This window comes from Polaromonas sp. P4_F4 (genome assembly GCF_056401355.1).
In genome coordinates this window covers 1-101,989 of record NZ_JBFUJO010000020.1, presented here as the reverse complement: position 1 = coordinate 101,989, position 101,989 = coordinate 1, and the positions used below count along the sequence as shown (strand labels likewise).

General features: G+C 62.5%; 91 protein-coding genes, 1 tRNA gene and 1 pseudogene. 47 read left to right on the top strand and 46 right to left on the bottom strand.

Features of this window, described 5'->3' with window-relative positions; translation table 11 throughout:
• Together AC1DUR_RS19350 and AC1DUR_RS19345 are read left to right on the top strand one after the other, a co-directional pair.
• The coding region (locus AC1DUR_RS19350) for an IS3 family transposase (protein ID WP_477721953.1) at positions 1 to 206 on the top strand (206 nt) is incomplete at its 5' end.
• Positions 207 to 282: 76 nt separating this feature from the next.
• Positions 283 to 774: a DUF5071 domain-containing protein gene (locus AC1DUR_RS19345; protein ID WP_477720576.1), complete on the top strand. Its 492-nt coding sequence runs from the start codon at positions 283 to 285 to the stop codon at positions 772 to 774.
• Between the two features lie 109 nt (positions 775 to 883).
• Here AC1DUR_RS19345 and ruvC read toward each other — a convergent pair whose 3' ends face one another.
• From ruvC to AC1DUR_RS19305, 8 genes are all read right to left on the bottom strand, one after another.
• Positions 884 to 1,432 (bottom strand): crossover junction endodeoxyribonuclease RuvC, encoded by a 549-nt coding sequence (gene ruvC / locus AC1DUR_RS19340; RefSeq protein WP_477720577.1) that lies wholly within the window; start codon positions 1,430 to 1,432, stop codon positions 884 to 886.
• Between the two features lie 69 nt (positions 1,433 to 1,501).
• Positions 1,502 to 2,482, bottom strand: a complete 981-nt coding sequence (locus tag AC1DUR_RS19335; RefSeq protein WP_477720578.1) for a phosphatidate cytidylyltransferase — start codon at positions 2,480 to 2,482, stop codon at positions 1,502 to 1,504.
• 18 nt (positions 2,483 to 2,500) lie between these two features.
• Positions 2,501 to 3,133 (bottom strand): lysophospholipid acyltransferase family protein, encoded by a 633-nt coding sequence (locus tag AC1DUR_RS19330; RefSeq protein WP_477720579.1) that lies wholly within the window; start codon positions 3,131 to 3,133, stop codon positions 2,501 to 2,503.
• A 6-nt stretch (positions 3,134 to 3,139) separates the two neighbouring features.
• Positions 3,140 to 3,877 (bottom strand): transglycosylase domain-containing protein, encoded by a 738-nt coding sequence (locus AC1DUR_RS19325; RefSeq protein ID WP_477720580.1) that lies wholly within the window; start codon positions 3,875 to 3,877, stop codon positions 3,140 to 3,142.
• Complete coding sequence (gene aroE / locus AC1DUR_RS19320; RefSeq protein WP_477720581.1) at positions 3,874 to 4,725, bottom strand: shikimate dehydrogenase; 852 nt, start codon at positions 4,723 to 4,725, stop codon at positions 3,874 to 3,876. Before aroE ends, AC1DUR_RS19325 begins: the two co-directional genes overlap by 4 nt.
• Before the next feature lie 87 nt (positions 4,726 to 4,812).
• Positions 4,813 to 5,661, bottom strand: a complete 849-nt coding sequence (locus tag AC1DUR_RS19315) for an energy transducer TonB (RefSeq protein ID WP_477720582.1) — start codon at positions 5,659 to 5,661, stop codon at positions 4,813 to 4,815.
• Between the two features lie 27 nt (positions 5,662 to 5,688).
• Entirely contained in the window at positions 5,689 to 7,758 is a 2,070-nt protein-coding gene (locus tag AC1DUR_RS19310; protein ID WP_477720583.1) for a ribonuclease catalytic domain-containing protein, read from the bottom strand.
• An 81-nt stretch (positions 7,759 to 7,839) separates the two neighbouring features.
• Positions 7,840 to 8,436: a YqiA/YcfP family alpha/beta fold hydrolase gene (locus AC1DUR_RS19305; protein ID WP_477720584.1), complete on the bottom strand. Its 597-nt coding sequence runs from the start codon at positions 8,434 to 8,436 to the stop codon at positions 7,840 to 7,842.
• Positions 8,437 to 8,648: 212 nt separating this feature from the next.
• Between AC1DUR_RS19305 and rodA the strand changes: the two genes are divergently transcribed.
• From rodA to AC1DUR_RS19280, 5 genes are all read left to right on the top strand, one after another.
• The gene (rodA, locus tag AC1DUR_RS19300; RefSeq protein WP_477720585.1) at positions 8,649 to 9,803 is read left to right on the top strand and encodes a rod shape-determining protein RodA; all 1,155 of its coding nucleotides are present in this window, start codon (positions 8,649 to 8,651) and stop codon (positions 9,801 to 9,803) included.
• A 123-nt stretch (positions 9,804 to 9,926) separates the two neighbouring features.
• Entirely contained in the window at positions 9,927 to 10,259 is a 333-nt protein-coding gene (locus AC1DUR_RS19295; RefSeq protein ID WP_477720586.1) for a YegP family protein, read from the top strand.
• A 111-nt stretch (positions 10,260 to 10,370) separates the two neighbouring features.
• Complete coding sequence (gene tldD, locus AC1DUR_RS19290) at positions 10,371 to 11,897, top strand: metalloprotease TldD (RefSeq protein WP_477720587.1); 1,527 nt, start codon at positions 10,371 to 10,373, stop codon at positions 11,895 to 11,897.
• Positions 11,898 to 12,159: 262 nt separating this feature from the next.
• On the top strand, positions 12,160 to 13,293 hold the full coding sequence (locus tag AC1DUR_RS19285; protein ID WP_477720588.1) for a 3-deoxy-7-phosphoheptulonate synthase: 1,134 nt from the start codon (positions 12,160 to 12,162) through the stop codon (positions 13,291 to 13,293).
• A 100-nt stretch (positions 13,294 to 13,393) separates the two neighbouring features.
• Positions 13,394 to 13,705 (top strand): hypothetical protein, encoded by a 312-nt coding sequence (locus AC1DUR_RS19280; RefSeq protein ID WP_477720589.1) that lies wholly within the window; start codon positions 13,394 to 13,396, stop codon positions 13,703 to 13,705.
• 87 nt (positions 13,706 to 13,792) lie between these two features.
• On the opposite strand, the gene mpl is transcribed toward AC1DUR_RS19280, so the two are convergent.
• Complete coding sequence (gene mpl / locus AC1DUR_RS19275; protein WP_477720590.1) at positions 13,793 to 15,220, bottom strand: UDP-N-acetylmuramate:L-alanyl-gamma-D-glutamyl-meso-diaminopimelate ligase; 1,428 nt, start codon at positions 15,218 to 15,220, stop codon at positions 13,793 to 13,795.
• A gap of 330 nt (positions 15,221 to 15,550) precedes the next feature.
• Here mpl and AC1DUR_RS19270 point away from each other — a divergent pair, with 330 nt between their 5' ends.
• The 7 genes from AC1DUR_RS19270 to AC1DUR_RS19240 all read left to right on the top strand — a co-directional run bounded on the left by AC1DUR_RS19270 (position 15,551) and on the right by AC1DUR_RS19240 (position 22,135).
• A complete protein-coding gene (locus AC1DUR_RS19270; RefSeq protein WP_477720599.1) occupies positions 15,551 to 16,108 on the top strand; it encodes a hypothetical protein in 558 nt (185 codons plus the stop codon).
• 36 nt (positions 16,109 to 16,144) lie between these two features.
• On the top strand, positions 16,145 to 16,699 hold the full coding sequence (locus AC1DUR_RS19265; RefSeq protein ID WP_477721952.1) for a TlpA disulfide reductase family protein: 555 nt from the start codon (positions 16,145 to 16,147) through the stop codon (positions 16,697 to 16,699).
• A 353-nt stretch (positions 16,700 to 17,052) separates the two neighbouring features.
• Entirely contained in the window at positions 17,053 to 17,505 is a 453-nt protein-coding gene (gene accB, locus AC1DUR_RS19260; protein WP_477720592.1) for an acetyl-CoA carboxylase biotin carboxyl carrier protein, read from the top strand.
• 41 nt (positions 17,506 to 17,546) lie between these two features.
• Positions 17,547 to 18,896: an acetyl-CoA carboxylase biotin carboxylase subunit gene (accC, locus tag AC1DUR_RS19255; protein WP_477720593.1), complete on the top strand. Its 1,350-nt coding sequence runs from the start codon at positions 17,547 to 17,549 to the stop codon at positions 18,894 to 18,896.
• A gap of 230 nt (positions 18,897 to 19,126) precedes the next feature.
• Positions 19,127 to 20,017 (top strand): 50S ribosomal protein L11 methyltransferase, encoded by an 891-nt coding sequence (prmA, locus tag AC1DUR_RS19250; protein ID WP_477720594.1) that lies wholly within the window; start codon positions 19,127 to 19,129, stop codon positions 20,015 to 20,017.
• A 73-nt stretch (positions 20,018 to 20,090) separates the two neighbouring features.
• Positions 20,091 to 21,182: a DUF3426 domain-containing protein gene (locus AC1DUR_RS19245; RefSeq protein ID WP_477721951.1), complete on the top strand. Its 1,092-nt coding sequence runs from the start codon at positions 20,091 to 20,093 to the stop codon at positions 21,180 to 21,182.
• Positions 21,183 to 21,232: 50 nt separating this feature from the next.
• Positions 21,233 to 22,135 (top strand): carbohydrate kinase family protein, encoded by a 903-nt coding sequence (locus tag AC1DUR_RS19240; RefSeq protein WP_477721950.1) that lies wholly within the window; start codon positions 21,233 to 21,235, stop codon positions 22,133 to 22,135.
• Between the two features lie 417 nt (positions 22,136 to 22,552).
• Here AC1DUR_RS19240 and AC1DUR_RS19235 read toward each other — a convergent pair whose 3' ends face one another.
• From AC1DUR_RS19235 to AC1DUR_RS19200, 8 genes are all read right to left on the bottom strand, one after another.
• Positions 22,553 to 23,002, bottom strand: coding sequence for a histone H1-like DNA-binding protein (locus AC1DUR_RS19235; RefSeq protein ID WP_477720663.1), 450 nt, complete (start codon positions 23,000 to 23,002; stop codon positions 22,553 to 22,555).
• Positions 23,003 to 23,204: 202 nt separating this feature from the next.
• Positions 23,205 to 24,425 carry a ribonucleotide-diphosphate reductase subunit beta gene (locus AC1DUR_RS19230; RefSeq protein WP_477721949.1) on the bottom strand — a complete coding sequence of 407 codons (1,221 nt, stop codon included), beginning with the start codon at positions 24,423 to 24,425 and terminating at the stop codon, positions 23,205 to 23,207.
• Between the two features lie 146 nt (positions 24,426 to 24,571).
• The gene (locus AC1DUR_RS19225; protein ID WP_477721948.1) at positions 24,572 to 27,481 is read right to left on the bottom strand and encodes a ribonucleoside-diphosphate reductase subunit alpha; all 2,910 of its coding nucleotides are present in this window, start codon (positions 27,479 to 27,481) and stop codon (positions 24,572 to 24,574) included.
• Between the two features lie 475 nt (positions 27,482 to 27,956).
• Positions 27,957 to 28,562, bottom strand: coding sequence for a 1,6-anhydro-N-acetylmuramyl-L-alanine amidase AmpD (ampD, locus tag AC1DUR_RS19220; RefSeq protein WP_477720660.1), 606 nt, complete (start codon positions 28,560 to 28,562; stop codon positions 27,957 to 27,959).
• A complete protein-coding gene (locus AC1DUR_RS19215; RefSeq protein ID WP_477720659.1) occupies positions 28,549 to 29,988 on the bottom strand; it encodes a sigma-54-dependent transcriptional regulator in 1,440 nt (479 codons plus the stop codon). The genes ampD and AC1DUR_RS19215 overlap by 14 nt, the downstream gene beginning before the upstream one ends.
• 22 nt (positions 29,989 to 30,010) lie before the next feature.
• Positions 30,011 to 31,726, bottom strand: coding sequence for a sensor histidine kinase (locus tag AC1DUR_RS19210; RefSeq protein WP_477720658.1), 1,716 nt, complete (start codon positions 31,724 to 31,726; stop codon positions 30,011 to 30,013).
• The gene (locus AC1DUR_RS19205) at positions 31,727 to 31,972 is read right to left on the bottom strand and encodes a PP0621 family protein (protein WP_477720657.1); all 246 of its coding nucleotides are present in this window, start codon (positions 31,970 to 31,972) and stop codon (positions 31,727 to 31,729) included.
• Positions 31,969 to 32,769: a cytochrome C assembly family protein gene (locus AC1DUR_RS19200; RefSeq protein ID WP_477720656.1), complete on the bottom strand. Its 801-nt coding sequence runs from the start codon at positions 32,767 to 32,769 to the stop codon at positions 31,969 to 31,971. Before AC1DUR_RS19200 ends, AC1DUR_RS19205 begins: the two co-directional genes overlap by 4 nt.
• A gap of 78 nt (positions 32,770 to 32,847) precedes the next feature.
• Here AC1DUR_RS19200 and ffh point away from each other — a divergent pair, with 78 nt between their 5' ends.
• Positions 32,848 to 34,206: a signal recognition particle protein gene (gene ffh, locus AC1DUR_RS19195; protein ID WP_477720655.1), complete on the top strand. Its 1,359-nt coding sequence runs from the start codon at positions 32,848 to 32,850 to the stop codon at positions 34,204 to 34,206.
• 164 nt (positions 34,207 to 34,370) lie between these two features.
• On the opposite strand, the gene mdoH is transcribed toward ffh, so the two are convergent.
• The 12 genes from mdoH to AC1DUR_RS19135 form a co-directional block, all read right to left on the bottom strand.
• The gene (gene mdoH, locus AC1DUR_RS19190) at positions 34,371 to 36,362 is read right to left on the bottom strand and encodes a glucans biosynthesis glucosyltransferase MdoH (protein WP_477720654.1); all 1,992 of its coding nucleotides are present in this window, start codon (positions 36,360 to 36,362) and stop codon (positions 34,371 to 34,373) included.
• The gene (locus AC1DUR_RS19185) at positions 36,338 to 37,966 is read right to left on the bottom strand and encodes a glucan biosynthesis protein G (RefSeq protein WP_477720653.1); all 1,629 of its coding nucleotides are present in this window, start codon (positions 37,964 to 37,966) and stop codon (positions 36,338 to 36,340) included. Before AC1DUR_RS19185 ends, mdoH begins: the two co-directional genes overlap by 25 nt.
• Positions 37,967 to 38,207: 241 nt before the next feature.
• On the bottom strand, positions 38,208 to 39,608 hold the full coding sequence (locus AC1DUR_RS19180) for a sigma 54-interacting transcriptional regulator (protein WP_477720652.1): 1,401 nt from the start codon (positions 39,606 to 39,608) through the stop codon (positions 38,208 to 38,210).
• A 4-nt stretch (positions 39,609 to 39,612) separates the two neighbouring features.
• Positions 39,613 to 40,287 (bottom strand): hypothetical protein, encoded by a 675-nt coding sequence (locus AC1DUR_RS19175; protein ID WP_477720651.1) that lies wholly within the window; start codon positions 40,285 to 40,287, stop codon positions 39,613 to 39,615.
• Entirely contained in the window at positions 40,271 to 41,692 is a 1,422-nt protein-coding gene (locus tag AC1DUR_RS19170; protein ID WP_477720650.1) for a sensor histidine kinase, read from the bottom strand. The genes AC1DUR_RS19175 and AC1DUR_RS19170 overlap by 17 nt, the downstream gene beginning before the upstream one ends.
• A gap of 30 nt (positions 41,693 to 41,722) precedes the next feature.
• Positions 41,723 to 43,066: a tRNA (N6-isopentenyl adenosine(37)-C2)-methylthiotransferase MiaB gene (gene miaB / locus AC1DUR_RS19165; RefSeq protein ID WP_477720649.1), complete on the bottom strand. Its 1,344-nt coding sequence runs from the start codon at positions 43,064 to 43,066 to the stop codon at positions 41,723 to 41,725.
• Positions 43,067 to 43,153: 87 nt separating this feature from the next.
• Positions 43,154 to 43,609: a hypothetical protein gene (locus tag AC1DUR_RS19160; RefSeq protein ID WP_477720648.1), complete on the bottom strand. Its 456-nt coding sequence runs from the start codon at positions 43,607 to 43,609 to the stop codon at positions 43,154 to 43,156.
• A gap of 584 nt (positions 43,610 to 44,193) precedes the next feature.
• Positions 44,194 to 44,270, bottom strand: a tRNA-Met gene (locus AC1DUR_RS19155).
• Positions 44,271 to 44,308: 38 nt separating this feature from the next.
• Positions 44,309 to 45,097 carry an enoyl-CoA hydratase gene (locus AC1DUR_RS19150; protein ID WP_477720647.1) on the bottom strand — a complete coding sequence of 263 codons (789 nt, stop codon included), beginning with the start codon at positions 45,095 to 45,097 and terminating at the stop codon, positions 44,309 to 44,311.
• 79 nt (positions 45,098 to 45,176) lie between these two features.
• Positions 45,177 to 46,994 (bottom strand): M61 family metallopeptidase, encoded by a 1,818-nt coding sequence (locus AC1DUR_RS19145; protein ID WP_477720646.1) that lies wholly within the window; start codon positions 46,992 to 46,994, stop codon positions 45,177 to 45,179.
• A 311-nt stretch (positions 46,995 to 47,305) separates the two neighbouring features.
• Complete coding sequence (locus AC1DUR_RS19140) at positions 47,306 to 48,019, bottom strand: DsbC family protein (RefSeq protein ID WP_477720645.1); 714 nt, start codon at positions 48,017 to 48,019, stop codon at positions 47,306 to 47,308.
• A 47-nt stretch (positions 48,020 to 48,066) separates the two neighbouring features.
• Positions 48,067 to 49,188 carry an FAD-dependent monooxygenase gene (locus AC1DUR_RS19135; protein WP_477720644.1) on the bottom strand — a complete coding sequence of 374 codons (1,122 nt, stop codon included), beginning with the start codon at positions 49,186 to 49,188 and terminating at the stop codon, positions 48,067 to 48,069.
• 170 nt (positions 49,189 to 49,358) lie between these two features.
• Between AC1DUR_RS19135 and AC1DUR_RS19130 the strand changes: the two genes are divergently transcribed.
• The 3 genes from AC1DUR_RS19130 (at position 49,359) to AC1DUR_RS19120 (ending at position 52,397) form a co-directional block, all read left to right on the top strand.
• A complete protein-coding gene (locus AC1DUR_RS19130) occupies positions 49,359 to 50,246 on the top strand; it encodes an MOSC domain-containing protein (RefSeq protein WP_477720664.1) in 888 nt (295 codons plus the stop codon).
• A gap of 179 nt (positions 50,247 to 50,425) precedes the next feature.
• Entirely contained in the window at positions 50,426 to 51,517 is a 1,092-nt protein-coding gene (ychF, locus tag AC1DUR_RS19125; RefSeq protein WP_477720643.1) for a redox-regulated ATPase YchF, read from the top strand.
• Between the two features lie 133 nt (positions 51,518 to 51,650).
• Complete coding sequence (locus AC1DUR_RS19120) at positions 51,651 to 52,397, top strand: rRNA pseudouridine synthase (RefSeq protein ID WP_477720642.1); 747 nt, start codon at positions 51,651 to 51,653, stop codon at positions 52,395 to 52,397.
• Positions 52,398 to 52,440: 43 nt separating this feature from the next.
• Here the strand turns inward: AC1DUR_RS19120 and AC1DUR_RS19115 are convergent, their stop codons facing one another.
• Complete coding sequence (locus tag AC1DUR_RS19115; protein WP_477720641.1) at positions 52,441 to 52,923, bottom strand: YqaA family protein; 483 nt, start codon at positions 52,921 to 52,923, stop codon at positions 52,441 to 52,443.
• A gap of 169 nt (positions 52,924 to 53,092) precedes the next feature.
• On the opposite strand from AC1DUR_RS19115, the gene dusB reads away from it, so the two are divergent.
• Genes dusB through purH form a run of 3 tightly spaced genes read left to right on the top strand, consistent with a single transcriptional unit; the run spans position 53,093 to position 56,035 of the window.
• Positions 53,093 to 54,163 carry a tRNA dihydrouridine synthase DusB gene (dusB, locus tag AC1DUR_RS19110; protein WP_477720640.1) on the top strand — a complete coding sequence of 357 codons (1,071 nt, stop codon included), beginning with the start codon at positions 53,093 to 53,095 and terminating at the stop codon, positions 54,161 to 54,163.
• Positions 54,160 to 54,396, top strand: a complete 237-nt coding sequence (locus AC1DUR_RS19105) for a Fis family transcriptional regulator (protein WP_011482085.1) — start codon at positions 54,160 to 54,162, stop codon at positions 54,394 to 54,396. The genes dusB and AC1DUR_RS19105 overlap by 4 nt, the downstream gene beginning before the upstream one ends.
• A gap of 55 nt (positions 54,397 to 54,451) precedes the next feature.
• The gene (purH, locus tag AC1DUR_RS19100) at positions 54,452 to 56,035 is read left to right on the top strand and encodes a bifunctional phosphoribosylaminoimidazolecarboxamide formyltransferase/IMP cyclohydrolase (RefSeq protein ID WP_477720639.1); all 1,584 of its coding nucleotides are present in this window, start codon (positions 54,452 to 54,454) and stop codon (positions 56,033 to 56,035) included.
• A gap of 91 nt (positions 56,036 to 56,126) precedes the next feature.
• Here the strand turns inward: purH and hemL are convergent, their stop codons facing one another.
• Together hemL and thiD are read right to left on the bottom strand one after the other, a co-directional pair.
• Positions 56,127 to 57,455 (bottom strand): glutamate-1-semialdehyde 2,1-aminomutase, encoded by a 1,329-nt coding sequence (gene hemL, locus AC1DUR_RS19095; RefSeq protein WP_477720638.1) that lies wholly within the window; start codon positions 57,453 to 57,455, stop codon positions 56,127 to 56,129.
• Complete coding sequence (gene thiD, locus AC1DUR_RS19090) at positions 57,436 to 58,401, bottom strand: bifunctional hydroxymethylpyrimidine kinase/phosphomethylpyrimidine kinase (protein WP_477720637.1); 966 nt, start codon at positions 58,399 to 58,401, stop codon at positions 57,436 to 57,438. Before thiD ends, hemL begins: the two co-directional genes overlap by 20 nt.
• Positions 58,402 to 58,483: 82 nt before the next feature.
• Here thiD and AC1DUR_RS19085 point away from each other — a divergent pair, with 82 nt between their 5' ends.
• From AC1DUR_RS19085 to AC1DUR_RS19060, 6 genes are all read left to right on the top strand, one after another.
• Positions 58,484 to 58,657: a rubredoxin gene (locus AC1DUR_RS19085; RefSeq protein ID WP_477720636.1), complete on the top strand. Its 174-nt coding sequence runs from the start codon at positions 58,484 to 58,486 to the stop codon at positions 58,655 to 58,657.
• A gap of 81 nt (positions 58,658 to 58,738) precedes the next feature.
• Positions 58,739 to 59,137: a response regulator gene (locus AC1DUR_RS19080; protein ID WP_477720635.1), complete on the top strand. Its 399-nt coding sequence runs from the start codon at positions 58,739 to 58,741 to the stop codon at positions 59,135 to 59,137.
• Positions 59,137 to 59,502 carry a response regulator transcription factor gene (locus AC1DUR_RS19075; RefSeq protein ID WP_477720634.1) on the top strand — a complete coding sequence of 122 codons (366 nt, stop codon included), beginning with the start codon at positions 59,137 to 59,139 and terminating at the stop codon, positions 59,500 to 59,502. Before AC1DUR_RS19080 ends, AC1DUR_RS19075 begins: the two co-directional genes overlap by 1 nt.
• Before the next feature lie 21 nt (positions 59,503 to 59,523).
• A complete protein-coding gene (locus AC1DUR_RS19070; protein ID WP_477720633.1) occupies positions 59,524 to 60,054 on the top strand; it encodes a chemotaxis protein CheW in 531 nt (176 codons plus the stop codon).
• Between the two features lie 31 nt (positions 60,055 to 60,085).
• A complete protein-coding gene (locus AC1DUR_RS19065; RefSeq protein WP_477720632.1) occupies positions 60,086 to 62,380 on the top strand; it encodes a methyl-accepting chemotaxis protein in 2,295 nt (764 codons plus the stop codon).
• A 68-nt stretch (positions 62,381 to 62,448) separates the two neighbouring features.
• Entirely contained in the window at positions 62,449 to 68,712 is a 6,264-nt protein-coding gene (locus tag AC1DUR_RS19060) for a hybrid sensor histidine kinase/response regulator (protein ID WP_477720631.1), read from the top strand.
• A 39-nt stretch (positions 68,713 to 68,751) separates the two neighbouring features.
• Here the strand turns inward: AC1DUR_RS19060 and AC1DUR_RS19055 are convergent.
• A pseudogene (locus AC1DUR_RS19055) lies at positions 68,752 to 70,263 on the bottom strand (cryptochrome/photolyase family protein).
• 126 nt (positions 70,264 to 70,389) lie between these two features.
• Here AC1DUR_RS19055 and AC1DUR_RS19050 point away from each other — a divergent pair.
• The 6 genes from AC1DUR_RS19050 to AC1DUR_RS19025 all read left to right on the top strand — a co-directional run bounded on the left by AC1DUR_RS19050 (position 70,390) and on the right by AC1DUR_RS19025 (position 75,124).
• Positions 70,390 to 70,977, top strand: coding sequence for a YqgE/AlgH family protein (locus tag AC1DUR_RS19050; RefSeq protein ID WP_477720630.1), 588 nt, complete (start codon positions 70,390 to 70,392; stop codon positions 70,975 to 70,977).
• Positions 70,974 to 71,390 (top strand): Holliday junction resolvase RuvX, encoded by a 417-nt coding sequence (gene ruvX, locus AC1DUR_RS19045; RefSeq protein ID WP_477720629.1) that lies wholly within the window; start codon positions 70,974 to 70,976, stop codon positions 71,388 to 71,390. Before AC1DUR_RS19050 ends, ruvX begins: the two co-directional genes overlap by 4 nt.
• Entirely contained in the window at positions 71,387 to 71,893 is a 507-nt protein-coding gene (gene pyrR / locus AC1DUR_RS19040) for a bifunctional pyr operon transcriptional regulator/uracil phosphoribosyltransferase PyrR (RefSeq protein WP_477720628.1), read from the top strand. The genes ruvX and pyrR overlap by 4 nt, the downstream gene beginning before the upstream one ends.
• Positions 71,894 to 71,919: 26 nt before the next feature.
• Positions 71,920 to 72,882 (top strand): aspartate carbamoyltransferase catalytic subunit, encoded by a 963-nt coding sequence (locus AC1DUR_RS19035; protein ID WP_477720627.1) that lies wholly within the window; start codon positions 71,920 to 71,922, stop codon positions 72,880 to 72,882.
• A 187-nt stretch (positions 72,883 to 73,069) separates the two neighbouring features.
• Complete coding sequence (locus AC1DUR_RS19030) at positions 73,070 to 74,368, top strand: dihydroorotase (protein ID WP_477720626.1); 1,299 nt, start codon at positions 73,070 to 73,072, stop codon at positions 74,366 to 74,368.
• Positions 74,369 to 74,386: 18 nt separating this feature from the next.
• Positions 74,387 to 75,124, top strand: a complete 738-nt coding sequence (locus tag AC1DUR_RS19025) for a lysophospholipid acyltransferase family protein (RefSeq protein WP_477720625.1) — start codon at positions 74,387 to 74,389, stop codon at positions 75,122 to 75,124.
• On the opposite strand, the gene AC1DUR_RS19020 is transcribed toward AC1DUR_RS19025, so the two are convergent.
• Positions 75,111 to 76,283, bottom strand: coding sequence for an ABC transporter ATP-binding protein (locus AC1DUR_RS19020; RefSeq protein WP_477720624.1), 1,173 nt, complete (start codon positions 76,281 to 76,283; stop codon positions 75,111 to 75,113). The two genes, AC1DUR_RS19025 and AC1DUR_RS19020, sit on opposite strands and share 14 nt — an antisense overlap.
• A gap of 112 nt (positions 76,284 to 76,395) precedes the next feature.
• Here AC1DUR_RS19020 and AC1DUR_RS19015 point away from each other — a divergent pair, with 112 nt between their 5' ends.
• The gene (locus AC1DUR_RS19015) at positions 76,396 to 78,006 is read left to right on the top strand and encodes an ABC transporter permease (protein WP_477720623.1); all 1,611 of its coding nucleotides are present in this window, start codon (positions 76,396 to 76,398) and stop codon (positions 78,004 to 78,006) included.
• Positions 78,007 to 78,031: 25 nt separating this feature from the next.
• Here the strand turns inward: AC1DUR_RS19015 and AC1DUR_RS19010 are convergent, their stop codons facing one another.
• Positions 78,032 to 78,430, bottom strand: coding sequence for a tautomerase family protein (locus AC1DUR_RS19010; RefSeq protein WP_477720622.1), 399 nt, complete (start codon positions 78,428 to 78,430; stop codon positions 78,032 to 78,034).
• A 66-nt stretch (positions 78,431 to 78,496) separates the two neighbouring features.
• Complete coding sequence (locus AC1DUR_RS19005) at positions 78,497 to 78,913, bottom strand: MarR family winged helix-turn-helix transcriptional regulator (protein WP_477720621.1); 417 nt, start codon at positions 78,911 to 78,913, stop codon at positions 78,497 to 78,499.
• A 258-nt stretch (positions 78,914 to 79,171) separates the two neighbouring features.
• Here AC1DUR_RS19005 and AC1DUR_RS19000 point away from each other — a divergent pair, with 258 nt between their 5' ends.
• Both AC1DUR_RS19000 and AC1DUR_RS18995 read left to right on the top strand, forming a co-directional pair.
• Positions 79,172 to 79,393 carry a CsbD family protein gene (locus tag AC1DUR_RS19000; protein ID WP_477720620.1) on the top strand — a complete coding sequence of 74 codons (222 nt, stop codon included), beginning with the start codon at positions 79,172 to 79,174 and terminating at the stop codon, positions 79,391 to 79,393.
• A 75-nt stretch (positions 79,394 to 79,468) separates the two neighbouring features.
• On the top strand, positions 79,469 to 80,041 hold the full coding sequence (locus AC1DUR_RS18995) for a hypothetical protein (RefSeq protein ID WP_477720619.1): 573 nt from the start codon (positions 79,469 to 79,471) through the stop codon (positions 80,039 to 80,041).
• Positions 80,042 to 80,273: 232 nt separating this feature from the next.
• Here the strand turns inward: AC1DUR_RS18995 and AC1DUR_RS18990 are convergent, their stop codons facing one another.
• From AC1DUR_RS18990 to AC1DUR_RS18970, 5 genes are read right to left on the bottom strand one after another with little or no spacing between them, the layout of a single operon-like run.
• Positions 80,274 to 81,230: an ABC transporter ATP-binding protein gene (locus AC1DUR_RS18990; protein ID WP_477720618.1), complete on the bottom strand. Its 957-nt coding sequence runs from the start codon at positions 81,228 to 81,230 to the stop codon at positions 80,274 to 80,276.
• The gene (locus tag AC1DUR_RS18985; RefSeq protein WP_011482107.1) at positions 81,227 to 81,868 is read right to left on the bottom strand and encodes an ABC transporter permease; all 642 of its coding nucleotides are present in this window, start codon (positions 81,866 to 81,868) and stop codon (positions 81,227 to 81,229) included. Before AC1DUR_RS18985 ends, AC1DUR_RS18990 begins: the two co-directional genes overlap by 4 nt.
• A gap of 15 nt (positions 81,869 to 81,883) precedes the next feature.
• A complete protein-coding gene (locus AC1DUR_RS18980) occupies positions 81,884 to 82,507 on the bottom strand; it encodes an ABC transporter permease (protein WP_011482108.1) in 624 nt (207 codons plus the stop codon).
• 7 nt (positions 82,508 to 82,514) lie between these two features.
• Positions 82,515 to 84,035: an HAL/PAL/TAL family ammonia-lyase gene (locus AC1DUR_RS18975; RefSeq protein ID WP_477720617.1), complete on the bottom strand. Its 1,521-nt coding sequence runs from the start codon at positions 84,033 to 84,035 to the stop codon at positions 82,515 to 82,517.
• A gap of 41 nt (positions 84,036 to 84,076) precedes the next feature.
• Positions 84,077 to 84,958 (bottom strand): glycine betaine ABC transporter substrate-binding protein, encoded by an 882-nt coding sequence (locus AC1DUR_RS18970; protein WP_477720616.1) that lies wholly within the window; start codon positions 84,956 to 84,958, stop codon positions 84,077 to 84,079.
• Between the two features lie 305 nt (positions 84,959 to 85,263).
• On the opposite strand from AC1DUR_RS18970, the gene AC1DUR_RS18965 reads away from it, so the two are divergent.
• The gene (locus tag AC1DUR_RS18965; protein ID WP_477720615.1) at positions 85,264 to 86,286 is read left to right on the top strand and encodes a YeiH family protein; all 1,023 of its coding nucleotides are present in this window, start codon (positions 85,264 to 85,266) and stop codon (positions 86,284 to 86,286) included.
• Positions 86,287 to 86,342: 56 nt separating this feature from the next.
• Here AC1DUR_RS18965 and hutH read toward each other — a convergent pair whose 3' ends face one another.
• Genes hutH through hutU form a run of 5 tightly spaced genes read right to left on the bottom strand, consistent with a single transcriptional unit; the run spans position 86,343 to position 92,687 of the window.
• Positions 86,343 to 87,977: a histidine ammonia-lyase gene (gene hutH, locus AC1DUR_RS18960; protein WP_477720614.1), complete on the bottom strand. Its 1,635-nt coding sequence runs from the start codon at positions 87,975 to 87,977 to the stop codon at positions 86,343 to 86,345.
• A gap of 59 nt (positions 87,978 to 88,036) precedes the next feature.
• Positions 88,037 to 89,047, bottom strand: coding sequence for a Bug family tripartite tricarboxylate transporter substrate binding protein (locus AC1DUR_RS18955; protein WP_477720613.1), 1,011 nt, complete (start codon positions 89,045 to 89,047; stop codon positions 88,037 to 88,039).
• Positions 89,047 to 89,883, bottom strand: a complete 837-nt coding sequence (locus AC1DUR_RS18950; RefSeq protein ID WP_477720612.1) for a phosphate/phosphite/phosphonate ABC transporter substrate-binding protein — start codon at positions 89,881 to 89,883, stop codon at positions 89,047 to 89,049. The genes AC1DUR_RS18955 and AC1DUR_RS18950 overlap by 1 nt, the downstream gene beginning before the upstream one ends.
• A 56-nt stretch (positions 89,884 to 89,939) precedes the next feature.
• Positions 89,940 to 90,965, bottom strand: coding sequence for an ornithine cyclodeaminase family protein (locus AC1DUR_RS18945; protein WP_477720611.1), 1,026 nt, complete (start codon positions 90,963 to 90,965; stop codon positions 89,940 to 89,942).
• Positions 90,966 to 90,968: 3 nt separating this feature from the next.
• Positions 90,969 to 92,687 (bottom strand): urocanate hydratase, encoded by a 1,719-nt coding sequence (hutU, locus tag AC1DUR_RS18940; protein WP_477720610.1) that lies wholly within the window; start codon positions 92,685 to 92,687, stop codon positions 90,969 to 90,971.
• Positions 92,688 to 92,861: 174 nt separating this feature from the next.
• Here hutU and hutC point away from each other — a divergent pair, with 174 nt between their 5' ends.
• From hutC to AC1DUR_RS18890, 10 genes are all read left to right on the top strand, one after another.
• The gene (hutC, locus tag AC1DUR_RS18935; protein ID WP_477720609.1) at positions 92,862 to 93,572 is read left to right on the top strand and encodes a histidine utilization repressor; all 711 of its coding nucleotides are present in this window, start codon (positions 92,862 to 92,864) and stop codon (positions 93,570 to 93,572) included.
• A gap of 126 nt (positions 93,573 to 93,698) precedes the next feature.
• Positions 93,699 to 94,556, top strand: a complete 858-nt coding sequence (gene hutG, locus AC1DUR_RS18930; RefSeq protein WP_477720608.1) for an N-formylglutamate deformylase — start codon at positions 93,699 to 93,701, stop codon at positions 94,554 to 94,556.
• A 222-nt stretch (positions 94,557 to 94,778) separates the two neighbouring features.
• A complete protein-coding gene (locus tag AC1DUR_RS18925; RefSeq protein ID WP_477720607.1) occupies positions 94,779 to 95,618 on the top strand; it encodes a universal stress protein in 840 nt (279 codons plus the stop codon).
• 210 nt (positions 95,619 to 95,828) lie between these two features.
• Positions 95,829 to 96,218: a response regulator gene (locus AC1DUR_RS18920; RefSeq protein WP_477720606.1), complete on the top strand. Its 390-nt coding sequence runs from the start codon at positions 95,829 to 95,831 to the stop codon at positions 96,216 to 96,218.
• 24 nt (positions 96,219 to 96,242) lie between these two features.
• Positions 96,243 to 97,061 carry a helix-turn-helix domain-containing protein gene (locus tag AC1DUR_RS18915; protein WP_477720605.1) on the top strand — a complete coding sequence of 273 codons (819 nt, stop codon included), beginning with the start codon at positions 96,243 to 96,245 and terminating at the stop codon, positions 97,059 to 97,061.
• A gap of 13 nt (positions 97,062 to 97,074) precedes the next feature.
• Entirely contained in the window at positions 97,075 to 97,989 is a 915-nt protein-coding gene (locus tag AC1DUR_RS18910) for a DnaJ C-terminal domain-containing protein (RefSeq protein WP_477720604.1), read from the top strand.
• A complete protein-coding gene (locus AC1DUR_RS18905; protein ID WP_477720603.1) occupies positions 97,986 to 98,336 on the top strand; it encodes a chaperone modulator CbpM in 351 nt (116 codons plus the stop codon). Before AC1DUR_RS18910 ends, AC1DUR_RS18905 begins: the two co-directional genes overlap by 4 nt.
• Before the next feature lie 85 nt (positions 98,337 to 98,421).
• Positions 98,422 to 98,895, top strand: coding sequence for a hypothetical protein (locus tag AC1DUR_RS18900; protein WP_477720602.1), 474 nt, complete (start codon positions 98,422 to 98,424; stop codon positions 98,893 to 98,895).
• 245 nt (positions 98,896 to 99,140) lie between these two features.
• Complete coding sequence (locus AC1DUR_RS18895) at positions 99,141 to 101,531, top strand: heavy metal translocating P-type ATPase (protein ID WP_477720601.1); 2,391 nt, start codon at positions 99,141 to 99,143, stop codon at positions 101,529 to 101,531.
• Positions 101,528 to 101,809: a hypothetical protein gene (locus AC1DUR_RS18890; RefSeq protein WP_477720600.1), complete on the top strand. Its 282-nt coding sequence runs from the start codon at positions 101,528 to 101,530 to the stop codon at positions 101,807 to 101,809. The genes AC1DUR_RS18895 and AC1DUR_RS18890 overlap by 4 nt, the downstream gene beginning before the upstream one ends.
• Positions 101,810 to 101,989: the final 180 nt, after the last annotated feature.

Here is a 101,989-nt window from a genome sequence, read left to right as displayed (position 1 = left end):
ACGACAACGCGCACATGGAATCGTTCTTCCATTCGATGAAGACCGAGGAGCTGTATGGCAAGACATTTGACGACGAACAGCAACTGAGGAAGACCTTGAGCAGCTACATCGCCTTCTATAACCAGCAGCGACTGCATTCGTCGCTGCGCTACCTTCCCCCTGCCGCATTTGAAGTGCAGCAGGCCGAGCAAGCCTGTGTCAATTAAAGTGAAGCAAGTTCCCGTCCTTGCAGCCGGCTTCGCCCGCCTATCGTCCGCCGGTTACCTCCAACATTAGAGAGCCATGAAACAAGCCGATCTGACGCGCCAGCTGCCGCGAAACAAGGAAGACGCTTCCAGCGCGAACGCTCTGGTCGCCCTCGGTTACCCAACGGTCAAGCCAGTTTTGCGACACATGCTGGAGTGGCTCAAGACAAACGGGTCGCCGGTCGACCTGGTTATGAGGGAGTTCTTCGTCTCATTGGGTGTACACGGAATACCTGTAGTACGGGAGGCCCTTCAATCACGACATGATTTCCTCAAGTACGCAGTCACCACTCACGTTGTTGCGCGCTGGCCAAAGGAGGCTGTTGCCGGAGTGCAAACGGAACCGCAAAGTCTCGCAACGGGCTCCGGGTTCTACGGCACCGACCTCGCTGCCATGAAGCTGCTCATCGAACACGGACTGGCTGACCGGGCGTGGCTGCAGGAGTGGAGCGAATTCAAGCTCAAACGCCTGCGCGAACTATTGGACTCGCCTGAAGAGATCCAGCTCCTGCTCAGAACTCTGGAATGAACCAGTGCTCCAGCTTGTTACGGGGACTTCTCACGTAGCCAAGTATCGATTGCGATGAATTTTGCGCAGCCATCCGTGACCAGTCTCTTTCCCCAAGGCAACAGCACGCTCAATAGTGACGCCCCGCCTTGTAAGAAGCGCTGGCGTTGGGCTTCAACGCCGTGGCTGCCGCCAAAATGGCCGTTGAACGCCCGGCGTGGGCGTGGGTGATGGCCAGGCCCAGCGCGTCGGCGGCGTCCTTGCCGGGGAGGGCTGGCAGTTTCAGCAGCCGCATCACCATCTGCTGGACCTCGGCCTTGCCGGCCTTGCCATAGCCGGCCACCGCCTTCTTCATTTGCAGGGCCGTGTATTCGGCCACGGCGAGATCGCTGGAGACCAGCGCGGTGATGCAGGCACCGCGCGCCTGCCCCAGCAGCAGCGTGGCCTGTGGATTGACGTTGGTAAAGACGATCTCCACCGAGGCCATATCGGGCTGGTAGCGCTGCACCACTTCCCGCACCCCGTCAAACAGCACCTTCAGCCGGGCCGGCAGGTCGCCGCGCACCATGTGCGTGGTCTTGATGGTGCCGCTGGCCACATAGTGCAAGTGGGAGCCGTCGACTTCGACCACGCCGAATCCGGCGATCTGCAAGCCAGGGTCAATTCCAAGAATACGCATAGGCTATAAATTTGGTAGCTGCTTGCGCAGGATTTGAAATGAAAGTGAAATGAAAGTGAAATGAAAGGGCTAAAGGCCAAAATACCATCGAACCGAATGGAAAAATATCGGTGCGGCAAAACACAGGGCATCGACGCGGTCCAGCAAACCGCTGGCGCCGGTGACTGATTTTCCTTCGGAACCCCAGTTGGTAATCCCGCGGTCGCGTTTGAGGGCCTTCATCACCAGGTGCCCCATGGAGCCGGCCACGCAGGCGATCAGGGCCATCGCCACCGCCTGGCCCGGCTTGAAGGGCGTCAGGCCCGCCATCAGGCCGCCGACCAGGCTGGCCACGACCACGGCGGTCAGCCAGCTGGTCCATTCAAAACTTTTGCTCACATTGGGCGCAATCGGCGCTCGCGCCAGCCGGCGGCTGGCCAAGTGCTGCACGATCATGCAGCTCTGCACGACAAACACCAGGAAAAACACGAGGAAGGCATTCTTGCCCTGGTAATTCGGAAACTTCAGCAGCAGCAGGGCCGGCACATGGCTGATGCCGTAGACGCAGACCATGATGCCCCACTGCAATTTGGCGTTGCGCTCCAGAAAGCGGTGCGGGTCGTCTGCCAGCGCGCTGACCACCGGAATTGCCAGGAACACATACACCGGGATGAACACGGTGACGAGGTCGAAATGCCGGGTGATGACCAGGGCAAACTGCAGCGGCAGCACCACAAAAAAAGCCAGCACCAGGCTGCGGTGATCGCCCTGCCGGGTCGGCGAGAGCGTGATGAATTCGCGCAGCGCAAAAAATGCCACCAGGCCAAACAGCACCGTGGCCACGGTTTCACCCAGCGTCCAGCCGACCCAGAACACCGTGCACATCACCCACGAAGTTCTCAGCAGGCCATTGAAATCCTTGAGCTTCTGAGTGTGCAGGTCATCCTCATGCCGGTCCTGCAGGGACAAGACAAATGCGGCCGCACTGATGATGAGCAGCAGGCCAAAAACCACCACAAACAGCAGGCCCACCTGCTGGCCAGGCGACAGGTTGCGCAAAAAGGTGTTCATCAGGGCGTCTGCGGTTGATCAGGTTTGCCGGAGGTCCATGACGGCCTGGCGCGCGCGGGCCAGAAAACTGCCCCGGTCTTCCCCGGCGCCCACCGCGATGGGGGCTCCAAACGTGACCGAGCACAGAATGGGCACGGGCACCACTTCTCCTTTGGGCATCACTCGCTGTACGTTGTTGATCCAGGCCGGCACCAGTACGACCTGCGGGAATTTCTGCGCCAGGTTGTACAGGCCGGACTTGAAATTCTGTGGCTCCTCGTGGTTGCCCCGGGTGCCCTCCGGAAACAGGATGATGGAGTCGCCGTTGGTGAGCGCCTCAATCAGGGGCTCCAGCGGATCCTGCTCGCCGGTTTTGACGCGGTCCACATAAATGGCGTTGAACACCGCCGTGGTAATCCATTTTTTGAACGGCGTTTTGGTCCAGTAATCCTTGGCCGCGATGGGCCGCGTGATGCTGCGCAACTCTTCGGGCAGGGCGGCCCACATGAGGACCAGATCCACATGGCTCTGGTGGTTGGCAAAGTAAATCCGCTGCTCGGCCTTGGGCGGGCAGCCCTGCCAGCGCGCCTGGGCACCGGTCAGCAAGCGAATCAGTCCCAGCAAAAACATGCTCATGAGTTTGGCCAGCACCGGAGACACTTTATCGTTCATGGACTGTCAAGGCAGTTCCACACCGCCCATGCGCGCCACGATGGTGCTGGCGCGTGAGGCCAGGTAGCCCGAGCCCGGCCGGGTTTCAAAATACTTGGGCCGCGGCAGCATCACGGCCAGGCGCGCGGCTTCATAGGCACTCAGCCGGGCCGCCGGTTTGCGGTAGTAGTGCTGGGCGGCGGCTTCAGCGCCAAACACGCCTTCTCCCCACTCGACGCTGTTGAGGTAAATCTCCAGAATGCGCCGCTTGTCCAGCAGGGCTTCCAGCAGCAGTGTCAGCAGCAGCTCCTGGCCCTTGCGCAGCAGTGTGCGCTCACCCGACAGGAACAGGTTCTTGGCCAGTTGCTGGGTGATGGTGGAGCCGCCAATGATCTTCGCTGGTTTTGCGGCCCGGGTGGGGGCCAGCCGGCTGCCCAACTGCGCGGCGCGCTGCTCCGCCCTGGCATTCTTTTCCCAGGCTTTCTCCAGCGCTTCCATGTCCACGCCCTCGTGCTCGGCGAAGCTGGCATCTTCCGACGCAATCACTGCGCGTTTGAGGTGGTCTGGCAGAGCCGCATAGGGCACCCATTGTTGGCGCCATTTCAGCGTTCCGGTCTGCCGGGCGACGAGGTAAATTTCAGAGCGCTGAAAGGCGGTCGATTCGGGGTTGACCACGGTCATCAGCGCGATGCGGGCCACAAAATAAATCTGCAGGGCCAAACCCGCCAGCAGGGCCAGACCCAGCAGGCGCAGCAGCGCTTTCATGCACTTGGCGCTTGCATGTCCGCGCGCATTTCCCGCAGCACCTGCTGCGATGGCGGCCGCACGCCACGCCACAGCTCAAACGCCTCGGCGGCCTGTTCGACCAGCATGCCCAGGCCGTCACGCGGCGTGGCACCGTGTTCCCGGGCCCAGGTCATGAAACCGGCTGCCGCAGGGCCGTACATCATGTCGTAAGCCAGCGCGCCGGGTGTGAGCACGCGGCTGTCGACTGGCACGCCGCCACCGGCAAGGCTGCTCGCGCTGGCGTTGATGACGACATCAAAACAGCCCTCCAGTCCTTGTAGATCCCCGGACGACAGCTCTGTTGTTTGCAGGACATGCTGAAGCGAGGCATGTGCCCTGTGGCGCGCCACCAGTGCATCTGCCTTGGCCCGGGTGCGGTTCACCAGCACCAGCCGCCGGGGCCCGGCTGCCAGCAGCGGTGCCAGCGCACCGGCGCCCGCGCCGCCGGCACCTATGAGCAGGACGTCGCGTCCGGCCAGCGAAACGCCGGCGTTGTTCTGGATGTCGTTGACGAGCCCTATGCCATCGGTGTTGTCGGCATAAATGGTGTTGCGATCCAGCTTCAGGGTGTTGGCGGCCTGGGCCAGCTGCGCCCGGTCGCTCTGCATGCCGGCTGCCTGAAAGGCCTCAAACTTGAACGGAACCGTGACGTTGCAACCGCGCGCGCCGCTCTGCACCAGTTGCGCGAGCGTTGCGGCGAAACCGTCAAGTGGCGTCAGCAGCCGGTCGTATTGCAGCGCCTGGCCTGTCAGTTCGGCAAAGCGGGCATGGATCAGCGGCGATTTGCTGTGTTGAATCGGGTTGCCCAGAACGAAGTACTTATCCATGAATGCAATGCTTATGCGTGATTGAAGTCGGGAGGCATCGGAGCGTTGTTGGCAGGGGTAGCGGGTCGGGCGGGGTTGGGCGAAGGCTTAGCGGCTGGTCAGCCGGGTTTCCAGCGTGTCGTCGCGCGTGAACTTGAAGCGGGACACCACCACGATCTGGTCTGCCTTGCGGCGCATGGCCTCGGTGAAGCGGCCGAAGGGGCCGGTGCCGCGGACGATGCTTTGGGCCCTGCGGTCCAGTGTCAGGTTGCCGGAAGTTTCTGCCACTTCGGTGTCCAGGATGCGGCCATCAAAATTCACGGTCATGACCATGGTGAGCTCGCCATACAGTTTTTTGCCGGCCAGCTCGGGAAAGTTCACCGTACCCTTGTCCTCGATCTTCCGGCGCAGCTCGTCGTAGTACACCGCATAAACCTCTTCGCGGGTCGCTGGACTGATATAGCGTTTTTTGGGCCGGGCATTCTCTTCGTTGATGCGCCGTTCAATTTCGGCCAGTATCTTGACGAGTTGCCGGCGCTTTTCCTCACGATCGGCATGCGCAGGGTTGGTGGCCGCCTGCGTCATGTCGGGTGGCGGCATCGTGGCCAGCTGTTTCTTGATTTGCGTCAGCAGCTGGGTTTGCTGCTCATGCAGCGATTCAATCTGCCGCTGCGTCTCGTCGCTGGCATCACCCATTTCGGTCAGGGCCGAGGGCGGCAGGGGAGAGGTGGCGCGGCCTTTTTCAAGCTGGCCGCCACCCGCCAGCGAGGCTTGCGCAATGGCTTTGGCAAAGTCCGGTTTGTCACGGGATTTCGCGTTGACCAGAATCACTTCCAGCGGTGTGTCCTGGAACACGCGGTTAAAGCGTTCCGGATCGACAAAGCGCACGGCCAGCAGCACCGCATGAAAGGCGATGGAGACGCCCAGGGCAATTTGCAGTGTGCTTGGTGACTTCACAAGAGGGGATTATCGGGCTTATCTGTCTCAATCAGCCGCTGCAAGTGCAGGCGCAGGCGCGCCATCGGCTGCCGGCTCGTCGACATCGACCGCAATCGAGATCGGGCCGGCGGCCAGCTCGGCCTCGCTGTCTTCTTCTTCCATCGGCGCCGCTGATTCATCCGCCGCGGCATCCAGCCGCTCGGTCACGGTGCCTGAAATGTCCAGGGTGATCTCGTCAATCGCGCCCAGTTTCACGCGTACCTTGGCGCCGCGCGGCAGGCCTTGCGCACCCATCGCAGGCAGCACCAGCGGCAGGTCGTCGGCACGCACCAGGTTGTCCTTGAAGGCGGTGGCCGTCAGTTCGGTGATGCCGTTTTGCTGAAGGTATTTGAGTGTCCAGTAGCGCTCGATGCCGGCCTGGAAGCCGTTGTAGGCGCTGTAGGCGGCGTCGAATCCCGAGATGATGGAAAACAGTTCGGCATCCTTGGGTTTGAAGGGCGCCACCAGGGCCGCCGTTCTGCCGTGCCGCGCGCAGGCAATGATCTGCCACTGGTTGACCAGGTCGGTGTAGCGGCGCAGCGGCGAGGTGCTCCAAGCATAGCTTTTGACGCCAATCCCCGCATGCGGCAGGGCCTTGGTGCCCATGCGCACCTTCACCCCGGGCGCCAGGCTGGCCTGGCTGCGGTAAATGCCGGGCACGCCGTGCTCGGCCAGCCACTGGCCCCAGGTGCTGTTGGCCAGGATCATGGCCTCGGCCACGATCAGGTCGAGCGGCGCGCCGCGCTGGCGGATGCTGATGCTGACCGCCTCATCGCCCTGCGGCTCCTGGCCGGACGGGTTGTCGAGCCGGAAGTTGTAGTCGGGCCGGTTGAAGTTTTCAGGCTTGCCGCGCACCACTTCGCGCTGGGCTTTCAGGTGCCTGGCCAGGCGGTGCAGAAAGGACAGTTCCACGCCCCACTGGACATCTACCGGCGGGCTGGCCTGGGCCGCTTCAAAAAACGCCTCGGTGAAGACGCTGTCCAGCATGTCGTGCCGCAGGTTGCTGACGATGGGCACCTGCTCCAGCCGCGTGGCGCTTGCCTTGATCTCGAAGGTGGCTTCGTCCAGCGTGAGATAGAGCGACAGCGCGGGGCAGTTGCGGCCCTCCAGCAGCGTATAGGTCTTGACGATCTCGTCGGGCAGCATGGTCAGCTTGTAGCCCGGCATGTACACCGTGGACAGCCGTGCGCGGCCCACGGCATCAATCGCGCTGCCGGGCAGCACGACCAGGCCGGGTGCCGCAATGTGAATGCCCAGCGTGACGGTGCCGCTGCCCAGGCCTTGCACCGACAGGGCATCGTCGATCTCGGTGGTGGCGGAATCGTCGATGGAAAACGCTTTCACGTCCGCCAGCGGCAGCTCGTCCTTGATCTCGGGTGCCTGCAGGGCCGGGAAGGCCGTGCCCTTGGGAAAGTTTTCAAACAAAAAGCGCTTCCAGTGAAACTGGTAGGGCGAGGCAATGGCGCCGGCTTTTTGCAGCAGGTCCAGCGGTGCGATGTGCGTGTGGCGCGAAGCCTCGACCACGGCTTTGTATTCGGCGCTGTTCTTGTCGGGCCTGAACAGGATTTTGTAAAGCTGCTCGCGCACCGGTGCTGGGCACTGCCCCTGCGCGAGCTCCTCCGCCCACGCGGTAATCTGCGCGGCGAGCTGCTTTTTCTTCTCGATGGCGACCAATGCCTGCTGCAGGACCTCTGCCGGCGCTTTTTTGAAGCGGCCCTTGCCCGCCCGCCGGAAATAATGCGGCGACTCGAACAGGCGGAACAGCGCCGCGGCCTGCTGCTCGAGGGAGGCGGGTTTGGATGCGTCGGAACTGAAATAGTCGCGCGCCAGGTCGGCAAAGCCGAATTCGTCTTCGCTGGCAAACTCCCAGGCCAGGTCCAGCTCGATGTCTGCGCTCAATTTTTGCCCGGCGGCCACCAACTCGGCGGGGGCGGGCTTTTCAAACTTCAGCAGCGCGTTGGCCGCCTTGACCTTCACGCGCTTGCCGGAGTCGAGTTCGACCTGCAGCGATGCATCGCTCTCCGACAAAATCCGGCCCGCCAGAAACTTGCCGGTCTCTTCAAACAATACGAACAAAACGTGATCCTTTGCGTGTCTTTAATGCGTGTCTTTAATGACTTGCGGCTAGTGTAATCAGCCCGACGCTGCGTGCCGGTGTCAGGCCAGTTCCAGAAAATCCAGAATCGCCGGCACATGCAGGTCGAAATCGCTCAGGGCATGGTCGCCACCTTCGAGCAGGCGTATCTGCGCGCCGGCATAACGGGCCGTCATTTCGCGCCAGTCCAGCACTTCGTCGCCTTTGGCGATCACGGTCAGGTAGTTTTCAGGCGTTTTCAGCGGGCCGGCATGCAGCGCGCGCAATTCGTCCACAAAGCGGGGTTCAAAGAAAAAGTGCTCTTCAGCGTTGTGCCAGGCGGTTTGCTCACCGATGTAGCCGTTCAGGTCGCGCGCCGGCTCTACCGCGGGGTTAAGCAGCACCGCCTTGCAGCCGGTCCGTTCGGCCACCGCGGTGGCGTAAAAACCGCCGAGTGAGGAGCCGACCACGGCCAGGCTTTCGAACCCGGTTTCCCGGGGCCAGCCGGCAATGCCGTCCATGATTGCCTGCAGGGCCTCGCGCGGGGAGGGCGGCAGTTGCGGGCACCACCACCGCACGGACGGGTGGCGCTGCCGCACGATGGCGGCCATTTTTTTCGCCTTGGCGGACTGGGGGGAGGAGCGAAAGCCGTGCAGGTAGAGCAGGTGGGTGGTGCGCATGGCGACATGGTACGTGGCTGAGCCGCAGCGGGCCGGTGCGGGGGCTTGTGTGGGTATTGGGTGGCCGGTGCGGCTGCAGTTGGATTGCAGGGGGAAATAGGGTTTCACCCAATATATGAACGAGTGGTTAGCTATTGTATTGATAGCAAAACAGGGTGAGCCCGATCGGCTTCCTGTGGTTGGCTGTATTGAAGCTGGCAGATAATCGGTGCATGGCCGCAGTTTTCGACAAACCCTCTTTTTTCCAGCGAACCGCCCCCCTGCTGCAGGGTTTTGACGGCCCCTTGGCCTTTGCGGTCTTTCTGCTGGCCTGTGCCGGCCTGCTGATCATGTATTCCTCCGGTTACGACCATGGCAGCCGCTTTGCCGACCATGGCCGCAACATGCTGATTGCCGGGGCCATCATGTTCGTGGTGGCGCAGATTCCGCCACAGCGCCTGATGGCTTTCGCCGTTCCGCTTTATATCGTCGGCGTCAGCCTGCTGGTGGCCGTTGCCATCTTTGGCGTCACCAAAAAGGGTGCACGTCGCTGGCTCAATGTCGGGGTGGTGATCCAGCCCAGCGAAATCCTGAAGATTGCCATGCCGCTGATGCTGGCGTGGTGGTTCCAGAAGCGCGAAGGGCAACTGCGGCCGCTGGATTTTCTGGCGGCCGGCCTGTTGCTGGCACTACCCGTCGGGTTGATCATGAAGCAGCCTGACCTGGGGACCTCCCTGCTGGTGCTGGCTGCGGGCCTGGCGGTGATTTTTTTCGCCGGCCTGAGCTGGAAACTCATTGCTCCTCCGGTGCTGCTGGGCCTGATCGGCGTTTTCCTGGTGGTGTGGTTTGAGCCACAACTTTGCGCCGACGGGATGCGCTGGCCCATCCTGCATGACTACCAGCAGCAGCGCATCTGTACCCTGCTTGATCCGTCGCGCGATCCGCTGGGCAAGGGCTTTCACATCATCCAGGGCATGATTGCCATTGGCTCGGGCGGCATCACCGGCAAGGGCTTCATGGCCGGCACACAGACGCACCTGGAGTTCATCCCCGAGCGCACCACCGACTTTATTTTTGCCGCCTACTCCGAAGAGTTCGGCCTTGTCGGCAATCTGCTGCTTATCGCCGGTTTTATCTTCCTGATCCTGCGCGGCCTGGCCATTGCCCTGGAGGCTTCCACGCTGTTTGCGCGCCTGCTGGCCGGTGCGCTGACCATGATTTTTTTCACCTACGCGTTTGTCAACATGGGCATGGTCAGCGGCATCCTGCCGGTCGTGGGGGTTCCGCTGCCCTTTATCAGTTATGGCGGCACCGCCATGGTGACGCTGGGCCTGGCCCTCGGCATATTGATGTCGATTGCCAAGGCCAAACGGCTGGTGCAGACCTGAATGCCTTGGAGGTAAAAATTGCCTGTGTCAAGTAACTATCAGGGCTTGCCTTAAAGCGACTTGCCGCGTACAAAGGCTCTGGTTAGCTGGATCCCTTCCTTATTTTTTCCAAGGAGAAATGTGATGGCCGGTAAATTTGAGCTCAAGAAGGCAAAAAACGACAAGTATTTCTTCTCCCTGCTGGCTGGCAATGGCCAGAAGATTCTCGCCAGCGAGATGTATGAGAGCAAAGCCAGCGCGGTCAGCGGCATTGAATCGGTGAAGAAAAACGCAGCAGAGGACGGCCGTTACGACCGTCTTTTGGGCAAGGACGGCTCACCCTATTTCACGCTGAAGGCGGGCAACGGGCAGGTCATTGGGGTCAGCGAGATGTACGCCAGCGCATCAGCGCGGGATGGCGGCATTGAATCCTGCAAGACGAATGGTCCTGGCGCCGCCACCACCGATCTGACCTGACCGGGCGCTGACTGGGCTGTTCCGCATCGTGCTCCGGCTGCAAAACCCTCCTGCGCATGGCGCGGGCGCCGGGGCCGGGTGCAACAGGCCCAGACTGCCTACAATGGCTGCATGACCTCACTCAAATCTGCCGCCGTGTCCGCTCGTCAAACCAGCGTGGGGGCCGGTCCGCTGGCGCGTCCTACGCACGAGTCCACCTCGCAGAGGCTGGTGATTGCGCAAAAGCTCCTGCTTGAACCCTTCGGGCTGAACGATGCTGCGCTGAACCGCGCCTTGGGTGAAATCACATCCTACGGTGTGGATGATGCCGACCTGTACTTTCAATACACCCGCAGCGAAGGCTGGAGCCTGGAAGAAGGCATTGTCAAAACCGGCTCTTTCAGCATCGACCAGGGCGTCGGTGTGCGCGCCGTGAGCGGCGAAAAGACGGCATTTGCCTATTCCGACGATATTTCCGAGGCCTCGCTGCTCGACGCAGCGCGCACGGTGCGCAGCATTTCTGCCGCCAGCAAGGCCGGGCGTGTGAAAACGCCGCAGCGGAAAGTCGCCAGCAGCCGCTCGCTCTACCGGGACCTGGATCCCATTGCCACACTGGACAGCACCGCCAAGGTCAAGCTGCTGGAAAAAGTGGAAAAACTCGCCAAAGCCAAAGACCCGCGCATCGTGCAGGTGATGGCCGGACTCGCCAGTGAGTACGACGTGGTGATGGTGGCACGCGCCGACGGCACACTGGCCGCCGATGTGCGGCCCCTGGTGCGCCTGAGCGTGACGGTCATTGCCGAGCAAAAGGGCCGCCGTGAGATGGGCTCGGGCGGTGGCGGCGGCCGTTTTGGCCTCGCCTATTTTGACGACGCGCAGATCGCGGAGTATGTGAATGATGCGGTGAAGGCCGCGCTGACCAACCTGGACGCGCGCCCCGCGCCTGCCGGTGAAATGACTGTGGTGCTCGGTCCCGGCTGGCCGGGCATTTTGCTGCATGAAGCGATTGGCCACGGGCTGGAAGGCGACTTTAACCGCAAGGGCTCCAGCGCGTTTTCAGGCCGCATTGGCCAGCGCGTTGCGGCCAAAGGCGTGACGGTGCTGGACGACGGCACCATCGCCGACCGCCGCGGCTCGCTCAATGTGGATGATGAAGGCCATGCCAGCCAGCGCAACGTACTGATTGAAGACGGCATCCTGAAGGGCTACATCCAGGACTCGCTCAATGCCCGTCTGATGAAAGTCAAGCCCACTGGCAATGGCCGACGCGAGAGTTACGCCCATGTACCCATGCCGCGCATGACGAACACCTACATGCTGGGCGGTGACAAGGCGCCTGAAGAGATCGTGGCCAGTATTAAAAAAGGCCTGTACGCCACCAATTTCGGCGGCGGCCAGGTCGACATCACCAGCGGCAAGTTCGTTTTCTCGGCCAGCGAGGCCTTCTGGGTCGAAAACGGCAAGATCCTGTACCCGGTGAAGGGCGCCACGATTGTGGGTAACGGCCCGGATGCGCTGACCCGCGTCACCATGATCGGCAATGACATGCAGCTGGACAGCGGCGTGGGCACCTGCGGCAAGGAAGGGCAGAGCGTGCCGGTGGGGGTGGGCCAGCCGACCTTGCGTATCGACGGGCTGACCGTGGGCGGGACCGCGTAAATTGCCGTCAGACGCGGTATTTGCGGGCCTTTTTCAGACCTGTGCTACATTCCAGTTCATGACTTCAGCGAAATTTTATTTCGGTTACTTTTGGTTCTCAAGCGCCTCCGGCGGTAGAGAGATCTTCGCGTAACCCGAAAAAACGCAACAAATCTCCAAAAACCGCCGGATGCCCGGCGGTTTTTTTTTGCCGTTTTTTTATTTGAATATTTGAATGTTTGACTGATCCCGAATTGCCTGAATTTTAAAAAGGAAGCCTGCGATGAATGCCAAAGCCACCTCTGCCAGCCCTGCCACCGACAGCTGGTATGCGAACGTCGAAAAAACCAGCCAGACCGACGACGAACGCATCAAGGACATTACCGTGCTACCTCCTCCAGAGCATCTCATCCGCTTCTTCCCGATCCGCGGCACCGCTGTTGAATCGCTGATCACGCGGACACGCAAGAGCATTCACAACATCATGGCGGGCAAGGATGACCGCCTGCTGGTGGTGATTGGCCCCTGCTCCATTCACGACCCGGCAGCGGCCTTGGAGTACGCGCGCCGCCTCATGGAGCAGCGCAAGAAATACGCCGGCACGCTGGAAATCGTGATGCGCGTGTATTTCGAGAAGCCGCGCACCACGGTCGGCTGGAAAGGGTTGATCAACGACCCCTACCTGGATGAAACCTTCCGCATCGACGAAGGCCTGCGCATCGCGCGCCAGTTGCTGATTGAAATCAACCGGTTGGGTTTGCCGGCGGGCAGCGAGTTCCTCGATGTCATTTCACCCCAGTACATCGGTGACCTGATCTCCTGGGGCGCGATCGGCGCGCGCACTACCGAAAGCCAGGTACACCGTGAGCTGGCGTCTGGCCTGTCGGCGCCCATCGGCTTCAAGAACGGTACCGACGGCAACATTCGCATTGCCACTGACGCCATCCAGGCGGCTGCGCGCGGCCACCATTTCCTGTCGGTGCATAAAAACGGCCAGGTCGCAATTGTGCAGACCAACGGCAACAAGGACTGCCACGTGATTTTGCGCGGCGGCAAGACGCCCAATTACGATGCGGCCAGTGTCACGGCAGCCTGCAAGGAGCTTGAGGCCTCCAAATTGCCGGCTACCCTGATGGTCGACTGCAGCCACGCCAACAGCTCCAAGCAGCACGAAAAGCAGGTGGATGTGGCGCGTGACATCGCAGGCCAGGTGGCCGGTGGCTCGCATCATGTGTTCGGCCTGATGGTGGAAAGCCACCTGAATTCCGGTGCCCAAAAGTTCACGCCAGGCAAGGACGACGCGCAGGCGCTGGAGTACGGTAAAAGCATCACCGACGCCTGCCTGGGCTGGAACCATTCGCTTGAAGTGCTGGAGTCGCTGTCGGCCGCAGTGCTGGCTCGGCGGGCCAAAAAGTAGGCCAGACGGCCAAGAGGTGCGCCGGCACTCGCGGGTTTCCGCGAATTGCCGATGCACCTTGCTATAGCGAACATGGGTCTTCCACCACCGGGAGCCAGCCATGCGCAGCGAAGTCAGGGTGACATTTAAAAACAGCCCGCCAGTGCGCGTGGACCTGCATGAAGTGCAGCCCATGCCGCACGAAGTGGCCAGGCAGTGGCTGGACGACCAGTTCACCCAGATGGGCTGCGAGCCGCTGCGGCCCACCGGCAAGCTGCTGCTTGCCGACAAGGTTGTGGTGGTAGCCCAGGCCGGTGGCCCGGCCAAATTTGCCGACCCGCAATGGGCCCAGGAGTTTGCCCGCGCAGCCAGCGCGTCGCTGGCCAAGCCGGTGGTACACATTGATGTGGCGGCGCTCAGCATCAGCTACTGATCCACGCTTGGCCCCTCGGTTACCTGCTCGCGCCCGACCTGAGTTCTCCCGGTGCGTCGCCCATCGTCGCCCATAAAGGGCCGCGCATCAGGATTTGAGCGCTTCCAGCAGCCTCGCGTGAATCCCGCCAAATCCGCCATTGCTCATGCACAGCAAATGGTCGCCCGGGCGGGCTGAGGCTTTGACCTGCGCCACCAGCTGGTCGATGTTGTCAGCGACCTGGGCGCGTGCGCCCATCGGCATCAGCGCGGCCCGCGCATCCCAGTCCAGTCCGCCAGCGTGGCAAAACGCCAGGTCGGCCTGCTCCAGGCTCCAGGGCAGTTGCGCCGTCATGCTGCCCAGCTTCATGGTGTTGCTGCGCGGCTCGAAAATGGCCAGGATGCGGTCTCCGTCTTTTCTTGCCCCCTTGAGCTGTCGGCGCAGGCCGTCTACGGTGGTGTGGATGGCCGTGGGGTGATGGGCAAAATCGTCATACACCGTGATATCGCCACCGGGTGCATGAACCACGCCACGCACTTCCATGCGGCGCTTGACGTTCTGGAATTCGGCCAGTGCCCGGGCGGCCACTTCGGGTGCCACGCCCACGTGCTCTGCGGCGGCGATGGCGGCCAGGGCATTGAGCTGGTTGTGGACCCCACCGATGCCCCACTGGACGTGGGCCACGGCCTGGCCGGCCTTGAGCACCTTGAAGTCGTTCGGTTCGCCCTGGGCGGTGAAGCCGCTTTGATTTAGTGGGCTGTTGCCAAAGAGTACCTGCTCACTCCAGCAGCCCTGGGCCAGCACGCGCTGCAGGCTTTCCTCACCGGCATTTACCACGACGCGGCCCTGTGAGGGCACCGTGCGCACCAGATGGTGAAACTGCCGCTCGATGTCCGCCAGGTCGTCGAAAATATCGGCGTGATCAAACTCCAGGTTGTTCAGCAGGGCGGTGCGTGGGCGGTAGTGCACGAACTTGCTGCGCTTGTCAAAAAACGCCGTGTCGTATTCGTCGGCTTCGATCACGAAGGTGTTGCCTTCGCCCAGCCGGGCCGAGACACCAAAATTCAGCGGCACGCCACCGACGAGGAAGCCCGGTTGCAGCCCGGCCCTCTCCAGGATCCAGGCCAGCATGGCCGTGGTCGTGGTCTTGCCGTGGGTGCCCGCCACGGCCAGCACATGGCGTGGCCCGGTCGGGTGGTGAGTGGGATGGTGCAGCACATGGCCCGAAAGCCATTGCGGGCCGCTGGTATAGGGCCGGCCGCTGTTCAGGATGGCTTCCATCAAAGGGTATTTGGGGTTGCCGTCGGACCCGCGCGCGCGCGAAACCACGTTGCCGATCACGAACACGTCGGGCTCAAAGGCGAGCTGGTCGGCGCCGTAACCCTCAATCAGCTCAATGCCCAGGCCGCGCAGCTGGTCGCTCATGGGCGGATAAACGCCGCTGTCGCAACCCGTCACCTTGTGCCCCGCCTCCCGCGCCAGGGCTGCGAGGCCGCCCATGAAGGTGCCGCAAATTCCCAGAATATGTATGTGCATGGGGCTGTATTCTAGGCAGGGCCCTCATGGGTTTTGTCACCACGGCGGCTTGCAGGGCCCCATGTGGGAAAGAAAAATGCCGTTCAACCCATGGACAACCCACGTTCAACCCATTCAATTTGGCCGGAATTCGCTCCTGATTTGATAGTGAAAGGGCAGGCCGTGAACTTTTTGATGCCGGCCCGAACCCAACAGGGGCACAATCACCGGGGCGCCCATTTCGCCACTTTGGCGCCGCTCCCACCCCTGCGCGGGGCTTTCCTGCGGACTTTTCCTCTTTCGTGCTACTGACCCGTGAAACTCAACACCCTCAAATCCGAAATCGCCGCCATGGCCGCTGCGCTGGTGGTGGAGGAGGGGCTGGAATACGGCCCCGCCAAACGCCGCGCCGTCAAGCAGATGGCGCTGCCCGTGCGCACCGAACTGCCCGGCAACGACGAACTGGAAGACGCCGTGCGTGAATACATAGCCCTCTTTTGCGCCGATACCCAGCCCGCCGAACTGGCTGCCCTGCGCGAACTGGCCCTGGTCTGGATGGAGCGCCTGGCTCAATTCCGGCCTCACTTGGGAGGTGCGGTCTGGCACGGTACGGCCACGCGGCTCTCGGATATTTACATTCAGCTGTTTTGCGACGACCCGAAATCGGCCGAGATCGCCCTCATAGAGCACAACGTGGACTACGAGCCACGCACCGTGAACGGCTTCACCGGCGACAGCGTGGAAGCGCTGAGTCTGCGAAGTGTGTGCAAGCCCCTCAATGAGACCGTCGGTGTGCACCTGATGGTCTACGATCACGACGATTTGCGTGGTGCCCTGAAGCCCGATGCCAAAGGCCGTACGCCCCGTGGCGATCTGCCTGCAGTGCAAAAATTGCTGGCCAGCGTGTAAGCGCGCCAGGACAACCTTTCCGGAGTTTTGAAGAAAATGAATCGCAGAAATATGCTTTATGGCAGCGTTGCCGCGGTGGCCGGCCTGGCCGGCGCCGGGGCGGCGTGGTGGAAATTCCAGCCCCATGCGGTGGCACCGGCAGCAGGCACGGGCGTGGCCGGCAAGGCTGAGGAAACGCAGGACGCTTTTTGGAGCCTGAGTTTTGAGACGCCGGCTGGCGGGAATTTGCCCATGAGCAGCTTCAGGGGCAAGCCGCTGCTGGTGAATTTTTGGGCAACCTGGTGTCCTCCCTGTGTGGAAGAGCTTCCTTTGCTGGACTACTTTTATCAGGAAAACAAGGATAAGGGCTGGCAAACTGTGGGCTTGGCAGTGGACCAGCCTAGTGCGGTACGGAGTTGGCTACAGGCGAGGCCGCTGAATTTTCCAGTCGGTCTGGCGGGTTTGACGGGCACCGAGTTGAGCAAGTCACTCGGTAATCTCGCAGGCGGTTTGCCTTTTTCAGTGATCTTCGGCGCTTCCGGTCAGCTGCTGCACCGCAAGATCGGCAAAATCATGCCCGAAGAGCTGGCGCAATGGGCACAACTCAAATAGTCTGACCCTTGCATCGGCGAGACCGGCGAGTTTTGCCGAGTTTTATCCAAATGTTCTGAAAATGGCTGTATTTGCATGCAAATACGGCTTACAGTGGCGTTGGCGTCATTTGGAGCCTCAGGGATAACCTTGTGAAAGCTGGTTTTGAGCAGTGTTGGCTTGAGGTACACTCTGCGCTTTCCTCGGGCCAGTCCATTGACTGCCGCGCACAATAATTGACTGATAAGCGTTTTAAGGCTTAAAAGCTGAGAGTAAGTGGAAAAAGAACGAAGATCGGCAATGCCGATTTTTCATGCTCATTCAAACTGCGTGCTGACATCCTGGCGCCAGTATCTACCGTCGTTGGAGAATCTATGGATCTAAGAAAACTCAAGACACTGATCGATCTCGTCTCAGAGTCCAATGTGTCCGAACTTGAGATTACCGAAGCCGAAGGCAAGGTACGCATTGTCAAATCCAGTGGTGCTCCCGTCGTGATGCAGCAGGCCCCTGTTGCCATGGTAGCAGCTCCGGCGCCAGCTCCCGCGGGTGGCGCGCCCGCCGTGGAGGCGTCCGCACCGGCCGCTCCCGCTGGCCACGCCGTCAAGTCACCCATGGTTGGTACCTTTTACCGCTCCGCGAGCCCCGGAGCCAAGCCTTTTGTCGAGCTCGGCAGTGTGGTGAAAGAGGGCGAAACGATCTGCATCATTGAGGCCATGAAGATCCTCAACGAAATTGAGGCCGACAAGTCCGGCACCATCACCAAGATACTTTCGGAAAACGGCCAGGCTGTGGAATACGGGCAGCCCCTCTTCATTATTGAGTAAGCGGGGCTGTTGCCCCCTTGCCGAACCAGGCCCATCGACGCATGTTCAAAAAAATATTGATCGCCAACAGGGGTGAGATTGCCCTCCGGATCCAGCGTGCCTGCCGGGAACTCGGCGTCAAGGCCGTGATGGTCTACTCCGAGGCCGACCGGGAAGCCAAATACATCAAGCTGGCCGATGAGTCGGTGTGTATCGGACCCGCCCCTTCCTCCCATAGCTACCTCAACATGCCCGCGATCATCTCGGCGGCCGAGGTCACTGACGCCGAGGCGATTCACCCGGGTTATGGTTTCCTGAGCGAAAACGCCGATTTCGCCGAACGGGTTGAAAAGAGCGGTTTCAAGTTCATTGGTCCCACACCCGAGTCGATTCGCATCATGGGCGACAAGGTGTCGGCCAAGCAGACCATGATCAAGGCGGGCGTTCCCTGCGTGCCCGGTTCCGAGGGTGCGCTGCCGGATGATCCCGTGATCATCAAGCGGATCGCCAAACAAGTCGGCTATCCGGTCATTATCAAGGCGGCGGGCGGCGGCGGTGGCCGCGGCATGCGCGTGGTGCATACCGAAGCGGCCCTGCTCCATGCGGTGCAGACCACCAAGGCGGAGGCTGGCGCGGCGTTCGGTAATCCCGAGGTCTACATGGAGAAATTCCTGCAGAACCCGCGGCACGTCGAAATCCAGATCCTGGCCGATCAGCACAGGAACGCGGTCTGGCTTGGCGAGCGTGACTGTTCCATGCAGCGGCGCCACCAGAAGGTCATTGAAGAGGCGCCGGCGCCGGGCATTCCGCGCAAGCTGATAGAAAAAATCGGCGAGCGCTGCGTGGCTGCCGTCAAGAAAATCAATTACCGCGGTGCCGGCACCTTCGAATTCCTCTACGAAAACGGCGAGTTCTACTTCATCGAAATGAACACCCGCGTGCAGGTGGAACATCCGGTGACGGAGTGGATCACGGGCGTTGACATCGTGAAAACCCAGATCATGGTGGCGGCCGGTGAAAGGCTGCCCTTCCTGCAGCGCGACATCCAGTTCAAGGGCCATGCGATCGAATGCCGCATCAATGCGGAAGATCCCTACAAGTTCACTCCCTCACCGGGGCGTATCACGACCTGGCACACGCCGGGTGGCCCCGGGGTGCGGGTGGACTCCCATATTTATGCCAACTACTTTGTGCCGCCCAACTACGACTCCATGATCGGCAAGATCATCGTGCACGGCGATACGCGCGAGCAGGCCCTGGCGCGCATGCGCACGGCGCTGGCCGAGACCGTTGTGGAAGGCATCAACACCAATATTCCGCTGCACCGGGAACTCATGGTCGACGCCAAATTCATGGACGGCGGCACCAACATCCACTACCTCGAAGAGTGGCTGTCCAAGCGTGATAGGTAAAGCCCCCACGGTCGCGCACTGCGTGTCGCTCCCGAGGCCTTGCAGGCCGCGGCTAGCGAGACGCTTCGCCTCTGTCGCCTGTCCAAAGCTGCTCAAGCAGCTTTGGATCCGCAGGCTCCAGCCCCTCCGGTGCCGCTGCGCCTGCGGCCCGGCAAAGCCGGTTCCGCGGCCCTGGCTTGAACGGACTGCCTGGTACCCCGGCATACAGATCTACGGCAAAGGGATGCGCGATGTTTGAACTGATTCTGCTGGCGCCAGTCGACGAGGTGGAAACGCTCAGCGAAGCCCTGGACGCGCTCGATGCGTTGAGCGTCTCGGTGGAAGACGCCGATGCCCAGACACCGGCCGAACAGGCGCTCTTTGGCGAGCCCGGCATGCCGCCACCCAAGGCTGGCTGGGAACGTTCGCGCGTGGTGTCGCTGTTTGCCAGCGAGGCTTTGGCGCGGGACGCCGCCGCCGTACTCGCTGCCCAGGATTTTTTTGCGGGCTGCCAGTTGGTGGCGGTTCAGGCCGTGCCCGAGCAGGATTGGGTCCGGCTCACGCAGTCGCAGTTCACGCCGGTAGAAATTACACCCGAATTCTGGATAGTGCCGACCTGGCACGAACCGCCTGAACAGGCAAAACAGCTCATCCGTCTGGATCCAGGCCTGGCTTTTGGCACGGGCACCCATCCGACCACCCGCATGTGCCTGCGCTGGATTGCGGGCCAGGGCGCGGCGAACAAGGCGTTGGGCCGTGTCCTCGACTATGGCTGCGGCTCGGGCATTCTGGCCATTGGCGCTGCCAAGTTCGGGGCGGTCGATATTGATGCCGTCGATATCGACGAAGCCGCCGTCGAGTCCGCACGCGCCAATGCCGAAGCCAACCATGTCACCATGAATGCCGGCCTGCCTGACAAGGCCGTCGGTGCCTACCAGACCGTGCTCGCGAATATTCTCGCCACACCGCTGAAAGTGCTGGCGCCGCTGCTGTGCTCGCATGTCCAAAAGGGCGGCAATCTGGTGCTCGCCGGCATTCTGGAGCGTCAGGCCGACGAACTCAAGGCGGCCTATCTGCCTTATTGCCAGCTCCAGGTGCTCGACCAGGAAGAAGGCTGGATCCTGATGGGCGCGCGGTTCTAGGCTCGCGGCAACCCGTTGTCCGGCCTGCCTGCCGGCCGGTAACGACTCCTCCCCCCCTACAATACGGCGTTAGATGAGCCTGATTACCCGCTGCCCCGCGTGCGGCACGATGTTCAAGGTCGTGGCCGATCAACTCAAAGTCTCTCAGGGCTGGGTACGGTGCGGGCATTGTGCTGAAGTGTTTGATGCCTCAACGCACCTGCTGCCGGGTGAAGCGGCCGGCCTGCCACCCTCGGTCTTCAGCCCCGAGCAGGAGCCGGTGTTTCGCGAGGCTGCCTCGGCGCCGGACATCGGCGAGCCGGCGCAGGCGGAGGAGTCGGCCGCCGAGTCTTCCTGGGCGCCCGCCCGGTCGTTTGCCGACAGGGTGCCGCTGACCCCTTTTCTTTCCGTGCAGGATGCGCAGGAGCACGACAGCGTCGCCGATTTTGATCCGGCCAGCTGGAAGCAGGCGCTCCACGAACGCAAGCAGCAGGACAGCGTGCCCGCTCCGGCCAGTGCCGCCCGGGAGGACATGCCCCCGCGCACACCGGAACTGGTTCATACGGCGACTGCGGATGAGGCCGAATTCGAATCGTCGGAGATGCCGGCTTCCGGGGTGTCGGACGATGTTTCCTTTGTGCGTACTGCACGGAACAGGGCCTTCTGGAAAAAGCCGCTGGTGCGCTGGTCACTGGGTGCGCTCGCGCTTGTGCTGACGGCCACGCTGGTTTTTCAATGGCTGGTACAGCAAAAAGACAGTCTGGCTGCGCTGGATCCCCGGCTCGGCGCCCTGTTGCAGACGGTGTGTGGGCAGCTGCGCTGTGAAATTCGCGCGCCACGCCATATCGACTCCCTGGTGATTGACAGCTCCAGCTTCAACAGAATCGGCTCCGATGCGTACCGGCTCAGTTTTGTGCTCAAGAATACCGGGACCATTGCGCTGGAGGTACCCTCTCTGGAAGTGACCCTCACGGATACCCAGGACCGGGCGGTGGTCCGCCGCGTCGTGACACCCGCGCAGTTTGGTGTGACCACCACCACCTTGGCCGCCCGTTCGGAACTGGCCGGTGTCCTGAGCCTGAAAGTCTCGGGTGAAGGTGTTCGCAGCGCCTCGCCGGCGCCGTCATCCCCGGTAGTATCGCCCTGGCGCGTGGCTGGGTACCGTGTCCTTGCTTTTTATCCTTGATTACCCATTCACCCCATTACCTCATTACCCCTGATTGAATCGAGAACTGAATGTCTGCTGTGATTTGTGGCTCCCTGGCGTTTGACACCATCATGACCTTTGAGGGTCGCTTTTCGGAGCAGATCCTGCCCGACCAGTTGCACATTCTCAACGTGTCCTTTCTGGTGCCGGCCCTACGCCGCGAATTCGGCGGGTGTGCCGGCAACATTGCCTACAGCCTGCGGCAGCTCGGCGGTGCGCCCTTGCCCATGGCCACCGTCGGCAGCGACGGGGCTGACTATGTGGCGCGCATGAACGCACTGGGTATCAGCACGGAGTTTGTGCGTCAGGTCGGCGATACCTACACCGCGCAGGCCATGATCATGACCGACCGCGACAACAACCAGATCACGGCCTTTCACCCGGGCGCGATGATGCAGGCCCACATCAGCCGCATCGATGCGCGCAGCGATATCAAGCTCGGCATCATTTCGCCGGACGGGCGTGACGCCATGCTGCAGCATGCCGAGCAATTCAAGTCGGCAGGCATCCCCTTTGTGTTTGACCCAGGCCAGGGCCTGCCCATGTTTGACGGCAAGGAACTGGCTCATTTTGTCGAGTTGGCGAGCTGGGTCACGGTGAACGATTACGAAGCCAGAATGCTGAGCGACCGCACGGGCCTGTCTTGCGCCGACATGTCCCGGCAGGTGCAGGGCGTGGTCGTGACCTTGGGCGCGGAGGGCTGCGAGATCTGGATTGATGGCGAGAAGACGCTGGTGCCTCCGGTCAAGGCCGAGACGGTGGTCGATCCGACCGGCTGTGGCGATGCCTTTCGCGGCGCGCTGCTGTACGGGTTGGAGGAGGGCTGGTCGCTGGCCCGCTGCGCGGCACTGGGGAACCGGATCGGCGCGCACAAGATCGCAACGCGTGGCGGCCAGAATTACACGCTGAGTGCCGCTCAAATAAACGGTTAGTCCAGCGGGGCAGTTCAACGGGAACGGGCCTTAACGGCTCTTAACGGATATTCCAGGCTCCTGATGGCATGGCAATCGATCGGGTGCCTCATCTGCCAGGTTTGTCAGGTCCACCAGCTTGACCAGGGTGGAATTTCAGGATGATGGGATGGCTGCCAGCAGGTCGCCCGAGGCGGCCCGGCTTGCCGCGGCGACACTCGCCCGTGATTGTTGGCGCCTCGAAGTCTCTCCTCGCACCAGCGTGAAGCGGTTTGCGGAGCCCCAGGCGATGAGCCCGCCAATTGACCGGTGCCTGATGGGCTTTGCCGTCCACCGGCGGCGCCTGCAGCCGCAGGCAGGTAATGGGCATTAAAAAAGGGGCATTAAAAAAGCCCGATATCTTGCGACATCGGGCTTTGAGCAGAAATACCTTACTGCTTAGGGCTTGCTGGCGGTTGGAAACGGCCAGGCAGCTTGCGGGTTCAGAGTCGTCTGAGCCGCAGGGGCAGCCGCTACAGCGGGTGCTTTGGCAGCAGGTTTCTTCGCGGCTTTCTTCGCAGCGGGTTTTTTCGCTGCTTTCTTGGCGGCGGGTTTTTTCGCTGCGGGCTTCTTGGCTACCTTTTTCGCTACCTTCTTGGCAGCAGGCTTTTTCGCAGCAGCTTTTTTCGCAGCCGGCTTTTTGGCCGCTACTTTTTTCGCTGGGGCCTTTTTCGCTGGCGCTTTTTTCGCAGCCGGCTTTTTAGCCGCTACTTTTTTCGCTGGCGCTTTTTTGGCCGGAGCTTTTTTGGCTGCTACTTTCTTAGCAGGTGCTTTTTTTGCCGCTACTTTTTTAGCCGGCGCTTTCTTCGGAGCAGCTTTTTTAGCCGCAGGTTTTTTCGCAGTTGCCATAGTTTTCTCCTTGATCACATTGCAAAGAGCACTTCACGTCTGGAGTACGCGAAGCGATTCACGGCGTTGGGTCTTCGGATAACCGGCCCAGCGCCGCGAACACAGGAGCAAGGCCCAACGCGCACTCTGCGGCAGCGTCATTGGGCATTGCAATTCTAGAAATCATTATTTTTTTACGTGTCTTGCGTCATTCAATCCAGGATCAATCCCACGACAGGGCGCCGCCTGACTGGTACTCGATCACACGGGTCTCAAAGAAATTGCGTTCTTTTTTCAGGTCGATCATTTCGCTCATCCATGGAAACGGATTCTCCTCGTTGGGGAAGAGAGTTTCAAGTCCGATTTGCGTGGCACGGCGATTGGCGATGTAGCGCAGGTAGCCTTTGAACATGGAGGCATTGAGTCCGAGCACGCCGCGGGGCATGGTGTCTTCGGCATACCGGTACTCCAGCTCCACGGCCTTGAGGAACAAGGCCTTGATCTCGGCCTTGAAGTCCGCGGTCCAGAGGTGGGGGTTTTCGAGCTTGAGCTGGTTGATCAGGTCGATGCCGAAATTGCAGTGCATGGACTCGTCGCGCAGGATGTACTGGTACTGCTCGGCCGCACCCGTCATCTTGTTCTGGCGGCCCAGCGCCAGAATCTGTGTGAAGCCGACATAGAAGAACAGGCCTTCCATCAGGCAGGCAAACACAATCAGGGACTTGAGCAGCGTTTGGTCAGCCTCGGTGGTGCCGGTCTTGAAGTGGGGGTCGGAAATGACTTCAATGAACGGGATCAGGAACTGGTCCTTGTCCTTGATGGATTGCACTTCGTTGTAGGCATTGAAGATTTCAGCCTCGTCCAGGCCCAGCGACTCGGTGATGTACTGGTAGGCGTGGGTGTGAATGGCTTCCTCGAAGGCCTGGCGCAGCAGGAACTGGCGGCACTCGGGCGCCGTGATGTGGCGGTAGGTGCCCAGCACGATGTTGTTGGCGGCCAGTGAGTCGGCAGTGACAAAGAAACCCAGGTTGCGCTTGACCAGGCGGCGCTCGTCTTCGGTCAATCCGTTCGGGTCTTTCCACAGGGCAATGTCGCGCGTCATGTTGACTTCCTGCGGCATCCAGTGGTTGGCGCAGGTCGCGAGGTACTTCTCCCAGGCCCATTTGTATTTGAACGGCACCAGCTGATTGACGTCGGTCTGGCCGTTGATGATGCGTTTGTCCGAAGCCTTGACGCGCAGTGCGGTTGGCGGTGTGCTGCTCACCGCAGGAGCAGCTTGAGCCGCTGGCGCAGCCGGAGCGTAAGCGCCATCGTGCAGCATGCGCACCTGGGCTTGAGGCTCATCAGAAGAAAGAGGCGGAAGTTCCATCGAGCGGCTGTCGGTCGAGCCGCTGGCATGAGGTTTTTGCAGCGATGGTTTGACTTCTTCGTCCCAGGTCAACATAAAGGTTTCCAATACTTTGGGATTATGAAAGCAGCGATACAAAATGAAAAGTGTTCATTCACATCGCTGTAAATTAGTGTTGCTCAATTACATCGATTCACACCATCAAATCGTGCGGCGAATTTCACCGCACGACTCGATGTTTTTTATTGGCAGGCCTCGCAACCGGGATCGTCGATCGCGCAGAACTTGATGTCGGTTGCCGGCGATGCATTCATCTGCACTTGCGCTGCAGCGGCTGCCACCTCAAGCGCGCTCTTGCCGCTGCCCGATGCTTCGGAGCCCGAGGAAACCGAGTTCATCTTGCCGGCCTTCACGGTTGATTTCTCGGCGTGGGTGGCACCCATGGTGCGCAGGTAGTAGGTGGTTTTCAATCCGCGCAACCAGGCCAGCTTGTAGGTGTCATCGAGCTTTTTGCCTGAGGCTCCCGCCATGTAGATATTGAGCGACTGCGCCTGGTCAATCCATTTCTGGCGGCGGGCTGCGGCTTCAACAATCCACGACGTTTCCACTTCAAATGCGGTGGCGTAAAGCGCCTTGATTTCCTGCGGCACCCGGTCAACCGGGCGAAGCGAGCCATCGAAGTGCTTGAGATCGACAACCATCACGTCGTCCCACAGGCCGAGTCGCTTCAGGTCACGCACCAGGTAGTGGTTGATGACGGTGAACTCGCCGGACAGGTTGGACTTGACCGAGAGGTTGCCAAAGCAGGGTTCGATGCAGGCGTCCACCCCGATGATGTTGGAGATGGTGGCCGTCGGGGCAATGGCGACGCAGTTGGAGTTGCGCATGCCGTCCCGCGCAATCTTTTGGCGCAGGGCCTCCCAGTCCAGGGTGGCGGAACGGTCGACTTCCACATAACCACCGCGCTCCTCGGCCAGCATGTCCAGCGTGTCGAGCGGCAGGATGCCTTTGTCCCAGAGTGATCCCTTGTAGCTGGCGTACTTGCCGCGCTCCTTGGCCAGCTCGGTAGAAGCCCAGTAGGCGTGGTAGCAGACCGCCTCCATGGACTTGTCGGCAAACTCGACCGCTTCCTGGGAGGCGTAGGGCACGCGCAGTTCGTACAGGCAGTCCTGGAAGCCCATGATCCCCAGGCCCACAGGGCGGTGGCGCATGTTGGAGTCGCGTGCTTTCTTGACCGCGTAGTAGTTGATGTCGATCACGTTGTCCAGCATGCGCATGGCCGTGGTGATGGTCTTTTTCAGCTTGTCATGGTCAATCGCGCCGTCCTTCAGGTGCTGGACCAGGTTGACGGAGCCGAGGTTGCAGACTGCGGTTTCGGTGTCGCTGGTATTGAGCGTGATCTCGGTGCACAGGTTGGAGGAGTGCACCACGCCGGCATGCTGCTGCGGGGAGCGCACATTGCAGGCGTCCTTGAAAGTGATCCAGGGATGGCCGGTTTCGAACAGCATCGACAGCATCTTGCGCCACATGTCGGTGGCCTGCAGCTTGCGGGCAGGCTTGATCTCGCCGCGTTCGGCCCTGGCTTCGTAGGCGGTATAAATTTTTTCGAACTCCTTGCCGAACTTGTCGTGCAGGTCGGGTGTGTCCGATGGCGAGAACAGCGTCCAGGTGCCCTTTTCCATCACGCGGCGCATGAAGAGGTCGGGAATCCAGTTGGCTGTGTTCATGTCATGCGTGCGCCGGCGGTCGTCGCCGGTGTTTTTGCGCAGTTCCAGGAACTCTTCAATATCCAGGTGCCAGGTCTCCAGGTAGGCGCAGACCGCGCCCTTGCGCTTGCCGCCCTGGTTGACCGCGACAGCCGTGTCGTTGACGACTTTCAGGAAAGGCACGACGCCCTGGGACTCGCCGTTGGTGCCCTTGATGTGGGCGCCCAGGGCGCGCACGGGCGTCCAGTCGTTGCCCAGTCCGCCGGCAAACTTGGAGAGCAGGGCGTTTTCCTTGATGGCGTCGTAAATGCCGCCCAGGTCATCGGCCACCGTGGTGAGGTAGCAGGACGACAGCTGCGAACGCAGGGTGCCGGCATTGAACAGGGTGGGCGTGCTCGACATGAAATCGAACGACGAAAGGATTTCGTAAAACTCGATGGCGCGCGCTTCGCGGTCGATTTCGTTGAGCGACAGGCCCATTGCTACGCGCATGAAGAACGCCTGCGGCAGTTCGATGCGCTGTTTGCGCACATGCAGGAAATAGCGGTCAAACAGGGTCTGCAGGCCGAGGTAGTCAAACTTCAGGTCGCGCTCCGGTTTGAGCGCCGCGCCCAGCCGGGCCAGGTCAAACTGCTGCAGTTTTTCGTCAAGCAGTTCGTTCTGCACGCCTTTGGCGATGAACTTCGGGAAATACTCTGCATAGCGGGTGTGCATTTCTTCCTGGCTGACTTCTTCGCCCAGGACTTCCCGGCGGATGGTGTGCATCAGCAGGCGTGCAGTGGCGTAGGTGTAGTCAGGGTCTTTTTCGATCAGGGTGCGGGCCGCGAGGATGGACGCCTTGTAGACCTCGTCGATGGGCACCCCGTCGTAGAGGTTGCGCATGGTCTCGGCAACAATCGGGTCAGGTTTGACATCGGCGCCCAGGTTGGCGCAGGACGCTTCAATCAGGGCCTGCAAATTGCGCACGTCTAGCGCGACCCGCTGGCCCCTGTCCGTCACATGCAGCATGGGGGCTTCGGGCGCCGGGGTCTGCGGCTGGCGGGCGCGTTCCTGGCTGCGCTTTTCGCGGTACAGCACGTAGGCGCGGGCAATTTCGTGGTGGCCTCCGCGCATCAGGCCCAGCTCGACCTGGTCCTGTACATCCTCAATATGAAAGGTCCCGCCGCCGGGGCGTGAGCGCATCAGGGCCCGAATGACGGCCTGGGTCAGGCCGTCGACGGTTTCGCGGACACTGGCCGAAGCGGCTCCCTGCGTGCCATGCACGGCCAGGAAGGCTTTCATCATGGCCACGGCAATCTTGTTGGGCTCGAACGGCACCACGGAACCATTGCGGCGAATGATCTGGTAATGGGCGAGTGGGTTGGTTGGCGCGTTGCTGTCGTTGTTGACCGGATTGCCGGTCAGACTAACTGGCGTATTGGGCACTGCGTGTTGTGCTGTTTGCATGACTTCCTCTTTGCTTTGTTTGTTTTGTGACTGGGTTTGATGTGGTGTTCAGGGTGATACTGGTTCGCTGAAGGCTGGTCAGATCCGCAAGCTGATTTCTTGGCGATATCCCTCGTGATATTCCTCGTCCTGATCCGCCCGAATTACATCAAACTGAATCAGGGCTAAGACACTATACCTAGGGTCCAAGTGGAATACAAGCCACTACCGGTAGTGTATCGCCGACTGAATTCGCTTTTGCGTCCTGAGGCCTTTTTCACGCTGTTTTTTGCGTGCCGGATGGCGCCGGATGGGTGTGGCGAATAGCCGTGAAAGCCTTGTCAGATCAGGCTTTGGCGAGACAAACGAAGTGCCGACGGGCTTTTGCGCAGACTTCCTTCTGTCAAGGCCGACAAATGCTCGGTGGGTAAAAATGCCATTAATTTTTTAGCCATTCGATGCATGCCCATCGGTGGGCTGCCGACTCCGCATCAGTTCAGTCGATTGCGGGAAAATACCTATCGGGTGCGGCCAGTGAGCGTTGCAACAAGGGCCAGTCAAAACCCGGGCCGGGGTCCTGCTTGCGTCCGGCCGCGATGTGCTCGTGCCCGGCAATGTGGGCAATGGGATAGGCCTGAAGCAGCGCTGCACACAGTCCCGCCAGGGTCTCGTACTGGCGCGCTTCAAAGGTGCTGCCCTCCAGCCCTTCCAGTTCAATGCCAATCGAGTCGTCGTTGCAGTTGCCGCGTCCCCGGTAATGGGACTCGCCGGCATGCCATGCACGGTCGTCGCAGCCGACAAATTGCCACAACGCACCGGTGCGGGTGATGAAAAAGTGCGACGACACCTGCAGGCCCCGAATGCCCTGGAAGTAAGGGTGTGCTTCCCAGTCGAGCTGATTGGTAAAGAGGCGCTGCACGTTGCCGTTGCCAAACTCGCCGGGTGGCAGGCTGATGGAGTGAATGACGATCAGGTCAATGTGTGCGCCGCACGGACGCGGGCCGAAATTCGGTGACGCCAGCGTGCGTGCGAAGCGATACCAGCCATCCCGCCACAAGGCCGCGCTGACAGCCGGCGTGCCGTCGGGTTCAGGCAGGTTCATCGGATGTGTCATCGCCGCCGGGTGTCTCGATGTTCAGGCGGGCAATCCGGTAGCGGATCTGGCGCAGGCTCAGCCCCAGTTTGGAGGCGGCAGCGGTGCGGTTAAACCCGGTCTCCTGCAACACCTTGGAGAGGATGTTTTTCTCCTGCTGGTCGAGAAACGCCTGCAGATTTTCCGGAACCGCCACGAAATCCTGGGGGGGCGCCTCGAAATGCAGGTCGTTGCCTTCGCCAAGTGCCACCGCGCGGTGCAGGATATTTTCCAGTTCCCTGACATTACCGTCAAAGGGATGCGAGCGCAGCTGCTCCATCACCGCGCCGGTGAGCTCAGGCACGGCGAGCCCCGACTCCTTGCAGATTCTTGACAGCAGGGCCTGGCAAAGTGCCGGCAGGTCTTCGCGCCGCTCGCGCAGCGGCGGCACACCGATTTCGATCACGTTGAGCCGGTAATACAGATCCTGCCGGAAGGCGCCTGCCTGAACTTGCGCGCCCAGGTCCTTGTGCGTGGCGCTGACGATGCGGACATCGACAGTGTCTTCCTGCGGCGAGCCCAGCGGCCGCACCGAGCGCTCCTGGATCGCACGCAGCAGCTTTGACTGCATGGCCAGCGGCAGGTCGCCGATCTCATCGAGAAACAGGGTTCCCCCCTTGGCGGCCTGAAAGTAGCCTTGCCGGTCCTGGGTCGAGCCGGTGTAGGCGCCTTTGCGCGCGCCAAAAAACTCTGCTTCGAGCAGGTTTTCCGGAATGGCGCCGCAGTTGACCGCCACAAAAGGGCCGGTGGCGCGGTGGCTGCAGGCATGCACCGCGCGCGCCACCAGCTCTTTGCCCGTGCCCGACTCGCCCTGTATCAGGACCGGTGCCATGCTGCCGGCTACCTTGACAATGCGCGACTTGACCGCCCGCATCACGGCCGATTCGCCGACCAGCTTTTGCAGGATGGCTGACGGCTTATCTGATTTGTCCGATTTGGCTGAGGTGGCAACGGTCGGTCCCGGGCTCAGTTCGCCAGGCCTGGTATCGCCAGCGGCTGGCCGCGCCAGATTCTGCGTGCCCTGGATGGCTGATGCCACGACGTTGCGGAACTGCTTCAGGTCAACGGGTTTGGTGAGATAGTCGAACGCGCCGGCCTTGAGGGCTTCCACCGCATTTTCGGCGGAGCCGTGCGCTGTGATGATCACGCAGCGTTCCGCGCGCTGCTGGGCCACCAGCTCACGCAGCAGCTCCAGCCCCAGCCCATCGGGCAGGCGCATGTCGGTGATAACCGCATCGAAGCGCTTGCTCTCAAGCTGCTCGCGCGCCTGCAATAAATCGCCGGCCGCTTCCACCCGATAGCCTTCGCGAAGCAGCGTCAGCTCATACAGGGTGCGCAGATCCGGCTCATCGTCGACGACAAGAATATGGGCTGGTGTGGTGGAGGGTAGTTGCATGCGTAGGGGTATGCGTAGGGTCTCAGGCAGGCATTGTGTCAAAAGAAAGCTGGGAGTTGCCCGGTGATTGTGGCGCCGGCTTGAAGATGACAAAAAACTCATTGCCTTCGGCGGCATCACGCGCGACCCGCTGATAGCCAATCAGGGCGCCGTAACGCTCACACAACTCCCGGCAAATGTAGAGGCCCAGCCCGCTGGAGCGGCTTTCGGAGGAGAAAAAAGGTTCGAATAAATGGGTCTCGACCGTCGCCTCCAGCGGTTGGCCATCACTCCATACCGCCAGCCGGACCTCGCCTCCCGCCATCACCCGGGTGACCACTTCCATCGAATGCGCGGAGGTGCTGGCATAACGCAGGGCGTTATCCAGCAGGTTGACCATCAGGCGCCGCAGATGCTCGGCCTCGAACCGGACCGCGGCCTGGGCCGCTCCCATGGTCAGGCGCAGGCGCGGTGATGCCCCGGTCTGTCTGGCCCAATCGGTGGCGATGTGAACGACGGTGTCATCCAGCATCAGCGAAGTCGTCTGCGGCGCCGGTGCCTGCTCCTGAGCCCGCGAGATGTTCAGGACCTCATCGACAATTTTGGCCAGGCGCTGGGCGTTTTGCCTGACCATGGCGGTGAGTTGCCGGTGGCCGGCATCTTGCAGGTCTTCCTCAAGCAGGGCGTTGGCCTGTGAAATGGCGGCGAGCGGGTTCCTGATTTCGTGGGCCACCGCGGCAGACATGCGCCCCATGGCGGCCATTTTTTCGGTGCGCACACGCGCTTCCATTTCGCGCAGGTCCTCGAGAAACATCACGCAGAGGTTTTCGTGCGTGCCGTTCTGCGAGGCCGCCAGGCGCGTGCGCACATGCAGCCGCCTTGTGTTGCGTGCCGGGTATTCAAGCCGGATGTCCGCTTCCTGGGGGGACTGCGTCAGGAAGGTGTGATGCATCAGGTCGGCCAGCGGTTGCCAGGCGTTTTCCGTGGCCAGCATGAAGGGCGCGTTGCGGATGGCCTTGCGCATGAACAGCAAGCGCCTGGAAGCCGGGTTCGCAGAACGCACAACGCCATTGACGTCAACCACCAGCACGCCATCGGCCAATGCTTCAATGACCAGTTCATTGACCTGGGTCTGCATGCGGGCCGCAGACTGGCTGGCCTTGGCCCGTTGTTCCTCCCGCGCCAACCGCAGCGCCAGCTGGTTGGCCAGCAGTGCCACCAGGAAGAATCCCGAGCCGCTCAGGCCGGCCTGGAGAAAGCGCGCGTTGAAATCCCCCAACGTCTGCAGGGAAGTCCACCAGGCATCGGCGAGCAACAAAAGCGTGACGCTGGCAGCCGTGCCAAAAGCCAGCAAAATCGGCCCGAGAATCGACGACAGAAGCACCGGCAGGGCAAACAGCGGGGCGTAATTGATGCCGCCCGATTGCAGGAATTCCAGCAGGGAGAAGGTGATCACGTCCACCCCGATGGTGGCCAGCCAGTGTGCGTCAAACGTGCGGCCCGGTGGCCGTGGCCGGGCCCAGAGCCGTACGGCCAGCGTCGCACACAAGTAGGCAATGCACACGGCGACGGGCCAGCGATTGCTGCTGCTGCCCAAGGCATGGATGACGGCTTGCAGGACCACCAGCACGCCGGCAGTCGCGACGCGCGCCGTCATGAAAACGCGCCAGAGGCGCCCGAACGAACCGAGTTCGGGTTCAGTCTCCCAGGCTCCGGGGATCTTTTCCGCCGTCTCAAACCACTGGGATGGCGTGGTCATCTAGCCTCCGGCCTGACGGCGATGCGCATCGCTGCAGTAGATGCCGCCCCTGGATCCGATCAGGGCTTCGGACCGGGGAAGATGCACGTGGCAAACCTCGCAGGCCACCATCTCCGTGACCTCGGTGGCCGGGCGCGGCGGGCTGGGCGGACGAGCCGCGGCGGCTTCATCTCTTTCGGCCTGCCGGTTGTGGCGCCAGAGCCAGAAAACCACCAGCACAAGAGCCGCGACCAGCAGGTATTTCATGCACGCCTCAGGATGACTTCAAGCACAAAGCTCGAACCCGCATAGCCCAGCAGCAGCAGGCCCGCGCCCAGGTACAACACGTGCACCGCCTTGCGGCCGCGCCAGCCGAGGCGGGCACGCCCGGCCAGCAGCCCCGCAAAGGTCAGCCAGGACAGCACGGAAAAAATCGTTTTGTGGTTCCACATCCGGACCAGGCCCGGGCCGTAAAGCGTTTCGGCAAACAGCCAGCCCACCAGCAGGGTCGCTGACAGCAGCACGAAACCTGCTTCCACGAAGCGAAAGGTGAGGCGCTCCAGTGTGAGCAGCGGCACGCCGGCATCGGTTTGCGCGGCCTGCCGGATGGACCGCTCCGAGCGCGTCATCAGCCAGCCATGCACCACCGCCGCGGCAAACAGCCCATAGGAGGCAATGCCCAGCGCCCAGTGCAGCGGCAGCCAGGGCGAGGCGATCCGGTGGTAGCTGGTGCCCGGAAAGAGCAGCGTCAAAATGACTGCGGCGCTGCCCAGCCCCGCCAGTGCCCAATGGGCCTGGAGCTGCGGAAACAGGCTGCTTTCAATCGCGTAGACGGTCAGCACCAGCCAGACGGTCATGGAAAGGGCGGGCGCAAAGCCAAAACGCGGCGGCTCTCCAAGCAGCCCGTTGGCCAGTGCCAACGCGTGCAGCAGCCATGCCGCCAGCAAAATTCCGCGGATGGTGGCCGGGCTCAGGCGAGGGGTGGCCAGCGCCAGGGTTGCGTAGGCTAAAGCGGCGCCCACTGCCGCCCCAAGACCCCACCACGCACTGAAAGCTAAAATCATGGCTACAGTTTAGCCCGTAGTGCTTTCTTTCCTCTCCTCTTTCCTTTCCTAATTGCTCCATGTTTGTGGAGCCTGCTCATGGCCTCAGCCCTTACCGACAAACTCTCCCGCCTCGTCAAGGAAATGCGAGGCCAGGCCCGCATCACCGAATCCAACGTGCAGGACATGCTGCGCGAGGTGCGCATGGCGCTGCTCGAAGCCGACGTGGCCCTGCCGGTGGTGCGCGACTTCATCGCCCGCGTCAAGGACAAGGCCCTCGGCCAGGAGGTGATGGGTTCGCTTTCTCCCGGCCAGGCTCTGGTGGGCATCGTCAACCGCGAATTGGCGGCGACCATGGGCGAGGGCGTCAGCGACATCAACCTGGCGGCGCAACCACCCGCGGTGATCCTGATGGCCGGCCTGCAGGGCGCGGGCAAGACCACCACTACGGCCAAGCTGGCCAAGCACCTGATTGAAAAGCGCAAGAAAAAAGTCCTGACGGTGTCGGGTGACGTCTACCGGCCTGCTGCCATTGAGCAGCTCAAGACCGTGACGGCGCAGGCCGGTGCGGAATGGTTTCCGAGCACGCCCGACCAGAAGCCCGTCGACATTGCCAAAGCCGCGATCGACTACGCACGCAGGCATTTCTTTGACGTGCTGCTCGTCGACACCGCCGGCCGCCTGGCCATTGATGAAGCCCTGATGAAGGAAATCAGGGAGCTGCACGCCGTACTCAACCCGGTTGAAACGCTGTTCGTCGTCGATGCCATGCAGGGACAGGACGCGGTCAACACGGCCAAGGCCTTCAAGGAGGCGTTGCCGCTGACCGGCATCATCCTGACCAAGACTGACGGCGACTCGCGCGGCGGTGCGGCACTGAGCGTGCGGCAGATCACCGGTGCACCGATCAAGTTCTCCGGCACCAGTGAAAAAATCGACGGCCTGGAGGTGTTTGATGCCGAGCGGCATGCCGGCCGCATCCTGGGCATGGGCGACATTGTCGCCCTGGTCGAGCAGGTCGCGGCAGGCGTTGATGTGGCCGCAGCGCAAAAGCTCGCCGCCAAGATCAAGTCGGGCGACGGCTTTGACCTCAACGATTTTCTAAGCCAGCTCCAGCAGATGAAGAACATGGGCGGCCTGTCCAGCCTGCTCGAGAAGCTGCCGGCGCAGATGGCGGCCAAGGCCGGCCAGGTCGACATGGACAAGGCCGAAAAAGACATCAAGCGCAAGGAAGGCATCATCCAGAGCATGACCCCGCTGGAGCGCCGCAAGCCCGAGCTCATCAAGGCCACCCGCAAGCGCCGCATCGCGGCCGGCTCGGGTGTGCAGGTTCAGGAAGTCAACCGCCTGCTCAACGAGTTTGAGCAGATGCAGGGCATGATGAAAAAGATGAAGGGCAGCGGCATGATGAAGATGATGAAGCGCATGGGCGGCATGAAAGGCATGCCGAAGTTCTGATTCCATTTCTACTTCAAAGCGATAGGTCGTTGCGCCGCCTTGCCGTGCCGTAGCACTGTCTGCGACGGCGCGCCTACTCTCGCATTGAATTAGAAATGGAATCGGGGCCATCTGCCCACAAAAAAAGCCGGTTGAAGCGGCTTTTTTTGTAGGCTTTCAAAGCGTCAGGCCGCCTTCAGCCACGGCTGGGCCCGCCGGCTGGCATGCAGCCAGGCGCGGCGCAGCACGGCCGGTGACCGGGTTTCTTCTGGAATCAGCAGGTAGCTTTGCGCGCGCAGGGCCGCGCCCACACCCACCTGGCTGGTGAGCACGGTCATCGGAATCGCCAGCAGCAGGGGCAAACCCACAGGCAGCAGCCAGACCAGGGCGCCTGCGTCAATCATTGCAATGCCGGCTGCCAGCAAGGCGATCACGCCGCTCATCGGGGCGAGCTGCGCCAACGCATGCCGCCAAGGCACGGCTGCGGCCTCGCGCGGGGGCGATTTCCATTCCAGCTTCAGGCCCGTCAGGGCAACCACGACAAACAGCGAGTGCGCCAGCATGCGGATGGGCGCCTGCAGCAGGGCAATGAGGGTTTCCAGCAGCGCGCTCCGCAGCAGGCTGGCCGTGCCGCCGTACGCCTGTTGCTGGCGGTTGATCAGCACGGCTGCAAGGCCGAGGATGCGCGGTAAAAACAGCATGCACAGCGTCCAGGCCCAGAGCGACACGAGTTCGCCGGGCAGCAGGGCCCAGTCGCTCATCATGGGCGAGCCCGACAGCCACAGCGCCGTTCCCAGTGTCAGGAAGCACAGCCACAGCGGCGCCGACAGGTAGGCCATGGCACCGGTGGCAAACATGGAGCGGTGCACCGGATGAATGCCCGGCTCTGCAATCAGGCGCGAGTTTTGCAAATTACCCTGGCACCAGCGGCGGTCCCGCTGCAATTCTGCGAGCAAATCGGGCGGCTGCTGCTCATAACTGCCCACCAGGTCGGCCACCAGCCAGACGTGGTAACCGGCGCGGCGCATCAGGGCGGCTTCCACGAAGTCATGCGACATGATGCTGCCCGCCATGCCGCCCGTGCCCTTGATATGCGCCAGTGCGCAGTGCTGCATGAAGGGTGCTATGCGGAGGATGGCGTTGTGGCCCCAGTAGTGCGACTCGCCCATCTGCCAGAACTGCATGCCGAGCGTGAAGAGCCGGCCCGTCACGCGCGAGGCGAACTGCTGCGCACGCGCATGCAGCGTCACATGGCCGATGGCCTGGGTGGCTGTCTGGATGATGCCCGCCCTGGGGTTGGCTTCCATCAGCTTGACCATTGAGACCAGGCAATCGCCGCTCATCACGCTGTCGGCATCCAGCACCACCATGTAGCGGTAGTCCTTGCCCCAGCGGCGGCAGAAGTCGGCCACGTTGCCGGCCTTGCGGTCGGTGCGGCGTTTGCGCAGGCGGTAATACACTTCGATCTGCGGCTGCTCTGGGTGGGCGGCCAGCTGGGTGCGCAGGTCTTCCCATGCGGCCCGCTCGGCCTTGATGATGGCCGGATTGCTGCTGTCCGACAGCACAAACACGTCGAAGTTTTTCACATGGCCGGTCATCGCCACCGACTCGCAGGTGGCGCGCAGGCCGGCAAACACGGTGCGCACATCTTCATTGCAGATGGGCATGATGATGGCCGTGCGGGTCGACTCATTCAGCGGGTAGTGCTGCACCTTTTTGGCCGACAGGGCCCGGGCATCTCCGAACAGCGTCACATAAAACCCCATCACGGCCGTCATGAAACCTGTGACCACCCAGGCCGACAGCAGCGCAAACAGGCTGATCTGGCCGTACTCCAGCCAGGCGTTGTCATAGTCGGGCTGCATGTCGGCAAAAATGCAGGTGGCCAGCACTGTGCTGAGCAGGGTCAGCACCACGAAGATGGCCCGGCGGCATTGGGCCGCGTGCTGCCAGGGCTCCAGCCTCTCGCGCGGCAACACGCGGGCCGGCCTTGGGGTGGTCAGTCCCACCAGCGGCATCAGCGCGGCCGTTCCCAGGCCGTTCCAGAAGCCGCGCCACGGACGCGGCACCATGGAGCCGCGATGGATGGGCGGTGCGGTGACCGAGTTCGGGTGACGCTCCTCCCGCAGGGGGCTGCGGCTGCCGGGCTGGATCAAGGTGTGATGAGGTTGGTCCATGTTTCACTCAAGGTGTTGCTGTTGTGTTGAAGGAAGGCACGCAGTTCGACCGGCTGGGCCGGGTTGAGTCGCTGCACGCGCAAGGTCATGCGCCAGGTGCCCGTGGCAGGGTTGCGGTAAGCCAGGCTTTCGAGCACACGGCCGTTGGCACTGGCGGTGGCAATGGCCCGAACGGCGGCGTCTTCGGGCAAGGCCTCGAGTGCCGGTCCCGCAAAATCGATGACGAACTGGATCTGCTGGTTCCGCGCATTGGCATCGAGCTTGGAATAGCCGGTGCCGCGGCGCGATTGGGTGACCCAGCCGTTGGGCGGCAGTTGCTGGTTCTTGCCTTGCCAGGCTATCTGCCAGGCCAGGTCCAGGGACTCGCCGGGGGCGGGCATCCTGTCGGGTACCCAGTAGGCCGCCACGTTGTCATGGGTCTCGTCCGGCGTGGCAAATTGCAAAAGCTCCACGCGACCGGCGCCCCAGTCACCGACCGGTGTCACCCAGGCGCTGGGCCTGAGCTCGTAACGTGCTTCGGTGTCCTCGTAGCTGTTGAACGCGCGGTCGCGCTGCATCAGGCCGAAGCCCTTGAGGCTCTTCATGCGAAACGAGGTGACCAGCGGTGAGGCAGGGTTCTGCAGCGGACGCCACAGCCATTCCCCTTCTCCGGTCGCAATCATCAAGCCGTCCGAGTCGTGTACTTCTGGCCGAAAGTCGCCGGGGCGGGGCTGGTTTTCACCAAAGAAAAACATGCTGGTCAGCGGTGCCAGCCCCAGCGTCTTGACCGGCGTTTGGGCGCCCGGCTGCTTGTTGTCCCGCATGAAGATGCGTGCCTGCACCGCTGTGGTGGTCTGTTCACCCGGCGTGATGTCAAAACGGTAGGCGCCCGTCATGCGCTGCGAGTCCATCAGCGCATAAACCGTGAGCCGCTTCGCATCGGCCGCGGGTTTTTCCAGCCAGAAGTCCGTGAAGCGCGGAAACTCTTCCTTGCCGCCGCCCACGGTGTCCACTGCCAAGCCGCGGGCTGACAAGCCGTAACGCTGGCCTGTGCCCAGCGCCCTGAAGTAGCTGGCGCCCTGGAACACCGCCAATTCGTCCTTGTAAGTAGCCGAGTTCAGGTTGTTGAAAGCGCGCAGCCCACCGTGGCCGAGGTCGCCCCACTTTTCTGGCGACAAGCTGTTTTTTCCGTAATTGAATTCGGCGGGGCGGTAGGGGATCGGTTTGACGCCTTCGGGCGTGATCTCATGGATGCGAACCGAGGCCACCTCCCTGCCAATGTGGAAGAAATTCACTTCATAGGGGAGTTTGTCGGCTCGCCACACCGTACTGGCCGGGTTGAAGCGGATGTCGCGGTAACCGTCATAGTCGAGGTTGGCGAGTTCCGCCGGCATGGCTTGCGTGGCGGGTTTGAAGGGTGTCTGGGCACGCTCGCGGGCCAGGCCGGCGACGTCGTCCAGGCTCCAGGCGCGGGCTTGGCCCGCGCCCAGGACCAGCAGGCCCAAGCATGCCAGGGCGGTCAGGCGGGCCTGCCAGGCGTTGCCGCTGCCTGAAACATCAGGGACAAAAGGGGCGCGGGAAGGGGCGAAAACTTTGCCACGAAACGGGCTGAAAAAGGTTTCCATGGACTGACTAGGGCAAACCCTGTGCCAGTTCTGAAAACTCCTTTAAAATCAACCACTTGGCCAGGATGTTCCGGGAGTGGCAGCGACAAATCCGGAAAAACCGGTCAAAAGCTGCTTTTTTGTCGCCTGAGAGCGACAGCCTTCTGCGCCTGCAGAAAAAATCCCTTTGAAATCAGGGGCTCCAGGCTGTCGCCAGCCAGCGACTGCCTGGCGGCGGGGCCCCGCCATCCGTCACGGGCCGTCAGGCGGTGGAGGTGCTGTCGGCCTTGAAATGCCCGGGCGTCAAGCCATGTTTTTGCATCAGGCGGTAAAACTCGGTGCGATTCCGGTCGGCCAGGCGCGCGGCGTCGGCCACATTGCCATCGGTCAGCTTGAGCAGGCCGACCAGGTAGTCGCGTTCAAAACGTTGCCGGGCCTCGGCAAAAGTGAGTACCTGCACACTCGGCGAGCGAAGGGCGCGCTGCACCAGGGCCAGCGGCACGAGCGGCGTGGTCGACAGCGCACAGACCTGCTCCACCACGTTGTAGAGCTGCCGCACATTGCCCGGCCAGGCGGCCGTGGTCAGGGCCTTGATGGCTTCGGGGGCGAAGCCGCTCAGGCGTTTGTCATACTTGCTGGCCAGTTTGATGAGGAAATGGTTGGCCAGCAGGGGAATGTCCTCGCGGCGCTCCGACAGCGGCGGCAGTGTCAGTGTCACCACATTGAGGCGGTAATACAGGTCGGCGCGGAACTGGCCTTCGGCCATGGCGGAGTCCAGGTCGCGGTGGGTGGCCGAGATGATGCGCACGTCCACCGGGATCGATTGGCTAGAGCCCAGCGGCCGCACCACCCGCTCCTGCAGCACGCGCAGCAGCTTGACCTGAAGGGCGGGCGGCATGTCGCCAATTTCGTCGAGCAGCAGTGTGCCGCCGTCGGCTGCCTGGAACAAGCCCTTGTGACTGGCCACCGCGTCGGTGAAGGCGCCCTTGACGTGGCCGAACAGTTCCGACTCCAGCAGGGCCTCGGGGATGGCGCCGCAGTTGACGGCGATAAAGGGTTTGCCGGCGCGCGGGCTGGCCTGGTGGATGGCCTGTGCCAGCAGTTCCTTGCCGGTGCCGCTTTCACCGCGCAGCAGCACACTGGCGTCCGATTGCGAGATCATGCGCGCTTCCGCCAGCGCTTCGGCCATGCGGCTGGAGCGGCTGATGATCTGGTGTTGCCATGCCTCGGGGCTGCCCCGCCTGGCCGGATGCGAAGGCGCGCTCAGCGCCAGGGCCTGCGCGATCTTGTCGAGCAGGCCCTTGCCGTCAAAAGGTTTGGTCAGGTAGGTGAACACGCCCCGCTCGGTCGCCTCCACCGCATCGGGAATGGTGCCATGCGCCGTCAGCAGGATCACCGGCAGCGAAGGATGCTGGGCGCGGATGTCGTCAAACAGGGCCAGGCCATCGCGGCCGGGAAGCTGCACGTCGCTCAGCACCAGTTGCGGCCGCTCGATATGGAGCTGGGTCATGGCCGCCTCCGCAGAGGTGACTGCGGTCACGCGGTACCCCGCCGCCGTGAGCCGGATCGTCAGCAGGCGCAGCATGTCCGGGTCGTCGTCAACGACCAACAGATGGGCTGCTTGTGAGACCGGCGCTGCGGATGGCGTGGAAGAGTCGGTCATGAGGTCATGGCGCCGGGGGCCGGCCACGGTTGGCTGGTGCCGGGGACGATGCGGGCGCAGCCGGGGGACGGCTCGCCAGGCTGCGCTCAATGGCCTTGAGCGCTTCCAGCCTTTCATTGGTCTGGTCCAGCTTGCGCTGCACATCGCGCATCTGCTGGTTCTGTTTTTCAAGCTGTTCTTCAAGGCGGCGCTGCTCGGCAAAACGCGAGGCCAGCAGGCGGGCCAGCGGCTGCAGCGCCTGGGCTTCCGTGTCCGCGTTGCCGAGTACCCGGGCCAGCAACTCCTGCGCCCGTATCAGGTCTGGCAATTGATGAAGCTGGCTCAGGACCAGGGACAGCCGCAGCTGATCGGCGGGAGTGGACGCGTCGCCCAGCCGTGCGAGCTCCTGGCCCAGTTCGGCGGGTGGCATCACGCGTACCCGCTCGGCATAGGCCAGCATGCGGACCACGGCGTCCGGCTCGGCCGATGGGGCTGGCTTCGCTGCGCCAGCCGGCTGGCCGGCATTGGCACGTGCAGCGCGCTCGGCCGCGGTAGCGGGTTGTGGGGCCGTCTTGCCCGCCGCGTCGCCGACGCCCTGGCTGGACGGGCCGGCACTGCAGGCCGCCAGCGCGGCCGCAGCCGCCAGGGCCAGCAGGCCCGCGTGGATGCGGCGAGTGGAAAAATCAGGGTTTGGAAACATGGGGAAGCTCAATCCGGAAGTGTGCACCAGGTTGGTCTGGCAGCAGTTCAAGGCGCCCGCCGTGCGCCGCAATATATTCGTGCACGATGGACAAACCAATGCCGCTGCCGCGTACCACGTCGGCGGGTTGCCGCTCGCCACGGTAGAAGGGCTCGAAAATCCGGTCTCGGTCGGCTGCAGCCACGCCGATGCCCTGGTCGTGAATATCGATGCGTACCCGGCCCGGCAGCGCAGCCAGCTCCAGGCGGACCATGCCCCTGGGCGGTGAGTAGCGGATGGCGTTGGACAGGAGGTTGGCCAGCGCGGTGCCGATTTTCTCGGCGTCCAGCTCCATCCTGAGCGGCTCACCCACGACGGCGACCGACAATTCCCGTGCACGCCATTGCAGGCGCTGCGCGTCGACCTGATCCTCCATGAGCTGCAGCAGGTCCACCGTCTGCCTGCGCAACTGGCGCGCCTCGAACGCCGCGGTATTGAAGCGCAGCAAATCCTCAATCTGCCCCTGCAGCACGCCGGTGTTGTGCTTCAGGATTTGCGCAATCTCGCGCTGGTCATCGCTCAAGGGGCCGGCCACGCCGTCTTCCAGCAGTGACACCCCTTCTCGCAGGGACGCCAGTGGCGTCTTGAGCTCATGCGAGATATGGCGCAAAAAGCGGGACTTGTCGGCATCGAGCTCCACCAGGCGCAACCGCAGCCAGTTCAACCGCTGCCCGACCAGAGCCAGATCGGCCGGTCCCTGGATCGCAATCACCTGGTCCAGCCGGTTTTCACCGAGGCCCACGATGGCATGTTCCAGCCGCTTCAGGGGCAGGGTGAACCAGATGCCGAACGCCAGCGCCATGACCACCGCCAGTGCGATGGCCCAGCCCACCTGCTGCGCCAGACGCTGGCGGCTGGCCTCCAGCCGGCCTTCCAGCGATTTGTTGCGTTGCTGAATGGCTTGCTGAACCTGCACCGCGATGGCCGCATTGACCCCCTCCAGTTCGCGAAACTCCTGCGCCAGCTGGCGTTCCCGGTCCAGCGCGGTTGCCGGCGGGCCGGGCATCAGGCTGACAACGGTTTGCAGGTGCGCGCGCCATTGCCGCGCTTTCGCGTTCGGGATGCCTTCCTTGACCAGGCTGTCCAGGATGGCCGTCGACTCGCGGACTTCATCGCCAAAGCGTTCACGCAGCACCCGGTCGTCGAGGACAACCGACTGCCTTGAGGTGCGTTCCATCGAGACGCTGCGCTCGCCCAGCGACTGGGCCGCGCTGCCCAGTTCAAGCGCGCGGGCCGCATTGTCGCGGCTCTGCAGTGTCAGGTCTTCGAGGGTGAACAGCGCGCGCAGCGAAGCGGCGCCGAGCAAGGCGGCGATCAGCAGGAACGCGATGACTAGCAGTTGCCGGAACGAAAACCGTTGCAGCATGTGCTTGGCGTGCTGGCGCAACGAGCCGCCTCAGGCCGGCATGGCGATGTCCCGGGTCAGGACTTCGCCGCGCAGGGAGCGCTGTGTGGCCGCCGTGATGGTGATGTCGAGCATCTGGCCGATCAACTGCGGCTGGCCCTTGAAATTGACCACGCGGTTGCACTCGGTGCGACCCATCAGTTCGGTCGGGTCCTTGCGCGACGCGCCTTCCACGAGAATGCGCTGCACGGTACCCAGGCGGCTGGCGCTGATGGCGCGCACGCTGTCGTCGATCGTGGCCTGCAAATGCTGCAGGCGCCTGAGCTTGACCTCGTGCGGCGTATCGTCGTGCAGCGCGGCGGCAGGTGTACCGGGCCGCGGGCTGTAGATGAAACTGAAGGAGGTGTCGTAGCCCACCTCGTCAATCAGCTTCATCATCTTGCCAAAATCTTCTTCGGTTTCGCCCGGAAAGCCGACGATGAAATCGCTGCTCATGGCGAGGTCGGGGCGGATGGCGCGCAATTTGCGAATGGTGCTTTTGTATTCCATGGCGGTGTAGCCGCGCTTCATGGCCATCAGGATGCGGTCCGAGCCGTGCTGCACCGGCAGATGCAGGTGGTTGACCAGCTTGGGCAGCCGGGCATAGGCGTCAATCAGGTTTTGCGTGAACTCGTTGGGGTGGCTGGTGACATAGCGGATGCGTTCGATGCCGGGAATATCGGACACATATTCCAGCAGGGTGGCAAAGTCGGCGATCTCGGCCGTGCTGCCCATGGGGCCGCGGTAGGCATTGACGTTTTGCCCCAGCAGCGTGACTTCCTTGACGCCCTGGTCGGCCAGGCCCGCCACTTCGACCAGTACGTCTTCAAAGGGGCGCGAGACTTCCTCTCCGCGCGTGTAGGGCACCACGCAGTAACTGCAGTATTTTGAACAGCCTTCCATGATGCTGACAAAGGCGCTAGCGCCTTCCACACGGGCCGGCGGCAGGTGGTCAAATTTTTCAATTTCAGGAAAACTGATGTCGACCTGGGGTTTGTTCAGTCGCGCACGTTTGGCCAGCAGGTCGGGCAGGCGGTGCAGCGTCTGGGGGCCGAACACCACGTCGACATACGGCGCGCGCTGGATGATAGCCGCGCCTTCCTGGCTGGCAACGCAGCCGCCCACGCCAATCAGCACGCCTTTTTCCTTCAGATGCTTGACGCGGCCCAGGTCGCTGAAGACTTTTTCCTGCGCCTTTTCGCGCACCGAGCAGGTGTTGAACAGGATCAGGTCGGCTTCGTCCACGTTCTGGGTGGGCTCGTAACCTTCCGCCGCATGCAGCACGTCGGACATCTTGTCCGAGTCGTACTCGTTCATCTGGCACCCGAAGGTTTTGATAAAAACTTTTTTGCTCATGATGTGCTATATAAATGATAGCTATGGTCGCCCTTGAATAACGGGCAAAAGGGGCGAGAGGCTTGCTTGGCGATGGATGACGCCAGATTACTGCTTGTAGGCCGGCAGCTGCGTGTAGGGTGTCTTGCCGTCGTCCGCGGGAGCCGCAGCCGTGCCGGTGATGAAGTTGAAAACGGTGCCGGCGGAACCGGCCCGCTTTTCCCTGGCTTCTTCTGCGTTGAGGATCCAGACCTGCTGCACCTGGCCGATGTTGTCGCGCAGGTAGTTGACCACCAGCGTTTGGTTGGTCAGCGGACCCGGCAGGATAAAGTGGTTGTTGGCATCACGTATGCGTGCACCGACCGAGAGGCGGTCAGCTTTGCCGTTCAGGGAAATTTCCGGAGGCGCCAGCACAGTCATTTCGCCGCGCAGGGCGGCTTTGGGAAATTCCCGAACCTTGAGTGGGGCGTCGTCTGTCTGGGCGGCAATCGGCGTTGTGACCAGGCTGGCAGCAGCAGCTGTCAGGACCAGGACGGCCATCAGGCGGTGGGTGCAGCGGTTCATGGTATGTGTCCAGAGGCTGTGAAAATTAAAGAGAGGTCGGCGGGCGCCTCGGCGGTTGCGGCCGATTCATCGGCAAGTCCCGGTTTGCGAGGCTTTCGCAGGCGTCTGCGCTCGGTTGGCAATTCTACCGCACTGCCCGAAAAACTTTATGAATCAACGGTTTAAAGCTTCGACCTGAAGTCAGTACCCCGGATCAATGGCTCAGAACCTGTTTACGATCTAAACGGGGCCGCGCAAGCACCTTCTCGGGATGGGATGCAAGGCGCGGTGCGCCGCCCATAGCTCGGGCTATGGGCAAGCGCCGCAACGCCGCAGACCGCCCGAGAAGGCGCTTGCCCTTCGGGTTGGGGTGAAATCGGGCGATTGAGCCACCCGGGCCCTTGCATGGGCATTAGCCCATGCGGCGGACCCGGGCGCCCCACTCATCCCGATTGCACCCCAACGCGGCCTCGTTTAGATCGTAAACAGGTTCTCAGAGATTTGTGGCGGCGTTGACCCAACTTCCTGAGCAGTTTCGGTTGCGTGCAACCACCGGCCAAAGAAAAAGGCGGGCCGATCATTGATCGCCCGCCTTTTTGAATGTTTGGTGGTGATAGGTGGACTTGAACCACCGACATCAGCATTATGAATGCTGCGCTCTAACCAACTGAGCTATATCACCGCGCGACCGATATTATAGCCGCTTGAAAAGCGCTGGCGTCAGCGATGGCTGAACACCGGTTTGCGTTTGTTCAAAAATGCGCCCATGCCTTCTTTCTGGTCACTGGTGGCGAAGATCGCGTGGAAAAGCCGCCGCTCAAACATCACGCCGTCACTGAGCCCGCTTTCGAAGGCGCGGTTGATCGCCTCCTTGGCGGCCATGAGCGCGATCTGGCCGTAGCCGCAAATCATCAGGGCTGCGCCGAGCGCCTCGTCCATGAGGTTGTCCAGCGGCACCACGCGGCTGACCAGGCCGGCGCGCTCCGCCTCGGCGGCATCCATCATGCGGCCGGTCAGGGCCATGTCCATCGCCTTGGCCTTGCCGACCGCCCGTGGCAGGCGCTGCGTGCCGCCGGCGCCGGGGATGATGCCCAGCTTGATCTCGGGCTGGCCGAATTTCGCGTTGTCGGCGGCAATGATGAAGTCGCACATCATGGCCAGCTCGCAACCGCCGCCCAGCGCAAAACCGCTGACCGCTGCAATGACCGGCTTGCGGATGCTGCGGATCTGCTCCCAGTTGCGGGTGATGTAGTCGTTGTTGTAGACCTCGGCAAAGCCGTAGTTCGCCATGACGCCGATGTCAGCGCCGGCTGCAAAGGCCTTCTCGCTGCCGGTCAGGATGATGCAGCCCACGCTGTCGTCCGCATCAAACCCCTTGAGTGCGGCTCCCAGTTCATCCATGAGCTGGTCATTGAGCGCATTGAGTTGCTTGGGGCGGTTCAGGGTGATGATGCCGACCTTGCGCGCGTCGGGGCCCTGGGTAGAGATCACAATTGTTTCGTAGCTCATGGAAAGTCCTTCGTTTTGACCAATTTATCATGCCACGTTCCGGCCCGTTTTCGGCATTGCGCAAGCTTTCCGCGGAGCTTCAGGCCTTGGGCGCCAGCCACCGATCAACCAGTCCGGCATCCTGCACTGCCAGCCGCCAGGTGGTGAGGGCGGCCGGCATGGCCAGCTCCAGCCGCATCAGTCGCTTGTCGCGCGACACCAGCGCCACAACTTTTTTGGCCGTCCCTGCGTAGAGCAGCAGGTCGTCCAGCCGGCTCATGCGCCAGCCGCCAGGTTGGCCGGCATGGCGCGCCCGCGCGCTGCCGGCGGGTTCCAGTCCCAGCCATTCATCGCCGGCCGCGAAACCAGCCTGCTCGGCAACCCCGCCACGCAGCACGGCCTTGATTTGCACACTCTGGCCTTCGCCGACCCGCAGGCCCAGCCGCTGTGCCAGCTGGGCCGGTTCTTCGAATACGGCCACGCCGTGCTGCTGCAGCAGTTCTTTCAAGGGAAGCTCGGCCCGCCCGTGCACCCAGCGTGTCAGTTCGGGCGCGAAGGAGCGATGACCCAGGGCCAGGAGAGCCTGCGCAAAATCAGCCTCACGCATGGGGCCGGCCTTGCAGTTCAGCCAGAGCGTGCGCATCACGTCGTCGAGCGTCGCGCCCGCGTTGGCGTTTTCGGCAGGCCGGCTTTCACTGCGCAATGTCAGGTCAAAACACAGGGCCACGAGCGCGCCCTTGGTGTAGTAGCTCACGGTGGCATTGGGCGTGTTTTCATCTGGCCGGTAGTACTTCACCCACGCGTCAAAACTGGCCTGGGCGACCGACTGCACCAGCCGGCCCGGCGTCTGCATCACCTGGTTAATGGTTTTGTTGAGCAGTTTCAGGTAGGCCGCGTTGTCCAGCAGGCCCGCCCGGCGTAAAAGAAGGTCATCGTAATAGCTGGTGAAGCCCTCAAAGAACCACAGCAGCCCGGTGTAGTTCTCGCGGTCGTAGTGGTGGTTTTCAAATTCTGCGGGGCGCAGGCGCTTGACATTCCAGGTATGAAAATACTCATGGCTGATGAGGCCGCGCAGCGTGGTGTAGCCCTCGGATGGTTTGGGTTCGCCCAGCCGCGGCAGGTCTTTGCGGTTGCAGATCAATGCCGTGGAGTTGCGGTGCTCCAGTCCGCCATAATCGTCGTCCACCGCGTTGAGCATGAACAGGTAGTTTTTATACGGTGGCTTTTTGCCGCCGTGCCAGAAACGGATTTCCGCTTCGCAAATTTTCCGGGTATCGGCCAGCAGCCGGTCGCCGTCAAATGTGGCGGCGGCACCGGCCACTACAAAGCGGTGCGGCACGCCGCAGGCGCTGAAGCTGCCGCTCCAGAAGGCGCCCATCTCCACCGGGCAGTCGACCAGCTCGTCGTAATCGGCTGCCACGTACGTGCCAAAGCCGCGTTTGTTGACCTTTTGTGCGGTCAATCCCGTGGCCACCGCCCAGCCGGCCAGCGCCTTGGGCGCCGGCAGCTCCAGCGCATGCGGCGCTTTCTCCTGCCCCTCCACTTTCAGGCACAGGCTGGTGCCATTGAAAAAGCCACGGTCGGTGTCCAGCCAGGCGGCGCGTACCGAGTTGTCGCGTGCATGGACTTCATAGGTCAGCACCAGTGGCTGGGTCGGGTCGCACTGGATGTGCCAGGTGCATTTGTCCACTTGCTCCACCGGCAGGGGCCTGCGGCTTCCCTGTCGGGCCTCCAGGCACTGAAGGTTTTTTGAAAACTCGCGCACCAGGTAGCTGCCCGGTATCCACACCGGCAGGGCCACCCGTTGCCCGGCTGCCGGTAACGGGATGGTGAGTGTCACGCGAAACAGGTGGGCATTGGGATCGGCTACCTCGACGCGGTAATGAATGGATGTAGACGGAAGTGTTTTGTTTTTCATGTTGAGGCCTGGCGTGTCAGGCAAAAGAATACTCCACCCTTACGTCTGCCCCCTCTCCATTCTTTCTCCACCCTTTCAATCGAGGACAAAGAAGTAGGCGGCTTCTACGCTGCTCCTGCGGGCGCAACGTGGAATCGGCTATGTGCAGCAACCTTGTGCAGCGAGGCTGGATAGGGGGCGCTGCACAGGGCGCCAGGGTGTGTCTCCGGGCCTTCAGCAGGCACGGCTCAGAGCACTGCAGCGCTTGCTGTGTGACCACTGCGGTCGTTTGCAGGTGGGTCGTCAGCCGAGGTCAGCAGCGGTGGCAGGCCCTACTTGCCGTCGGTGAGGGCTTTTTCGACCTGTTGCGCGCTGATGGCGCCGGGCACACGGGAGCCGCTGGCAAAAACCAGGGTGGGTGTTCCCGTGATCTTGTGCTTCCTGCCGAAGTCGATGTTGCGGTCAATCGACGCGGTGTCGCAGCTGGCTTTGGCCACGGGTTGGTCGCGCACCATCAGGTCCACCCAGGCCTTGGCCTTGTCTTTGGCGCACCAGATGTTTTTGGACTTGTCGGTCGAATCAGGGCCCAGGATGGGGTACAAAAACATGTAAACCGTCACATCGTTGACTTTTTGCAGGTCACGTTCAAAGCGCTTGCAATAGCCACAGTTGGGGTCTTCAAAAACCGCCATCTTGCGTTTGCCATTGCCGCGCACCACGGTAAACGCGTCCTTGAACGGCAGGGCGTCAAAATCTATCGCCGTGAGCTTTTCAACGCGTTCTTCGGTCAGGTTGCGTTTGGCACGGGTGTCAAGCAGGTGGCCCTGCAGCAAAAAGTTGCCTTCCGCATCGGTGTAGAAAATTTCGGTTTCATTGACCCGAATTTCATACAAGCCATTCATGGGGGTCTTGCTGATTTCGTCGATTTTCGAGAATGCGGGCAGTCTTTCAGCCAGGTTTTTGCGGATAGCCGCCTCCTGCGCCAGCGCACCACCCAGGCTGCACGCTATCAGGCCGGCAACGGCGATTGTTTTTACGAACTTCATTTTTTGCCTCTGCTTGTTTCAGTTACTTCGGTTGGTTCCGGTTGGCGTCATCTACCCGCGGCCTGCCGCGCGATCCAGTTTTTCAGAAGGGCGCTGCGGGCAAACCCCTTCATGCCCCAGTTGCGCAACGCCTGCCAGCGCCCATCGGTCTGCGCAAAAAGTCCGTGCAGGCCATCTGTCACGGCGCCCATGGCGGCCACGTCCGCCTTGCGTGCCCTTTCGTATCGGCGCAGCAGTTTTTCATCTCCCAGCCCGCGCCAATATTCGCGCTCCGCAATCACCCTGGCAAGCATGGCTGCGTCGGCCAGACCGAGGTTCAGGCCCTGCCCGGCCAGCGGGTGCACGGTGTGCGCCGCATCGCCCGCAAGTGCCCAGCCTGGTCCAACCCAATGCGCGGCGTTGGAAAGCGCCAGGGGCCAACTGGCCCTTTCGCTTGTTAAACGCAAGGTACCCGCCTCCTGGCCGCAGACGGCTTGCAGGGCAGTGCAGAATTCCTCCGGCGGCAGTTTTTCCAGGTCGCCCGCGCGCTCCACAGAAACAGACCACACCAGCGCCACAGAGTTCCCCGCCGCACCAGATAAAGGCAAAAGCGCCAGTATGTCGCCATGGGCAAACCACTGGCGGGCGATGCCGCCATGCGGTTTGTCCGAGTCGAGCCGGGCAGCGATGGCTTTTTGGGGATAGGGCTTGACGGTCCAGTGCGCGCCGAATTCATCGCGGCTGCTGCTTTTGTGGCCTTCACAGATCACGGTGAGCGCCGCTTTGACTGGCGTCTTCACCATTTCAATCTGGGGCTGGTAGCGCACCGCCTGGATCAGTTGCTCCTCGAGTGCCGGTACATCGACGATCCAGGCCAGTGCCCGTTCCGTTTCGCCGGCGTCCAGGCTTAGCGCCGTGAAATCCAGCTTGCCGCCGTCGTCCCCCCACACCTGCATCTCCAGAACCGGCGTGGCAAAAGGCGCTTCGGGCCAGGCCCGCAGTGTTTCCAGCACCTGGCGGGAGGCGCTGTTCAGCGCGTACGCCCGCACATCGGCTGCGGCCTGCGCTGCGGGCGCCCTGTCGGGCCGTGTGACCAGCGCCACGCGCAAACGCTCGCGCGCCAGCAGCAAGGCCAGTGTGCGACCCACCACACCGTCGCCGCGAATACAGACATCAAAGGGCTTGGACATCCCTCATTTTAGAAGGCAGTGCAAAATTGATGGTTCAAAGCATGCCTGGCAGATGGGTCAAACCCGGCATTAAGCAGGCTTCGAGCAGGTATTCGACGGGCATTTAGCGGGTATTCATCCCGAATTCAAAAGGACTGATCAAAGTGAGCGATTCATTGAACGACGCAGGGATGAACACTGCCGATACACCGTCGGACATGACCGCGGTCATTTCGCAGCTATGTGTGTACCCGGTGAAATCCTGCGCCGGGGTGAGTGTGCAGGAAGCCATCCTGACCGAAACGGGCCTGGAATTTGACAGGGCCTGGATGGTGGTGGACGGGGAGGGCGCGTTCCTCACGCAACGCGAATTGCCGCGCATGGCGCTGATCCAACCTCAGCTCAAGTACCACGAAATGGTGTTGCGTGCCCCCGGCATGCTGGCCTTGCACGTCGCTTTGGACGAGGTGGAGGGCCCGGTGCGGGTGCGGGTCTGGGACGATGAGGTCGCCGCTTATGACATGGGCGCCATCGCGGCCCAGTGGTTCACCGATTTTCTCGGCACCCCGGCACGGCTGGTGCGCTTTGACCCCGAGCACAAAAGAGTCTCCAGCCGTCAGTGGACCGGCGATGTGGAGGCGCTCAACCAGTTCAGCGACGGTTATTCGCTGCTGGTCCTGAGCGAGGCGTCGCTGGACAACCTCAATGCAAGGCTGCGCGCCTCGGGCGCTGCCGCAGTGGGGATGGCGCGCTTTCGGCCCAATATTGTGCTGGGCAAGGCAGGCGACAGCGAATTCGGGCCGCACGACGAAGACCGGCTCGACTTGCTGCAGATCGCTACGGAACAAGGCACGGTGCAGCTCAGGCCGGTCAAGCCTTGCCCGCGCTGCCCGATTCCCAACATTGACCCGGCCACCGCCATCACCAGCCCGGAGGTCACGGACATGCTGCAAACCTACCGCCAGGACGCACGGGTCAATGGCGCGCTGACCTTCGGCGTGAATGCCATCGTTTTGCGCGGCACCGATCACCTGCTCAGGGTCGGCCAGAAGGTCAGCGCCAACTACCGCTTTGATTGAGGCTTTTTGAGTAGTCCGGTTTTCGCCTGAAAACCACCACCGGTCTCACCGGGCGGCCGGTCGGGTTCATTCCGGGGCGCAGGGCCGCGGCGGGCCCCACCGCCCCCTCAGATGAGGCTCGAGGAACGTCCGTTACCGGTCATCGAATACACTTCTGGATCTGTTTTTGAAGGTTTGTCATGAGTTTGAAGTGCGGCATCGTAGGCTTGCCTAACGTCGGAAAATCCACCCTGTTCAATGCGTTGACCAAAGCGGGGATCGCGGCCGAAAACTATCCTTTTTGCACGATTGAGCCCAACGTCGGCATCGTGGAAGTGCCTGACCCCAGGCTGGCCCAATTGTCTGAAATCGTCAAGCCCGAACGTGTTGTTCCCGCAATCGTCGAGTTTGTGGACATTGCCGGCCTGGTGGCAGGCGCCAGCACTGGTGAAGGCCTGGGCAACAAATTCCTGGCGCACATTCGCGAGACCGACGCCACCGTCAATGTGGTGCGCTGCTTTGAAGACGACAACGTGATTCACGTGGCCGGCAAGGTGGACCCGATTTCCGATATTGAAGTGATCCAGACCGAGCTGTGCCTGGCTGATCTGGCGGCGGTTGAAAAAGCCCTGCATCGGGTGACCAAGACTGCACGCTCGGGCGACAAGGAGTCCGTCAAGCTGGTGGCCATCCTTGAAAAATGCCAGGCTGCGCTCAATGAGGGCAAGCCCGTGCGCGCCGTGGATTTCAGCAAGGAAGAACTGCCGCTGCTGGCGCAGTTTTTCCTGATCACCGCCAAGCCCGCAATGTTCGTGGCCAACGTGGCGGAAGATGGTTTTGAGAACAATCCATTTCTGGATCGCCTGAAAGCCTACGCAGTCGCGCAAAAGGCCCCCGTGGTGGCGATCTGCGCGAAGATGGAAGCCGAAATGGCCGACATGGACGAGGAAGACAAAAAAATGTTCCTCGCTGAAATCGGCCAGGACGAGCCCGGGCTGAACCGGCTGATCATGGCTGCCTACAAGCTGCTGGGCCTGCAGACCTACTTCACGGCGGGCGTGAAGGAAGTGCGTGCCTGGACCATCCATGTGGGCGATACCGGCCCGCAAGCCGCCGGCGTGATTCACACCGATTTTGAGAAGGGCTACATTCGTGCCCAGACGATTGCATTTGATGACTTCATCACCTTCAAGGGCGAGCAGGCCGCCAAAGACGCTGGCAAGATGCGCAGTGAAGGCAAGGATTACGTCGTCAAGGATGGCGACGTGATGAACTTCCTGTTCAGCAGCTGAAACTGGCCGATTGCTGACCGGCAGGAAATCGTTCAAGCCTCTTGCCATGGTCGTCAGAACGAGGGCCGAAAGCTGATTTTTGATGGCCATCGGGCGCTAGCCGCCCACCGTACTCACCGGGACAATTTTTTCCATGGAACCTGTACGCCTCGCCAAACGCCTTGCTGAAATGCTGTCCTGTTCGCGCCGCGAGGCCGAGCAGTACATCGAAGGCGGCTGGGTCACGGTAGACGGCGTGGTGGTGGAAGAGCCCCAGTTCCGCGTGCTGAACCAGACCATTGAATTGTCAAAAGACGCCAGCCTGCTGGCCCTGGCGCCGGTCACTTTGCTGCTGCATAAACCGGCGGGCCACGAGGCAGCGCTGGACGCACCGGCAGGCCGCGGCGTCCCCTCCGCCGCCGGGCTTCTGGTTGCCGCGAACCAGTCGCCGGACGACCGGTCCGGCATTCGTCCGCTCAAGAAACATTTTTCTGCCGCTGAGCTGGTCACGCCCCTGGCGACGGCGGCCAGCGGGCTGGTGGTGTTCACCCAGGATTGGCGCGTGGCACGCAAGCTTCGCGAAGATGCCGGTGTGCTTGAGCACGAGGTGATTGTGGAGGTGACGGGCGAGATCAAGCCCGGCGGCCTGGAGCGCCTGAACCGCGTTGACCATGGCTTCACCTTCCAGGGCGTGCTGTTGCCGCCGGCCAAGGTGAGCTGGCAAAGCGAGGCGCGCCTGCGTTTTGCGCTCAAGGGCGAGCGGCCCGGGCAGGTTGCTTATATGTGCGAAAGCGTCGGGCTCAGGGTAGTGGCCATGAAGCGCCTGCGCATCGGCCGTGTGCCCATGAGCAACCTGCAGCCCGGCCAATGGCGCTACCTGTTGCCCCACGAGCGGTTTTGAGGCGGGCCCGATGGCCTCGGGTGACAGGCGGGGTGGCCGCCGTTCAGGGGCCGATCACACCGGGAAATGCCCAGATCAAGGTGCCCGTCATCAAAAAGTAGCGTACAAACTTGCCGACTGCCATGTAGGCGAGGCAGGGCCAGAAGGGAAACTTGAGCCAACCGGCGACAGCGCACAGCGGGTCTCCCACAACAGGCAGCCAGGCGAACAGGCAGGCTTTGGGGCCGAGTTTTTCCAGCCAGCGAATGGCGTGTCCATGGTGTGACGAATGTTTGTATTTGTCGACCACCTTGTGCGCACCGTAGCCCATCCACCAGTCAACGGCGCCGCCCAGGGTGTTGCCGGCACTGGCGACCAGCACCACCGCCCAGAACATCTCAGGGTTGAGCTTGACGAGCCCGAACACCACGGGCTCGGAACCGAGCGGCAACAGCGTAGCGGAGATGAACGACACCACAAACACCGTGCTCAGACCGTATTCCGGCAACGCAAGGAGTTCTACGATGTGGCGGATCCAGGTTTCCATAAGCGTTGGAGCATAAGCGTTGGAGTATAGGCAGCAGCCAGCGCAAGTCCTGCAGGCAGGCCTGTCGGCAGGGCGCTTACAAAATCCCGCATGCAATTTCAATTGCTGAAATTTTAGGCAGCTACAATCATGCCTTCGGTTTTCAGCAATCAGCGCCCCCATTTTTTCCATGAACATTGGCCCCTACGCTTTGGCAAACAGACTGTTTGTTGCGCCCATGGCTGGTGTGACGGACCGGCCGTTCCGCCAGCTGTGCAAAAAGCTGGGGGCGGGCTATGCGGTCAGCGAGATGGTGACCTCGCGCCGCGATCTATGGGATAGCCTCAAGACTTCGCGTCGCGCCAACCATGCGGGCGAAGCTGCGCCGATTGCGGTACAGATTGCCGGCACCGACGCGCAGATGATGGCCGAAGCCGCGGCCTACAACGTGGATCGCGGCGCACAAATCATCGACATCAACATGGGTTGCCCGGCCAAGAAGGTGTGCAACAAATGGGCCGGCTCGGCCCTGATGCAGGACGAAACGCTGGCGCTGCAGATTGTGCAGGCCGTCGTTGCCGCCTGCGCGCCCCATGGCGTTCCCGTCACCCTCAAGATGCGCACCGGCTGGTGCCAGGCCCACAAAAATGCCCTGGTGATTGCGCGCGCGGCTGAAAGTGCCGGAGTGCAGATGGTCACCGTGCACGGCCGCACGCGCGAGCAGGGCTACAAGGGGTTGGCCGAATATGACACCATTGCCGCGGTGAAGTCTGCCTTGCGTATTCCGGTGGTGGCCAACGGCGACATCAGCAGCCCCGAAAAGGCCCGCGATGTGCTGGCTTACACCGGTGCCGATGCCGTGATGATTGGTCGCGCGGCGCAGGGACGGCCCTGGATTTTTCGCGAGATTGCACATTTCATGGCCACCGGCACGCATCTTGCGCCGCCGCTGGTCGCGGAAGTCAAACGCCTGTTGCTCGACCACTTGCTGGATCACTATGATCTGTATGGCGGCTACACCGGCGTGCGCACGGCGCGCAAGCACATCGGTTGGTATGTCAAGACCTTGCCGGGTGGTGAAGTGTTTCGCGCAAAGATGAATCTGCTGGAGGACTGCGATGCGCAGTTGCGCGCAGTCGGGGAGTTTTTCGAGGAGCTTGGCGACCGGATGGACCGCATTCCGGCAGTCGGGGACGCCGGGGGCGGGCCGGGGCAGGCATGGACGAACAAAGATAAAAATCAGGAGGAAGCTGCTGCATGAGCAAAAAGCACATAGAAGAATGCGTACGCACCAGTCTGGAGGGGTATTTCAGGGACTTGCGCGGTACCGATCCCGACGGCATGTATGACATGATGGTCCGGGTGGTTGAAAAGCCACTGCTGGAAGTGGTCATGCAGCATGCGGAGCAGAACCAGTCGCGCGCCGCCGAATGGCTGGGGCTGAACCGCAACACGCTTCGCAAGAAGCTGGTCGAGCACAAGCTCATCAAATAAGCCCTTCACTTTCACCGTCCGGTTTTCCGGGCCTGCATTTCTTCAAAGACAAAAAATGAACGCACTGATTTCCGTCTCCGACAAGACCGGCATCCTCGAATTCGCCCAGTCGCTGCATGCGCTGGGCATCAAGCTGATTTCCACCGGCGGCACGGCAAAATTGCTGGCCGATGCCGGCCTGCCGGTGACCGAGGTGGCGGAACTCACGGGCTTTCCGGAAATGCTCGACGGTCGCGTCAAGACACTGCACCCCAAGGTGCATGGCGGACTGCTGGCGCGGCGCGATGTGCCCGAGCACATGGCCGCCCTGAAAGCGCACCAGATCGACACGATTGACCTGCTGGTGGTCAACCTCTATCCGTTTGAGGCGACGGTGGCCCAGGCCGGCTGCACGCTGGAAGACGCGATTGAAAACATCGACATCGGTGGCCCGGCCATGGTGCGCTCGGCCGCCAAAAACTGGAAAGACGTGGGTGTGTTGACCGATGCCTCGCAGTACGCCGGGGTGCTGGACGAACTCAAGGCCGGCGGCAAGCTGACGGACAAGACTAAATTCGCCCTGTCGGTGGCGGCTTTCAACCGCATCAGCCAGTACGACGGCGCCATCAGCGACTATCTTTCCGGCATTCAGGCCGATGGCACGCACAGCCTGTTCCCGGGCCAGGCCAACGGCCGTTTCATCAAGGTGCAGGATTTGCGTTATGGCGAAAACTCGCACCAGCAGGCCGCGCTATACCGGGATTTGTACCCGGCGCCAGGCTCCCTCGTGACGGCCAGGCAGTTGCAGGGCAAGGAACTCTCTTACAACAACATTGCCGATGCCGACGCCGCCTGGGAATGTGTCAAGAGCTTTGATTTCCTCAAGGATGGTGCCGCGTGCGTGATCGTCAAGCATGCCAACCCCTGCGGCGTGGCCGTGGGCAAGGACGGGCTGGAGGCCTACAGCAAGGCCTTCAAGACCGATCCCACATCCGCGTTCGGCGGCATCATCGCCTTGAACTGTCCTCTCGACGAGCACGCCGCGCTGCAAATTTCAAAGCAGTTTGTCGAAGTGCTGATGGCGCCGGCCTTTTCGCCCGAAGCGCTGGAAGTGTTCAAGGCCAAGGTCAACGTGCGGATCCTGCAGATTGACCTGCCGCCCGGCGGCGACACGGCGTGGAAGCAGGGCCGCAATTTGATCGACGTCAAGCGTGTGGGTTCAGGCCTTCTGATGCAGACTGCGGACAACCACGCGCTGGCTATCGGCGAGCTGAAGGTCGTCAGCAAGCTGCAGCCGACGCAGGAGCAACTGCATGACATGCTGTTTGCCTGGAAGGTCGCGAAATACGTGAAATCCAACGCCATCGTGTTCTGCTCGGGCGGCATGACGCTGGGTGTGGGTGCGGGCCAGATGAGCCGTATCGACTCGGCACGCATCGCCTCGATCAAGGCTGCAAACGCCGGCCTGACGCTGCAGGGTTCAGCGGTTGCCAGCGATGCGTTCTTTCCTTTCCGCGACGGGCTGGATGTGGTGGTGGATGCGGGGGCGACCTGCGTCATCCAGCCAGGTGGCAGCATGCGCGATGATGAGGTGATCGCCGCGGCCAACGACCGCGAGGTGGTGATGGTGCTGACCGGTGTGCGGCACTTCAGGCATTGAGCAGCCGTTTTTTTGAAATGATTTGGGTCTCTAGGTGGGTCTCTAGGGTTGGGTAAAAGTCACAACCCCGAGCACCAAACACGAGGCCGGCTCAGCCTGCAGCAAAAAACTTTGCGGCAGCATCCACCGTGGCATCAATATCCGCCGCGCTGTGCGCCGAGCTGACAAAGCCGGCTTCGTACAGCGCCGGCGCGTAGTACACACCGCTGGCCAGCATCGCATGAAAAAAGCGGTTGAAGGCTGGGCCGTCGGTCGTCATGACCGTGGCGTAGTTTTGAGGCAGTTGCCCGAGCAGGAAAAAGCCGAACATGCCTCCCTCGCTGTCGCCGCAAAAAGGCACGCCCGCCTTGTTGGCCGCCTGCGTGAGGCCTGCGACCAGGCTGCGCGTGCGCTCCCCCAGTGCTTCGTAAAACCCGGGTTTCTGTATCTCGTGCAAGGTGGCCAGGCCGCAAGCGGTGGCCACCGGGTTGCCCGACAGCGTACCGGCCTGGTAGACCGGACCCAACGGCGCCAGCTGTTCCATCACGGCGCGGGTTCCGCCAAAGGCCGCCAGCGGCATGCCGCCGCCAATCACCTTGCCGAGCACCGTCATGTCGGGCTTGAAGCCGGGAATACTTTTGGCGTACACGCTTTGCGCGCCACCGAGGGCCACGCGAAAGCCGGTCATGACTTCGTCAAATACCAGCAGCGCACCATGCTGGGTACATAGCTCGCGGCAACGTTTCATGAAAGGAATGCTGGCCCGCACGAAATTCATGTTGCCGGCAATCGGCTCGATCATCAGGCAGGCGATGGCGTTGCCATGCAGGGCGAAAGCCTCTTCCAGCTGGGCCAGGTGGTTGTATTCGAGCACTAGGGTGTGCTGCACCACCTCAGGCGGTACACCGGCGCTGGTCGGGTTGCCGAAGGTGGCCAGGCCGGAGCCGGCTTTTACCAGCAGGGCGTCGGCGTGGCCGTGGTAGCAGCCCTCAAACTTGATGATTTTGCTGCGGCCGGTCGCGCCGCGCGCCAGGCGAATGGCGCTCATGGCCGCTTCGGTACCCGAACTCACCAGCCGCACCATCTCGAGGGACGGCACCAGGCGCACAAGCTCCTCGGCCAGTTCCACTTCGCGCTCCGTCGGTGCGCCATACGAGAAACCGTCCAGCAGCGCTTTCTGGACGGACGCAAGCACGGCGGGATGTCCGTGCCCCAGAATCATCGGCCCCCACGAGCCGATGTAGTCGATGTAGCGCTGGTCGTCGGCATCCCAGAAGTAGGCGCCCTGGGCGCGCTGCACAAAGCGCGGCGTGCCCCCCACGGCCTTGAACGCCCGGACCGGTGAATTCACGCCTCCGGGAATCAGCTTTTTGGCGCGCTCAAACAACGCGGTGTTGCGGGAGTGCTCGGGAGTGTGGGGCTTAATGTTTCGTGGTTCCATTGGGCGGCAGGTCAAAAGGGGGCTTGGACGTCAGTGCGGCATCGTCTGGCGTGTCGCCTGCTTCGTCTTCGGATTCTTCATCATCGACATCGGCCTGTGCCCAGAACAGACGGTCCGGCACGATGTTGCCCATGCCGGGGTGAAAGCCGGCATCCAGGCTGTGATCAAGGTAGGTCAAGGCTTCGGCGGTGGCGGCCTGCAGATCGTGGCCATTGGCCAGCAGGGCCGAAAGGGCGGCAGACAGCGTTTCGCCGGCACCGGAAAATACCGCCTCGAAGCGCTCGAATTTTTCGCTGTACAGGACCGCTTGCGGCGTGGCCAGCACGTTGTCTATGAACTGGTCCGGCAGGGGAATGCCGGTCACCAGCGTGTAGGGCACGCCCAGGTCGGCCGCAGCCTTGGCAATGTCGCGGGCCGAGGGGTTGCGCTCGCCCGGCCAGTCAGGCAGCAACCAGCGCCACAGGCTGCTGTGGTTGCCGACCAACACCGTCGTCTGCGGCAGCATCAACTCGCGAAAGGCATCGAGGTAGCTGTCAATCTCGCTTTCGTCCCACCATGACAGGTTGGGCATGTAAGCGATAAGCGGTACATCGGCATAGTCGGTCGCGATCTCGGCGATGGTGCTGATGTTTTCCGGGCTGCCGACAAAGCCGACCTTGATGGCCGACACCGGCATGTCTTCGAGTGCGGATCGCGCCTGGTCGGTGACAGCCTCTTCGTCGAATGCAAAATGATCAAAAATCTCGGCGGTGTCGCGCACGTAGGTGCCGGTGACGACGGCCAGCGGATGAGCCCCTGCGGATGTAATCGCCGTTATGTCGGCCGTCAGTCCGCCCGCTCCGCTCGGATCGTTGGCATTGAATGTCATGACGCATGCCGGAGACGCGTCGCTGTCCTCGGTTTGCAGTTGCCGACTGTCCAGTGAAGAGGTGTTGGGGTTTGCCATAGGCTGCGATTTTGCCTTGTACGCGAATAAGCAACGCCGCCTCGATACAATTGTTGCATTCTATTCGAAGGCAACTTAAGCTGTGACTCAATCAATGACGTGGATGTGTTTGATCTGTGGGTGGATTTATGATGAAACTGCTGGTGCGCCCGAGCATGGCATTGCCCCGGGAACACCGTGGGCCCAAGTGCCCATGAACTGGACCTGCCCGGAATGCGGAGCGCGTAAAGAAGATTTCGAAATGGTTCAGATATAGGCGTTTGGGCACCTGCCTGAACAGTCCAGTCGCCGCCTGGTGCTATCGTGCCGGGGGTCCGCAAAAACAGGAGCAAAGGCAGTGAGCATTCCCAATTCCGGATTGAAGGTCCTGGTCATCGATGACAGCAATACGATCCGGCGCAGCGCCGAAATCTTCCTCAAGCAGGGAGGTCACGAAGTATTGCTGGCCGAAGATGGCTTTGACGCCCTCTCCAAGGTCAACGACTACGAGCCCGACCTGATTTTTTGCGACATTTTGATGCCTCGACTGGATGGCTATCAAACCTGTGCGATTATCAAGCGCAATGCGAAGTTTTCGGGTGTACCCATTGTGATGCTGTCCTCCAAGGATGGCGTGTTCGACAAGGCGCGGGGTCGCATGGTGGGTTCACAGGACTACCTGACCAAGCCTTTTACCAAAGATCAGCTGCTGCAAACCGTTCAGGCGCTTGGCAGTGCAAAACAAGGAGTAGTTTGATGGCGATTAAGAAAATATTGGTAGTTGATGACTCCAAGACTGAGTTGATGTATCTGACCGATCTGCTGGTCAAGAATGGTTTTACCGTCAAAACCGCAGAAAATGCGGAAGATGCCTTTCGCCGCCTGGCCGAAGACAAGCCGGAACTGATTCTGATGGACGTGGTGATGCCGGGGCAAAACGGCTTCCAGCTGACGCGCGCCATCACGCGCGATCCCCTTTATTCGGACATCCCCATCATGATGTGCACCAGTAAAAATCAGGAAACCGACCGGGTGTGGGGCATGCGTCAGGGGGCTCGCGACTACATCACCAAGCCTGTGGATGCGGATGAGTTGATGGCCAAAATCAAAGCCCTTGGCTGATCACACGCATAAAACCAGAGCATGGCGAACAGACAAGCCCTCAGAGAGCTACAAACCCGGCTGGCCGACAGGTTGCAGGTTGCGCGAACGCAGGGCGTTGCTGCATCCTGGCTGGCCGTGGAGGCTGGCGGAAGGAACTACCTGTTTCCCCTGAGCCAGTCCGGTGAAATTTTTCCATGGGTTCACACGCAGACGGTCCCTTACACCCAGGCCTGGTTTGCCGGTGTTGCCAATTTGCGCGGCGGCCTCTTTGGCGTGGTTGACCTGGCAAGCTATGTGAGCGGCGAGGCACCGCCTCCGAAGACCGAACTTGCGCGCACGGAGTCGAGGCTTGTTGCGCTCAACAGTGCACTTGAAGTCAATTGCGCCCTGCTGATCGACAGGCTGGCCGGTTTGCGCAAGCAGGATGCCTTCATCGATTTCTCCGAGAAGGCGCCTGACGCGCCCGAATTTTTTGGCAACCAGTACGTTGACCTCAATGGTGCAAGCTGGCAGGAAATCAATCTTCAGCTGCTTGCCCAGCAAGCTCATTTTTTGACGATCGGCGCATAGCGCGCACGTGTTTCTCCCGGAAGGCTCCCCCATGTCTGTTATTGAAAATATCCAGAAGCTGTTTAAACCGAAGTCTGTCCAGCCCGAAGACAGCATGGACATGGCTTCCGTGGGTATGCCCGGTGATCCCCTTGGCTCCACCGTGGGCGGAGCCGCCTCCCTCAATGCCGCAACCATGCGCCAGATGGACGGCAACCTGGATGCCTTTGCACCGAGCCGGGTGGCGGCAACCGAGGAGGGCGAGTCGGTGGAAAGTCCCGACCTGCTCTCGCTGCCCCTGCTGGGTCGCCGTACCATAGGCCAGCACCAGAGAATTCTGGTGGGCTTGCTGGCTCTGGCGGTGGTGGTGTTGGGTACCGTGACCTTCCTGGCGCTGAACCAGGCCGACAAGGTCGCCCAGCAGGTGGCGGCAACCGGCCAGTCACTGATGCAGTCGCAGCGTTTGGCGAAGTCTGTATCGCAGGCTCTGGTGGGCAGTGCCCAGGCTTTCCCCGATGTGCGCGAAAGCTCGGACGTGCTGGCCAAAACCGTGCGCGGCCTGAAGTCCGGCGAGGACAGCTTGCGCCTGGCGCCGGTTGCCGATGTACTGCAGCCGGACGTTGAAAAGGTCACGCCCTTCATGGAGCGGGCCGAGAAAAATGCCAAAACCGTGATGGGTCAGCAAAACATCCTGACGCAGGTGGGCAACGCGCTGCGCACCATTAACCGTCAGTCTTCCGATTTGCTGGAAATCGCCGAAACCGTATCTTCGCTCAAGCTCCAGCAGAATGCGGCGCCCGCTGAAATTTCAGCGTCTGGCCAGCTGGTGATGTTGACCCAGCGGATCGGCAAGTCTGCCAACGAGTTCCTGACCATGGAAGGTGTGAGCCCCGAGGCTGTGTTCCTGCTGGGCAAGGATTTGAACTCCTTCAAGGAAATTGCCCAGGGTCTGCAGGACGGTAGTCCCGAACTGCGCCTGACCGGCTCCAAAGACCCGCAGACCCGCGAGCGGCTGGAGGCCTTGATGGCGCTTTATGAGCAGACGCGCGTGCAGGCGGGCGCCATTTTGGGCAATTTGCAGGGTCTGGTGTCGGCCCGCGAAGCCCAGTCTTCGATCATTGCGGACAGTGAGCCGCTGCGTCGTGGCCTTGAGGATCTGCAGGGCAAGCTGTCTTCCCAGACCGGCCTGGGCGTCGGGGCGTTGACGATCCTGGTTATTGCGGCGGCCTTCGCGCTGCTGTGCGCGGCAGGTCTGGCCCGTTTGCAGGTGCAAGACAGCCAGCAGCGGCAGGCGGTTGCCGAGACGCAGCGACAGGAAGCCAAAAGCCAGGAGCAGGACGCCAAGCGCGTCAACGACGCGAACCAGGCTGCCATTTTGCGCCTGATGAACGAGTTGCAGACGGTGGCTGAGGGCGATCTGACCCAGGAAGCGACGGTGACCGAGGATATTACCGGCGCCATTGCTGACTCGGTGAATTACACGGTGGAGGAGTTGCGCCAGCTGGTGGGTAACGTGCAGAACACGGCGACCCGGGTGGCGCAGACGACGGCGCAGGTGGAAAGCACATCCACGGAGCTGCTGGCAGCGTCGACTGAACAGCTGCGCGAGATTCGCGAGACTGGCCAGTCGGTGCTTGACATGGCGTCCCGAATCAACGAAGTGTCCACCCAGGCGCAGGAATCTTCCCAGGTGGCGCGCCAATCGCTGACGGCGGCTGAATCCGGCTTGCAGGCGGTGCAAAACGCGATCGGTGGTATGAACTCCATCCGGGACCAGATTCAGGAAACCTCCAAGCGGATCAAGCGGCTGGGTGAATCGTCCCAGGAGATTGGCGAGATTACCGAGCTGATCTCGGACATTACCGAGCAGACCAACGTTTTGGCGCTGAACGCTGCCATTCAGGCGGCGTCAGCCGGTGAAGCCGGACGTGGCTTCTCGGTGGTTGCCGAAGAGGTGCAGCGACTGGCCGAACGTTCTGCCGATGCGACGCGCCAGATTTCGGCGCTGGTGAAAGCGATTCAGACCGACACCCAGGATGCGGTAGCCGCCATGGAGCGTTCCACGCAGGGTGTGGTTGAGGGAGCCAAGCTGTCCGATAACGCCGGTACGGCACTCACTGAAATTGACCAGGTGTCACGTCGCCTTGCCGACCTGATTGAGCAGATTTCCAATTCAGCATCCCGGGAAGCCGCATCGGCCAACGTGGTGGCCGGTAACATCCAGCACATTTTTGCCGTGACGGAGCAAACCGGAGAAGGTACCCGTTCTACGGCACAGCAGGTGCGTGACCTTTCCCGCATGGCGGAAGAGCTGCGCCAGTCAGTGTCCCGATTCAAAATCGCCTGATCACAGCCTGTTGTGCGTTGACAGCAACCCCAGCCTTTGCCACTTACTCCTGAACCGGCCCGTTACTTATGCAATCCAACGTCCCGAATTCAAAAGCTGCCGAGCCTGACCTCGCCGTCAACGATCTGGGTCCACTGGCTTGGGTGCTGGACGAACTTCGCAAGTCACTGGAGGGTGCGGCCAAGGCGCTCAAGCGCTTTGTTCGGGACGCCGAGGCCGCACGGGGTTCCGATCTCGCGGCGATTGACGCGAACCAGTTGCGGATCGCGCGCCAGCAGTTGCACCAGGCTGTAGGTGCGCTGGAGATGGTGGGGCTGCCAGGGCCCGCGCTGGTGCTGCGTGCCATGGAAGCCGCGGTGCAGAAGTTTGTGCAGCAACCTGAGCAATGCAGTCAGGATGCCGCTGCCAGGATTGAGCGTGCCAGCTTTGCGTTGACGGAATACCTCGAAGGTGTGCTGGCGGACAAGCCCGTGTCTGCGGTTTCACTGTTCCCGCAGTATCGCGAAGTCCAGGAACTGGTGCGTGCGGACCGCATTCACCCTGCCGACTTGTGGCCCTTTGAGTGGCGCTGGCTGGAGCCTGAGCTGGCCGCTATGGCTGAACCCCGGAACTACGACAGCGGCGCGCGTGCCTTGCTGGACCAGTCGGTGCTTCAGCTCATGAAGGGCAAGGCGCCCGAGGCTGCCCGGAATCTCAAGGACTTGAGTCTTGGCTTTGCTGCCAGGCAGGCCGATCGCCAGCCCCGGATTTTCTGGAAAATTGCGGCAGCTTACTTTGAAGCTGTCGAGCATGATTTGCTGGGCTCTGATCTGTATGTCCGGCGCGCTGCGTCCCGGATATTGCTTCAATATGCCTCGCTGGGAAAAGGCGATGTTGCGATATCGGAGCGGTTGGTGCTGGATCTGCTCTTTTTCTGCGCGCAGGCGGTTTCCACTCAGGCCGCTGATACCCCGATACTGTCCGCCGTTCGATCGGTGTATGGTCTCAACCGGTTCAAACCGGTCGATTACGAACTTGTTCAGTTTGGCCGCTTCGATCCGGCACTGCTGGCTCAAGCGCGCAAACGGATCACCTCGGCCAAGGAGACATGGTCGTCACTTTCTGCCGGGGATGCCAGCAAATTCAAGTCGGTGGTCGACCAATTCAGCCTGGTGACCGATTCCCTGCTCAAACTCCATCCACCGAGCGAGCCTTTTGCAAAAGCCCTGACCCGTGCGATCGAGACCACGGTTCGCTCCGGCCAGCCACCGGGTATTGAGTTGGCCATGGAGGTGGCGACCTCGGTGCTTTATCTGGAAGCCGCCTTTGACGACCTGGATCCCAACGATCCCCAGTTGACCGTGCGAACGGCCAATCTGGCAGAACGTCTGGAGGGTGTCCGGGCCGGTGGTGAGCCTCAGCCGATGGAAGGCTGGATGGAGGAGTTATACCGCCGTGTCAGCGACAAGCAGACCATGGGCAGTGTGGTGGGTGAGTTGCGCATATCTCTGGGCGAGCTCGAAAAGTCACTGGATGTGTTCTTTCGCAACCCACAGGACAAGACCGCACTGCAGGCGGTACCCGGGCAGCTCTCACAGATGCGTGGCGTGTTGTCGGTGCTGGGGCTTGACCAGGCATCCCATGCGGTTTTACGCATGAAGGAGAGCGTGGAGCAAATGCTCGTCACCGAAATCGACGAGCAATTGGTGCGGTCCGCCGGCACATTTGATCATCTCGGCAATAACCTCGGTGCCCTGAGTTTTCTGATTGACATGCTCAATTACCAGCCAGTGCTGGCGAAAAAGCTGTTTGTCTATGATGAAGAAAAAGGCGAACTCAAGCCGCTGATGGGCCGCACGCAAAGCCCGGCGAGCGCAGCTTCTGCCGTGACGGTGAACAACGATCTGCTGTCGCGCGAACTGATCTCGGTGGTGCAGGACGCGGGGGGTGGCGGGGGCGATGGAAACCTCACGGGCAGACTGGATGCGTTGGCCACGCATGCGGCGCTGGCCGAACAGCCTGCCTTGGCCCAGAGCGCCCGTGAGGCGGCGAAGGCCGTGTCGGCCAACAATGCCGACGCCACCGCTGTCGCGTTGACATCGCTGGCATCCTCGGTGATGCAGGAGGCGCCAGCCGCGCCGGCCGGTCCGCTCGCTTCGGCAGATTTTGAAGAAGATGACTTGCGCGATATTTTCCTTGAAGAGGCGCGCGAGGTCGTCGGCAACGGCCAGGAAGCGCTTTTGGCGTTGGCAAGCGATCCCGGCGATGTTTCCCAACTGACGGTGCTGCGGCGCGCATTTCACACGCTCAAAGGCAGCTCGCGAATGGTCGGACTCAACGAGTTCGGTGAAGCAGCATGGTCGCTCGAACAAATGCTCAATAGCTGGTTGGCGGACCAAAAAACGGCTACCGATGCGTTCAAGAGCCTGGCCGCGGAGGCCATGGCCGGCTTTGCAAAGTGGATTGAAGATATTGCCGCGAACGAGGATGCTTCGTGGTCCGCCTCTGCCTTCAGCGGCAGTGCTGACGCCATGCGTACCTCGGGGCGCTACGTCCCCTTGAACCTGTTTGTGTCGGTTGAAGCGCCTGGCCCTGCCCCAACCGTCGATGACGCGGCAACGGCTGGAACGCTTGAACTGCCAGAACTTCAACTGGAGTCAGGCACACCTGACCCTGTCAGCGTCGGCAGTGAAACACCTGCCGACGTAGCCGTTGAATCTCCTTTTGAGTTCAATCTCGACTTTGACGATGCCATTGCTGCCGCAGCGCCGGTCGTCGTGGCTGCCGGACAGGCAGCCGCACCTGCAATGGATATCGATATCGAAGGCATTGATTTCGACAGCCTTTCTGCGCTTTCTGCGGAGAGCGATGCGCCGGCCGATTCTGCCCAGCGTGTGGCTGAGGGTGAGTTTTTGGACCTGTCGCTCGAAGCCGAGTCCGAGTCCGGGCAGGCGGTTGAATTGTCGGTGGAAGATTTTGACAAGCACTTCAATCTGGACGCTGTGGATGCTGTAGAGGTTGTGGACATTCTGATGCCCGATCAGGCCATGCCTGCCGGGTTTGAAATTCCTCCTGCCGAACTGATGGCCGCCGTGCCTGAGGTCGTTGATGCCACCGCGAGTTTCGAGGTGGTTGAGCCTGCCCCGCCGCAAATTGACGAAGCCCCGGCGGCGCTGGACATTGCGGCGTTTCAGGATTCCCTCAGTGATCTTTTGCAGGTCGACGGCAATGGTGATGAGCAGGTCAAGGTCATTGGGGCGCTGCGCATAGGCATCCCTCTTTACAACGTCTATTTGAACGAGGCTGATGAGTGGTCGCGCCGACTGGTCATGGAAGTCGCCGAATGGGTGATTGAGCGTCACCAGCCGGTCAGTGATTCCACTGTGGCGCTTGCCCACTCCCTCGCGGGCAGTTCTGCGACAGTCGGGTTTTATGCGTTGTCGGAAATGGCCCGGGCGCTCGAGCATGCACTGCAGCAGTCCCAGGCTCACCACCGCAATGGCGCCACCAAGTATGGCCAGGTCTTCGTGGATGCGGCGGAAGATATACGCCGGTTGCTGCACCAGTTTGCCGCCGGCTTCCTCAAGGAGTCCGACAGCGGCGTGCTTGAACGCTTGCGGCAACTTGACTTTTTTGACTCGGTTCTGCCCCCTGCGGGCGAATCTTCCGAGCTTGACTTCCCATTTGAAGCCCCGCCGGCCGAGGAGGTCAGCGTTGAGTCGGCTCAGGAAGCTGAAATCGCGGACGTCGGCATGGCGGTGGCTTCAGCTCCGGTCGTGCCACCCCCGGCTTCCCCAGTAGTCATCGCTTCGCCGGTGCGGCTGGTGCCACCAGCGCCTGTTTTGGTGTCGACTGCGACCAGGGCCTCCATGGCCGCCGCAGCCGCCGCACGCCGGGATGAGGAAGACGAAGACGACATCGACGCGATCGACGCCATCGATCCCGATCTGTTTCCGATTTTTGAAGAGGAAGGCGCAGAGCTCATGCCCCAACTGGGCGGCGCGCTGCGGCAATGGTCGGCCCGGCCCGACAACCTGGGTGCGCGCATGGAGGTTTTGCGCGCTCTGCATACGCTCAAGGGCAGTGCCCGTCTGGCGGGCGCCTTGCGGTTGGGTGAAATGGCTCACCGCATTGAATCGGAAATCGAGCATCTGGGCTCCGACGCCGCAGTCACCCAGGATTTCGAATCGCTGTTGACGCGTTTTGACGCCATGCAGGCCACTTTCGAAGAATTGCGACGTGCAGACGCCGCGGCTGCTGCAGTGCCCTTGACTCCCCTGGCTGCCGTTGAGCCGCCAGCCGAGGCCGCAGCCCCTGTGGCGTCAACAATTTCGGAAGACGCCCAGCAGTCCCCAGCCACCGAGCCTGCTGCAGCTGACGCAAGCAACAGCATCAGTACCAGTAGTACCAGCGCCAGCGCCGGAAAACTGGCCATCCCCGCGCCGCAAGCCATGGCCATGCAGCCCCTGCGCCAGGCGGCAACAGCTTCCATCCGTGTGCGATCCCAGTTGCTTGACCGGATGGTCACCCAGGCGGGTGAAGTCATGATCACTCGGTCCCGCCTGGAAGCCGAACTCGGCCAGTTGCGCGGTTCGCTGAATGACATGAGCGGCAACTTGAACCGTTTGCGCCAGCAGCTGCGTGACATTGAATTGCAGGCTGAAACGCAGATGCAGTCGCGACTGGCGCAGGCCAAGGAGGCCCAGGCCGGATTTGATCCGCTCGAGTTTGACCGGTTCACCCGCGTGCAGGAGTTGACGCGCATGATGGCCGAGTCGGTCAATGACGTGGCGACCGTGCAGCGTACCCTGCAGCGCACGGTGGAAGCCACCGAGGATGACCTGATTGCACAGGCCCGCCAGACCCGCGAATTGCAGCGCGACCTTCTGCGCACGCGCATGGTGGAGTTTGAAGGGATTTCCGAGCGTCTGTACCGTGTGGTGCGGCAAGCCTCCAAGGAAACCGGCAAGCAGGTGAAGCTGGACCTGCTGGGCGGCACCATCGAGATGGACCGCGGCATGCTGGACCGCATGACACCCGCGTTTGAGCATTTGCTGCGCAACTGTGTGGCGCATGGTATTGAAGACCCGCAGGTTCGTGCCGAAGCCGGCAAGGACCCTGTGGGGCTCATCACCGTTCATCTGCGCCATGAAGGCAACGACGTTTCGGTGGACTTCAGCGATGACGGCGCCGGCCTGAATCTGCAGCGCATTCGCGAGAAGGCCGTGAGCCTCGGGCTGGTGACGCCAGAACAATTCCTGGATGACCAGGAAGCCGCCAACCTGATTTTCACGGCAGGTTTTACGACTGCCGCACAGGTGACCGAACTTGCCGGGCGTGGCATCGGCATGGATGTGGTTCGCGCGGAGGTCAACGCACTGGGCGGCCGGATTGAAACCACTACGGTGTCCGGCAAGGGGACGCACTTCAAACTGGTGCTGCCATTGACCACTGCAGTGACCCAGGTGGTGATGATTCGAGCCGGCAAGCAGTCGGTGGGCGTGCCGGCCAATGTGGTCGAAACCGTGCGCCGCGCTACTGCCAAGGAACTGCAGCAAGCATATAACAGCGGCACGCTTGAGGTCGCTGGCGAAGCCGTCCCCTTCTTCTGGTCGGGCGCATTGCTGCAAGCTTCGCACCACAGCAGCGAGACCCAGGGCAAGACCACGCCGGTGGTTATTTTCCGAAGTGCGGCCCAGCGCATGGCCTTGCATGTCGATGAAGTGCTGGGCAACCAGGAGGTCGTGGTGAAAAACCTGGGGCCGCAGCTGTCGCGCCTGCCGGGTTTGGCGGGCATGTCTGTGCTGGCTTCGGGTGCCGTCGTGCTGATCTACAACCCGGTCGCGCTGGCTTCCGTGTATGGCCAGCAGGCACGGGCCTGGAGTACTGACCGGGCGGAGCCGCACATGCTCGAGGAGCTGGGTAGCGGCGCCGACAAGGCGGTTGCACTGCTTCCTGCCGCGCCGCAAATCCCCCTGATCCTGGTGGTTGACGACTCGATTACCGTGCGGCGCGTCACGCAGCGCCTGTTACAGCGCGAAGGTTACCGGGTGGCCATGGCGGCCGACGGTCTGCAGGCCCTCGAAAGGTTGCAGGAAGAGCGGCCTACGGTGGTCTTGTCGGATATTGAAATGCCGCGCATGGATGGTTTTGACCTGGCGCGTAACATCCGTGCCGATGTACGCCTCAACAGCCTGCCCATTATCATGATCACTTCGCGGATTGCCGAGAAGCATCGCGAGCATGCCAAGGAGCTGGGGGTGGACCACTACCTGGGCAAACCTTATTCGGAAGAAGAGTTGATGAGCCTGGTGCGTCATTACTGCGCAGCAGACATCCCTGCGTCCGCATAAAAGGCAGCCTTGCCCATGCCGGGAGGGCATGGGAAGCTGTCAAAAACAGAGCGGATTAGAGCGGAGCAGGGTCAGGGTTTTTTTGACCACCGCGTAGCGCTGTAGTGTCAGTGCCCGCGCTTCATCGTGCTGGACGATGGGCCTTGGGTAGTTTTGCCCGAGCAACACGCCCGCCACGCTCAGTTCAACCGGTTTGGCCAGCCAGGGACTGTGCAGGCATGGGGTAGGCAGTTTTTCGAGGGCCGGCAGGTATTTGCGGATGAACTTGCCTTCCGCGTCAAATTTTTCGCTCTGGCTGACCGGATTGAAGATGCGGAAATAAGGCTGTGCATCGCAACCTGTGCTGGCAGCCCACTGCCAGCCTCCGTTGTTGGCTGACAGGTCAAAATCATTGAGTTTTTCGGCAAAGTAGCGCTCACCCCAGCGCCAGTCTATGCCGAGGTCTTTCACCAGAAAACTGGCGGTCACCATGCGCAGGCGGTTATGCATGTAGCCCGTCTGGTTGATTTGCGCCATGGCCGCGTCTACCAGTGGGTAGCCCGTGCGGCCATCACACCAGGCCTGGAAGCGGGCGGTGGCTATTTCGCAGCTTTCCCACACGATGGCGTCATATTCGGGCTTGAACGCACGGGTTGCAGCATGGGGGAAGTTGCTCAGAATCTGGGCATAAAAATCCCGCCAGATCAATTCGCTGAGCCAGGTGGCGGCGCCTTCGCTTCCCTCGTTTTGCTGCTGCAAGGCCGTTGAAGCCATCTTGCGGATCGAGACCGTGCCAAAACGCAGGTGCACGCCCAGGTAGCTTGGTCCCTTGAGGGCCGGAAAGTCGCGCGTGTCCCGGTAGCGCCCGATGCGGCCCAGAAACTCCTCAAAAAGCGCAGTTCCACCCTGGCTTCCTGTGGGGATTTTCAGCGCCGACAGGTTGGTTTTCACAAATCCCAGCGTATCCAGCGATGGAATAGCAGGCGGCTCACCGCCCGGCAGGGGGGCCAGGGCATCGGCATACCGGGCCACCGGATAGGGCTTCACATAGAAGCTGTCGACCTTTTTCAGCCAGGCATTTTTGTAGGGGGTGAACACGCTGTAGGGTTTGCCGGCCTGCGTCAGCACCTCCGTGCGCTCAAAAATGACGTGATCCTTGAAGCTGTGGAACGCCACGCCTTGGCTGGCCAGCAGCGCTTGCACCGCGGCGTCGCGCGCCAGGGCCTGGGGCTCGTCGTCATGGTTGGCGAACACCGCATCGACGGAAAGCTTTGTAACCAGCGTTCCCAGGGCCTCGCTGGGCCTGGCATGGCGCACCAGCAAGGCGGTCCCGGCGGCGCACCCGCCCTGGCGGGCCAGGCCGTGCAATTGCCCGCTCAGGTCGACCAGGGATTCCCGGATGAATTACACGCGCCGGTCAGCCCGGGGCAGGCCGTCCAGGATGTCCCGGTCAAACAGGAACAGGCAAAACACCTGCTGGCACGACTTCAGGGCGTGGTAGAGCGCGGCATTGTCCTCGGCACGCAAATCCCGCTTGAACCACATCAGGCCGGTCCGGTATTTTTTTGACATGGAATCGATGGTAGCCAAGTAGGGCGAACTGGGGCGAGTTGGGGCAGGCGGGCTCTGCCGGCGGGTTTTCCGCGGAGCCTGCCGCCAACTCGGTGTTTTCCATTAGAGTGCGCGTAAAATCATGGCATGGCTACGGATTCCGCACTGATCAACCTGACGCATCATTTCCTGATCGCGATGCCCGGGCTGGAGGATGAAGCCTTTGCCAAAAGCGTCGTGTACATGTGCGAACACAGCGACCGCGGGGCATTGGGCCTGGTCATCAACAAGCCCAGCGACATCAACCTCAAGAACCTGTTTGACAAGGTTGAGTTACCGCTACACCGCGACGACCTCACCGAGGCGCCGGTGTTTCAGGGTGGCCCCGTGCAAACCGAGCGGGGGTTCGTGCTCCACGAATCCATGATGCCCGGCAGCGAGTCGGTGTATGCGTCGACCATGACGATTCCCGGGGGGCTGGAAATGACCACCTCCAAGGATGTTCTGGAGGCGCTGTCGACCGGCGCCGGCCCGCGCAAGGTGTTTGTCTCGCTCGGCTATTCAGCCTGGGGCGAGGGTCAGCTGGAATCGGAAATCTCGGACAACAGCTGGCTGACCGTGCCTGCCGATGTGGCGGTGATTTTTGACACGCCGGTGGAGCAGCGCTACGACAAGGCCCTGATGCTGCTGGGCCTGCAGAGCTGGATGCTGTCTCCCGACGCCGGTCACGCATGAGCCTGGCGGCCGTGCCTCTTTCGACTGCGCGTCTTCAAACATTTCTGGCTTTCGACTTCGGCCTCAAACGTACTGGCGTTGCGACCGGCAATGTGCTGACCCGCACCGCCACGCCCCAGGCAACCATTGTCGCCACGGGCGATGCCCGCCTCAAGGCGATTGAACTCCGGATCAGGGAATGGCAGCCAGATGCGCTCGTCGTTGGGGTTCCGTTTCATCCGGATGGCGCGAGCCACGAAAATACCCGACGCGCACAAAAATTTGCCCGCCAGTTGCGGGCACGCTTCGGCCTCAAGGTGTTCGAGGTCGATGAGCGCTACAGCACGACCGAGGCCCTGGCCGGCGGCGCGGCGGATGCTGATGCGGCATCTGCCTGCATAATTCTTGAGCAATTTTTAAGGAGTCTTCCATGAGCAGTCTGACACTGGACGCTGAGGCGCTGTACAGCGATTTGCTGCGGGGCCTGCGACTGCAACTGACCTCCTACGACCAGCCACCGCTGCTGGTGGGGGTTGCCTCAGGCGGGGCCTGGCTGGCACAGCGCTTGCAAAAAGACCTGGGCTTGGCGCAAGAGGCCGGCATTCTGTCTTCATCGATGCACCGTGATGATTTTTCCCAGCGCGGCCTGGCCTCCAGTGGGCAAACCTTGCTGCCCTTTGATGTGAACGGTGCCCACCTGATTGTGGTGGACGATGTGCTCTATACCGGCCGCACCATCCGCGCGGTGCTCAATGAGCTGTTTGACTACGGCCGGCCCGCCAGCGTCAGGCTGGTGGTGCTGGTGGACCGGGGCGGGCGCGAATTGCCGGTGCAACCCGACTTGGCCGTGGCGCGGGTGGCCCTGCCTGCTTCGCAAACCCTTGAGCTGGCGCGTGCTGAAGACGGCCGCTTCAGCTTTCAGGTCCAGGACCGGTAATTTAAAGAAAAAGAGGAGTCCCAAGCGTGTTGTACCGACGAAACCCACAACTCAACAAGAACGGCGAGCTGATCCACCTGCTGTCGATAGAAGGCCTGCCCAAGGCGATCCTGACGCAGATTCTGGACACCGCCGCCAACTTTGTCAGCGTGAACAACCGTGAGGTCAAAAAAGTGCCGTTGCTGCGCGGCAAGAGCGTTTTTAACCTGTTTTTTGAAAACTCCACCCGCACCCGCACCACCTTTGAAATTGCGGCCACGCGCCTGTCGGCCGACGTGATCAACCTCGATATTGCGCGTTCGTCGGCCTCCAAGGGTGAGTCGTTGCTGGACACCATCGCCAACCTGAGCGCCATGGCCGCCGACCTGTTTGTGGTGCGCCACGGCGAATCCGGTGCGCCCTATCTGATCGCCCAGCATGTCGCACCGCACGTGCATGTGATCAATGCCGGCGATGGCCGTCATGCCCACCCGACGCAGGGCCTGCTGGACATGTACACCATTCGCCACTACAAGAAAGACTTCAGCAACCTGACGGTGGCCATCGTGGGCGATGTGCTGCATTCGCGCGTGGCGCGCTCTGACATTCATGCGCTCACCACGCTGGGTTGCCCCGAAGTGCGCGTGGTGGGCCCCAAGACACTGGTGCCTGCTGACATGGCGCAGATGGGTGTGCGCGTCTGCAACACGCTGGAAGAGGGCATCAAGGACGCTGACGTGATCATCATGCTCAGGCTGCAAAACGAACGCATGTCGGGCGCCCTGCTGCCCAGCAGCCAGGAGTTCTTCAAGAGCTTCGGCCTGACCAACGAAAAGCTGCAACTGGCCAAACCAGATGCCATCGTCATGCACCCGGGGCCCATCAACCGGGGTGTTGAAATTGACTCGGCGGTGGTCGATGGCACGCAGAGCGTCATCCTGCCGCAGGTCACCTTCGGTATCGCAGTGCGCATGGCTGTCATGGGCATCGTTGCAGGGAATGAAGCATGAATATGGCCCCCACGCTTGTCACTTCGTGTACTGCGCTGCCCCCCAAGGGGGCTGAACTTCGCTTGGGGCGGCCCGGCGCTTCGTTCGTGACCCCCACGCTTGTCGCTTCGCGTACTACTCTGCCCACCAAGGGGGCTGGCCTGGCTTGGGGCGGCCCGGCACAGCGGCCTTTTTTCGGAAAAACAAAATGAAACTTCTCATTAAAAACGGCCGAGTGATCGACCCCGCTTCGGGGCTGGATGAAGTCTGTGATGTGGCCATTGCGGCGGGGCGCATTGTCTCGCTGAACCACACGGCGGCCGATTTTTCCCCCAACAAAACCCTGGATGCCACGGGCTGTATCGTGGCGCCCGGCCTGATCGACCTGTCGGCCCGGCTGCGCGAGCCTGGCTATGAGCACGAAGGCATGCTGGAGAGCGAGCTGGCCGCGGCGGTTGCCGGCGGTGTGACCAGCCTGGTCTGCCCGCCGGATACCGACCCGGTCCTCGATGAACCTGGCCTGGTGGAGATGCTCAAGTTTCGTGCCGAAAAGCTGCACCAGTCGCGTGTGTTCCCGCTGGGCGCGCTGACGCGGGCCCTGAAAGGCGAGGCGCTGACCGAAATGGTGGAGCTGACCGAAGCCGGTTGCGTGGGATTCAGCCAGGCCGAAGTGCCGCTGGCCAACACCCAGGTGCTGATGCGCGCCTTGCAATACGCGACCACCTTTGGCTACACCGTCTGGCTGCGTCCGCAGGAAATGCACCTGGGTCAGGGCGTGGCCGCCAGCGGCGCGCTGGCGACCCGCCTGGGTTTGAGCGGTGTATCCGTGGCCGCCGAAACGATCGCCCTCCACACTATTTTCGAGTTGATGCGCGCCACCGGCGCGCGGGTGCACCTGTGCCGGATCAGCAGCGCCGCAGGGGTGGCGCTGGTGGGCAAGGCCAAGGCGGAGGGGTTGGACGTGACCTGCGACGTCAGCATCAACAGCCTGCATTTGACCGATGTCGATATCGGCTACTTCGACAGCCGCATGCGGCTGGACCCGCCCCTTCGCCAGCAGCGCGACCGGGATGCCATTCGTCAGGGCCTGGCAGACGGCACGATTGATGCACTGGTGTCCGACCACAACCCGGTCGACGAGGATGCCAAAACCCTGCCGTTCGCCGAGGCCGAAGCAGGCGCGACCGGCCTGGAACTGTTGCTGGGCCTGGCCTGCAAATGGGGTGCTGACAGTCAGGCTGGCATGGCCCGTGCACTGGCGGTGCTGACGAGCGAGCCGGCACGCGTACTTGGCAACTCCCTGGGCACGCTGCAGGCCAGTGCCGGCCGGCTGGTCAAAGGGGGCATGGCGGATTTGTGCGTGTTCGACCCGGCCGGGGAGTGGATGGTTGAGCCGCAGGCCTTGCGCAGCCAGGGCAAGCACACGCCTTTTTCGGGCTATCAGCTCCCTGTGCGCGTGCGCTGGACGGTGGTCGGCGGGCAGTTGGCTTATGAAGCTTCGCGTTAATCACACGTCCCGGACTGCATGAAGCTGCTGGGCGTTTGCTGGAAGCTGCTGCGAGCCACGGCCCACGCGGTGGTGGGTTTCCTGACCATCAAGATATTGTTTCCGCGATTGAGCCAGGCCCATCGCGAAGCACGCGTGCAGGTGTGGGCGGGGGAGCTGCTTCGCATCGTGGGCATCGAGCTGGTGGTGAACGGCACGCCGCCCGCGGCAGGACCGGTGCTGCTGGTGGCCAACCATATTTCGTGGCTGGATATTGTGGTGATGCACGCATCACGCCATTGCCGGTTTGTCTCCAAGTCCGATGTCAAGAGCTGGCCCTTTGTCAGCACGCTGGCCGATGGGGCCGGCACGCTGTACCTTGAGCGTGAGTCGCGCCGCGATGCGCACCGGGTGGTGGTGCAAATGGCGGAACGCCTGCGTGCGGGTGACATCCTTGCGGTGTTTCCTGAGGGCACCACCGGGGATGGCATCACGCTCATGCCCTTTCACGCCAACCTGATCCAGGCCGCCATCGAGGCGTCTGTGCCGGTGCAGCCGGTGGCGCTCAAATTTGTTGATCCGGCAACGGGTGCGACGAGTCTGGCACCCAGCTATGTGGGCGATGAAACCCTGATCGGATCGATCTGGCGAACCCTGACGGCAGAGGGGCTGAGGGCTGTGGTGACTTTTGGGGTGGCTCAGGGCGCCGAGGGGCAGACCCGGCGCCTGTGGGCCCAGGCCCTGCGCGAGGACATTGAGCGCCTCAGACGGGTGTAGCGTGCGGGGGGCGCTGCAAAGGCCCGGCAGTGCTGGTGGAGGGCAGGGGGGTCGCTGAGGTCAGGGGGGGAGCGGAGGCGCCCGTGACCGCCACAGCCTCCCGCTCAAAGGTCACCACGTGATCGACCTCGGCGCGAATGCCGATCCACTCGCCCAGGGCATGGTCGTGGTGTGAGGGCACATGGGCCACTACCGTCTCGCCCGTCAAAAGCCGCAACGTGTACAGAAATTCCGACCCGCGGAAGGCCTTGCGGAGGATCTGCGCTTTGACCGGCGCATTGTCGTCATGCACGATATCGTCGGCGCGCAGCAGTACATCACACAAGCCGTCGGGATAGGCCTCGGGCAGGGGGCATTCGCGGATGTCTGTCAGGTCACCGAGCGCGGTGTGCACCACCACCTCTTTGCCACGCTGTTCAATGTGCGCCTGCGCGAACACCCCGTGGCCAATGAAGTCGGCGACAAAGCGGGTGGCCGGCCGGTGATACAGGGCGTAGGCGTCTTCCCACTGGTGCAAATGCCCTTCATGCATCACGCCAATGCGGTCGCCGATGGCAAATGCCTCCAGCTGGTCATGGGTGACAAACAAGGCCGTGGCACCAGCCGCCTTGAGGATGCCGCGCACCTCATGTGCGAGGCGCTCGCGCAGGTCCACGTCCAGGTTGGAAAACGGCTCGTCCAGCAGCAGCAGGCGCGGCTCCGGTGCCAGCGCCCGCGCCAGGGCCACACGCTGCTGCTGCCCCCCGGAGAGTTCATGCGGAAAACGCTTGTGCACATTGCCCAGGCCCACCAGCTCCAGCACCGCGTTGACGCGCTGGTCCCGCTTGGCAGCGGGGAGATGGGTCAGGCCAAAAGCCACGTTGTGCGCCGCGTTCAGGTGCGGAAACAGCGCGTAATCCTGAAACACCATGCCGATGCGGCGCGACTCCGCAGGCACATGGGTATCAGGGCTACTGACGATTTGCTGTGCCAGCTTGATGGTGCCCGCCTGCGCGCGTTCCAGGCCGGCCACCGCACGCAGCAGGGTGGTTTTTCCGCAGCCGGAAGGTCCGATCAACACCCCGATTTCGCCCGCCCGCAGGCCAAAGGTCACGCTGTCGACAGCCGGTTTTGAGCGGCCCGCGTAGTGCACACCCAACTGGGAGACATCCAAGAACATGGGTTGATTGTAGATGCTTACAATTCTCATTTGCAGTGACTGACTGCAAAAACCATGGCGCACGCTGGTTTGGGCACAGCCCGCTCCGGCAGAGGCCTTTTTTCGGGTCTACATGCTCCGCCGTTTCCTACCCTCCGCGCTTCTTTTTGCGCTGGTCAGCCTGCTGACCTTGCCGGTGCTGGCCGTGGCCTTCTCATGGCTGCAGTTCAACGACGAAGCCAGGTCCATCCTGGTCCAGATGCTGCAAACGGTGTTGCCCGCCTACACCGGCGTCTCGCTGCTGCTGTGTCTGTGTGTGGCCCTCGGTGTTGCGGCGGTGGGCATGGCCACTGCCAGCGCGGTCACGCTGTTCGAATTTCCCGGCCGACGCATTTTTGAGTGGGCCCTGCTGCTTCCGCTGGCCATGCCGGCCTACGTGGTGGCCTACGCCTACACCGACTTCCTGCAGTACGCGGGCCCGCTGCAGACCTGGCTGCGTGCCGCCTTTGGTCTTCAGGGCCGCCTGCTGCCTGAGGTGCGCAGCCTCGGTGGCGCCGTGCTGGTATTCACCGTGGCCTTGTATCCCTACGTGTATTTGCTGGCGCGTACAGCCCTGTCAGAGCGGGCTGTGCACCTGATGGAGGCGGCCCGCCTGCTCGGTGCACCGCTTTCCCGCCGTATCCGCGCTGTGGCCCTGCCTTTGGCGCGTCCTGCCGTGGCCGCCGGGGTGGCCCTGGCCTTGATGGAAACCCTGGCTGATTTTGGCGTGTCCAGCTATTTCGGCATCCAGACCTTCACCGCCGGGATTTACAAGGCCTGGCTGTCCATGGACAACCGCATTGCCGCGGCACAACTGGCTACCGTGCTGCTGATTTTTGTGGCCATGCTGCTGAGAATTGAGCACAGTGCACAAAAACGGATGCGTTTTGCCGCAGGCCGGGGTGCGCGCGCCGGCGCCCAGGACGCCGCGCCGGTGCGGCTGCGGGGTAGCCGTGCCGCCCTGGCGTGGCTGGTCTGCGCCTTGCCCATCGCGATGGGTTTCCTCCTGCCCGTGCTCTTCATGCTGCGCCCGCTGGTGCTGGGCTGGGACAGTCTGCTGTGGGACAAATTTCTCGGCTGGACGCTGAACAGTGTCTGGCTGGCCGGGCTGAGCGCGCTGCTGGCCACCGCGCTGGCCGTCAGCCTGGCGTTTGCCGTGCGCCGCCAGCCCCATGTGCTCACCCGCTTGGCGGTGCACCTGGCCAGCCTGGGTTATGCCGTTCCGGGCGCGGTGATTGTGGTGGGCCTGCTATTGCCCGTGGGCTGGCTGCAGGCGGCGGCCCCGCAGACCGGCGCGGGCTATTGGGTCACCGCCACGGTGCTCGGGATTGTCTGGGCCTACCTGGTTCGCTTCAGTGCGGTAGCGCTGCAGACCATGCAAAGCGGTTATTCACGCATTCCCGCCAGCTTTGATGACAGTGCGCGCATGCTGGGCACGACAGGCGCCGGCATTCTTGCCCGGGTGCACTGGCCGCTGCTCAAGCGCTCAGTGGCGGCTGCCGGCTTGCTGGTGTTTGTCGATGTCATGAAGGAGTTGCCCGCCACGTTGGTGCTGCGCCCTTTCAACAGCGACACCCTGGCCGTCGTGACCTACCAGCTGGCACGGGACGAGCGGCTCGGGGAGGCCGCCCTGCCGGCACTGGCACTGGTGCTGGTGGGGCTGCTGCCGGTGGCGTTGCTGAGCCGCACCTTGCGGTCGAGGTAGGCCGGCGGCAGGCCGGCTCTCGGCTTCAGGTTTTGGCCTTGATGTAGCGGTATTCCTGGGTCAGGCCGCCAAAACCGTAGGCTTCCGCCCGCACATCCTGCACGTGGATGTAGCTTTCTTCATGCACATTGCCGAGCAGCTTGCCGAGTGCTGAAAACGCCTCGGCGATGTATTGGGCTTTTTCGTCCTTGGTGTTCGTGCCGTCCACCACCTTGATGTCGAAGTAAAAGCTGTTTTTCCCCTGCTCGGCCAGCGAGCGGCCCCCAACGATCCAGTGCTCGGGCGGGACGTAGTCAATCGCGATGGCGGTGAGTTCGCGCTTTTTCCGCAGGATTCTGGTGGTCAGCTCGAGCAGGGTTTCCGAGACCGCATGGGTGAGGGCGGTACTGGCGGGCTGGCTGATCTTGACATTCAGGATAGGCATTTGAAGAACTCCATATAGTTAGCTATGCAACTAAAACATTAAAAAAAAGACGGGGCAGTGAACGCGTTATTTCAAGGCGGAAGACACGCTTCTGACCCGGGCGACGGTCTCATCGAAGTTCTCCTTTCCTATTTGTTGCTGAATGCGGCGGGTGACTTCGCCGCTGGCCTTGTTGATACCTGCATGGAGCGCTTCGGCCCGGCCTGTGGGGTAGACGACCCAATGCCGTCCATCGGCTTGCGTGCCCCTGCGCTCAATCAGCTTGAGCGCCTGCAGCCCGTCCAGCAGGCGCGTGGCGGTGGGTCGTGAAATGGTCAACTCATCTGCAATCTCGTGTTGCATCATGCCCGGGTGCTTGAGCACCAGCCGCAACAGGAAGCCCTGGGAAGGTGTCACACCGAATGGCTTGAAGGCCCGTGTCCATTCCTTGTCGACCAGGCGGGCCAGCGCGGTGGTATTGAAATAAAGGCAGTGATCGAACATGCGGTGCAGCTTAGCATTTAATAGTTAGCTATGCAACTAGTTACTTCGCAAATCATTCCGGGATTTATGGAATTTCCGGGGGGCACAGGTGCGGCGCTGCGGGAGCCTGTAAGTATGAGCCTACGCGTAGCAAATGCGCGGGACTACGGCTCGCCCGCCGCCCCGAGAGTAAAGTTTATTCACCCGTAACGTGCTTACTGCGGTTTATAGCTGCGCAAGCCGTCAGACGGAGTTCGTCAACATCCTCAGGAGATAACCATGAACCAGGACCAGCTAGAAGGCAACTGGCTTCAGTTGAAGGGCAAGATCAAGGAGCAATGGGGCAAGCTCACCGATGACGACCTTGATGTGATTGCCGGCAAGCGCGACCAGTTGCTGGGCAAGATTCAGGAGCGGCACGGCCTCAGCAAGGAAGAGGCTGAAGAGCAGTTCAAGGCGTGGCATGAGCGCAACCCCACCAACTTCTTTGAACGCTACTGAGCCGAACGTTATCGAGTCGTCATGAATGGCTGATTTCCATCTGATCAATGATTAAAACTTACCAAAGGAATCATCATGAAAACCAAATTGCTAATGCTCACTGTGGTGATGTCTTGTGCTTTTGCCGGCAACGCTGTGGCCATGACCAAAGAGGAATACAAAACACAGAAAGACCGGATCTCGGCCGATTACAAGGCGGGTTGGCAAAAATGCAATGCCATGAAAGCCAACGCCAAGGACATTTGCGTATCCGAGGCAAAAGGTGCAGAAAAAGTGGCCAAGGCGGAACTGGAAGCGCAGTACAAACCCAGTCCCAAGAATGACGAGAAAGTGACTTTCGCCAAAGCCGATGCCGCTTACGATACCGCCAAGGAAAAATGCGACGACCTGTCGGGTAATGCCAAGGACGTCTGCGTGAAGGACGCCAAGGCTGCCCATGTGAAGGCCAAAGAAGATGCCAAGGTGATGAAGGCTGGCGCCGACACCAGCAAAAAGAAAACCGAAAAAATGGCTGATGTGAAAAAGGACGCCGCTGAAGAAAAACGTGAAGCGGACTACAAGGCGGCCAAGGAGCGCTGCGACAGCCTGGCTGGCGCGGCCAAAGACACCTGCCAGAGTGACGCCAAGAGCAAATACGGCATGAAATAGAGGGCTGAAAGGCTGAAAGGCCATCAGTAGGGCAGGCGATGCAGAGCCCCGCGCCCCTGATGCAAAGGTGCAAAGGAGATCCCGTCAGGTGCGAGCCTGGCGGGATTTTTCGTTGGGCCGGCTTGCGGCGAAAACCCCGCAGAGAGGGGTCACGGTGACTGACCAGCCACCTGAAGGTGCAGGCGCGCGGACCTCATTTGCCAGCAGCGCCGGCAGGGTCCGATTTCAGAGACTATGTTTCAGCGCCATTCACGCTCGCCGCCTGGCGAATGGCGTCCAGCGTCACGCGGCCCACGATATCGCCGCCCGCGTTGACAACCGCGGCCTCATCGGCACCGCTGTCAAGCATTGCAGACAGGGCATCGCGCAGCGGTGCGCCAGCCGGCACACGCGGCGCACTGCTGGCAGGTGTACCTGCATCGGTGCACAGCCCGGTTGTCAGCAGTGACAGTCTTTTGAGCGACCGGTCTTCGCCGACAAAAGCCTGGACAAACGAATTTGCAGGAAGCGCCAGGATGCGTTCCGGCGTGTCGTACTGAACGACTTTTCCGGCACGCAGGATGGCGATGCGCGTGGCCATTTTGATGGCTTCGTCGATGTCGTGCGTGACAAAGACAATGGTCTTCCCGAGTTCGCGCAGGATGCGCAGGAACTCGTCCTGCAGACTCGCGCGGGTGATGGGGTCGATGGCCCCGAAGGGCTCGTCCATCAGCATCACCGGCGGGTCCGCGGCAAGCGCCCGTGCCACGCCCACGCGCTGCTTTTGGCCACCGGAGAGCTCCCGCGGAAAACGGTCCCGGTACAGGCCGGGTTCCATGTGGACGAGCGCCAGCAGTTCATCCACACGCCGGGCTATGCGCGGCGCGTCCCAGCCCAGCATTTTCGGTACGGTCGCCACGTTCTCGCCGATGGTCATGTGGGGGAAGAGTCCCACCTGCTGGATCACATAGCCGATCGAGCGGCGCAACTCTACCGCGTCTATCCGGGTCACATCCTGTCCGTCGACTTCAATCCGCCCCGAATCGGGTTCCACCATGCGGTTGATCATGCGCATGGTCGTGGTCTTGCCGCACCCCGAGGGGCCGATCAGCACGCAGATTTCGCCCGCATTGATGGTGAGCGACAGTCCGTCGACGGCAGTCTGGCCGCTGGTTCCGAAGCTCTTGGTGAGGCGGTCGAGTGTGATCATGCGCGAAGGCCTTGAGGGGTCATGCGGCGCTGCAAGGCGCCAAAAAGAAAATCAGTGCCCAGCGCCAGCAGGGTCACCGGGATGGCGCCCACCAGCAGTTGGGGGATGGCCATCATGGCAATGCCCGCGGTGATGAAGTCGCCAAGCCCGCCGCCGCCAATAAAGGCCGCCAGCACCGCACCGGAAATCACCTGCACCGCGCCGGTGCGCAGGCCCGCAAAGATGACCGGCAGGGCCATCGGCAGCTCGACCTGCCGCAACAGCAGGGTCCGCGTCATGCCCATGCCAACCGCCGCGTCGACGGCGTCGGCGTCCACGCCACGCATGCCGACGATGGTGTGGGTCACGATGGGCGGCAGCGCGATCAGCGTCAGGGCGAACAGCGCAGGCGCAAAGCCGGTCCCCAGAAGCGGCATGACCAGCGCGAGCACGGCCAGCGACGGCAGGGTGCGTCCGACATTCGCTGCGTTGACCACGGCCAGCGCCAGGCCGCCACGCCGTGCCACGGCAATACCGGCAGGTATGCTGATCAGCGCGGCCAAAAACAGCGCTGACCCTGACAGGGCAATGTGCACGCCCAGCGCCCGGTAGAACTGGGTCGGATGGGTCGCCAGGAAGTTCCAGGTGTCGGCCAGCATTGTTTTTCCTGGGGGTCAGGCCGCACGCCGGCGTTTAAGCTGCCGTTCGAGCAGTGCGAGCAGCAGGTCGACGCTGACCGCCAGGGCGCACGCGGTCAAGGCGCCTGCCCATATTTTTGCGGGGTGATCGCTGGCAATGCCGTTGAAGATCAGCGTGCCCAGCCCGCCTGCGTTGACGTAGGCCGCGACGACGGTCACGCTGATGACCGTCACGGCGGATACGCGCAGACCCGCCACGATCACCGGTAACGCCAGCGGCAATTCGATGCGCCGCATGATCTGGGCCGCGCTCATGCCCATGCCACGGGCGGCATCGATCACGTCTGCCGGAACCTCCCGAATGCCCGTCGCCACACTGCGGATCAGGATCATCAAGGAAAACGCCACCATGGTGATGATGGCATTGGTACGGCCCAGCCCGACGAGCGGAATCAGGAAGGCGAGAAAGGCCAGTGTCGGAATGGTGTACAAAATCCCGGAGACCGTCATCACGGCCCCGTACAGCCGTTCGCGCCGGGCGGCCACGAGGCCAATCACCAGCGACAGGGCGAATGCAATCGTGAGCGCCGTCAGGGAGATGGCAATGTGTTCCCACAGGGCATACACAATGTCAGTCCAGTTGCGCAGGAACCATTTCATAGGGGTGTCACGCGGCCCCTGGACTGACGGCCCATGAACTGAACAAGCCCGAGGCTACGGCGCGTTGGACCCGGTCAATGTCCGGGCCCAGCGGACGGTCTTCGTCCAGCATGGCGACCAGGTCGCGCAGCTGCAGGTAGGTCGCGCGCGCGCCTTCCCCCATGGCGGCCTGATCGGTTTCACGCAGGTCTACGGCCTGGGCGGCGATCAGGAGTTCAATGGCAATGACGTAGTGGACGCGCTCCAGCAGTTCGCCCAGTTTTTCGGCAACGCCCAGCGCCATGCAGGCATGATCCTCCAGCCCTTCGGAGACCGGCAGGTAATCAAGCGAGCCGGGGTTGGCGCGCAACCGTATCTCGGCCCACAGGGCGGTCAAGGTTTTTTGCACCGTGGCGAAGCCGGAATGGGCCGGCCCGTGACGTGTCAACTGCAGGGGCAGGCCGGTGAGCGCGGGGGACATGAAGCGCTGGCAGCGGGCCACAGACATGCTGGCGGCCTGTGCCAGCGCAATCGCGCAGGCATCCAGCGCGAGCGCCAGGGCCGGCACGTGAAAGTTTCCGTTGGACAGCATGATGCCGTCGTCTGCCAGCACCAGCGGACTGTCGGCGGCGCTGTTGAGCTCCACTTCGACCTGCTCCCGGGCCAGGGCTATCGTGCCCCGGGCGGCGCCATGCACCTGGGCCACGACACGCAGCGAGACCGGGTCCTGAACGCGGCGGGCGGCACCCGGCGCGAGCAGCGCGCTGCCCTTCAGGAGCGCGCGCAGCTGGCTGGCGACTTCCACCTGGCCGGTCGCAGGCCTGGCCATGACCGCGCTGGGATGGAGCGGGGAAAGATTGGCCCGAAAGCCCTCGAATCCCAGCGCCACCGCGGCCAGCCAGGCATCCAGTGCGGCAGTGGCGTCATGCAGCACCAGTGCGGCACGCGCGGTGGTGGCGGCGTTGGAGCTGATCAGCGCCAGGCCGTCCTTGGCGCCGAGCTTGACGGGCTGCAACCCGGCGCGCTCCAGGGCGACGCCGCCCTTGAGCACCTCGCCGCCAAATTCGGCCTCGCCTTCGCCGAACAGGGGCAGGGCCAGATGTGACAGCTGGGGCAGGTCAGCCACACCGATGGAGCCGAAGCGTGGCACCACTGGGTGCACCCGGTGGTTCAGCAGCGCAATACAGGCATCCAGCACGCCGGGTGACACGCCGGAGCCGCCGCGCGCCAGGCCGGCGATGCGGGCAAATTGCATGGCGCGAACGCTGGACTGCTCATAAGCCGGTCCGACCGCCACCGCGCGGGCACGCACGGCCCGTCGCTGATAGTCTTCCAGATCATCTTCCGCCAGCAGCGCGCCGGTGTTGGCGCCCAGCGCGGAATTGAGGCCATAAACAGGCGCGCCGGACGCCGCCAGGCGGACCACCACATCGCGCGCCGCGGTAACCCGCGCCCGGGCTGCGGAGGCCAGTGCGACGGCTTCACCCTGGCGGGCGACGCGCACCAGATCGGCTATGCCCACCCAGGTGTCGCCGACTTCAATCGTCATGGAATGTCAGCTCTCATTCGCCGATGCTGTGACCTGTGGGCTTACTTGATCAGCCCCTTGGCTTTGAGGAAATCGCGTGCCACATCTTTGGGTTCCAGCTTTTCGCCATCGACCTGGTAGTTCATCTGGGCCATTGTGGTTTCGTCGAGCAGGGCGCTGACCCGGTTCAGGACCTCACCAATTTTGGGGTTGGCATCGAGGACTTCGCGGCGAATGACAGGCACCACGAAATACGGTGGCCACAGGCTTTTGTCGTCGCGCAGCCGCTTCAGTTTCATGGCGCTGATCATGCCGTCTGTGGAGTAGCCGTTCACCACCTGGATCTGATCGTTCTTGAGCGCCTGGTAGCGCAGGCCAATGGCCATCTGCAGGTCTTCCCCGAACACCATGTCGTATTTGGCTTTCAGGCCAGGCAGCCCGTCCTTGCGATCGCGAAATTCAGGGCCGGCGCCGATCTTCAGGTCCTTGGCGGCTTTCGCCAGATCCGAGAGGGTTTCCAGCTTGTACTTCTGTGCGGTCTCCGGGCGGACGACCATCACATACCCGTTGTTGAGGTTGGACTGGTTCAGCACGGCAAAGCCCATCTTGGCGTAGGCCTCTTTCACCTTGTCATAAACGGCCTTGGGGTCCGTCATGGGCTCCTGCTTCAGCACGGCAAGCAGCATGGTGCCGGTGTACTCGGGGTAGAAATCGATCTGTTTCTCTTCCATGGCCTTTTGCGCAATCAGCGTGCCACCCAGATTGAGCTTTTTCTCGGTCTTGATGCCTGCGGCTTCCAGGGCCTGGGCGTAAATTTCTGCGAGCACAAACTGCTCGGTGAAATTCTTGGAGCCCACGCGGACCACTTGCTGGGCCTGCGAAGCAAGGGGCACCACGGCGGCGAAGGCCAGCGCCCAAAAGGCCAGAAATTTGCGAATCTTCATGATGATCTCCGTTTGAGGATGGCGACAGGAATGGTGAGAGGAATATCGGGATGAATATCGGAGGAATAGTGAGAAGAATAGCGTCAGATATTGCGGCAGTGACAGCGGACATTAACTGTTTTTCCTGAATCGTGCCTGGAATCCCGGCGCTCCTGCGCCCCTGAAAATCACCCATTCCGGCGCGCCAACTTGTATATACAAGAGAATAATAGTAGCATACGAAAATTGCCTGTGCAAGACGAAAAATCACTCTGCAACAGCCGTTTTTTCGCAGACATGCCAGACCTCAAAACGGACTCCAGCAAGTGCCTTTTTCCTCACCGTCTTCACTTTTTGCCTCCCTGACCCTCCGACTTCCTGGCACCCTGGTGTGCGTGGTCATCGCCCTGGCGGCCACGTTCTTATCTGAGCATTACGGCGGGCCGCAACTGCTGTATGCCTTGCTGATCGGTCTGGCATTTCATTTTCTGTGCAGCAATCCCCGCGTCAGGCCAGGCGTTGACTTTTGTGGCCGAAGCCTGCTGCGTATCGGCGTGGCGCTGCTCGGCGTGCGCATTACCTTGACCCAGGTCGCCAAGCTAGGCCTCGAATCTGCGGTGGTCATCGCGGTGGGGGTGGCGCTGACGATTTTTTTTGGATTGCTGCTGGCCCGGTGGTTGAAACGTCCCCGCGAGGAGGGCCTGCTCTCCGGCGGCGCCGTGGCCATCTGCGGCGCATCGGCGGTGCTGGCCCTGTCGTCCGTCCTGCCGCAAACCAGGGAGAACGAACGCTTCACGCTGCTGGCGGTGGTGGGCGTGACGGTGCTGTCCACCCTGAGCATGGTGATCTACCCCTTCGCGCTCAAGGCCATCGGCCTTCCCCCTGAGCAGGCGGGTATTTTCCTGGGTGGCACCATCCATGATGTGGCGCAGGTGGTGGCTGCCGGCATGATGCTGGGCCCCGCAGTGGGCGACACCGCCACCGTGGTGAAGCTGTTTCGCGTCATGCTGCTGATGCCCATTGTGGTGTTCGTCGCCATCAGCTACCGAAACCATCCGGATACCAAGGCGACCGATGATGAAGTGCCGCTGGTTCCGGGCTTCCTGCTCGCCTTCATTGTGCTGGTGCTGCTGGCCAGCATCGGCACATTCACACCCGACATGACGCAACTGGCGAGCAGCACCTCGCGCTGGCTGCTGGTCACGGCCATTGCGGCGGCGGGTATCAAGACGAGCTTTGAAGACCTGCTCAAACTCGGCTGGCAACCGGTTGCCATGCTGGTGGGTGAGACGGTGTTCATCGCCTCGCTGGTGCTGGCCGCCATTGTGACGCTGCGGCTGGGCCTGTAGCTGCGGGGCTGCCTGCCGGATGAGGTCCGCGGCTTATCCGTGGCTTATCCGCGGCTTTACACCAGACGCAAGGCGGTCAGCTCGGTAATTTTCGCCTCTCCCGCCAGGCCGATACGCCCCTGTGCCACCAACTGGTGCACCGCACCGATGTCAGGCGCCAGGCTGCGGTCGTGCATCATGGCCGGCGATACTGAACGCACCAGTTGCAGCACGCCTTCCAGTGCAGCGGCGCTTTTCAGCGGCCGCAGAAATTCAATCCCCTGCGCCGCCGTCAGCAACTCAATGGCCACGATGTACTCCGTGTTGCGCAGCATGGGCTGAAGCCGGCGGGCCGCAAAGGTCGCCATGCTCACGTGGTCTTCCTGGTTGGCCGAGGTGGGCAGGCTGTCCACACTCGCTGGATGGGCCAGCGATTTGTTTTCTGACGCCAGCGCGGCGGCGGTCACGTGCACGATCATGAAACCCGAATTCAACCCGGGCTCGGGCGTGAGAAAGGCCGGCAGGCGAGACGCCACCGTATCGACCAGCATGGCAATGCGCCGCTCGGTGATGGCGCCGATTTCCGCGATGACCACGGCCAGCGCATCGGCAGCCAGCGCCACCGGTTCCGCATGAAAATTGCCGCCGGATAAAAGCTCCCCCCCGACGTGGCCTGCGGCCATCTCTCCCTCAAGGGGGCGGCTCCTGTGGCCCGGCAAAGCCGGTTCCCCGGCCCCTGCTTGCAATGCAACTTCCCGGGTGGATGCGAACACCAGCGGGTTGTCGGTGACGGCATTGGCTTCACGCATCAGCACCTGCGAGGCATAGCGCATCTGATCCAGGCAGGCGCCCATGACCTGAGGCTGGCAGCGCAGGCAGTACGGGTCCTGCACGCGGTCGTCGCCCTCCAGGTGGGAGCGGCGGATCTCGCTGCCGACCATCAGCGCGCGGTAGGCGGCGGCACAGTCGATCTGTCCGGGCTGGCCGCGCACGGCGTGAATGCGGGGATCAAACGGCCCGTCGCTACCGCGTGCGGCGTCGAGCGTGACAGCCCCGGAAATCACGGCGGCTTCGAACAGGCGCTCGGTCGCCAGCAGGGCATCCAGCGCCAGCGCGGTGGAGACCTGCGTGCCATTGATCAGGGCCAGCCCTTCCTTGGCCGACAACTGTATCGGCGCCAGCGAGGCATGTTGCAGCGCGTTTGCGGCGGGCAGGCGCTCGCCGCGATAAAACACCTCGCCTTCGCCAATCAGCGGCAGGCACAAATGCGCCAGCGGCGCAAGGTCGCCGGAGGCGCCGACCGATCCCTGGCAGGGAATCACCGGCGTCAAGCCGTGGTTGTACAAGGCCAGCAGCAGGTCGATGACACATTCACGCACGCCCGAAAAGCCGCGCGCCAGGCTGGCAGCCTTGAGCAGCAGCACCAGCCGCACCACCCGCTCCGGCATGGGTTCGCCCACACCGACGGCATGCGAACGCAACAGGTTGAGCTGCAGGGTATTCAGGTCGACCTGGGCGATGCGCTGGTTGGCCAGCTTGCCGAAACCGGTGTTCACACCATAGACGGCGGCGCCGCCCTGCGCGGCCTGCCGGACGAGCTGGGCGCTGGCACGAATGCCGGCGGTGGCTGACGGATCTATCGTCAGCGGCTCGCTGCCTGCGTGGATCTGGCGCAGTTGCGCCAAGGTTAAAAAGCCTGGCTGGATGTTCATGGGTGACTCGTTGGCAAGCAGTGACAGCGGCAGTGACAGCTGGAAGTGTAGGTATTACCTCATTCGGGTTTGATGTTCTTTTGCCGGATCACTTCGGCCCAGCGCACGGTGTCGGCCTGAATGGTGGCGGCGAGTTCCGACGGTTTGCCGGCGCCAGGCGTCATGCCCAGCGCGGCCAGCTTGTCTTTCAGTTCGGGACGGGCGAGGAGGCGCGCGGTTTCCGTGTTGAGCCGGTCAATCACCGGGCGTGGCGTGCCGGCGGGCACCATCAGCGCATACCAGGACACCGCCTCGAAGCGGGCCAGGCCCTGCTCGGCAAGGGTCGGGACTTCAGGCATGACCGGCGAGCGCTTGAGGCTGGCCACTCCCAGCGCGCGCAGCTTGCCGCTCTGGATGTGGGGCAGCACCGAGGACATCTGCGCGAACATCATCGACACCTGGCCGCCGAGCAGGTCGTTGAGAGCTGGCCCGATGCCCTTGTAAGGCACGTGGAGCAGCTGCACGTTACTCTGCAGCGCGAGCAACTCGCCCGCCAGGTGCGCCTGGCTGCCGGCACCGGGCGAGGCGAAGGAGAGCGCATCCGGCTTCTGTGCGGCCAGGGCCAGCAGTTCCCGGAGCGAGCGTGCCGGCACCGCCGCATTCACCACCAGCACGTTGTCCACCGTGGCCAGCATGGCAACCGGCGCGAGATCCGAGGCCTTGTAGGGCAGGTTGGGAAACAGCGTGGGATTGACCGCGATATTGCCCAGGGGCACGATCGCCAGCGTGTGGCCGTCAGGCGGGGCCTTGGCCGCCTGCTCGACGCCAATGTTGCCGGCCGCGCCTACCTTGTTGTCGACCACGGCCGGCTGGCCGAGGGCTTCGGACAGGCCCTGGGCCAGTACGCGGCCCAGCACGTCGGTCGGTCCGCCGGGTGGAAAGGGCACGATCACATGCAGCGGCCGGGACGGATAGGTTTGCGCCAGCGCGCCGAAGGGCGTCGCCGTCACCAGCAGGCTGGCCAGCAGACTGAACAGTGCCGGCAGAAAGAAGGGAAAGCGAAAGTGAAAGTCAAAGTGGAAGCGGCGCATCAGAGTTCCTCGAAAGGGATGGCGGCCGCAGCGGCCATGGCCGCGAGGGGCTGGTAATCGGCGGGGTCGGGCACCGCAAAGCCCGCCAGCAGCAAGCCCTGCATGAGCGGCGCCAGTTCCGGTGCGGTGGCCGTTGCCAGCAGGGCCGCACGCAGCCGCGCGAGTTCGCCTGCGGTCAGGGCCGCGGTGGCGACCAGCGGGGGAATCGGCAGGGCCGGGGTGCTCGCCACCGTGCGCACCTGGGCGGCAAAGTCCGGCTCCCGCTGCCGCAGCAGATCGTGGTAGTAGCTGTCCAGCGGGCCCACGTCGATGCGGCCTTCGGCCAGCGCCTCGATCACGCCGCGGGCGTGAATCAGCTCGCCCACCGCCTGGCGGTAAAGCCGCGGCCGTGCGGCCGAGCGGTAGCGCTCCAGGTAGTGGCGCGGGGCCACGCCGCCCGACATCGAATCGGCCAGCGTGTAGCCCACCACGCCGCCGAAGGTGTCTTCGAGCGTCCGGTAAGGCGCGCCGGTGCGCACCACGATGTCGGTGAAATACACCGGCTGGCCGCCGTAACGGGCCGGTGACGGCAGCGGTGCCGCGACCAGCGTGGGCCGGACTGCGCGTTGCGCAAAGGGTAGGCCGCACATCATCGCCAGGCCCAGGTCATCGCGGGCCCACAGCGCCGACAGGGGCGCCGGCGCGTCGTAGTCGATCACGTCCCACGGCAGGCCGGCGCGGGCCAGCACCCAGTCCAGCAACTGCTTCCAGTCGGCCTTGACCGATGGGGTCGCCGAGTACATGCGGGCGTTGGCCACCGGCAGGGAGGCGACGGGTGATGTGCTGATGGCGTTCATGGCGGCGTGGAGATTGACGGTATGTTGGGATGCCGGTGTTGTAGGTGTTTTGGGATTCAGCGAAAGCGCAGCTGTTGCCCGAGGTTCATGCGCTTGGCCTTTTCCAGCATGAACGCGCCGAGGGCGATGTCCGACAGCGACAGGCCGCGGTGCCAGAAGAGATTGGTCTCCTCATCGCTCTGGCGGCCGGGTTTGAGGCCCGCGACGATTTGCCCCAGTTCGGCATGCAGCGTCTTTTCCGACAGCTTGCCGCTGTCCACGTGGGCGCGCAGGGCGCCAAAAGGCCCGGCCTTGGCCTGGCCCCAGTCGTCCATCACCATCTTGTCCATGATGTCGGTGAGCGACAGCTCCACCGCGCTCATGGTGCCGTAGGGAATCACGCAGGCGCCCTTCTTGATCCATTCGGTCTTGAGCATCGGTTCGGGTTTTTCCAGTCGCGAAGCCTCCACCACGATGTCGGCCCCGCGCACGCAGGACTCCCAGTCTTGCGTCACCGTGATTTTCTTGCCCAGGTCTTTTTCAAGCCGCGCGGCAAAGGCATTGCGGCTGTCGGGCCGGCGCGAGTGAACGCGGATTTCGTCAAAGTGGTAGATCGAGTCGAGCAGGCGGACATTCCAGTACGACGTGCCGCGCGCGCCGATGTGGCCCAGCACTTTAGAGTCCTTGCGCGCCAGGTGTTTTGCACCCAGCGCGGTGATGGCGCCGGTGCGCATGTCGGTGATGTCGGAGGCGTCGATGATGGCGATCGGCGAGCCGTTTTTCGGGTTGAACAGGTTGAGCACCGCCAGCTCCGACGGCAGGCCGATTTCATAGTTGCGGTAAAAGTCGCCCACCACTTTCACGCCGGCCAGGCCCAGCGGGCGGATGTAGCCGCGCAGCACATTGAAGTGGCCCGGGTAATCCTTTTCCGGCACCAGGTGCATGCGCGGCTCGATGGTGGTTTGCTGCAGGCCTTGCGCATGCAGCGCCTGCTCCACGGCGCCGATGATTTCGGCATCGGTCAGGGCCAGTGCCTGCACGTCAGGGTGGTTCAGGTAGGTCAGGTAGATTTCGACCGTATCGTCAACGTTATTGTCGGACATGCTTCAGGCTCCCATCATGGGCAGGTTCAGGTGGTTGTCTCGGGCGCTCTGGCGGGCGATCTCGTAGCCCGCATCCGCATGGCGCATGACGCCGGTGGCGGGGTCATTGAACAGCACGCGCTCGATGCGTTCGGCCGTCTCAAGGGTACCGTCACACACAATGACCACGCCCGCGTGCTGCGAGTAACCCATGCCCACGCCGCCGCCGTGGTGCAGGCTGACCCAGGTGGCGCCGCTGGCCGTGTTGAGCAGGGCATTGAGCAGCGGCCAGTCGCTCACGGCATCGCTGCCGTCCTGCATGGCCTCGGTTTCGCGATTCGGCGAGGCGACGGAACCGCTGTCGAGGTGGTCGCGGCCGATGACGATGGGCGCCTTCAGCTCGCCGCTTTGCACCATCTCGTTGAAGGCCAGGCCCGCCCGGTGGCGCTCGCCCAGGCCAATCCAGCAAATCCGCGCCGGCAGGCCCTGGAAGCTGATGCGCTCTTCGGCCATGTCAAGCCAGCGGTGCAGGGGCTTGTTGTCGGGGAACAGTTCTTTCATCTTCGCGTCGGTCTTGCGGATGTCTTCCGGATCGCCCGACAGCGCCACCCAGCGGAAGGGCCCGACGCCGCGGCAAAACAGCGGCCGGATATAGGCGGGCACAAAGCCGGGGTAGTCAAAGGCATTGGCCACGCCGAAGTCCTTGGCGACCTGGCGCAGGTTGTTGCCGTAGTCCACGGTGGGAATGCCCATCTCATGGAAAGCCAGCATGGCCTTGACGTGCACCGCGCAGGATTGCCCTGCGGCCTGCGTCAGCGCGGCATGCTGCGCCGGGTCCTTTTGCGCGGCCTGCCAGCGGGCCACCGTCCAGCCCGCCGGCAGGTAGCCATTGATGATGTCGTGGGCCGAGGTCTGGTCGGTCACGATGTCGGGGCGGATGCCGCCGGCCTGCGCGCGCCTGACCAGTTCCGGCACGATCTCGGCCGCATTGCCGCACAGCGCAATGGAGACAGCCTCCCGGCGCGACGTGTGGTGCCGGATCAGCTCCAGCGCTTCGTCGAGGCTGGCGGCCTGCTTGTCCACATAGCGCGTCCTCAAGCGAAAATCGATGCGCGACTGCTGGCATTCGATGTTGAGGGAGCAGGCGCCGGCAAAGGTGGCCGCCAGCGGCTGCGCGCCACCCATGCCCCCCAGCCCCGCCGTCAGAACCCAGCGGCCCGCCAGGTCGCCATTGAAGTGCTGGCGGCCCGCTTCCACAAAGGTCTCATACGTGCCCTGCACGATGCCCTGCGTGCCGATGTAGATCCAGCTGCCGGCCGTCATCTGGCCGTACATCATGAGGCCGGCGCGGTCGAGTTCATTGAAGTGTTCCCAGGTGGCCCATCTGGGCACCAGGTTGGAATTGGCGATGAGGACGCGCGGCGCGCCCGCATGGGTGCGGAACACGCCGACCGGCTTGCCGGACTGCACCAGCAGTGTCTCGTCTGCCTTGAGCTTGCGCAGCGAGTCCAGGATGGCGTCAAACGCCGGCCAGTTGCGCGCCGCCTTGCCAATGCCGCCGTACACCACCAGCTCGTCGGGGTTTTCCGCGACTTCCGGGTCCAGATTGTTCTGGATCATGCGGTAAGCCGCTTCGATCTGCCAGTTGGCGCAGGTGAGGGCGCTCCCGCGAGGAGCGCGGACCGGGCGGGCCTGGCTGCCCTGGAAAGGGGTTTTGGAAAGATCCGGTATGAGATCCGACATGAGACAGGCTCCATGTAACAAAAAGAAAAACTTTGGCGCAGCTTCGGGCCCGGGCTTCAGGCTTTGGTTGGTTAAATCGTAGTTGTCTATACAACTTGTGTCAACTGGAGTAATCTACGGCCTGCGGCAGCGCTTTTCGAGGGCGCCAATTGTTTTTTCTTACTCCGGCTAAAAATGGCAACCACTCCATTGCCCGCTTATGGGCAGGTCAAGGCATTCATCAAAACGCGCATCAGTGCCGGCACCTGGAGGCCCGGTGATCCGGTGCCCAGCGAGGCCGTGCTGATGGCGCAATTTGGCGTCAGCCGCATGACGGTCAACCGTGCGCTGCGCGAGCTCATGGGCGAGGGCCTGGTCACGCGAATCCAGGGCTCGGGAACCTTTGTGGCCGAGCTGCACCGCATTTCTTCAACGCTGACCATTCGTGATATTCATGAGGAAGTCATTGAGCGGGGCCACACCCATAGCTCGCGGGTGTTGCGGGCGGAGTCCGAAAAAGCCAGCGCCGACGTGGCGCGCACCCTGGGCCTGCGCTCGGGCGGGCGTGTGTTCCACACCATATTGATTCATCTGGAAAACGGTGTACCCATCCAGTACGAAGACCGCTATGTCAACCCGGCGGCGGCACCCAACTACCTGAAGACCGACTTCACGCAGACGACGCCCACCTATCACCTGCTGGAAGAAGCGCCGCTCACCGAAGCCAGCTATTCAATTGAAGCCTGCCTGCCGACAGCACTGGAGGCCAGGCACCTCGACATCAAGCCAGGCGAAGCCTGCCTGGCGATGATGCGCCGCACCGTGAGCGGCGCCCACATTGCCAGCGTGGCACGGCTGGTGTACCCCGGTTCGCGCTACAGCTTTGCCGGAAAGTTCCAGGCATGAGACCGCCGCCGCGAAGTCGAACTGTATTTGAGGAAGCAGTGAGAGGAAGCAGTGAAATGCGCGGGACGAGTGACCTTGTCAATATCAATGATCAATGGAGTCAGTGAGATGAATGGAGTGAATCAGATGAATGAAGTCAGCGGGGCAAGCGAGGCGAATCCAGTGGGGCAGGGGGATCAGAGCCCGGCCTGTACCTTGCGGCGCGGCACGGTTCCCCTGCTGGTGAGCATGCCGCATATCGGCACGGCCATTCCACCGGAGCTGCAGGCGGCCTACATGCCCGAGGCACTGAAAGTGGAAGACACCGACTGGCACCTGCAGACGCTTTACAGCTTCCTGCCGGAGATGGGCGCCAGCGTGTTGACGCCGCACTATTCGCGCTATGTGATTGACCTGAATCGCCCGCCGGATGACGCCCCGATGTACCCCGGCGCATCCAACACCGAACTCTGCCCCACCCGGTTCTTCTCGGGTGCGCCGCTCTACCAGCCCGGTTGCGAGCCCACCCCCGATGAGCGCGCAAGGCGGCGCGAGGCCTATTGGCAGCCCTACCATGCGGCCCTGGCCGCCGAGCTGGCCCGCCTCAAGGCCCGGCACGGCTATGCGTTGCTGTGGGACGCCCACAGCATCCGTTCGCAGATTCCCTGGCTGTTTGAAGGCACGCTGCCCGACCTCAACATCGGGACGGCCGACGGCGCCAGCGCCCATGAAGCCATCACCGCATCGGTCGCACAGGCCTGTGCTGCGCTTTCCGGCATCACGACAGCCGTCAACGGCCGCTTCAAGGGTGGCTACATCACGCGGCACTATGGCCAGCCGTCCAGCGATGTGCACGCCGTGCAGCTGGAGATGTGCCAGAGCCTGTACATGCAAGAAGTGCCGCCCTTCGCCTACGACGAGGCGCTGGCTTCCCGCATCCAGCCTCTGTTGAAAAATATGCTCTCCAGCGCGCTTTCTGCCTGCCGAAGCGGCCATCAAAAGTGAAGCGAATTTTTGCCGGCACAAGCCTGGTTACAGGTCGGCAGGCCCGGCCCGGAGCAACCGGGCAGATGCCGTGACGCCGGGGCGCGGCGGTCCGCGGCGCTGCGCCCTCATCATTGGGGGGTTCTGCTCCCACTTTCGGGAAGGGGATTGACGATTGTCAACAGGCGCCGGTGCTGGGCGCGTTATCGTGGGGGGACCGGAACTTCTCGATGGAGTGCTTCCATGAAATCCTCCCTGATGCAATTGCTGGTTCACTTTGACGCCTCGCGACGCGCGGCGCCGCGCCTGGAGTTCGCACGCCAGCTCGCGCGGCGGCACGGTGCCGCGGTGGCCGCGCTCTATTCGGTCACACCCAGTTTCGCGATGCCGCCGTTTGCGCCCACGCTCGGCCCCGGTACCGCCGTCAGCTTGCGCGAGGTTGACGACGAGCGGCTGGCCAGGGCGCGCACCGCCTTCGATCGCGCGCTGGCCTCGACCGGCGTACCGGTCTCCTGGGGCGAGCTGACCGACTATCCCGTGGCCGGTGCCTTCGCGCAGCAGGCGTTTTATGCCGACCTGCTGGTACTGGGCCAGCACGACCCTTCGGATATCGAGTCCTCGGACGTGCCATCCGATTTCGCGGAAACCGTGATGGCGATCAGTGGCAGGCCGGCCCTGATCCTGCCCTATGCCGTGGTGCCGCCGACTGTCGGCGAGGCGGTGGTGATCGCCTGGAAGCCGACGCGGGAGGCGGCGCATGCTGTCACCGCGGCCATGCCCCTGCTGCAGAGTGCGCAACGTGTTCATGTGGTCAGCTGGTCGGCCGATGAGCCCGTCGTCGGTGGCGTTGCGCTGGACCTGGCCGGCTATCTGAAGCGCCATGGCGTTGAGGCAACCTGGCACCGCCAGGGCGACGAACCCGACCGGCTGGGCGAACTGCTGTTGTCACGCGCCTTCGACCTCACAGCTGACCTGCTGGTGATGGGCTGTTACGGCCATAGCCGCGCGCGCGAGTGGCTGGTGGGAGGCACCTCGCGGGAAGTTTTGCAGTCCATGACCCTGCCGGTGCTGATGGCGCACTGACCACCGGCCCGGTTCGCCGTCGGGTCACAGGGCGCCGGTGCCGACCCTCTGCCAGCCCCAGACCCGGGCAAGCCTGCCTGCCGCTCGAACACGCTCGGACAATTCCTAGGCGGCCTCGGTGCAGTGGACGTCGCTGTTCCGGATTTTTCCGACGGGTGAATTCAGCCGCGGCCGATGGCGCATCGGCCCAGGCACGAGCACACTGACTCAATGGCTGATGTCCCCTCCTCCGTCAAGGTTTTTCTGGCCGACGATTCGGCCCTGATCCGCGGTCGTGTCGCCACGATGCTCGGCGTCAGTGACATGACCATTGTCGGTGAGGCCGAGACGCCGCAGGCATCGATTGACGGCATTCTGGCCACGGCGCCGGATGTGGTGGTGCTGGACGTTCAGCTGGAGGGCGGCTCGGGCCTGCAGGTGTTGCGCGCCGTGCGCCAGGCGGCACCCGACATCGCTTTCATTGTCTTCAGCAACAACGCGGCCCCGGCCTACCGCATGCGCTATCTGCGGGAGGGCGCCGCCCGCTTCCTCGACAAAAGCACCGAATTCGATCAACTTGTGCGGGCTGTTGCGAATGCATCGCGCCACCTTGCGCATTGACAACCGTCTCACCGGAGGGAAATCATGTCAACCGCCATACCCGCACCCGTACCCGCACCCGCAAGCACGCAAGAAGCACCTGCCGGCGCCCTGCGGATCATTCCAATTCGCCAGGCCATGGGGGATGTGCAGGCCCCGCCTTTGAGGACACCCCGTTCCAGCTGCCACCTGTGCGATCTGTCCCTGCCCTGCGGCATGACGGATGGCGACGCGGAGCGCCTGGACAGCCTGATGTTCGGGCGCCGCAAGGTCAAGGCCGGCCAGACGCTCTTTGACGAGGGCGACCATTTCCAGTTCATCTATGCGGTGCGCAGCGGCACCTTCAAGTCCAGCCTGATGCTGGCCGATGGCCGCGAGCAGATCAGTGGCTTTCACATGGCCGGAGAGCTGATTGGCCTGGACGGCGTGGCCTACGGCAAGCACGCCAGCAGCGCTATCGCCCTGGAGGATACCGAGGTCTGCGTCATTCCCTATGAGCAACTGACCCGGCTGGCCATCGGTAACCCCGCCATGCAAAACATGGTCAGCCGCCTGATGAGCCTTGAAATCATCCGGGAGCACAGCCTGATGCTGCTGCTCGGCAGCATGAACGCCGAGGAGCGGCTGGCGGCGTTTCTGCTGAACCTGTCGCAGCGCCTGAAAGCCCGCGGCTACTCGGCCAGCGAATTTCACCTGCGGATGACGCGCGCCGAAATCGGCAGCTACCTGGGCATGAAGCTGGAAACCGTCAGCCGGACTTTCTCGGCGTTCCAGCAGCAGGGCCTGCTTGAAGTTGACAAGCGCCACATCCGCATCAAAGACCAGGACGGCCTGAAGCGCGTGTTCGAGATGCACGTGCACTGAAGGCGGCATCGGTATGAAATACAAGGACTATTACGCCGCGCTGGGTGTGCCGCGGGACGCCGATGCCGAACAGATCAAGAAGGCCTACCGTAAATTGGCGCGCCAGCACCACCCGGATGTCTCCACGGCGCCCGGCACCGAAGCCCGGTTCAAGGAGGTGGCCGAGGCGTACGCGACGCTGAAGGATGCCGAGAAGCGCGCTGCGTACGACGAGCTCGGTCGCCGCCCGGCCGGTGAAGAGTTTGCGCCGCCACCGCAATGGAGCCATGAATACGCCTCGGACGGACAGTCGTTCGAGGACATCGACCTGGCCGACCTGCTGGCTGCGCTGGGCCGCGGGCATCGCGGCTCGCGGCGTGGGCCGGTGCCCCTGCATGGGCGCGACTACGAGACGGTTGTGCGCATTGGCCTGGAAGAGGCGCACCGGGGAACCCGGCTCAACCTGGATCTGGCGCACGATGAGGGCGGTGGGCGCACTCTGGAGGTAACCATTCCGCCCGGGGTGAGTGAGGGCCAGAAGCTGCGCTTGCGTGGCAAGGGCGGTAAAGGCCGTGATGGCGGTGCCGACGGCGATATTTATTTGCACATCACACTGGCGCCCCATCCGGTGTTCCGCGCCGACCACCACGACTTGTACTTCGATCTGGCGCTTGCGCCGTGGGAGGCGGCGCTGGGCGCCGATGTGGAAGTGCCCACGCTGGACGGGCCGGTGATGCTCACGGTGCCGCCGGGCACGCGCTCGGGGCGCAAGCTGCGCCTGCGCGGGCGGGGCCTCACCAACGGCCGCAGCGGGCGCGGCCACCTGTATGCCGTCATCCATGTTGACGTACCCGCCACCCTGACCGCGCGGGAGCATGAGTTGTTCCAGGAGTTGGCCCGTAGCTCGCACTTCAACCCACGACGCCGTGGACAAGGAGAAGCAACATGAAAACACAGTCGCTTGAATACACCTGGCTGGACGCCCGCGAAACCGTGACGATCTCCGACTTGTCCCGGGCCTGCGGTCTGAGTGCGGCTGAACTGGACGAACTGGTGGAGTACGGCGCACTGCGGCCGCTGGAGCAGCACCGGGTGGAGCGTCTCTTCAGCGCCGAATACGTCATGCCGCTGCGTAGCGTCGGCAGGCTGCGTATGGACTTCGACCTGGACCTGTTCACCGTGGCGCTGCTCTTCGGTTACCTCAATCGCATCGAGGCACTGGAGCGCCAGGTGCGGTCGCTGCAGGCCCAGTTGCCCGGGCACGAACGGTACGCCGGCGAGGGCGCAGACACCTGAAATTGAGCGCCGGGCCGGCCTGCCGGCCTGTCGCCACCCAGGGGCTGATGCCTGTTCACCTTGACTTTCACGATTGGAGTTAACCATGTCACCCCTTCGTCAAACCGTACTGGGCATCGCCCTGGCTGCAGTCTGCGTCGGCTCCAGGGCCCACACCGCTGCGGAACACGCGCACCATCACCCGGACATTGCGGTGGCCGACCAGCCGTCTGCGGCGCAGGCAGGTCCCGCAGCCGGGCCGGCCGGTGCCGATCGCATGGCCGCCATGGACCGCCAGATGAAAGCCATGCGCGAGATGCACGAAAAAATGGCCAGCGCGAAAACGCCGGAAGAGCGCGACGCGCTGATGGCCGGGCATATGAAGACCATGCAGGAGGGCATGGCGACGATGGACATGATGGGCGGCCCAGGCATGGGCTCCATGGGTGGCATGCCGGGCGGGAAACCCATGGCGGGCACCATGAACGAGCGCCAGCAGATGATGGAAAAGCGTATGGACATGATGCAGTCCATGATGCAGATGATGATGGATCGCCTGCCTGCGCCGGCCGCCAAATGAAGGCGTGGCCACCATGAGCCAGGCTCCTCTGCCACCCCTTCGCGCAGGCATTGCATTGGCCATCACGAGCTTCTGGAATTCGCGCTATACCATCGGCCTGCTTCCGAACGCCAGGAGCCGCGTAAGACACCCTACGAGGTGTTGCGCCGTCGCCTGGCGAACGGCGACATCAGCGCCGAGGAATACGAAAAACAATCCTGGATCAGGATACCTGGCAGGCGATGTGATGAATTTCGGGCATTGACATGAATCCTCACCCGCAATCCTTGCGTTCGCCGGAACCCATGCGTCCTGAAACGGCAGGGAGCAGGCAAGCTGTTGTGCCGCATGCGCATGGGGCGGGGTCCGCCGGGGTAACACCCCTGAAAGACCCGGTTTGCGGCATGCCCGTCACTGCGCACTCCACCCATTGGCACGAGCATGATGGACGGCTCTATTACTTCTGCAGCGCACACTGCAAGAACAAATTCAGTGCGGACCCGGCTCGATTCGTCGCCCCGGAGCCAGCGCCTGAACAGGAGGCGCCGGCCCCCGCCGGCACGATTTACACCTGCCCGATGCACCCGGAGATACGTCAGGACCATCCCGGCAACTGTCCCAAGTGCGGCATGACGCTCGAACCCCTGTTGCCCGAACTCGAAGAGGGCGAGAACGCGGAGCTCGTCGATTTCCAGCGACGCTTCTGGTGGACGCTGCCGCTGACCGCGGTCGTGACGCTGATGGCGATGTTCGGCCACAGGCTGAACTGGTTTGACATGGCTACGCAAAGCCGGGTCGAGCTCGTCCTGTCTCTGCCCATCGTGCTGTGGGCCGGCTGGCCGTTCTTTCAGCGTGGCTGGCAATCGGTGGTGAATCGCAGCCCCAACATGTGGACGCTGATCGGCCTGGGCACCGGTGCCGCCTTCGTCTACAGCGTGGTCGCGACCGTCGCACCCCAGGTGTTTCCGGCCTCGTTTATGTCCATGGGGCGGGTCGCCGTGTACTTTGAAGCGGCTGCCGTGATCATCTCGCTGACGCTGCTGGGCCAGGTGCTGGAGCTCAAGGCCCGCTCGCAAACCTCGGCCGCGATCAGGTCCCTGCTCGGCCTGGCACCCAAGACTGCCCGGCGCATCCGGGCCGACGGCAGCGAGGAGGATGTGCCGCTGAATCACGTCCATGTCGGCGACCTGCTGCGCATTCGGCCCGGCGAGAAAGTGCCGGTCGATGGCGTGGTGGTCGAAGGCGGCAGTTCGGTGGACGAGTCCATGCTCACCGGCGAGCCGCTGCCGGTCACCAAGCGCGTGGGTGACAAGGTCATAGGCGCAACGCTCAACACCAGTGGCGCCATGGTGATGCGGTCCGAGCGGGTGGGCGCGGCCACCATGCTGGCGCAAATCGTCCAGATGGTCGCGCAGGCCCAGCGTTCCAAAGCCCCGATGCAGCGCATGGCCGACGTGGTCGCGGGCTATTTCGTGGTCTCCGTGGTGCTGGTTGCACTGCTGACGTTCTTCGGCTGGGGGCTGTTCGGGCCCGAGCCGCGTTGGGTCTACGGCCTGATCAACGCGGTCGCGGTGTTGATCATCGCCTGTCCATGCGCCCTGGGTTTGGCCACGCCGATGTCCATCATGGTGGCCACGGGTCTTGGCGCGACGCGGGGCGTGCTGTTCCGCGATGCGGCGGCCATCGAGAACCTGCGCAAGATCGACACGCTCATCATCGACAAGACCGGCACCCTGACCGAGGGACGCCCGCGGTTCGACCGCGCAATCCCTGCCCCCGGAATGGATGCTGAAGAAGTGCTGCGCCTCGCGGCGAGCCTGGACCAGGGCAGCGAGCACCCGCTGGCCGACGCCATCGTGGCTGCGGCCCGCGAGCGTGGCCTGGCGCTGGACAAGGTGGATAACTTTGAATCCGGCTCCGGAATCGGCGTGCGCGGGCAGGTGGCAGGGCGTCAAATGGCGCTCGGCAATACCACCCTGATGCAGCAAATGGGCATTCCGGTCGATAGCCTGGTATGGCAGGCCGAAGCGCTGCGGGCGGAAGGCGCCAGTGTGATGCACCTTGCCGCCGATGGACGCCTGATCGGCTTGCTGGCTGTTTCCGATCCGATCAAGTCCAGCACGCCCGAGGCTTTGGTGACATTGAAAGCGGCCGGCCTGCGTATCGTGATGGCGACCGGCGACGGCCTGACCACGGCCAAATCTGTCGGCGCGCGCCTGGGCATTGACGAGGTGCATGGAGAGGTCAAGCCGGCCGATAAATTACGGCTGGTGGAGCGCCTGCAGAAGGAAGGCCGCGTGGTGGCGATGGCCGGGGACGGTATCAACGATGCGCCCGCGCTGGCCCAGGCGGATGTTGGCGTGGCCATGGGCACCGGCACTGACGTGGCGATGAACAGCGCACAGGTCACGCTGGTCAAGGGTGATTTGCGCGGGATCGCCATCGCGCGTTCGCTGTCGGAAGCCACGGTGGGCAACATGAAGCAGAACCTGATGTTTGCCTTCCTGTACAACGCGGCGGGCATTCCCATCGCGGCCGGTGTGCTGTACCCGCTGACCGGCTGGCTGCTGTCGCCGATGATCGCCGCGCTGGCTATGAGCTTCAGCTCGGTGTCGGTGATCGGCAACGCCCTGCGCCTGCGACGGAGCCGGCTGTGAGTCCACGCTTTCAGTTCCATCGGGAGGCGACGGCCGGTATCCCGGCCAGCCCCCAGGACCTGTTTGCCTTTCTGGATGATCACCGGCGGCTGGCCGCGCACATGGAAAAGCCGTCGCTGATGATGGCCGGCTCCGCGATGAAAATCGCGACCGACAGCCAGCAGGGCCAGGCTGTCGGCTCATGGATACGCCTGGAAGGACGGGTCCTGGGCATTGCCCTAAGTGGAATGGCACTTACTTTGGCAGGTTGGCCTTCGGCGACGTGCGTAAGTGCTTGAAAGCAAAGGGAGATGGCTGACCAAAGGGTCGATAGGATGGTTGTTTACGAAGCACCCAAACCATCTTCCCAAAGGCCAGCCACCATGGATCGTAATGCCCAAAGCGTCTTGCATCAACGTTGCAGCAGCATTGGACGCCGGGCGAGATCGACCCAGGCGGTGGAATTCTTCAACGTTCTG

Coding starts and splice junctions, on each gene's coding strand:
- AC1DUR_RS19170 (WP_477720650.1), bottom strand. CDS start 41,692: ATGCTGCAACGGTTTTCGTTCCGGCAACTGCTAGTCATCGCGTTCCTG.
- AC1DUR_RS19015 (WP_477720623.1), top strand. CDS start 76,396: ATGCTCCGCCGTTTCCTACCCTCCGCGCTTCTTTTTGCGCTGGTCAGC.
- AC1DUR_RS19025 (WP_477720625.1), top strand. CDS start 74,387: ATGAAGCTGCTGGGCGTTTGCTGGAAGCTGCTGCGAGCCACGGCCCAC.
- AC1DUR_RS19230 (WP_477721949.1), bottom strand. CDS start 24,425: ATGTTGACCTGGGACGAAGAAGTCAAACCATCGCTGCAAAAACCTCAT.
- AC1DUR_RS19115 (WP_477720641.1), bottom strand. CDS start 52,923: ATGGAAACCTGGATCCGCCACATCGTAGAACTCCTTGCGTTGCCGGAA.
- AC1DUR_RS18905 (WP_477720603.1), top strand. CDS start 97,986: ATGAAAACACAGTCGCTTGAATACACCTGGCTGGACGCCCGCGAAACC.
- AC1DUR_RS19120 (WP_477720642.1), top strand. CDS start 51,651: ATGGAACCTGTACGCCTCGCCAAACGCCTTGCTGAAATGCTGTCCTGT.
- AC1DUR_RS19325 (WP_477720580.1), bottom strand. CDS start 3,877: ATGAAAGCGCTGCTGCGCCTGCTGGGTCTGGCCCTGCTGGCGGGTTTG.
- AC1DUR_RS19330 (WP_477720579.1), bottom strand. CDS start 3,133: ATGAACGATAAAGTGTCTCCGGTGCTGGCCAAACTCATGAGCATGTTT.
- AC1DUR_RS18950 (WP_477720612.1), bottom strand. CDS start 89,883: ATGAACGCCATCAGCACATCACCCGTCGCCTCCCTGCCGGTGGCCAAC.
- prmA (WP_477720594.1), top strand. CDS start 19,127: ATGTTTGAACTGATTCTGCTGGCGCCAGTCGACGAGGTGGAAACGCTC.
- AC1DUR_RS19305 (WP_477720584.1), bottom strand. CDS start 8,436: ATGCGCACCACCCACCTGCTCTACCTGCACGGCTTTCGCTCCTCCCCC.
- AC1DUR_RS19235 (WP_477720663.1), bottom strand. CDS start 23,002: ATGGCAACTGCGAAAAAACCTGCGGCTAAAAAAGCTGCTCCGAAGAAA.
- mdoH (WP_477720654.1), bottom strand. CDS start 36,362: ATGGACCAACCTCATCACACCTTGATCCAGCCCGGCAGCCGCAGCCCC.
- AC1DUR_RS19105 (WP_011482085.1), top strand. CDS start 54,160: ATGAGCAAAAAGCACATAGAAGAATGCGTACGCACCAGTCTGGAGGGG.
- AC1DUR_RS19295 (WP_477720586.1), top strand. CDS start 9,927: ATGGCCGGTAAATTTGAGCTCAAGAAGGCAAAAAACGACAAGTATTTC.
- AC1DUR_RS19280 (WP_477720589.1), top strand. CDS start 13,394: ATGCGCAGCGAAGTCAGGGTGACATTTAAAAACAGCCCGCCAGTGCGC.
- hemL (WP_477720638.1), bottom strand. CDS start 57,455: ATGGAACCACGAAACATTAAGCCCCACACTCCCGAGCACTCCCGCAAC.
- pyrR (WP_477720628.1), top strand. CDS start 71,387: ATGAGCAGTCTGACACTGGACGCTGAGGCGCTGTACAGCGATTTGCTG.
- ruvX (WP_477720629.1), top strand. CDS start 70,974: ATGAGCCTGGCGGCCGTGCCTCTTTCGACTGCGCGTCTTCAAACATTT.
- AC1DUR_RS18995 (WP_477720619.1), top strand. CDS start 79,469: ATGAAAACCAAATTGCTAATGCTCACTGTGGTGATGTCTTGTGCTTTT.
- ychF (WP_477720643.1), top strand. CDS start 50,426: ATGAGTTTGAAGTGCGGCATCGTAGGCTTGCCTAACGTCGGAAAATCC.
- AC1DUR_RS19060 (WP_477720631.1), top strand. CDS start 62,449: ATGCAATCCAACGTCCCGAATTCAAAAGCTGCCGAGCCTGACCTCGCC.
- AC1DUR_RS18915 (WP_477720605.1), top strand. CDS start 96,243: ATGTCAACCGCCATACCCGCACCCGTACCCGCACCCGCAAGCACGCAA.
- AC1DUR_RS19135 (WP_477720644.1), bottom strand. CDS start 49,188: ATGTCCAAGCCCTTTGATGTCTGTATTCGCGGCGACGGTGTGGTGGGT.
- AC1DUR_RS19160 (WP_477720648.1), bottom strand. CDS start 43,609: ATGAACCGCTGCACCCACCGCCTGATGGCCGTCCTGGTCCTGACAGCT.
- tldD (WP_477720587.1), top strand. CDS start 10,371: ATGACCTCACTCAAATCTGCCGCCGTGTCCGCTCGTCAAACCAGCGTG.
- AC1DUR_RS18990 (WP_477720618.1), bottom strand. CDS start 81,230: ATGATCACACTCGACCGCCTCACCAAGAGCTTCGGAACCAGCGGCCAG.
- AC1DUR_RS19145 (WP_477720646.1), bottom strand. CDS start 46,994: ATGAAAAACAAAACACTTCCGTCTACATCCATTCATTACCGCGTCGAG.
- AC1DUR_RS18955 (WP_477720613.1), bottom strand. CDS start 89,047: ATGCGCCGCTTCCACTTTGACTTTCACTTTCGCTTTCCCTTCTTTCTG.
- AC1DUR_RS19210 (WP_477720658.1), bottom strand. CDS start 31,726: ATGACCACGCCATCCCAGTGGTTTGAGACGGCGGAAAAGATCCCCGGA.
- purH (WP_477720639.1), top strand. CDS start 54,452: ATGAACGCACTGATTTCCGTCTCCGACAAGACCGGCATCCTCGAATTC.
- AC1DUR_RS19265 (WP_477721952.1), top strand. CDS start 16,145: ATGAATCGCAGAAATATGCTTTATGGCAGCGTTGCCGCGGTGGCCGGC.
- AC1DUR_RS19240 (WP_477721950.1), top strand. CDS start 21,233: ATGTCTGCTGTGATTTGTGGCTCCCTGGCGTTTGACACCATCATGACC.
- AC1DUR_RS19200 (WP_477720656.1), bottom strand. CDS start 32,769: ATGATTTTAGCTTTCAGTGCGTGGTGGGGTCTTGGGGCGGCAGTGGGC.
- AC1DUR_RS19225 (WP_477721948.1), bottom strand. CDS start 27,481: ATGCAAACAGCACAACACGCAGTGCCCAATACGCCAGTTAGTCTGACC.
- thiD (WP_477720637.1), bottom strand. CDS start 58,401: ATGGCAAACCCCAACACCTCTTCACTGGACAGTCGGCAACTGCAAACC.
- AC1DUR_RS18970 (WP_477720616.1), bottom strand. CDS start 84,958: ATGAAGATTCGCAAATTTCTGGCCTTTTGGGCGCTGGCCTTCGCCGCC.
- AC1DUR_RS19335 (WP_477720578.1), bottom strand. CDS start 2,482: ATGAACACCTTTTTGCGCAACCTGTCGCCTGGCCAGCAGGTGGGCCTG.
- AC1DUR_RS19185 (WP_477720653.1), bottom strand. CDS start 37,966: ATGGAAACCTTTTTCAGCCCGTTTCGTGGCAAAGTTTTCGCCCCTTCC.
- hutC (WP_477720609.1), top strand. CDS start 92,862: ATGGCAACCACTCCATTGCCCGCTTATGGGCAGGTCAAGGCATTCATC.
- AC1DUR_RS19130 (WP_477720664.1), top strand. CDS start 49,359: ATGAACACTGCCGATACACCGTCGGACATGACCGCGGTCATTTCGCAG.
- AC1DUR_RS19070 (WP_477720633.1), top strand. CDS start 59,524: ATGGCGAACAGACAAGCCCTCAGAGAGCTACAAACCCGGCTGGCCGAC.
- AC1DUR_RS19245 (WP_477721951.1), top strand. CDS start 20,091: ATGAGCCTGATTACCCGCTGCCCCGCGTGCGGCACGATGTTCAAGGTC.
- AC1DUR_RS19270 (WP_477720599.1), top strand. CDS start 15,551: ATGGCCGCTGCGCTGGTGGTGGAGGAGGGGCTGGAATACGGCCCCGCC.
- AC1DUR_RS19020 (WP_477720624.1), bottom strand. CDS start 76,283: ATGTTCTTGGATGTCTCCCAGTTGGGTGTGCACTACGCGGGCCGCTCA.
- AC1DUR_RS18900 (WP_477720602.1), top strand. CDS start 98,422: ATGTCACCCCTTCGTCAAACCGTACTGGGCATCGCCCTGGCTGCAGTC.
- hutH (WP_477720614.1), bottom strand. CDS start 87,977: ATGAACATCCAGCCAGGCTTTTTAACCTTGGCGCAACTGCGCCAGATC.
- AC1DUR_RS18980 (WP_011482108.1), bottom strand. CDS start 82,507: ATGAAATGGTTCCTGCGCAACTGGACTGACATTGTGTATGCCCTGTGG.
- hutG (WP_477720608.1), top strand. CDS start 93,699: ATGAATGAAGTCAGCGGGGCAAGCGAGGCGAATCCAGTGGGGCAGGGG.
- AC1DUR_RS19010 (WP_477720622.1), bottom strand. CDS start 78,430: ATGCCTATCCTGAATGTCAAGATCAGCCAGCCCGCCAGTACCGCCCTC.
- AC1DUR_RS18985 (WP_011482107.1), bottom strand. CDS start 81,868: ATGCTGGCCGACACCTGGAACTTCCTGGCGACCCATCCGACCCAGTTC.
- AC1DUR_RS19175 (WP_477720651.1), bottom strand. CDS start 40,287: ATGTTTCCAAACCCTGATTTTTCCACTCGCCGCATCCACGCGGGCCTG.
- AC1DUR_RS19140 (WP_477720645.1), bottom strand. CDS start 48,019: ATGAAGTTCGTAAAAACAATCGCCGTTGCCGGCCTGATAGCGTGCAGC.
- ffh (WP_477720655.1), top strand. CDS start 32,848: ATGGCCTCAGCCCTTACCGACAAACTCTCCCGCCTCGTCAAGGAAATG.
- AC1DUR_RS19285 (WP_477720588.1), top strand. CDS start 12,160: ATGAATGCCAAAGCCACCTCTGCCAGCCCTGCCACCGACAGCTGGTAT.
- hutU (WP_477720610.1), bottom strand. CDS start 92,687: ATGTCGGATCTCATACCGGATCTTTCCAAAACCCCTTTCCAGGGCAGC.
- AC1DUR_RS19065 (WP_477720632.1), top strand. CDS start 60,086: ATGTCTGTTATTGAAAATATCCAGAAGCTGTTTAAACCGAAGTCTGTC.
- AC1DUR_RS19215 (WP_477720659.1), bottom strand. CDS start 29,988: ATGCAACTACCCTCCACCACACCAGCCCATATTCTTGTCGTCGACGAT.
- AC1DUR_RS18895 (WP_477720601.1), top strand. CDS start 99,141: ATGAATCCTCACCCGCAATCCTTGCGTTCGCCGGAACCCATGCGTCCT.
- AC1DUR_RS19205 (WP_477720657.1), bottom strand. CDS start 31,972: ATGAAATACCTGCTGGTCGCGGCTCTTGTGCTGGTGGTTTTCTGGCTC.
- AC1DUR_RS18920 (WP_477720606.1), top strand. CDS start 95,829: ATGGCTGATGTCCCCTCCTCCGTCAAGGTTTTTCTGGCCGACGATTCG.
- dusB (WP_477720640.1), top strand. CDS start 53,093: ATGAACATTGGCCCCTACGCTTTGGCAAACAGACTGTTTGTTGCGCCC.
- AC1DUR_RS18945 (WP_477720611.1), bottom strand. CDS start 90,965: ATGTCCGACAATAACGTTGACGATACGGTCGAAATCTACCTGACCTAC.
- AC1DUR_RS19075 (WP_477720634.1), top strand. CDS start 59,137: ATGGCGATTAAGAAAATATTGGTAGTTGATGACTCCAAGACTGAGTTG.
- miaB (WP_477720649.1), bottom strand. CDS start 43,066: ATGAGCAAAAAAGTTTTTATCAAAACCTTCGGGTGCCAGATGAACGAG.
- AC1DUR_RS19345 (WP_477720576.1), top strand. CDS start 283: ATGAAACAAGCCGATCTGACGCGCCAGCTGCCGCGAAACAAGGAAGAC.
- rodA (WP_477720585.1), top strand. CDS start 8,649: ATGGCCGCAGTTTTCGACAAACCCTCTTTTTTCCAGCGAACCGCCCCC.
- AC1DUR_RS18975 (WP_477720617.1), bottom strand. CDS start 84,035: ATGACGATTGAAGTCGGCGACACCTGGGTGGGCATAGCCGATCTGGTG.
- AC1DUR_RS19000 (WP_477720620.1), top strand. CDS start 79,172: ATGAACCAGGACCAGCTAGAAGGCAACTGGCTTCAGTTGAAGGGCAAG.
- AC1DUR_RS18910 (WP_477720604.1), top strand. CDS start 97,075: ATGAAATACAAGGACTATTACGCCGCGCTGGGTGTGCCGCGGGACGCC.
- AC1DUR_RS19050 (WP_477720630.1), top strand. CDS start 70,390: ATGGCTACGGATTCCGCACTGATCAACCTGACGCATCATTTCCTGATC.
- accC (WP_477720593.1), top strand. CDS start 17,547: ATGTTCAAAAAAATATTGATCGCCAACAGGGGTGAGATTGCCCTCCGG.
- AC1DUR_RS19180 (WP_477720652.1), bottom strand. CDS start 39,608: ATGACCGACTCTTCCACGCCATCCGCAGCGCCGGTCTCACAAGCAGCC.
- aroE (WP_477720581.1), bottom strand. CDS start 4,725: ATGGATAAGTACTTCGTTCTGGGCAACCCGATTCAACACAGCAAATCG.
- AC1DUR_RS19150 (WP_477720647.1), bottom strand. CDS start 45,097: ATGAGCTACGAAACAATTGTGATCTCTACCCAGGGCCCCGACGCGCGC.
- AC1DUR_RS19030 (WP_477720626.1), top strand. CDS start 73,070: ATGAAACTTCTCATTAAAAACGGCCGAGTGATCGACCCCGCTTCGGGG.
- mpl (WP_477720590.1), bottom strand. CDS start 15,220: ATGCACATACATATTCTGGGAATTTGCGGCACCTTCATGGGCGGCCTC.
- accB (WP_477720592.1), top strand. CDS start 17,053: ATGGATCTAAGAAAACTCAAGACACTGATCGATCTCGTCTCAGAGTCC.
- ampD (WP_477720660.1), bottom strand. CDS start 28,562: ATGAACCTGCCTGAACCCGACGGCACGCCGGCTGTCAGCGCGGCCTTG.
- AC1DUR_RS19005 (WP_477720621.1), bottom strand. CDS start 78,913: ATGTTCGATCACTGCCTTTATTTCAATACCACCGCGCTGGCCCGCCTG.
- ruvC (WP_477720577.1), bottom strand. CDS start 1,432: ATGCGTATTCTTGGAATTGACCCTGGCTTGCAGATCGCCGGATTCGGC.
- AC1DUR_RS18925 (WP_477720607.1), top strand. CDS start 94,779: ATGAAATCCTCCCTGATGCAATTGCTGGTTCACTTTGACGCCTCGCGA.